Source organism: Hafnia alvei (assembly GCF_034424155.1).
Classification (GTDB): Bacteria; Pseudomonadota; Gammaproteobacteria; order Enterobacterales; family Enterobacteriaceae; genus Hafnia; species Hafnia alvei.
In genome coordinates, this window is sequence record NZ_CP139992.1 from 3,223,841 (window position 1) to 3,338,886 (window position 115,046).

Sequence of the window (115,046 nt, forward strand, 5' to 3'; positions counted from 1 at the left end):
GCGTTTGTGGGTTAGGCACCATCTGCTTATCGCGGATGATGGTTCCACGCGGCGCTGGGTCAATGAATCGCTTTTTAACCCATGTATGGCCTATGCCGAATGGGTTTGTGGTGTTGAAAGTCTCTAGCGGGATATTTGGCAACAAGCTGCCATCTGGCAGTGGATAGTCCTGAGGCCTAAATGACGATCGCCGACAGGAGAACATAGATTCGTAGAAATCAGGATTTGGCTGCTTTGTTAGCTCGTTAAATCCGATAAACGGGAATTCTTGCCCATGGTAATCCCAGTAATCTTTTTCTTCTTTGCCGAACCTAAAAAGCAACTCTTCACCTGTTGGCCACACCCATCTCAGTTCTGAGGCAGAGTTTAAGAATCTCGCTCCATCACCAAACAACCGATACATACGTTTAGACTGCGTGATGATGTCTGCAAGGTTTTTATACTCGGTATCGAATATCACACCTCGCCAGAACGTGCCGTAGCCAGTGCCAACCAAACGACGAAATCTAGCCAACTGCGCCGCTGTTTTTCCGGGGCCGCGAGTACCCTCGAAAAGAATCTCATCACATGGGCAACTCAGAGACAGTGACTGCGATCCGGGTAACGGCTTCCAAACTACGTTGTAGCTCATTTGCCCAGTACCTCGCCTTGCTGTTTCTGTGCGATTGCCTCCCATGATTCAGCACTGTCGCAGGTTGGGACTGGCATGATGTTATGAGTAGCAGTGACCTTCTGATCAATCTGCTCTTTGAAAGCCATCACGGAAACATGCTTACCAAGTAGCTCCAGATTCTTAACCTTATCTGGCCACTTAATCTTCTTCATGATCCCAGCTAATTCTCTGCCGCCGTCCTCGCCAGTGTTCTCAAACATCTCGGCCAAGTCGAATCCTGAGATATAGCGACGCCACGATGAAGGCCATTCGCTAACAGGCTTAAGCGATAAATCATCTCTAACAATATCGAGAACGTCCATTTGGTCGATTTCTACCAGACGTCTCAAAACATAAGCCGCGTCGATGTTAACCTGCTCATTGCGTTGAGCTTTCAGTTGCGCGATGCTGTTCTGGATGTCAAGTTTTGACAACAGTTGGGCGGCGATGCGGTTTGCAGTCTTTTCGCTGTACCCCGCCCGAATAGCCGCTTGTGTGGCATTTAGATCGATGAGGTACTCGCGACAGAACATTTCTTGTTTGTCGTTGAGCGCCATGATTACTCCTGAGTTTCTTCCACTACCGGCTTGAATGTGATTTCACTCAACTCATCCGGCTGAATGTATGTCCATGAGCCGTCATGCTCCGAGATAGCGAATAGACCGTTAACCAGTCTTGGTTCTTTGGTTGTCATGACGCCTTCGTATGTGGTTCCGTCTTTCTTTGTTGCTTTGACGTTGTACTTATCAGTCATAAGCGAACATTCCTCTAATTTATGAGTATCCGCCCTCGGGCGCTATGTGAACTTATGCTGCAATATCGTGTGCTCTCAGTGAAAACACACTGTATTGCTCCATGATTCTTCTGCCACGGTTCATGTTACCGCCATGAGAGCGAGTGGTAATCGCTCGGCATTGGTCGTTATTGATGTCTCTGTACGCTATCAGTCAGGAGAGAAACTGGTTGTGGCTAATACAGAGATGCTGCGACAACCCTACGCAATTTGATTTGGTTAGCCAGACTCGCCCCGCTTCGCAGAGGTGCTAACTGACTTACGGCTTACCCGTCAGCAAGATCGGATCACCCCTTTAGCAGTGACACTATCAAGCGCCTACTTGAGACGCTTTGTAGTGGCTATGCGAGGTTATGTTTCACCACTTCATCTCTTGCGAACGAACTAGCGAACTTAATGATGAGTGATGCCATCACATAAACAATGGCTGTCACTATCCATCCAGACCAAGCGTATAAACATGTCATTGCAATGAAAGTCACCCAGCCAATAAACCGAGCAATCCCTGTTTTTTTCTTTGCAGCATCCACTAGAAGCTTTGCAAGCTTAACCTTGGTTTCTTCACCTGATTTCTCATATATGGCACTCGCCACTACGATAATTAACGCAATGGGAATGGAGAGAATGCAAATCATCCAGTTGGCAGCAACAGCTAGAGTGACAAGCCCTTCAATCTGATAGAAGACACCTGCTGACATTGAAATTAGAAGAAGTAGTGAAACTGTGTATGCGATAAGTGTTTTCATGATGATTGTCCCTATCAGGCCGCTTGGTTAATTAGTTGAGATGAAGCCCAAAGCCCCGCTATCCACTGAATGCCTTTTGGTGTGAACTTAACTTGAGTGAATGCGTGTCCGTTGTGCTGGTTCTCGCCTGTCTTAACAGCGAATCGACCTGCATCAAGGTGCTGTGAGTATGGGGTTAGCTTCCCAGCCAGCTTGTACATGATCCCGTTATCAATCAGGAATAGGCGGAAATCGTTTTCTTTTATCTTCAGTAGTTTTGCAGTCTCTCTGAATCCCATCAGGCCGGATGCTTCGACGTATTGGTCAACGAATTCTACTTTGGGTGCAGCGATAGCCAGCTTGCTCTCTAACTCTGCCTTCTGCTCTGCAAGATCAGCAGCTAAGCGCAATGCCTCCGGCAAGGTCTGTGGTATTGAAGGGCTATGCATAACCTTCAGCTTGGCCAGCACAGAACGACGAACCGCCTTAGACTCACGCATACCAACTAACGTCATCTGATCCATGTTCAGCATGGTGTAGTGAGTTTTGTGCCCAGTCTTACCAACTACGAAATTTTCGTAGTTTAATTCTTCGTCGATTTCATCATTTACGCGAGCATGGAAGTCAGCTGGCCGAACTGGATTCTCACCAGCCTCCACTCGCGATGGATTGATGATGTTATTCAGGAAATCCAAGCTACTCATGGAGATTTCCTTTTCTGCTGAGATCAACTCTTTCATATCGCTATTACCTTTTGGTGATAGAGCCTGTTCTCCAGATGTAGGCAGCCCAAGAGCGGTCAGCGATAACCACTGCCCTATCTCAAGCTCTACCCCGAAAGGCTCTTGGTTTTTTATTGCGCGGAGAAAGCGCGGTGAAATGCAGATATAAAAAAGCCCCACCGAAGTGAGGCTCTATTGGCACTGTGTGCGGATATAACTCTGTAACCCGTTAATCATTGTTTCGGATTGTTTGATTCGTTCGACGAGACTGAGATAATTGCGTTCAAACTCTGCATCATATCGGGGGCTGGTTGCATCAGGCTTGCCGGTGGCGGCGGTGGTTTCGGGCAGCTTTGGACAACTGGCCGCGATGCGCAGCCGCTTAGTGCCAGTGTTAAGGCCAACACGAAGAGTTTCAATTTCACTTTTTGCATTAGCTAATTCCTGAGTGACTTTGATATCGAGCTCGGCGGCCTGTACTCGTTGCCGCTGGATGTTTTCGAGGTCTGCTTTCTGCTGATTGGATACCTGAGTGATTTCTTTCAGTTGGGTGTTTAGCGACTGCATCTGGCTTGTCGTGTACCACATGCCAACTAGTAGAGCGATGATGATCGAAAGTAACGCGGTGGTTAACTTGCTCATCTCTGACTCCAGGTGCAAACCTCATACTCGACGTCGCGACGGTTCATCAGTCCTTTCCACTTCTTGCCACCGGCATATACCCAGCGTTTGAGCTCATCACATGCTCCGGCGTAGTCACCGGCGTTGAGCTTTTTAAGCATGGTGGACTTGATGAAAGCGTTGGCACCAACGTTGTAGGAAAATGAGTAGATAGCGGCGAGCTGCGTTTCTGTGGTTTTAACTTTTATGCTAGGATTGACCTGCGCGGCGATCCGCTCTAAGTCAGCCTTGGTCAGCGCATCACACTCCGCATCTGAATATCGCTTGTTGAGGATAATGTCATTGCCGGTATGACCATCGCAGACTGTAATGATATCTACCACATCTTTGTAGGGAACATACTCTCGCCCCTCTAAACCACCGTTACCGCTTAGCATTACCGTTGCGATTGCAATGGCACCGCCACCGATAGCCGAGGCGATTTTATTTCTTAGGGATGGATTCATTACTCACCCCTTGAGGCTTTGCGCCTGTCTTCTTTTACCTTGAAGTAGAGATTCGTTAGAAACGTCAGGAGGCCAAATAGCAGGCTTCCAAGAACGCCAAACGCTGCCCACTGTTCAGGTGAGAAGCCATCAAGGAGTTGTTTAAGCCAGAATAAGGCGCTACCGCCTGACGCTCCGTAGGAAATACCTGTTGTGATTTTGTCCATACGTAGCATCGTCTCACCTCCCCGTAGGGTTAGGCGCTGAGTAATTAATTAGGGAATAGCGTCACCCGTATCCATGCCAATCTAGAGGATGTGTGAGTGCGGTTGGTTGGTTTTGGATGACGCTAAATGCAAGAAAGCCCCGCACAGTGGCGAGGCTTGAAATTGATACCGACCTTCCAGCCGGTTAGGTGGGGATAGCAGTCAATGAGACGAACTTACCCACTGTGCGATTGTTTTTCTGGCGTCGCACCGGTTATCCAGAAAGCAAAAAGGCCAGCAATTAAGCCAGCCTTTCTTTGTTACTGCGCTCTTTCGCTTTTGCTCCCGAGCATGCATCAAATTTATACTAATGCCTGCCCTTTTGTTTTAGCTATTCGTGCTATTAAGCTGCTTGATGTAGAATTTCTTTCTCCATTTCTCTTTTAGATGAGTAATAGAGTTCCCCATCAAGGATATTTTCAGCCCATTCTATTCTATTGCGAGACTCTTTTGCTGATATCCCTGTCAATGCAGAAAGCGATCGAATCAGGTCTTGCGAGCTTTTGCGCCGACAGTATTTTAATCTAGCCATAGAACGAATCGGGTTATCTCTTCCTAACACCTTCGTTATCAGTCGCTCCATAAAGGCGGCATCATCTGATTCTTTGGCGAGAGCGATGATGTTGCCTGCTGCTGATTTTGGAATGATGATATCTCTGGCTCTGCGGTGTAGCTCCTCATCTCGATATCCTTGGGCAAAAAGCTCGGTGACAGTGCTTTCTATCTGCTTGCTCTTCTGTTCACTCCATTCGCATCGCATCATTAAGCGGCCTATTACATTGACCTCTCCGCGTGGAGACTCATCGCCTCGCATATGATCACCCCACACTCTTAGCATGTAGCGTATCCACTGCCGCTGGGAGTCGTTGATAGTTTTCCATCCATTGCCAAACAAGCGCCGTATATCCGTTTCACGGCGTATGAATGCCAGCTTAGATAGCTGCTCAATGTCATATCTATCTTGTCTCATCGCTTACCCCACCTGTTCTTCCCACTATCCCCACGAGCTGTCATGAATACACCGTTTACTATGGCGTGCTGCTTGGCGTCTTTGTCTTTGATGTATTTGGATATAGTTTCTCTGTTGATGTGTAGGCGTCGTGCTAGCTCACTCTGATTACCGTATGTATCGATTAACATGTCGGGTACGGTTCGGATGTCGGCTTTCATATCTTCCCCTTATCTACCAAAGCTAAATACCGATCGCCCTGTATCAATGCGTAGCAATAACGAGCTTTAAACGTTCGATGCAGGAATCGTAAACTAGGCATCATGAACGCAGTGGTTATGATGCGAGCTGCCAGCTTGTTGTGTTCTGGTTTGATCACGCTGCCTCCCTGTAGACTTCAAGCGAATTCAGATATAGTCCGCCGAAGCTATAACGAATTTCATCGAATACGTTTTCATAGGTGGCATATGGAAAGAAGTTCAGGAAAAAGGTTTCTGCTTTATCACATTCCTCCATTAAATCTTCTGCACTGTTTGGCCTGATCACGAAAACCACATCATTGAAAATTGCCGCTGTTTCACATGGGTAAGTGATTTTTCTCACGCTGCCTCCAAATGTTGCTTTTCGATATCCCTCAATTTCTTTCTGTATAGCGCCCTGATGCCGTCCAGTTCTTCTCTGGTGTATCGGTGTTCCTCATTGTTACTTTCGAGCGCCATGACTCGCTCAAGCCCGATTTTCTTTATCAGGTTGAGTCTGTATGGACCTATGTCACCGGATTTGTGGACGTTACAGGCAGAGCATTGAAGGTGTACGTTGTCTTCGTTAAATCTGAGTTGGGATGCCGCTTTCGTTGTCCTGAAATGCCCTGCGTGGAAACTGACTGCGTTCTTAATTCCACAGCTAATGCATCCATTCCCTCTATCCCTAGCCCTGATGTAGTCGTTGAATACTCGCTGAGTCATGTTTCTCCAGTGAGATAACGGCTTTGTATCTGCCTTGCGTTTTCTCCAATTACGACGAGATTCATCCTCAGCTTGTTTTTGCTGATTCTCTTTCTGTTGTTTTTGGTATTTGTTAGCGCAGAGCGGTGAGCAAACTATTTGAAGGGGTCTATCGGGAGTGAATTTGGTTTTGCATATCGGGCATTTCTTTGGTTTCGGCTTTTTAGCCTTGATCACTATCACCTCCAATCTGGATAACAGTAAGTCCGTGACCAAACACCGCGCCAGTGTCGATATAGCGCTGATTGAAGAAGTTCATCGGGCTGCGAGCTGGCGTGTGTCCAAAAATAAACTCGTCCGCACCGGTAATGTTGCAGCCGATCCCGTCCATCGCGTTACTCACCCGCTCTCGATTCCAAACCACATCATTCTCATCGACACGTTTGCCAAATATGTATTCGTTTGATGGGTAGTCTGCATGGGCTATCACATAGCTCTTGCTGGGGAAATTGACTTCGATAATCAGCGGTAAACTTTCTGCATGAGTGATTAATTCCTTAGCGAGAACCTCTTGGTCGTAATCGAGGTAGAAGAACCAGCCACCGCCATTAGCTAGCCAGTGATTTACATTGCCGGTGCCGTTTAATGCCTGAATAGCCATCTGCTCATGGTTACCGCGAACAGCTATAAACCACGGCAGATTAATCAGGTCGAGGCATTCGACGTTCTGCCCACCACGGTCGATTAGGTCACCAACTGAGATAAGCAGGTCTGCGTCAAAGTCGAACTCAATCTCTTCGAGGTGCGTCATCAGCATGCCGTGGCAGCCGTGTAAATCGCCTACTACGTAAACCTTTCGATATTCAGTTCCGTTAATGCGGAGGTATATCCCTTCGCGCGTTTCAGTCATGTCTATTCCTCGCTCGCACTCTCAGCCAACGTACATCGTGAAGGTGGGCGCTGTAGTTGAAAGTCACTGTTGATATGGGTTGGGGTTTACTGCGTGGAGTGGATTTGTTGAAGATTAAATTGTCTATCGCTATTTGTGTCGGACTTCGCTGTCGCTTCATGCTGCTGAACTCCTGTTGTGTTGTTGAGCCCAGCGCATTACCGCTGATGACTCTTCACTAAACTTCACGCCCTGCTCCGATCCGAACCAGTAGATAGCCTCGATAACATCAATCATCTCGCTTACTCTCATCTTGCTTGTGCGCTGGCCAAACATGACAACGCCGCCCCCGATACCCGGTGCGGTTCGCTGCTCTTCTTTTTTGGTCTTGGCTACCAGAGCGGTAATGAGGTCTTTCCAATCATCTTCATCGTACTTCTGTCCATACCAAACAACCTGCTGAGCTAGGTCATGCAAGAGCGGCCACATTTTCCGATTCTGAGAAAGTGTGCGCTTTGGTGGGGATAGTTCGATTTCGTATGGCTTGGATTGGTCTAGCGGGAGATTTCTGATTTGTTCGATGGCGTGACTTCTGATTTGCTCGGTTCTCAGATAGAAAACCTTTTTGGTCATAGTCTAATCCCCCTGTATTTCTTCCATCATGGCGTAAGTTTTCGGTTCCCTGCCGGTGCCAGATGCTATTTCAGATCTGAGGCATGCAATCAACTCATCCCACTGTTCCAGTACCGGAGAGAGCGATGGACATTTTTCCGCTATGGCAGGGAAATGGTCGCGTATCTCTGGAATCTCATCCACTAGTAACATGCATCGGCGAAGGTCTGACGGATCATGTGGTTTGCCAAAGTGGCTCCCATAAATCGGTCTATCCAGGCCACAGGCGATTGCTGCCATAGTCGCAGAGCTAATACCCACGTTACCTTTCCCCATCCATTTCAAGACTTTCATTGCCAAATTATCCATCACTCCCCCTTAACCTTGACGCCAGCAAACGCAAGTCGCGCCATGGTGCGCTCTTTTGAGATGGCTACGCCTATTTCCTCAGTGTTGATTGCAGGAGGTAGCACGACCACCACCGCCTCGCGGCTTGCTTGCCATGCCCACCACTGACCATCAATTATCTCGTCCGTGTAACCATCATCACAACGCAGACTTTCCCAGCCATCCATAGGCTCGCATTCGTTATTTTTTTGCCATGCCGTTTCAAACTGTTCACGACTTGTCATGACAGGCACCCCTAGCTGTATTCAGCTTTGAAATCAATTTGTTAATTTCATCTTTTTTTTCTGACGAGATGTTTTGAACATGGGATTTAATTAACCTATCGAATCCTTTGCTAATCTCTCGCATCACAAGTTTTAGAAAAAATACTTTTAACCATCTTGGAGAGTATGGGCTTAGCCCTATATTCTTTAAAAATATCAATTTTAACTTATTCATGACTATCTCCATCTCCGTATAGCGGTAAATAAACACACCTGTAAACAAACTGAATAAACTCGCTCAGGAATACATTCCATTCAGGATCAGGGGTGTATCCAGCGGCTTTATCAACCATAAACTCAATACCGTTGCGCGGTTTTCTCGGCCTGTATACGCCGTAGATGCGCTCAAAGTTTGAGATAAGCTCCTCTTCCTCTAAGCTAGCTTCAATCGCTTGGCTTAGGCGTGGATCTGTTATCAGGGTGAGCTTGATGCAATCTGGTACGCTTGACATCAGAAGCCTCCTTTTTTTTGTGCAGGCTGATTACGCTTGTCACGCTCTTCTCTGTCTCTCCGCGCTGCCTCTTGGTCAAGATCATAAATAGCTCCATTAGTCTGGCGGCAGTAGACTGTCCCCGTTTTCCCATGGCGATTTAGTCTGAGGATTAGTTCCGTATCTTCCTGATTTGCATTTTCATCAAAGGCTCCCTCTCGATGTATACCAACCCAGTAATCACAATCCTGTTCAATCTGACCAGTGTCACGGCTGTCGCTTGGTAATGGTCGTTTGTTGACTCTCGTCTCAAGTGAACGGTTAAGTTGTGTAAGCAACACCACAACACACCCCAGCTCTTTGGCGAGATTCTTTAACCCTTTGGTGATAATCCCGTATGCCAAATCGTTACGGTCGGCTTTCTCGGCAGTCATGAGCGTTAGATAGTCGACAAGGATCATGCCTACGCACCCTTTCTGGCGTTTTATCTTGCGACTCTCTGCGACAATGTGAGCCAAAGATAAGCCCGGAGTGTCGTCGATATGCAGCAGGTCAAGCTCACGTAAGCGCACGGCTGTCTTGAGCGCCTTATCAAAATCGCCGTCATAATCTCCGTCATACGGTTCGTTATCATTGACGTTGTGATAAAAGATATTTGGATTAACTCCGGATTTTTGTCCCACAATCTTTTCCAAGATCTGGTCATCAGGCATTTCAAGACTAAACATCAGCGCTGGCTTACCTTCCCGAACCGCGCAGTTTATTGCCATTTGAGAATACAGCGTGGTTTTACCCATCTTTGGCCTAGCACCAACGACAAATAAAGATCCTTTAACCAGCCCCTTGGGTGACAGCATTCGGTCGAGTGAAGGGATGCCGCTGGATAAACCTCGAGACTCACCGTTATCTGAAAAGCGCTTGTCCAAATCGACTAGCCAGTCGTCCATTACCTCACCAAATGACCTAAGCCCTCTCCGGTTTCCGGTCTTGGCGTGATCCGTCATCTGAGCAAAGAGAGATTGTGCAGCTTCGTATTTCTCTTCAGCAGTCATCCCATCGTTGGCATAAAACAATTCGGTTATCTTGTTGGCCTTTTCAATCCCATAGCGACGCATGGCGCGATCCCTGACGATTGCGGCGTAGTTCACAATATTTGCTGCACTCGGAGTGTTTTTGGATAGTTCAGCCAAGTATGCAAACCCGCCCACTGCCTCAAGATCACCCTTCGCCTCTAACGAATCTGACACTGTGATCAGGTCAATAGGCTTTTGGCTTCTAGAAAGGTTACGCAGTTCTTCGTAGATAACTCGGTGGGTTCGGTTGTAAAAAGCATCAGGCTTAAGCGTTGCAAAAACGGTCTGGCAGCGCTCACTACCATCGTCAAGCATTAGGCCACCAAGAACTGATTGTTCAGCATCAAGGCTATGCGGAGGCACTACGTAATCAAGCGTCATCAGAATTACCCTCTCTAACTTTAAGATAAACATCGTCATTCAGCATGTAATCAATGTTTTTACAGCGCCATGTCTTCCCTGTTTTTACATCTGGCCTTTTCCCCAGCATCCATCGGCAGTTTAGTGAGATGTACTCTAGGTAGGCCTCCCATGCCTGCATGGTGAAAGGAACACCATCCAGTTGACGAGTTATCTTTCCTGCTTTCACCCAGAAGGTTTTGATCAGGTTTTTACGCTTGTCGTTCAACGCTTTTACTTTTGGACATTCAGGGAGAATTCGGTGGTATGCATCAATGACGTCTTGGCACGAATGAGAAGGTTTTTTCTTCTCTGATTTTTCTACTGCTGAGACACTCTCTTTATCTTTAGATAAAGAGTTATTAGTTATATTGTTGTTTATGGACAACCGTTGGACATTCGTTGGACAAACATCGCTGAGAGGCTCGTCATTACTGGTGTTTCCGTTGGACAACCGTTGGACATTCGTTGGACAATTTTGAGACTGAAAATCATCATATTTTAGGATGGTAATCAGGCTGAATTTTCTCCCCATAGCTTCGATTTTCAACATGCCTTTCGACTCGAAACTGCGGAGCAAACTCTTCACTTTGTTGTCAGGAATGAAGGTTTCCGAAACCAATGTTGGGCGCCCAGTTATCATCTGTCCTCGCCCTACCATCATCTCTCCAATGTCTGTATTAACGATTGCCGGTGCATAGTTGGCTTTCAGTATCAGATGAAGCCATAGGTGTACTGCCTGAGAATCCTTGTACAGTCTGCTATCCATGAATTGACGGTGTATCAAGGCAAACCCCTTACCGGTTGCCTCCGGTTTCTCTACAGGTCTTTCCTGCGTTCTGTAGTCATCAATATTTCTAACGACGCTTAACATGTTCCGTCTCCTTCAGTCGTAATCGGATGATCCCCGTTAACCGCTCTGCAAAAGCACGGTTATTAGAGGCAACAACAACCAGACCATCTGGAGAGTCGGGGTAACGCCGTTCCTCTTCTCTATTGCTTTTTCTACGTTTTGACATAGAATTACTCCTGTTTATTGATCCAGTACTAGAAAGTCATAGTGATCTGAGAGTCGTCAGCTGTTACCGCAGTTGGCGACTTTTTCTTTTGTGGCAATACCGATTCCACAGCCTGACGCGCTACTTCGCGAATCAAACTGGTTTCCCATACCTTCTCTAGCAGTACGAACATCGTTGCCATGTCGCGGATATTGAGGCGGCTTACTTTCGATTCGTGCCACCCTGCTTGCTTTGCTAGCTCTCTGTTAGTCTTCTGCATCATCCGGCAGCGGAGTTCTGTCTCCACTTCGTTGATGCGCTTGCTATAACTTGCATGTTCCATTTGTGATACTTCCTTTGTTGAATAAATAGTTACACCACCGGTTAGGTGGTTGGGGTCTCCTATCCTGTTAGAGATAGGAACTGCTAAGGCTGTTAAAGAGCGGTGTTGCTTAAGCTGCGTTATCTTTCACTGATGCAAACACAAGGCTTTCTTTGGTAACTGGCTGGTACTTACCAATTTGTTTGGTGCCTTTCTCAATCGCATCGGCACGTTCAGGTGATGCTCTTCGCACGCCGTATGCGATCAGGTTCATATAGCCAACGGATGTGCCAACAAGTTGAGCAAGTTCCGCCCATTCATCCTTGTCAGCATCTTTCCGCCAGCGGAGTAAATCATTGCTCATATTTTTTACCTTCTTTATTAAAAGATAAATTAAGTTTATCTCAAAGATAAATTAATAACAACGCCATTTTATCAATTTGAATATTTATCAAATTGCTAATACGTGGGAAGATTTGGGAATGGAAACTAAAGACTTCAGACGCAACAACTTGCGCGCTCTTATGGATGCATATATTCATGAGGGAAAAACTAAAGCTCAGTTCGCAGACGCGATCGGACTGCCTGCATCTCAACTAAGCCAACTTGTAGGCGTTAACGCCACCAGAAACATTGGCGACATCATAGCAAGGCGAGTTGAATCAAATCTTGGGCTGCTTCGTGGATGGTTGGACGTTCCTAGAACTGAAGAAAGTTTGATCTCTGCTGGCAATTCAGAGGCTAACTCCAGCAAATCGCCAATTTTCAACTTGCAAAATCTCTCCACAAACTATACTGATCATCCATACAGATTAGAATTATTGGATGTGCGGCATAGCTGCGGAGGCGGCATTGTGAATAGTGAGTACCCTGACATAATCCAGTCTATTGAGGTTGACCCTGAGTATGCCAAGCGAATGTTTGGCGGACGCCCTGCTTCATCGCTTAAGCTCACCACGTCAACCGGCGATAGCATGATAGGTACGATTGATCCAGGCGAACTTGTTGTCATTGACGTCACAGTAAAAACTTTCCGTAGTGATGGCATTTATGCTTTCACATATGGCGAAGGTAGTCACATTAAGCGCCTGCAAATGCTCAAGGATCGCATCGTAGTCATAAGTGATAATCAAAAATATGACCGATGGGAGATAGACTCAAGTAACGAAAGTAACTTCCACATAGAGGGATTTGTTGTCGGTAAATGGCACATGGACTACTCCAGACTCGGATAAAAACTTAACTACCTCTAACTAAACCAGCCTTGTGCTGGTTTTTTTACGCCTATCAAAAATAAAGATAAATTATTTTATCTTTCAATTCATATGTTTATCAAAAAAACACAAATACCCGCCAAATAATTTATCATTTTGCTATTCACCATTCTTTATCTTTGAGATAAATTAACCACATCAACACGGCAGCACACCAGATCAGCGGAAGCCGCCAGCTCTTTAACAATTTGCGTAGTGTTCATCTCTAACAGGGTGAAACCAAAGTGAAGTTGGCTTTGGGGTGTGGTGAATGCGCAGGCTGATGCGCACCGAGATCGAAACGTAAGGCGCTATGCGCAGTGATAGATGGTATCTACGGGTTGTTCCGTACAAGGGCTGGTTAGTGCCATCCAGTAAGCCGGAATATTTCAGTACCGGTCACCACACCACCAAAGCTAACTAACGGAGGATTTATGACAAAGATTATCGTCCTGCCATCAAGCAACAACTCAAAAAATCGATATAGAGCAAGCAGAAAGGCTAAGCGAGAGTATCAACAATCAAATGATAGTCATGTTCGTCGTGCGGTATTTGAATTGCATGGCGGCCATCTGACAACAGTAAAAGCACTATCCCTACCGACACCGAGAGCTGCTAAAGATTTGGTAGAGGTAGAGCATAAGCAACATCGGGTTGTGTCCGGCGTAAACATTTCAGCGTTCGGCCGCCAGAAGATTCGCGGGAAGAGCATTCCCTTAATTTAGAGAGGTAGGTATGAGCGGTACAAAAACCATGAATGACTGGCTAAATGAGGCCAGAGCGCCGAGATTTGAAGATCGCTGGTACTTCAATCGCCGAGTGATTTGCGCAGATGGTTATAGCGTGTCAATTCAGGCTAGTGATTCTGCATACTGCCAGCCTCGAAGCGACTTTAAAGATATTGCTATGTATCACTCTTTTGAGCTTGGATTTCCGAGTGAAAAAGACGAAATCATTATGGATTGGTGTGAAGAAGTTCAAGATCCGACAGGTACCGTTTATGCTTATGTCCCTCGGGATGTCGTTGAGAAGTTGATTGAGAAACACGGTGGAATTACAGCTCTACATGAGAGTGTGGAAGCAGATTAACAGGTCGCTTAGGCGGCCTTTTTTATTGGGTGAACAAGGGGGGTGAGATGGATAAGACAGAAGAAGAATTGAAGCAGATAAAGGGGCGCCAGAAGATTCGCGGGAAGAGCATTCCCTTAATTTAGAGAGGTAGGTATGGAGAATGAACGTGATGAACTGGTCAAGAAGTTAGCTGGCCAGTTCTTAGAAGATTTAACGGCTATTTCAGCGAACCAACAACGGTTTCAATCTCTTTTAGACTCTTATCGAAAGAGTCAACAACAGAAGCCGGAGCGCCTTTTACAGAGAGTTCATACCATTCGCGTAGAATTTCTCTTGTCTGCTGAGTGACCTCGGCAGGAAGGCATGAAAAAGTAGCGGTAAATGCATGCTTTAAAGCCGTATTGTTAGCTTCAAGCTCATCAACTCTTGCGCTTAATTCCTTTATTAGTAAATCGACTGTAACGGCTGACATCTTTTAATTCCTTTAATTGACTGTGGAATAACCAACGTATCAGCTTTCCTTGACTGTGGAAAGTTAGGAACCACCTCGCCTGATGTGGATAAAAGCAGGCAACAAACAATCACAGGTCGCTTAGGCGGCCTTTTTATTGGGTGAACAAGGGGTGTGAGATGAATACCGCAGATTTACGCAAGATTCTTGATGAACACAAAATTTGGATTGAGTCGTTTAGAGAAAACGGATCACGTGCCTACCTGAGCGATGCCAACCTGAGCGATGCCGACCTGCGCGGTGCCGACCTGCGCGATGCCGACCTGCGCGGTGCCGACCTGCGCGGTGCCTACCTGAGCGGTGCCGACCTGCGCGGTGCCTACCTGAGCGGTGCCGACCTGAGCGGTGCCGACCTGCGCGGTGCCGACCTGAGCGGTGCCGACCTGCGCGGTGCCGACCTGCGCGGTGCCGACCTGCGCGGTGCCGACCTGCGCGGTGCCTACCTGCCAGATCACACGTTCGTAATCATGGGGCATAAATATCCAATCACCATCACCAATGGTGAATATGTTCGAGCAGGATGCCAGAACCATACAGTTGCAGAGTGGCGCAAGTACAGCAAACAGGAAATTGCTGATATGGATGGACGTTCAGCACTGCGCTTCTACCCTAAGCTGCTAGATATCATAGATTTTTATCTTGGTAAGGGTGAGCGTCCAGATTGGCTTAAAGAGCCAAGTGAAGAAACTGAGGCCGCCTAGCGGTCTTTTTTATACCCAGAATGGAGATAGATATGAAGCACACACTAAAAGTTTATAAAGATTCCAAAGAATACCCTGATTACATGAAAGTCCGTTTTGATAAAACAAGCATAGGTAAATCATTCCTGTTTAATGGTCACCGATGGGCGTATGAGCATAGTACATTCGATGATTCTGGCAATTACGACCTGCTTTATCGTTTCGACGATGAGCCATACCCAGAGGAAAAATCAAATTCTGTAGATGAATTAACTGCTCGCGACTACTTCGCTGCTGGGGCGATGGCATCCATTGTGCGCAGATATGACGGTCATTCATTTGGTGGTGGCTCAGAATCACCTCAGTACAAAGAATTAGCAAGAGATGCCTATTTCATTGCAGACGCAATGCTAAAAGCCCGTGGCGAGTAATGCACATCGCAGGTATTCACTGAGTATCTGCTGTGAGCAATCCCGCTCATAACTGGAGAATGACTGCTCTGGTTAGCTGACACGTTTTGCCCCTCTCGTTAGGGGCTTTTTTATACCCGCTTCATCGCAAAGCGTAGGCGTTTTGCAATGAAACCAACGAAGGAGATCGCCAGTGAGCGAGATTACAGATTTAGTCGTCATTGAGAAGACCAATGCTCTAGCGGTCTTCACCAGCCAAGAGCAGCTAGACCCACTTATTGAGGCTATCGAGAAAGAGGCTCGCAGTCTGGTGCCGGACTTATCGACAAAGAAAGGACGAGACGCTATCGCATCTATGGCACGTAAAGTTGCCCGTTCTAAAACCTATATCGACAACGCTGGCAAAGACCTTGTTGCCGAGCTTAAGGCGCTGCCAAAGCAGATTGATGAAAGCCGGCGATTAGTGCGTGAGCGGCTCGATGCGCTTAAGGATGAGGTTCGTCGACCACTTACAGAGTGGGAAGCTGAGCAGGAGCGTATCAAGGCCGAGGAAGCCATGAACGCCATGCACGCCGAAGCGTTGGTAATGAATGAAAATATCGACCTGCAACGCGCTATTCAGTATGAGTCAGACCATGAAATGGCTTTACTCATGAACGAGAAGATTGACCGTGAGCGCGAAGAAGCACGACAGAAAGCCGAGCAAGCCAAACGCGAGCATGAAGAACGTATTAAGCGTGAGGCCGAAGAGAAAGCACGGCGCGAAGCAGACGAAGCGGCAAAGCGTGAAATCGAAGCGGCGGCGGCCAGAGAGCGTGAGGCTCTTTTAGCAAAAGAACTTGCGGAACGTGAGCGCATCGAATCTGAGCAGCGAGCCGAACGCGAGAAGCAGGAAGCCTTAGCGAAAGCAGAACGTGAACGCATCGCCGCCGAGGAAAAGGCCAAGTGTGAAAAAGAAGAGGCCATTCAGCGTGAACGCGCAGCGGCAGAGGCCAGAGAACAGGCTCGATTAGCCGAAGAAAAGCGCATCAAGGATGAAGAAGCTCGCCGCGCAGCTAATATCGCTCACCAGAAGAAAATCAATAATGCAGCTATGGCGATTCTTATGAGCACTGGATTAAGCGAAGCAGCAGCTCGGGAATGTGTTTGTGCCATCGTTAAGAATCAAAAAGCGTTAGCTGTATCCGGCCAGCGCCCACCTATCAGCATCAACTACTAATCAAATTCAAAGCAATTACAGGAGCTACCCATGATGAATTATGCCATCGCGGGCGGCGCTCTCATGGGCGCTTCTCAGATTACCGAATCTCAACTAGACCGCATCGTTCGTATCGTCACTCAATTCTTCTCACCACTCTGGAGCAAATAACTATGACTGATTTCATGAGAGAACCACGCCGGATCCAAGCGGTGAGAGCTTGTCGATTTCTGCGCTGGGTTAAACGACTTCCCGTAGTTAAGCACTTATTCATCAAAGGTGATCCGCTATGAACATCACATGCACATCGTTCGCTAGCAAGCATGGAGTGCGTCAAGGCGAGTTCGTTATGGAGTTGCAAGGCGTTTCCATAGCTGAGCAGCCAAACAGCGAGAAAGAGCTTATAGAGCTTCTGGCAGGTATGGATATTCAAACTATTTGTGAATACCTGAATGACATGGGCTTCACGGTAACCAATAAACAGGCGGCAGCATGATAGACGAAATCTTAAAGAACCAGCGCCAATCTCAGGCACACCTCGACTCATTAAATCAGGTTCGTTTCATGCTGAAAAACGGAACTATTAGCTCAGAGGAGCTAGCCATCATGGCTCTTGACCATATGGGTGTTAAAGGTGAGTTAGTCGAGCAGGTTCGCAGTAGAGCCAAACTTCAGCGAGATAAATTCTTAGCTGAAATGATGGGAACCATTAACTCAGCAGTGGGAGCATGTAATGAATCTGGAAGAGCTTGATCACCCTTTTGCGCCAGAGGATATCGAATGGCGAATTCAACAAAGCGGTAAGACTAACGCAGGGAAAGTATGGGCGATGGTTCTCTGCTACGTAACGAACCGAGCCATCATGAAGCGACTTGATGATGTGTGCGGTAAGGCAGCGTGGAGAAATGAATATCGTGATATTCCGAATAACGGCGGCGTTGAGTGTGGCATCTCAATCAAGATTGATGGTGAGTGGATCACCAAGTGGGACGCAGCCGAGAACACTCAAGTCGAGTCAGTAAAGGGTGGCCGTTCAGGAGCCATGAAGCGAGCGGCTGTGCAATGGGGTATCGGTCGATACCTATACAATTTAGAAGAAGGATTTGCTCAGGCATCAGCAGAAAAGATTCAAGGATGGAACAGAGCAAAACTGAAGGATGGAACACAGTTCTATTGGTCACCGCCAGCATTACCATCATGGGCTCTTCCAGCGCAGAAACCAGTTGCCGAGAAAAAGAAAGAGCCCTCCCCTGACGATATTTTGTCGCGCTTCACCGAGGCCGCTCGCTGCATGGCATTACCTGAGCTAACAACAGCATATAACTGGTCATTCAAAGCATTGGTTAGCAGTCCCGATCACCAGTCTAAATTGACTGACGTATTTACTATAAGAAAAGAAGAATTGGAGGCCGCGTAATGGCGAGCAGAGGCGTAAATAAAGCGATCATTGTCGGGAATTTGGGAAATGATCCAGAAGTTCGATACATGCCGAACGGAGGCGCAGTGGCAAACATCACGCTGGCCACATCCGAAAGCTGGCGAGACAAGCAGACTGGTGAGCAGAAGGAAAAAACTGAGTGGCATCGCGTGGTGCTATTCGGAAAGCTGGCAGAGGTTGCAGGTGAGTATCTTCGCAAGGGCTCCCAAGTATATATCGAAGGTAAGCTAACAACTCGCAAATGGACTGATCAGGCCGGAGTCGAGAAATACACAACGGAGATTCACGTTAACGTTGGCGGCACCATGCAGATGCTCGGCGGAAAGCAGGACCCATCATCTAAGCCAGCACAGAACAGAGCTCCCCAGCAAAGCGGGCAGCAAGCACCGCAGCGCAACGACGAACCTCCAATGGACTTCGATGACGATATTCCTTTCGCCCCCATCGGATTAATGCACCCTACTCACGCAATCTTCTCCATCTAAATCTCAGCAGGCTATCCCATGAACACACCTAAGCGGGCTAATGGCCTGCCTGATAAAACTCGCCTTGAAGAAGAGAAAAAAGCAATCGTAGCCGGAGTGATGGCGCTATTACCAAAACTTCGTGCTGGAGAGCCAAACCCACAATTTAACGGTAAATCAAGGATTGAATGGTCTATCGACTTCCGAAGAAATCGCGGTGCCTCATTCAACCCACCTCTACCGCCTCACATGCTCCGAGATTACTCGTTAGGTGAGGAATATTACGACGAGATGAACACATATCACTACACAGGCGCTGGCGCTTATCGCGGGGACTAAGGAGATATTCATGAACAACCTACCAATAGAGACATACGAATCAGTAGTTCAGCAGCGTGATGCGCTGAAAAAGGAGTCAGACAAATGAGCAAAGTTGGCGATTATTTCTTTGAGTTTCCTGCGTCGAGAGGCCTACAGGGTAGCACTGTAACTTTGATGATGACGGTTCCGGCAAGAACGCTAACTCGCGTTTTAGCATCTGACAATATTGGCAGTACTTTGGAACGCTCTCAGCGGGAAATAAATCCTGCTCGAGTGAAAAAATTCTATGAATACTTAGTTAGCGCTTATGAGAAGAAAGAACCGTTCATCATTCCGCCGCTAGTTGGTAACTGCAACTCAGAGATAGAGTTTCAGGAGTTCGGGAATACGAATGTTGGCGTTGCGCGTTTTCCTATGGATGCAGAAATAAAGCTGTTCGATGGTCAACATCGTGCTGCTGGCATAGCTGAGTTCTGTCGTACTTACGGTGAGCCGATCAGCATCCCCCTGATGCTGACACATAAGTTACCGCTTAAGGCTCGCCAGCAATTCTTCTCCGATATCAACAACAACGTTTCCAAGCCATCCGCCGCCATCAACATGGCATACAACGGGCGTGATGATGTTGCCCAAGGGATGGTGAAGTTTCTATCTACGCATGATGTCTTTTCTGAAGTAACGGACTTTGAGCACAACGTTGTTCCAGCCAAAAGTAACCTATGGGTAAGCTTTAAAGCTCTGAGTGATGCTACAGCAAAATTCTCTGGTACTGGTGCCGAAACACTTCCTAGTGGTGATGTATACGATATCTGGGAAGCATGGCTCAAGCTAACTGCATTAAATGATGTTCGTCTCGGCGTATCGCCATCTGAATATAAACGAGATTACATCCAGTTCCATGCAGTCATGATCAATGCCTTCGGATTTGCCGTGCAAGAGCTGCGTAAGCACTATCCGGTTCGTAGCATTGTATTGATGATTGAAGAGTTAATAACAAAATCAACTGCTATTGAGATTGAGGATTACTTCATGATCTCTAGTTGGGGTGGTGTCTGCGCCAGCACAGATAATGAGAGAGCTACTGTAATCGCGAGTGTTGCTTCACAAAAAGCAGCTGCAATTAGACTAATTCAGGCTATTACATCCAAAAGCTTGAAGGGGATTAATGATGCACAGTAACAGCAACAGAAAAGCCAGAATAGAAAAAAAAATCAGCAAAAACGCTAAGGAGTTGCTTCTTAAGCTCATGCCAAAAAATTACAAACCCGCCGACTTCAGCATTGAAGGAGATTCGTTTTACGGCCCACATGGTTCTGTGTATTTCGACGTGTGCGTGGTTTGGGATTCACCCGATTACTGGACGGGTGAGCAAGACTATTACGACGCTTTTTATAGACTACATGAAGCATTGATTGGTGAAACAACTGATTGGGACGGCATTTGTAAAGCCCATGATTCCGCCGGCTGGGGTTCGGGTAATCAAGTAGACCAATCCCCGTTTTATTCACCGTTCCGCCTAGGCGGAAACATCACGCGCGCAGGCATCATTAAGCACTGTCGATCACTGGTTAAAGCTGGAATTACTTGGGAGTAAGCGCATGGACAGTAACAGCAAAGAGAAAAAGCTCATCATAAATTGGCTTGAATGCGACTTATGCGGCTCAAGCAATATTGAAGTCACAACCACTTACGGCAACCCAGAATTGCTATATGCAGAAGACAAATGCCAGTGCTTGGGTTGCGGCGCGGACGGTGTAATTGAATGTGATGATGGTATTGCGTGGGCTAACTGGTATGAGGAGCAGAGCAATGACTAAGCTAACAACTGAGCGGTTAGAGCATTACTCGGCATTACCAACCCAACCAGCGGAGGGGGATGGCTGTTTCAAGAAAGGAATTTTCATGTATGAGGTTCGTCGCATGGCTCGACAGCTTCTGGCATACGAGCAAGCAGCTAAGAATCCTATCGGTTCGTTCCACATATCAGACGGTAAAGTTGAGGCTACAACGGACTATTGCCGAGACGGTGAATGGCCTGTGCAAGATGGCGAGGTTCTGGTTTATGCAGCACCGGTATTACCTAAACAGCCTGAACTAGAGAACAAGATCGCTCAAATTAAGCGACAAAAAGCACTGGCATGGTTAAAGCGCGTGGCTTATGAAAACCCATGCATGAAGGAAGTAAAAACCTGCATAGAGGTTCTATCAGCACCCGCACAACCTGTAGTACCAGAACAGCCTGAGCCAACAATTTCATTTTACCGTGATGGAATAATTGCGGCGGCTAAATGGGTTGAGAATCAGCGCGATGCATACGATAACGAACACGGTCAGAGCGATCCAGATACCGGCGCGTTTGAGTTCGGGAATGATGCACAGCTCGAGTATTCAACGACGTTATCAGAAATAGCAGAGGGAATTCGCTCACTGCATCCTGCCTCAGCCCAACCTGTAAGCGAGCCTTACAAGTTGCCATCCGGCTATGCACTGGTCCCATGCAAGCTAACGGCAGAGAACGGAGCTAAGTCATGCATGATTGGTGAATTCACTGAGCAGACAGAAATTAGCTGCCCCGAATGCTTTGGTGATGATGAGTGCGAAACTTGTGATGGTAGCGGGATGATCGAGGTTACGGTTCCTGTCAGTTGGACAACCATCAAGGATATTTGGGCTAAAGGGATTGAACACTTTGCCGCAGCCCCTGCACAGGAGAGCGAATAATGAAGGCCAAAGTTGGAATATCTGCGATTGTGGGAAGCGAGCCCAATACGATCACTTATTACTCGGTAGATATTTATGAAACTAAGTATCAACAGAGTATGCATAACGGACGTTGGGAACGGTGGCATATACAGAAGCAAAACGGCTATGTGTGCGGATACCACACACCTCGCGGATACTGGCGCAGAGTCACTAGCGAAAAGATTATTTCACAACTCAATGCAGCGGTAGCAGAGCATTTAGCAACGCCAACAGCACAGTGGATACTGCAAGTTCCCAAGATTATCAGTTAAAGTATGAAATATTTCTATTACTACATGTCTTTCAGGCTGCCACTTGACTAGGTACTTATATGCTCTGGGGTTTTAAATTAGAACAACTTAATTTGATAATTGCGGCTATATCAGCGATAGGCGCAATTGCTTCCGCTATAGCAGCAGTATCAAGTAAAGAAACTGCAAACCGCGCCCTTTCTCTCCAAAGAGAGATAGCAGATTTCGACCGTGACAGGCACTTATATGAATCGCTAAAGTCATTTGCAGAACAAGCCAACTCTTATGCCAAAGATAAGAGGGGTTCGGATTGGAGTTTCAGTGATGCTGCTAATATTATCTCAAAATTATCTTTGGCGATGCGTAGTATTGTAGAACGCTGTAGGAATGAAGAAGAAAAAAAAGGTTTGTTTATCCGATTCTTTAAAGGTCAACTAAATATTGAATTATTTCAAGAACTTAATGATGGTGATGGCCCAGATGTTATATATCATAGCAAGGAGCCATCAAGTATTGGGAGTGATATTCATCTTTCTTGGTTCGAAGTTGTTTCTTTTTTTGGGTTTATGCATGCCACTGATGAAGATCTATCAGACTAATTAATTAACCACCCCAATTAACCTCGCTCCGGCGGGGTTTTTTATTGCCTAAATTTGGAGAAAACATGCAAATCGAAATCGGCGAATACGTCATTACGAGTGACACATACAACCTGATACTTAACGAGAAAAAGGTAGCAAAGGAAGGTAAGTCTGCAGGTGAAGAGAGGCTTCAGTCCATCGGGTTCTACTCAAAAATCTCCACGCTTATCTCTGCATTAATTCAGCGCGAGGTTCTGCTCTCTGACGTCCAGTCATTGCAGGCAATGCAGCAATTAATAGAGCGAGTTTCATTGCAGTGTGAAAAGGCTTTCAAGGACTTTAACAATGCGACACATCATCAAGGGTAATCCAACACAGATAGAACGCTCAGCAATGGAAGCTGCGCTCAATCAGCATCAAGCCAAGTACGGTGATTACGCCCCATCTAAAGAGTCAGAAAACTACACCGTTTTAGTTGATGGAATGAAAATCGTAGTTGAAATCATGAACCGTAAAAAATCATATGTGGCTACATCGATGATGCGGCCTAGGGACTTATCGAAAGTTTGGGGGAATGCAGCGTGAACAAATACAAGCTGATTTATGCAGATCCGCCATGGACATACAGAGACAAGGCAGCTGATGGCGAGCGTGGAGCATCATTCAAATATCCCACGATGAGCATATTGGATATATGTCGCTTACCGGTATGGGATTTGGCTGATGAATCTTGTCTGCTGGCAATGTGGTGGGTGCCAACGATGCCAGCCGAAGCATTGAAGGTTGTCGATGCCTGGGGATTTAGATTGATGACTATGAAGGGATTCACCTGGCACAAAACAAATCGACGCAAAGGAAACAGTGCAATCGGCATGGGCCACATGACAAGAGCTAATAGCGAAGATTGTTTGTTTGCGGTTCGTGGCCGGCTGCCAGAGCGATTTAACGCAGCGATATGCCAGCATCAAACTTTCCACCGCACTGAACATAGTGCCAAGCCCCCAGAGTTTCGCGATCTGCTTGTTAGCTTGCTAGGCGAAGTGTCTCGCATTGAGCTATTTGCACGTCAGCAGGCTGATGGTTGGCATTCGTGGGGTAACGAGGTCGGTTGCAATATCGAATTTCAACAAGGAGTGAAAGCAGCTTAATGGACTGGCTTACTTGGATTGGTACGGTTGCTGGGCTCGCCTGCATTGCACGCATGATTTGGCTAAGCAATGAGATACGGAAAATATTCCTGAAAGGCATTGATAGAGGGCTTTGGTGATGATTTGGAGTTATTTCATGACATGACAGCAGAACAAGACAACGCGATAAGAAATGTGGCGCGGAGATGCAACGAAGCAATGAAATCTGCAATAAAGTCCGCGCCAAAAAAACCAACATCGACACAATCACCCGCCCGATTCTTCTCAGCCACTATGAAACCATTAAACCTCTCGGAATTCCATTCGTTAGGTTCCTTTGGACTATTGGCGTTTTGAATGGGCAGTTTGAGGATAAATGATGCTAACACTTGAGCAATGGAACAAAACACTTCCCAAACCAAAAAATATGGAAACAATACGCCGCTGGGCTCGGAATGGTCAGATATGGCCGCCGCCAATATTTGATGGTCATCAATACTTTGTTCGCGAGGACGCAGAAAAACGCGTTAATGCTCAGCCAACAAAATCACCCGGCACTCTTCTGATGAGAATTAAAAATGGCACGGAACAGAAGTCACACTCGCCGCGATCTGCCTCCAAATCTGTACGTCAGAAATAACGGATATTACTGCTACCGAGACCCACGGACGGGTAAGGAATACGGACTTGGAAAGATAAAGCGTGATGCAGTAAATCAGGCTATCGAGGCCAATCTTCAGCTAATGGATAGTGTATCAACTAGGCTTGTCGATAGGTTGTCAACTGAAGCGTCAATGCTCTTTCATGACTGGCTAGACCATTATTCTAAAGTTATAGACAGCCGAGGGCTAAAGCCCAAAACATTGAAAGAGTACAACGGAAAGATACGCATCTTACGAACTATCATCGATAACGTTCCAGTTGAGAGCATTACGACAAAGGATATTGCCTCCATACTGGCCTCGTACTCAGCAGATGGAAAAACAACGACGGCTAAGTTAATGCGAATTGCGTTGCTAGACATTTTTAGAGAGGCAATTGCTGATGGCCACATTACCAACAACCCTGTAGAAGCGACGAGGAATCCCCGATCAGAGATTAAGAGGTCGCGCTTATCTCTTTCCGAGTACAAAGAAATCTACCACTGTTCTCTTGCCCTTCAGCCTTGGATCCCGCTGAGCATAGAATTAGCGCTAATGACCGGTCAGCGAGTGAGTGATATCAGTAAGATAAAATGGAAAGATATTCGTGATGGGATGTTGTGGGTTGAACAGAAAAAGACGGGAAATAAACTTGTAATTGACTTGAGCCTAACTCTCGATGCAATTGGAGTTAGCTTAAAGGATACGGTTGATCGCTGTAAGGTGCTGTTTGGAAGATTCGATAACATAATCTGTTCGCAAACTGGGACTCAATTGACAACGACAACGATGGCGAGGGGATTTGCTAAAGCGAGAGAACTATCCGTCATCCAGTGGGAAAAAGAACCACCTAGTTTTCATGAATTACGAAGTCTGTCCGCAAGGCTGTATACTGAAGAGAAAGGGACGGAGTTTGCCCAACGGTTGCTAGGCCATAAGTCAGCAGTGATGACAGCAAAATATCAAGATAATCGCGGTAGTGAATGGGTTAAAGTCGCCACCTGATTATGATTTAATTTTGACTAATAATGACCTTTGCATTTTAACCAATTGATTAATAATGATTTTAAAAGGTGATAACTATGCAATGGTTAGCCGACTACTGGTGGATAATTCTACTAGTTTTGATTGGGATGGTCTGGAATGGGATGAAAGCTTTGCTCAAAGTTGACCACAAAAGTTTTTTGAGCAATAAACCTGAATTGCCTCCGCATCGTGATAATAACGCAGAATGGGACAAGGACGACGACTGGCCAAAAAAACAATAAGCCGCCGCTCTTCTCTTCATATAACAAAGGGCAACTTGCGTTGCCCTTTGTTTATCTACTAAATGATCATTTAAACGCAATCAGATCGCCGCGTTTCCCGCTTATAGCTTCATCCCAGTAGCGCTGGGGGATATATGCACGTAAACGGTCAAGCGCTAAATCCATCATATTTTGATCAATCGCATGACCAATCGTCTCGATATCCAAAGTAAAATCGGAGCCCTGCTCACGCATTTTTTCAGCCGCGTGTTGCGCATGCTCAATGGCAATCACCCGATCTTCGCTACCATGGATCATATGCACGACTGTATCGCCCAAATCTTTTTCCGGTAATGCTGCAAAGCGACCGCTAAACGACACGACCCTTCCCGCTAAATTAGGTACGGCTTTCACGGCTTCTAAAGCCATGATAGCGCCTTGCGAGAAGCCAACTAACGCAGTTGCAGCTGGATTCACATCAGCAACTCGCTGCCAATACCGCACAATATCAATAAACTGTGGCATCGCTTCATTAACGCGCTCAATGCGATTCTCTTCCGTCACACCGCTCACGGAAAACCACTGTAACCCTTGCCCACCTGGGGTCAAGTGAGGAGAGCCTATGCTGACAACCAGTGAATGTGGAAACGCTTGGGCAAAATACTCGCCAATGCTTCCCATTGAGACAGGGTTATCACCAACGCCATGAAACAGCAAAATCAGCTGCTCTGCCGGTGTTGCAGGGCTTTGGACAACATGATGTTCGTGTTTCATTAGAGACTCCTCGCTGGATAAAAAGATGTCATTCATCGACATCATCTGTTGAGGAATACTATACGCCTAAGAGTTCACAGGAAAATCGGGTTTCCCTGATGATGTTGTTCTATTTTTTTGCACAATCGTCTGATTCAACGACCAGAAAAAAATGCAAAAAAATGGCCTCACTAAAGAGGCCATTTCATTCATTGGAGTTCCCTCTGTAGCCTAAGCTACAGAGGGAGTTCATACCCGATAACTGCCCGAAATCCTTTCAGCACAAAAGTTATCACTTGGACGCTAGCAATAACCTCTGCATACAGCTATCTCCTAGTATGAATGGATTACCAGCTGTATTTCACGCCAGCGTTAAGAGCCCATGGTTGGTCAACATCGCTGCCGCCCAAGTAGCTGTAACCCGCGTAAGTGCTGAAGTTCTTAGTGAAGTTAAACTGTCCGCCTGCTCCGACGCGCACTGCAGAACCACCTTGACCGTTATCAATCTTGTCGCCATTGATTTTGCCGTGATTGCTACCAGCATCGTCATAAACGTAGGCCAGATTGAAGTACGGAGTCAGAGACTGCTCGTTCGCATAGTCAAAGCGGTAGTCAGCATTGATACCCGCTTCATAACGCATGCTGTCGTAGCTTTGATCGTTAACAGCCATGCCGTTGCTGGTACGATAACTATCGCTATCCATGAACAGGCCTGAAACGCTCGCATACGGACTCAGTTTACCTTGGGTATCAAGCGCAATGTCATAACCCAGTTTCAGACCGAAGCCCCAACCGTCGTTGCTGGTTGAACCTGAAGTATGGTCGCCGTTGCTCATATCAGCATCCAAATCGTTGCTGTAATGCGCGTAGCTCAATGATGAATCCAAGAAGATATTGTTATCAAACTTAGCTGAAGAGTAGATACGAGCAGATTGGCTATCCTGATCTACGCTACCGCTATGGTCGCTAACATCGCCTTTTGCAAAGCCTGCAGACATACCAATCAGCCAGTTTGCGTAGTTGCCGTCGATAACTTTATCAACACCAATCATAACGCCGTTGATATCCTGATCGTAGTTAACAGCGCCGCCGTCAGCGTTGACATGGCCACCGAAGTAGCTGACCCATGCACCACCAGCATCCCCCACGCTATCACGAGTCTGAGTCTGGCGACGTTCCAGAGTATCCTGCTCCATATGCCAGATATTGGCATTAGCAGAAGGAATGCTCAGCGCCATGTTAGCCGCATCAGTCAATTCACGCTGGTTCAGAACGACAGTATCGCCACGTTGCTGTGCTTCATAAGTATATGCCCCCAAATCAGCTTTGTTGCCCGCAGTGAAGGTTGCATGCGTGTCAGCATTATTGTCGTATACGCGGATAACTTCTTTATCTTTGTAATCAGCAATAGAGCCTTTGCCGGTTGCGTTATCAATACGCACGTTGTAGTTGCCGCTCACATCGCCGTTAACGGCTAAGTGACCGTCAGAGTTGATAGCCACAACACCGTGGTCATAACCCGTCGCATTTACGTCATTGGTAACATAACGCGCATTACCCATATCTGAATTCAAGACGTATTCACGGCTACCTACATTAAGAACACCGCCATCGCTTAATACCAGTTTATGAGTGTCGGTCTGACCCAAACCTAAGTTCAGTTCACCACCGTTGGTGACAGTAATAGTATTGGCATACAGAGCCGCAGTTTCTTCAGTCAGTTTAACTTGGCTGCCGCTGTTGATGTTCAGTGAATCAGTAGCAACACCGTCGTTATAGCCAGTCGTGTCAGGGATGGTAGTCCCTGCGCTGTTGCTATCGCCGATCTGCATTGATGAACCGTTATTCAGTGTAATGCTGTCAGCCAACAGGCTCGAATTCACAACGTTAACCTGTGAACCATTATTGATGGTCAAAGTGTCAATATTGGAAGACTTACGAGTATCCCATTCAGAAGCATTATCCAGAGTTACGTTGAACAAACCGCTCTGATAAACAGATGCTGAAGTGAGATCGCCATCGGCATTGAATTCATCCGTTGGCCACAGGCTATTAGGGCTGTAGTCATACAGAGTATTAGTGCGTTCAACGTCAGACATTGCAGCACCAACCCACTTGCTGCCATTGGTTAATGTCAGGTTTAACGAATCTTGATCATCCCAGCCATTGGTGTCTTTAACGCCATCGCCATTAGAATCATGACCAACGGGATCAAAGTTATTATCAAACACGCTAGAGAACAGAACATCGCCAGTTAACGTTGAATGATCAAACGTTGCGGTGGTTTGCATAGCGTTATCAGAGTGGCTTGCAGTAACAATCAGTGCTGCGTCATCATTGCCAGCATCGTTTGTTCCAGCATAGTCACTTGGTTTGTTAGATTGACCATAAAAACCAGTATTTCCCAGTTCAGAGTACGCACCTGAAGTCACCACAGAATCTTTAACAGTTAAAGTATCTGTGAAGATTTCTGGATTATTGGTTACATCATCTGGCCAATAGTAGCCCTGCGTTAAGGTAATACCTGCAACATGAGAGTTATTCTGGATAACAACATTTGCTTCCTGATCCAGCGTAATTGCGTTGCCATACTTATATGTATCTACTACATCATGATCACGAACACCATCAGTGGTAACGTCATAATCATAATGCTCATAAGTATCATCAATTGTTGAATTATCAACGGTCAACTGCAATGTGTCTTGGTAATAATCGCGGACATAATCACCATCAGTACATTCAGAAGTCATACACTGTGACGTAATCATACCGTGGACTGTGCTGTTAGAAATATTCAGCGTGTTTGCCGTACCGTCAACACCATCATCAAGGTAGTAAGTTGAAATAACACCGTTAACGACTGATTTATTAATTACTGGGTAAATATTGCCGTTGTAGTATCCATCAGCATCGTGATCCCAACCAACATACCCGGTGTAGCCGACATGATTGCTATAAGCAATTGGATCATGAACATACGTTTCGTATGTAGTACCTGAAATATCATTTGTAGCAGCTACTGCAGCTTGCGCCGCGATAGCCATAGAGCAAGCCAATGCCAGACGCGATAAAGCCGTCTTTTTCTTCCAAGAAGACATCTGTTATTCCCTCATTATAGGCAACGTTAATCCATAACCCATCAGAGATGAATATAGTTATGAATTGTTGATACTTTTAAAATATATACTGCTATTTGAAAGTGTGTTCGCCAAGATTCAGCGGAATTAAATAATAATTAAGAGGTAAGTTTAATTCAACTAAAAAAACATTTTAAATAGATAACAAATTAAACGAACTAAAATAAAAAACCTTTCAGATTACCAGCGCCATAATATCAATTGCATTAATCATGAATTAAATAAAACAAAATCACTAAAAACCAAGAAATATAATAGAAACTCAACAGACTATATGTGACACTTAAATTATAAAAAAACAAACACAAACGCTATTTTTTGGAATGTTTTATAAAATCAGATATAAGATTCCGCAATACAGCTACCAGAGCCTTTTTACCTGAAATTTTGTTTTTTTTACATAACAAATCAATGCCCATTTTTTCAGTTATAAAATCATTAAGAATGGAAGTTCCTGCATTATCAGGAAATTTATCAACACACCTAATTAGCGCATAAATAGAAACTTCAAGCGGGCGTGAAAAATATGCAAAACCGTGAAGTTCATCCCAGTCATCACTATTTAGAGATAGATCTTTTACCACCTCCACCGGCAACTGAAGTTTGAGTTTTTGTTGGATAAAGTACCCATCGCGCCGTAAACGTAGGCGTAATTTTCCCAAAAGTGACCGCGAATGCGCATTGAAGGACAGCATTGCCATCGCAGTATAGCAACCGCTACTTGCCTCAAGGTGGGTACCAAAACGCACGAGCTCAAAGCCACATTGATGCCAGAAATGGTAAAGCTCTGGCGTATACCCAAAACTAACAGAAACAAAGTCTAGTCCCTCTTCTCGAGCTTGTTGAATAGCAGAAACCACCAACGATTTCGCAACGCCTTGGTGTCGCCATGCTGGAAATACCGCAATTCGGCTTATTCGACGAGAACGCAATACCGCCGCCTGCCATTGACCACCGTGGGCGGCAAGAGATTGAGCAACTAAATTTCCTTTAGGCCGACGTTGACCGGCCCAAACAGCTTTAGCCAGTGATTCATCTAATCCCCCCTCATCAACCATCCACAGCGCAGCTGCAATAACATCGCCAGCAAAGCTGCCATACAAATGATTGCCTACGCCGTCCATTAAACGACGTAAATCCAGCGGCGTTGTTTTGTAATGTGCACTCGTGAGGAGCGTATAAAAATCACACATTTTATTTGGGCAAGACAGCCATTCGGACTGACTCAGCTTTTTCGATTTAAATTCAATAGCCTTTACTTGTGGCTCTTGCGGCTCTTCAAATAACAGCAAAGACTTTAGCCAAGACTCAACGGGATCGCTGATTGCCCAACGCATAGGCTGTTCTAAGGAAAAGGTTCGGCAAGAGGGCAGAGAAGCACAGAATTTTAGTAGAAAACCACGTCCAGTACCTTCGTACCCTTGTACGGTTGTGGTTAATAACACTTGGGGGAAAAACGCGATGAGCTCACGCAGCTGGGGAGCAGGGATCGCGGCGGCTTCATCAATCAGCAACCAATCAACATCTTCAGGCGCTTGTTGTCGGCATTGTTCTAGCAGTGCGTCTGGCGCATAGAATTCAACGCCTTCGCCTTGTTGTGACAACATTTGCGTTGCCATTTTACTTGGCCCAGTGACCCAGCATTTGCCTTTTACACGCTCAGCGAGCATACCTGCCAACGTTGATTTTCCTCTACCACGCTCACCAATCACCACGTTAATAGGCTGCTTATCGTTCAACAGCGCTTGCAAAATACGTGTCTGCTCGGCCGTGGGCAATCCATTTGGACGCAGCCACTCAGGGCGCAGTTTCAGCGCAGGGATTTTTTGCTCGCTATTTTGCTTCCAAATAGCAATTTCCGGCTGTTCTAGCGCCATCCGTTGAAAATGATGAACGAAATGAGGAGTGGCAATAGGTTCCGGCTGTTCGCTCCAACGCAGACTATCGAGATCTGGTTTGCTATCCCATTGTTCCCAGTCAGGAACTAAGACAATAAGCCAATGCCCTGCACTGATAGCGCCAGCCACCGCGGCTAGCGCTTCAGCGTGAAATCCTGCTGCTGCATTAAAAACCACATGCCCGAGTTCTTGCCCCAATAATCCTTTGGCAAGATGGGGAGCAATAGACCTTACCCCTTGCGGTGCGCTTTCACCAACCCACAGAACCGGTAAACACAACGTGGGCAAAATCTCTGCCATAACCTGCTGATGCCAATCAGCATCCCCGCTAACGATAAGTAAACGGCGAATACCTGCTCGCTGCATTGAGAGGATAGAAGAAGAAAGCGGCATAAGAGTCTGCGTAGTTAGCAAAGATATCAGGGGATTATACTCGAATTATTGGCATACGGCGGCGCTATCACGTTGATTCCATACCCTACACATTAATGTGCAGGGTATGAATACCGTGATCAGTTGGCTGATGCGAAGGTATTGCAGCTATTTGGATTCCCGCTGTCAAAACCGCGCTTAAACCATGTGTAGCGCTGTTCAGATGTTCCGTGAGTAAAACTGTCTGGGATCACTCGGCCTTGGCTCTGTTGTTGCAAACGGTCATCGCCAATCGCCTGAGCAGCATTCAGAGCCTCTTCCAAATCGCCCTGCTCCAGCACTTGCTGATTCTGCATGAAATGTCCCCACACGCCAGCGAAGCAGTCAGCCTGAAGTTCCATTTTCACCGAGAGGCGGTTTTGCTCAGCCTTGCTTGCCCCTTGCTGCATCTGCCGAATTTTCGGCTCAATGCCCAGTAAGTTTTGTACATGGTGCCCAACCTCATGCGCGACCACATAACCCTGAGCAAAATCACCGTCAGCACCCAGCTTATCTTTCATCTCTTGATAGAAAGAGAGATCGATATACACGGTTTTATCTGCTGGACAATAAAAAGGCCCCATGACGGACTGACCCGTGCCACACCCCGTGCGCGTAGCACCACGATAGAGCACCAGTTTAGGATCTTGATACTGTTTCCCCATTTTCTGGAACAACTGGCTCCAGGTGTCTTCAGTCGACGCCAAAATAACGGAAGTAAATTTAGCCATCTGGTTATCTTCTGGCGAATTAACCTGTTGGCTTTGGGTTTGAGTTTGACCAACGGGCGCTTCACCGTTAAGCAGCGGCGTTAAATCTACGCCGTAATATCCCGCAACCAGTACAACCACCAGCAGAATTAGTCCACCTTTACCACGCGGTACACGAAAACCACCGCCGCCTAAACCACCGGACGAACCCGTGGAATCTCCACGTCGATCTTCAACGTTGTCGCTTTCACGACGCCCTTGCCAGCGCATAGTTAAACCTCAGAAATTACATGATGCCTTAATGGTAGGAAATTGCTGGCGTGAATACCATAAAAAGGAGAAATCAGATAATGAAATACATCATTGCAGATAGAGATAGGTGGTATTTCAATTCATTGGCAGGTCATAAAAATGACAACAGAGGCTTTCACCTCTGCTGTTTTTTAGCGGCAAGCTTAATCGAGTTTGACGCCGATACGGTGCGCAACTTCTTCATAGGCTTCAATCAGGCCGCCCAAACTTTGACGGTAGCGGTCTTTATCCATCTTGTTCAGCGTTTCTTTATCCCACAGGCGGCTACCGTCTGGTGAGAACTCATCACCCAGAACAACTTGACCTTTAAATAAACCAAACTCAAGTTTGAAATCGACCAGAATCAGTCCTGCATCGCCAAAAATCTTGCTCAGCACATCGTTAACTTTGTAGCTCAGTGCTTTCATGGTGGCTAAGTTTTCTTCGCTTACCCAGCCAAAAGTACGGCAGTATGATTCATTCACCATCGGATCGTGCATAGCATCGTTTTTCAGGAACAGATCGAACAGTGGTGGATTAAGAGGCGTCCCCTCTTCAATTCCCAAGCGCTTCACCAGCGAGCCTGCGGCACGGTTTCGGATCACGCATTCAACCGGAACCATCTCCAGTTTTTTTACCAGCACTTCAGTATCAGAGAGTAAGCGCTCCATCTGAGTCGGGATCCCCGCCTCTTCCAGTTTGCTCATGATGAAATGGTTAAATTTATTGTTAACCATGCCTTTACGATCAAACTGCTCAATGCGCTGGCCATCCAGTGCTGATGTATCATTTCGGAACTCAAGAATCAGCAAATCCGGGTTTTCAGTGGTGTACACGGTTTTTGCTTTGCCGCGATACAACTCAGCGAGCTTTTGCATTTTGCTTACTCCATAGGTTTAAGAACATAAAAAATGAAATCAGCGGCTTTAGGTCAAAGCGCATCAATTTAGGGGCATTATACGCCAGCCAAACGATTGCGCATTAAAAAAATGAAATAAAAAAGAGGCCGAAGCCCCTTTTTACATTTCTATGGTTTGTGCGATTACTGGCTAGCTTTTACTTTCGCAAACGCCGCTTGGAACACACTCACCAACGCATCGTTCTGCGACTGACTCAGTGGAGCCCCTTTGCTGTCGAGGAATTGCAGACTGGTACGGTTATCTAAATCGCCGACCTGAATCTTATAATCACCTTCTTTCAGCTCAGGGTCTTTCGCACCCAGATCGTCCCAGCTACTGCTGCTGATCGATTTGTAGGTCACGGAGATTGTACCCTGCGGACGGCTACGGTCGGTCACTTTCATGCCGATATGTTCAAGCGTTGCTGGTAAACGATCCCAAACCGCAGTGTATGGCGCACGCGCGATCAACACCGGTAAGCCCGTATCATCAGCGCCGCTCTGCACGTCAATATCACCCACCTGACGGTTGGCACGTGCGTTAGCCTGATCGGTTTGATATTTATCCAAACCGCTGACAATATCGTTCAGCACAGAAACCGCGTAACGCTGAGTCTGCGAATCCTCAGTGATCGCTGTGTCGCCCTGCTTCAAGCCTAAGGATTTAACCACAACCGCCGTTTGGTAGCCCTGTGGTTGCACAGATACCTGATAACGGCCTTGATACTGTACGTCTTCGTCGCCACGCTGGAAGTTAATCCAATCGGTCGTCAGCGTTTGTCCTGCATCGTTACGGCTGGCAATAGGATAATTTAACCCCTGTACTGCCTGCGCAACCTGAGACCACAGGCTACTTGCTCCCGGCGTGCTCTCAACCAAGACAATCGCTGCGCCATTAACAAACTGGCCACGAGAACCGTTCAGCAGAGCCAATGGCTGCGCCGGTGGTCGAATATCCAACGCTTTGCCTACGTTGCCCTGAGCTGCATTTAAACGCACATCATAAGCACCGTTTTGCACCGGCAGAATCATCCCTGCGGGCGTTTTCAATTCGGACAGCGTAGAAGCATCAAGATAAGCCTCATCGCCGCTCACCTGACGCTTATAGCGCTGATCGGTCGAACATGCAGACAGCATCATCACCAAAGAAATGCCAACGACAGTCGCTACCGCCGACTTTTGTACTAAGTAAGCCATTCAATCTCCCTAAGAGTTACAGCAAGCCGACGTGTTTAAGCGCTTGTTCTACGACAGGGCGAGCCTTATCGCTAATTGGCGTCATTGGTAAACGCATCGTGTCGGTTGCTATGAGTCCCAATACCTTACAGGCCCATTTCACCGGTATCGGGTTTGCTTCTACAAATAACTGTTGATGCAGCGCCATTAAACGCTGATTCAGCTTACGCGCTTTAGCGAAATCGCCTTCAGCAGCAAGCTTACAGAGTTCAGCCATTTCACGCGCAGCGACGTTTGCTGTGACAGAAATAACGCCCTGACCACCCAGTTGCATAAAGTCCAGAGCCGTTGCGTCATCGCCGCTTAGCAAAATAAAGCTATCGTCGTTGACCAGTTCTTGGATCTGACTAACACGACTTAAGTTCCCGGTCGCTTCTTTTACAGCAACAATATTTTTAATCTCTGCCAAACGAGCAATCGTTTCTGGCAGCATATCGCATCCCGTACGCGAAGGTACGTTATACAAAATCTGTGGTAAATCAGTATGTTCAGCGATAGCTTTAAAGTGCTGGAACAAACCTTCCTGCATTGGCTTATTGTAATACGGCGTGACCGTCAGACAACCAACGACGCCCGTATTATTGAAGCGCTCGGTCAAAGCAATCGCTTCCGTGGTAGCATTTGCTCCGGCGCCAGCAATCACAGGGATTCTGCCATCAGCAAGATCCAGCGTCTGTAGCACCACATCGACGTGCTCGTCGTGATTTAGCGTGGCAGATTCGCCGGTGGTTCCTACGGATACAATCGCAGACGTCCCGCTGGCCACATGATAATCAATCAATTTCTTCAAGCTAGCGCGATCGACCTGACCTTTGTCATCCATCGGCGTAACCAGCGCAACAATACTTCCCGTGAACATTGACAGTCCCTCCACAAACAGGTTCCTCATGGTACTTTTGAAAGCGATCGCAAAGCAAGTAAACATCTATGCGCTAACTGCTTGTCGAGGCGTTTTTTTTGTGTTTACCTTGGGACACCACCACAAAGTCAGGAAGAATGCTCTTGCCACAGCCCAATCAACACTATTTAGTCATTACAGCCTTAGGCGCAGATCGCCCCGGTATCGTCAATAACATCACCCGCCATGTAAGCAGCTGCGGGTGCAATATTGAAGATAGTCGTTTGGCAATGTTGGGCGAAGAGTTCACTTTTATCATGCTGCTATCCGGTAGCTGGAATGCCATTACCCTTATTGAATCCACTTTACCGCTTAAGGGCGTGGAGATGGATTTGCTGATCGTGATGAAACGCACAACGTGGCATGAACGCCCAACCATGCCAGCCACCGTGTGGGTGCAGGTTGAAGTCAAAGATTCCCCGCACATCATCGAACGCTTCACTGACTTATTTGATTCGCACCACATGAATATTGCCGAACTGGTTTCTAAAACCCAACTGAGCCAGGACTCGGCGGCGCCAAAATTGTATATTCAAATCACCGCACACAGCCCTGCCAGTCAGGATGCAGAAAGTATTGAGCAAGCTTTTGAGAAGCTCTGTACAGAACTCAGCGCGCAAGGCAGTATAAACGTCGTGAACTATTCCCTGCATGAAGATAAAGACGGAGAGCAGTAATGAGCCCATTGAAAGCCGGTAGCATCGCTCCTAAATTTACCCTGTTAGATCAAGATGGTGAGCAAATCAGCTTGGCCGACTTCCAAGGTCAGAAAGTTTTAGTCTATTTCTATCCAAAAGCCATGACTCCAGGCTGTACCGTTCAAGCCTGTGGACTGCGCGACAACATGGATGAATTGAAAAAACTGGGCGTAGAAGTGCTTGGTATCAGCACGGATAAACCCGAAAAACTTTCCCGCTTTGTAGAAAAAGAAGTCCTTAATTTCACCTTGCTATCTGATGAAGATCACAAAGTGTGCGAAGAGTTTGGCGTGTGGGGTGAAAAATCCTTCATGGGTAAAACCTACGACGGCATCCATCGCATCAGCTTCCTGATTGACGAAGAAGGCAAAGTTCAGCACGTATTCGACGATTTCAAAACCAGCAATCACCACGATATCGTTTTGGACTACGTCAAAAACAACGGGTAATAAACCTTTGCTTTAAAGCTTTAAAACGCCAACGCCCTGCATGCAGGGCGTTGTTTTTTCGGGAACGCTAACGACTAATCCGCTTCAGAAATAAACTCGTCAGGCCAAGCGTGGATCACCGCTTTTACCAGCGTCGCCAGTGGGATCGCAAAGAAAACGCCCCAGAATCCCCATAACCCACCAAAGATAATCACCGAAAGAATGATCACTAATGGATGCAGGTTCACCGCTTCAGAGAACAACAGCGGAACAAGCAGATTGCCATCTAACCCTTGAACAACCAGATAAGCGACAAACAACGTCCAGAAATCAGCGCCCAGCCCCCATTGGAACAGCGCCACAATAACCACCGGGATCGTCACCAACACCGCGCCGATATACGGAATCAGTACCGAGAACCCAACCAGCACGGCCAACAGCAAGGCATAGTGCAAATCCACGACCAGAAAGACCAGATAGGTCGCCACGCCCACCACTACCATTTCGAGCACTTTGCCGCGAATATAGTTCGTGATTTGCTGATTCATCTCGATCCAAACCTGTCCGGCCAATCCGCGATCGCGCGGAAGCACCCGCCGAACAGCATTCAGCATTTGCTCTTTGTCTTTGAGCAGGAAAAATACCATCAGCGGCACGAGAATAAGATAAATCGCCAGCGTAAGCAGCCCCACCAACGATGCCAGTGATAATTTCACCACCGACTCTCCCATCACCGCCAACTTGGCGCGGGTATTCTCTACCACCATATCAATAATGCCCGCATCCATCAGCGCCGGATAGCGTCTTGGCAGCGTTGCCGCGAATTCATAAAAACGGGTCACCATTTTCGGCATATCGGCCAACAGGTTGAATCCCTGCTGCCAAACCGCGGGTGCAATGACGAAAACGGACAGTAGAGTAATACCGCCAAATACAATCAGCACGGCAACCACGGCCCATACGCGTGAAAAACCAATCAGCTGAAGTTTATGCGTTGGCCATTCCAACAAATAGGCGAGAACAATCGCCACCAGCAACGGGGCTAAGATCCCATTAAAAAAATAAATGATACAAAAGCCGACGAGCAGGATAGTCAGTAATGCTATTGCCTGTGGATCGGTAAAGCGTCGTCGATACCACTGCATTAACATATCAAGCATGCGGGTCACTCCTTAAGCTGCACAAGCGTACAGTTTTTATCCTTGAAAAGAGCTGGCAAAAAGCCAATAACGTAAAATGATGATTTTGCTGTCATGGCGGCGTGGAGTCGATCCTACTATGATGGCAGAATGAGTGTAATAGAGAGTGGCGTAGTTAAGAAGAACTCTTACAGGCCTTTGCTGTCAAAAATGCCATTGTGGATAACCAAGCCATGCGTTATATCCTAATGATTCGTGTTTCTGCCAAGCAAAACGCCCCACATGGGTACAGATGAAACTGAATGGAACTGTCTCTTATGACTTCTCGGTTTAAAACATCGGTTATCGCGACGATAGTTGCTGGTTTATTGCTGACTGGCTCCATGCCTAGCCAAGCAGATCCAAACGATGACCAACTGCCTGACATTGGTACTACCGCAGGGAACACGCTCAGCATCAATCAAGAGCTGGCGATGGGTGATTTTTACGTACGCCAGCTCCGTGCCAGTACGCCGCTTATCAACGATCCCTTATTGATAGAATATATCAACGGATTGGGTATGCGTTTGGTGTCTCATGCCCATTCAGTACGCACGCCGTTTCACTTCTATTTAGTGCGCAATGACGAAATCAACGCCTTCGCCTTCTTCGGCGGCAACGTGGTTTTGCACTCCGCGCTATTCCGCTATACCGATAACGAAAGCCAGTTGGCTTCGGTTATGGCGCATGAAATCTCTCACGTAACACAGCGCCATTTAGCGCGTGCGATGGAAGAGCAACAGCGTACCCAGCCGCTAACATGGGTAGGCGCACTCGGCTCCATCTTGCTTGCGATGGCCAGTCCTCAGGCTGGCATGGCGGCCTTGAGCGGTACTTTAGCCGGTAGCCAGCAAAATATGATCAGCTTCACTCAGCAAAACGAGCAAGAAGCTGACCGCATCGGCCTTCAAGTTCTTCAACGTTCCGGTTTTGATCCTCAAGCAATGCCAAGTTTCCTGCAAAAGCTGTCGGATCAATCACGCTATTCATCGAAGCCCCCTGAAATTTTACTGACTCACCCCCTACCAGACAGCCGCCTGTCCGACACGCGCAACCGCGCAAACCAGATGCCGCCGCATCCCGTTCAGTCATCACAAGACTATTTACTCGCAAAAGTACGTGCGCTAGGTATGTACAGCGGCGGTCAGGATGGAAACACGTTCCTGACTGAAGATATCCTCAAGGCGATGGAAAACGGCAACGTACGTGAACAAACTGCCGCGCGCTATGGCCGAGCTATCTTGTTCAGCCAAGCCAATAAATATGATGACGCGCGCAAAATGCTACAACCGTTGCTCGAAAGTCAGCCAGACAATATCTGGTTTATCGACCTGATGACCGATATCGATTTAGAGCAGAAGAAAGCACCCTCAGCTATCGCTCGTTTGGAGTCAGCGCTGGCTAAAAACCGCAACGAACCCGTATTACAAATTAACTTGGCGAATGCCTACGTTGAAGGCAATCAGCCAGCCAAAGCGTCACGTATTCTTTATCGCTATACCTTTGATCATCCAAACGATCCTAACGGTTGGGATATTCTCGCTCAGGCCAGCGCCGCACAGGGGATCCGTGATGAAGAGCTTTCCGCCCGCGCAGAGAGTTTGGCGCTGGTAGGACAATTGGATCAGGCGATTGGCTTACTCAGCAACGCCAGTGCCCTGATGCCGGTTGGCAGCCTTAAACAGGCGCGCTACGACGCGCGTATCGATCAACTACGCCAGCTACAACAAAGCTTCAAGCAGTATCAACGCGGAGGCCGCTAAGGAAAACCTATGCCACAACACGTCACGATTTATCACAATCCTCGCTGCTCAAAGAGCCGTGAAACACTCGCGCTGATTAAAGAACAAGGTATTGAGCCAACTATCATCCAGTATCTGGAAACGCCGCCCGATGCTGCAACGCTGAAAACGCTGCTGAAAGAACTCGGGTTCACTTCCGCTCGCCAACTGATGCGCCACAAAGAAGATCTGTACAAAGAACTTAATCTTGCTGATGAATCGTTAACTGAAGATCAGCTAATCGATGCCATGATCAATAATCCGAAATTGATCGAGCGCCCAATCGTGGTTAAAGGCAAAAAAGCCCGGATTGGTCGTCCACCAGAGCAGGTCTTAGAGATTCTTTAACGCGAGGTTTTCATATGGAACAGCCCGTCTTAAAAGGCAAACGTGTAGAGCTTCACCCGATGCAGGTTGAACATCGCCAGCCAATTATCGATGCCGCCTCAGACGGGCAGCTGTGGGAAATGACGCTAACGGTCATTCCAAGCCCGCAGTCCATTGATAAATATCTCACACACGCTTTCGAGCAGCGCGAAAACGGCAGTCAAATGCCGTTTGTTATCGTCGATGCCGACAGTCGCAAAGTGGTCGGCTGCACCCGTTTTTGGAAAATTGATTCCGCCAACCGGAAACTCGAAATTGGTCATACGTGGCTGAGCCACTCCTTCCAACGTTCTGGCATCAATACCGAAGCCAAATACCTGCTGCTTAGCTATGCGTTTGAAGTGATGAACTGCGTTCGCGTACAGTTCACCACCGATGAAAACAACGCACGCTCCCGCGCGGCTATTTTACGCATTGGCGCTCAGCAAGAAGGCATTATCCGCCACGAACGGATCATGCCCGATGGACGAAAACGCAACTCGGTGCGGTTTAGTATTATTGATGATGAATGGGAAACGGTAAAAGCTGGGCTAGAAGGCAAAATGCTGAATTAGCCGCCAATCATTTGGTCACGTTAGGCATAAATTTTCACTCCAGTTCAGAATGCGCCATTCACGGCGCATCCTCTTAGGCGAAAACATACAGGCCATAACTATGGCTTAGCTTTCTCCGTATACCACACGAAGTCCGCATTACTTTTGTCTACCTTAACGCCCTCTTCCGCTAGCATCACAACCGTTAACTCCGTCATCGGCGCAATATCTTCAATGTGAAGGGGAACTCCTAGCGCACGATTGGCGTGATAGCCACCGACGATGAGCAGCGCTGGCGTTGGTGCGGCAAGCAAGCTTTCTGCCATACGGCGATCGCGCTGCTGCTGAATAGCCAACATCGCTTCGGCCTGTTTAGGCTCTAATTTACCACCGTGTGACTCTTCGATCGTTTTCGTGATGGCTGCTTGCACCGACGGCTGAGTGCTTAGCGCACCGGTAACCGGAAGTGGATGCTCGTAGAATTTTTTGATTTCGCTGCGATCAAGATTGGCTGACAGCAACGGGTATGGCCCTTGCAGGGCCTCGGTGGCAACGCCGGAGTAGAGATCCCATTTCCACCCTTTCTGCCAAGCTGTTTGTTCTGTAATCTGCTGACCGGTCAACGTTTCCCCACGCTTGAACCGATCTTTCACCGCGTTCACTTTTTCTTGTTGGTTCGGCGTTATCATTTCCATTAATACGCTGCCCTGCGTGCGCTGGCGCGGAAGTTGCTCAACCAACCACTGCTCAATTTGATGATGCTGTAAATTATCGTGCTTTTCGCCAACGATGACGCGAGGCTGGGTGCTCAGCTTAGCAAGCAGCTGCTGTGGGGTAAGTTTTTGTCCGGTATGCAGATCGACGATATTGTCTTGCGGTACTGCGCTGATAGTCTGGGCGTGCTGGCCAATTCCGCAGGCGCTCAGCAGGAAAGCCGCCGCCAGTAGTCCAATCTTTTTCATGCCATAACCTTTGAGTCCATTAAGTTTCCATCTAGTTTAAACTTAATGATAATCATTGTCATATAACATTCACCGGCAGCGGCAGGTCAACTAGTCGAGATTGAGGCTCATCACAGAAACCCATTCGCCTGAGACTTCGCGTTTCTCAATTTCTTGCCAGCCCAATTTCTGATACAGGCTTTGCTTATCGGGGGTGTAAAGATATAGCTGTTTGATGCCTTTCTCTTGGGCGTGGGCTACACAGGCTTTGGTGAGTGCAGAGCCAACGCCTTTGCCACGGTGTTCCGGAGGCGTAAACACTTCACCTAGCCAGAATTTGCGCTCAGGACGATCGTCCAATTCATGAACAATCACGCTCGCGGTGCCCAGCAGTTGGCCATCCTCAACGTAAGCCACCAGAGTAAACTCTTCACTGTCTGGCTGATTACGCGTGATAAAGCGCTGCTGGATACCTTCCTGCGTGCTCCAACGCGGTAGGCTTGACCATTCCCAATGCAGCAATGCGGCTATTTGCGAGATATAGGGTGAGTTATCGTTAATTTTTGCAATCAACATAGCAATTCCCTCAGCAATTGAAATGCCGTCCGCGGTGCGCAGACGGCATTAGAAAACCCAACAATAACAGCTTTTACAGCGGTTGCGTTTGTGCTTCTACCACGGATAACGCCACCATATTAACGATGCGACGCACAGAGGCAATTGAGGTCAAAATATGCACGGGTTTGCTGACGCCCATTAATACCGGCCCAACGGTCACCCCCTCAGAAGAAGAAACGCGCAACAGGTTATAGCTGATACGTGCAGCCTCCATGTTCGGCATGATCAAAATGTTTGCCGCGCCCTTCAGCGGGCTGTCTGGCATGACATCATTACGAATACTTTCGACCAGCGCGGCATCACCGTGCATTTCGCCGTCGATCTCAAGCTCAGGCGCTGCGGCATTCACTAATTCTAGCGTACGACGCATTTTACGCGCGGCAGGACAGTCTGATGCCCCAAAGCTAGAATGAGATAACAACGCAACTTTCGGCTCAATACCAAAGCGGCGCACCGTCTCCGCCGCCATCAGCGTAATTTCAGCCAGCTGTTCAGCGGTAGGATCGTCGTTGACGTAGGTATCGGCAATGAAGGTGTTGCCGCTTGGTAGCAACAACGCGTTCATGGCACCCGCCACGTGCGCCCCTTCACGGAAACCAAACACGTTGTGCACCACTTCATAATGCTCGTGGTAATTACCGATAGTGCCGCAAATCATGGCGTCGGCCTCACCGCGTTGCAGCATGATGGCCGCAATCAGAGTCGGATTACCAATCACCGCACGACGCGCCTGCTCTTGGGAAACACCGCGACGCTTCATGATCTCGTAGTATTCACGCCAGTATTCGTTGAAGCGCGGGTCGGATTCGTTATTTACGATCTCAAAATCTTTACCCGCTTCAATTTGCAGGCCAAGCTTTTTCAGCCGCATTTCGATAACGTCAGGACGACCAACCAGAATCGGTGAAGCAATACCCAGCGTAACCAGCTCTTGGGTCGCATGTAACACGCGCTCTTCTTCACCTTCCGCCAGCACCACGCGTTTTTTCTCTTTCTTCGCCTGAGAGAAAATTGGCTTCATAAACAGGTTGGTTTTATAAACGAACTCGGTCAGATGCTCGATGTAAGCATCAAAATCTTCGATTGGCCGCGTCGCTACGCCAGAATCCATCGCTGCTTTAGCCACGGCTGGGGCGATTTTCACAATCAGGCGAGGATCGAAAGGTTTTGGAATAATGTATTCTGGGCCAAACGAGAGATCCTGATCGCCATAGGCGGAAGCCACAACGTCGCTCTGCTCTGCCAATGCTAAATCAGCAATCGCATGCACGCAGGCCAGCTTCATCTCTTCGTTAATGGTGGTTGCGCCAACGTCGAGTGCACCACGGAAAATGAACGGGAAGCACAGAACGTTGTTAACCTGATTTGGGAAGTCGGAGCGTCCCGTACAGATGATCGCATCGGGGCGAACAGCCTTAGCCAGCGGAGGTAAAATTTCTGGCTCAGGGTTAGCCAACGCTAAAATCAGCGGATCTCGTGCCATGGTTTTCACCATGTCTTGCGTCATTACGCCTGGCCCCGAGCAGCCGAGGAAAATATCCGCATTAGGGATCGCATCAGCAAGCGAGCGCCAGCCGTTATCTTTGATCGCATAGGCCTGTTTGCTTTCGGCCATATTCTCTTCGCGACCTTGATAAATCACGCCTTTAGAGTCACAGGCCGTGATATTTTCACGCTTCAGCCCTAATGCCACCAGCAGATTTAAACAGGCAATGGCCGACGCGCCCGCGCCAGAAACCACAAGGCGCACATCGCTAATCTGTTTTTTCACCACTCGCAAACCGTTAAGCACGGCGGCGGTACAGATAATGGCGGTTCCGTGCTGATCGTCATGGAAGACCGGGATCTTCATGCGCTCGCGCAGTTTCTTCTCAATGTAGAAACACTCGGGCGCTTTGATATCTTCAAGGTTAATACCACCAAAAGTAGGCTCCAGCGCGGCGACCACGTCGATCAGTTTATCAGGGTCGAGCTCATCAACTTCGATATCGAACACATCGATACCCGCAAACTTTTTAAACAAAACGCCTTTGCCTTCCATCACGGGCTTACCCGCCAAGGCACCGATGTTACCCAAACCAAGCACCGCCGTACCGTTAGAGATAACGGCCACTAAGTTTCCACGCGCGGTGTATTTATAGGCAGCAAGCGGATCGGCGGCGATCTCCAAACAGGGGGCCGCTACACCTGGGGAGTAGGCTAAAGCCAAATCACGCTGAGTAGCGAGGGGCTTCGTCGGAACGACCTGAATTTTGCCTGGAATTGGGAACTCGTGGAAATCAAGCGCACTTTGTTTTAATTGTTCGTCCATCGTAGGGTCCTTTTTTTACTTTATTTCATCGGTGTTTAACGCAAAGGAAACCCCACCAGTATAGTGAGCAAAACAACTTAATCTATGAAGCACGCCATAAACAACAAAACAAAAAGTGTTATTTATCGCAACAATTTGCTAATGGCTAGGAAACCAACAGGACATATCAGAAGGGAATACCGAAAGGGTGGCCCATCGTGTTCACGCTAGGCCATAAGCAGGTTAATTCATCCAGCCCTGAATTTGGGCGTACTGCAACAGCATGATGGTTTTGCCATCTTTAATCTCGCCGCTCTTAATCATTTCAAGAGCCTGCTGGAAAGGCAGCTCTAAGATTTCAATATCTTCATCTTCAATTCCGCCACCGGCCGCCACTTTTTGGCTGTTAGTGTACGGGGCCACAAAGAAATGAATAATTTCGGTTACGCCGCCGGGTGACATATAGGCCTCAAAGACTTTAGTCACTTGGCCAACTTCAAAACCGGTTTCTTCCATCGCTTCTCGACGCACGCAATCTTCTGGCGCATCGTTATCCAGCAGGCCCGCAATGGTTTCGATCAACAGACCGTCGCGGTTACCGTTAAGATAGGTTGGAATACGGAACTGACGAATGAGCACAACCGTTTTTTTCTCCACGCTGTACAGCAACAGCGTAGCGCCATTTCCACGGTCATAGACCTCGCGCATTTGGCGCACCGTGCCACCATTATGTCGCGTTAAATCATAGGTATATTGACGCAGGACTGCCCAATGATCGGATAACACCTTGTTGCTGATCATTTCAATTTTCACGCAGTACAACTCCCTTACAGATGCAGGGCTCATAAGATTCGAGCGGAAGAAGCAATGTACGCCAACGAATGTGGGACATCAATGCGAAGGAAGGCTCGAACCAGCCCATTGGCTTAGCCACGGAAGCCTAAGCGAGGGCTGTTTACAGCGATAAAATCTCTTTCACAAATGGAATAGTCAGCTTGCGCTGCGCCGTTATCGATGCATGATCCAGCTGATCCAGCGTCATAAAGAGCGTTCGCATTTCACGATCTAACCGCTTTAATAAGAATCGGCCAACGTCCTCAGGTAGTTCAAAGCCGCGTAGTTTTGAACGCAGCTGTAAAGCCAAGAGTTTATCTTCATCGCCGAGCGGCTGGAGTTTATAGATTTGTCCCCAGTCTAGGCGCGAAGCCAGATCGGGCAAATGAAGATTAAGCTGACGAGGTGGGCGATCGCCGGTGATCAGCAATCGGGTACGACCGGTTTCAAGAATGCGATTATAGAGATTGAAAATCGCCATTTCCCACTCAGCTTCTCCGGCGATGCATTCAATATTATCAATGCAAACCAAGGAGAGCTGCTCCATGCCATCTAACACTTCGGGCACAAAGTAGGCACGTTTATCCAAAGGCACATAGCCCACGGCTTCACCGCGCTGAGAAAGCTCTGCACAGGCCGCATGCAACAGATGGCTACGCCCTCCGCCCTCACGCGACCAAAAATAGATATAGGTACCATGCTCCTGCTGCAAAGCGCCCTGCAATGCGGCTAACAGAGAAGAATTCTCTCCCGGATAGAAACTCGCAAAAGTCTCGTCATCAGGCAAATAAAGTGGCAGTGAAAGCTGTGCCGGCGTGTTCAGAAGCACCTCAAACCAAAACAGGCAAAAAAACGCCGCCAGTTTAACACATAAACTGGCGGCTGTTGAGCGAGGATCGTCAGGATCAGATTAACGCGCAGGCGTTTGTTCTTCGTCTGCTTCGTCGAGGATCACTTCTTCACCACGAACCATGCTGATCACTTTGAATAACAGACTCATAGCAATACCGACAATCGTCGCCAGCGCCATACCTTTCAATTCAGCGGCACCAATGTGGATGGTCGCGCCGCTCACGCCAATAATCAAAATAATCGACGTCAGGATCAGGTTCTGCGCTTTGTTGTAGTCCACTTTTGATTCAATCAGCACACGAATACCCGATGCACCGATGACGCCGTACAGCAGCAGAGAGACACCGCCCATCACCGGCACGGGCACCATCTGAATAGCCGCTGCCAGCTTGCCGATACAAGACAGCAGAATAGCCAGAACCGCTGCGCCGCCAATTACCCAGGTGCTATACACTTTGGTAATCGCCATCACGCCGATATTTTCGCCGTAGGTGGTATTTGGCGTTGAGCCGAAGAAACCCGAGAACATGGTTGATAGACCATTTGCAAACATCGAGCGATGCAAACCTGGATCACGCAGCAAATCTTTCTTCACGATATTCGCCGTCACCACCAAATGGCCCACGTGCTCGGCAATTACCACCAGCGCAGCAGGCAGAATGGTCAGGATCGCAAACCACTCAAATTTTGGCGTATAGAAAGTCGGTAACGCAAACCAATGAGCTTCACGGATAGGCGTTAAATCCACCACGCCCATGGCAAATGACAGTGCATACCCTGCCAACACACCGATTAAGATAGGGATAATCGCTAAAAAGCCGCGGAACAGCACCGAGCCCAATACGGTCACCCCTAAAGTCACCATAGAAATGGTGATCGTGGTGGTATCTACCGATGCTCCGCTGGCTGGCAATAAGCCCGCCATATTCGCGGCAACGCCCGCAAGCTCAAGTCCGATAACCGCAACAATCGCCCCCATCGCCGCCGGAGGGAACATCACATCCAGCCAGCCCGTTCCGGCTTTCTTCACAATCAACGCCACCAAGCAGAACAGCGCGCCGCACACAATAAAGCCACCGAGCGCCAGCTCATAGCCTAAAGGTAACAGCAGCATAACCGGTGAAATAAAGGCAAAACTCGATCCCAAATAAGCAGGGATTTTTCCCTTACAGATAAATAAATACAGCAGCGTACCGACGCCGTTGAACAGCAAGACCGTCGCAGGGTTTATCTTGAATAGAATAGGCACCAGAACCGTTGCGCCAAACATGGCGAACAAATGCTGGAAGCTCAACGGAATCGTTTGCAAAAGCGGTGGGCGTTCGCTTACTCCGATGACGCGACGAGTCATGTTTTTTATCCTCTAAGTGATTTTATTGAATAGCCAGGTGTTGTGTTTTTAGCTTGGTCTACCCGCTTTAAGAATGCAGGGTATATACAGACTAATGCTGGTCACTGAAGCATGATTTTAGGGGAAGTACACCGATGGGGTCGTAGCAGCTTTAGCTGCCGGAGCGCCCCGCGGTGTGCTAGCCCCGTGTATCTCGATCTCTTAAACGATCGGCATTAGGGTATAGACCAAAAAAAAGCCGACTCTCAAGTCGGCTCAATCATTATTTCGTACCAAATATCTTATCGCCCGCATCGCCCAAGCCAGGAATGATGTACCCCTTCTCATTCAAGCCCTGATCGATAGACGCAGTGTACAGCTCAACGTCTGGGTGCACTTTTTCTAACGCCGCAATACCTTCTGGCGCAGCAACCAGTACTAATACTTTAATACTGTGACAGCCTGCTTTTTTCAGCAGATCGATAGTTGCAATCATAGAACCACCGGTTGCCAACATGGGATCAACCACCAGCGCCATACGCTCATCGATGTTTGAAACCAATTTCTGGAAGTAAGGCACAGGCTCCAGAGTTTCTTCGTCGCGGTAAACACCAACAACGCTGATACGTGCGCTTGGAACATGTTCCAGCACGCCTTCCATCATGCCCAAACCTGCGCGCAGGATTGGAACCACGGTGATTTTTTTACCTTTGATCTGATCGACTTCGACTGGACCACACCAACCATCAATTGTTACTTTTTCTGTTTCGAGGTCTGCGGTCGCTTCATAGGTCAGTAAACTCCCGACCTCTGATGCCAGTTCACGAAAACGTTTGGTGCTAATATCGTTCTCGCGCATCAAGCCCAGTTTATGTCTTACGAGCGGGTGTTTTACTTCGACGATCTTCATCATTTCATCTCCCAGGTTGCGGTCAGCGCAAAAAAAAATCGCGAGATTATAACGCCTTTTAAAATCCGCGCCACCGTTAAAATCATGATCCAGATCAGCTTAGATGAGATCTCCACTGTTTACAGGAAAAAATCAGATCCCCTTCACAAGCCGCTCGCAAACGTTTGCCTAGACTGTTAGAATTGCCGCGCTTTTGAATATTTCAGTGTGCGTTCTGTTATCCGATGCAAGTGCAAGCCGCACCGTTACTGAGTTAGCGGTTCCTCTTCACTCCTGATATCAGAACTCATCCTAACCGCCATGGGGATTTTCGCAGTGACCGACAAAACCGCTCTCAGTTATAAAGACGCAGGTGTAGACATTGATGCTGGCAATGCCTTAGTTGATCGCATTAAAGGTGTGGTAAAAGAAACTCGTCGCCCGGAAGTCATGGGTGGTCTGGGTGGATTTGGCGCACTTTGTGCCCTGCCGCAAAAGTATCGCGAACCCATTCTGGTTTCAGGCACCGACGGCGTTGGCACCAAATTACGTCTGGCGATGGATTTAAAACGTCACGACACCATCGGTATTGATTTGGTCGCGATGTGCGTTAATGACTTGGTCGTGCAAGGCGCCGAACCGCTGTTCTTCCTCGATTATTATGCGACCGGAAAATTAGACGTAGACACCGCTGCTAGCGTTATTACCGGCATTGCCGAAGGCTGCAAGCAGTCAGGCTGCGCGCTGGTCGGTGGTGAAACCGCTGAAATGCCGGGGATGTATCACGGCGAAGATTACGACGTTGCAGGCTTCTGCGTTGGCGTGGTTGAAAAGTCCGAAATCATTGACGGCAGCAAGGTTCAAGCGGGCGACGTACTCATCGCGCTGGGCGCAAGCGGTCCACATTCCAACGGCTATTCGCTGGTGCGCAAGATTTTAGAAGTCAGCCATACCGATCCGCTCAAAGAAGAGCTGGATGGCAAACCGCTGGCAGACCATTTACTGGCGCCAACCAAGATCTACGTAAAATCCATTCTTAAGCTGATTGAAGAACACGACATCCATGCGATTGCCCACCTCACCGGCGGCGGTTTCTGGGAGAACATTCCACGCGTGCTGCCAGAAGGCACACAGGCCGTTATCAATGAATCCAGCTGGCAGTGGCCATCGGTCTTTAACTGGCTGCAACAGGCTGGCAACGTCAGCCGACATGAAATGTATCGTACCTTCAACTGCGGCGTTGGCATGATCATCGCGCTGCCTGCTTCAGAGGTGGATGCGGCGATTGCGCTCATGAATGCCCACGGCGAAAAAGCATGGAAAATTGGTGCAATTGCGGCGTCAAATACCGATGAACGCGTTGTGATCAACGCCTAAGCGACTGAGCAAATGAAAAACATCGTCGTTTTAATTTCCGGCAACGGTAGCAACCTACAGGCATTAATTGATGCCTGTAACGATGGGCGCATCCGTGGACGCATCAGTGCGGTGTTCAGCAATAAGGCAAATGCCTATGGACTTGAACGTGCAGCACAGGATGGAATTCCCGCGCACTGTCTAGACCCAAAATCCTATGCCGACCGCGATGCTTTTGATCTGGCGCTAATGCAAGAGATCGACGGATACCAGCCGGATTTAGTGGTTCTAGCGGGCTATATGCGTATTTTATCTCCGCGTTTTGTGCAGCATTATCAGGGCAGGATGCTCAATATCCACCCTTCTCTGCTGCCCAAATATCCGGGATTACACACGCACCAGCAGGCGCTGAACAACGGTGATGAAGAGCATGGTACCTCGGTGCATTTTGTCACCGATGAGCTGGACGGCGGGCCGGTTGTTCTACAGGCCAAAGTTCCGATCTTCGAGCATGACAGCGAAGATGAAATTATTGAGCGTGTTCAGGTGCAAGAGCATTCTATCTATCCGCTGGTTGTCAGCTGGTTTATTGATGGACGCTTAAAAGCCAAAGACGATGCTGCATGGTTAGACGGCGTATGCTTACCTGCGCAAGGGTACGCGCCAGACTAAACCACGCTTCACTGCCGTTATAAACAAAATCCCTAGCCTTGGCTGGGGATTTTTGTATTTGCCGCCTTCAAGCAACTTGAATTATTTTGGGTATAATACAGTCTGTAGTATTCACTACATCGGCTATCCTGCTGAAACTTATGACAGTGAGAGGAATCAACATGTCCAGCGACAACAACGTCAGATTGCGCCCCCTGGAACGGGAAGACTTGACGTTCGTTCATCAACTCGACAATAACGCTAGCATCATGCGCTATTGGTTTGAAGAACCCTATATTGCCTTTGTAGAACTCTCTGAGCTGTATGACAAACACATTCACGATCAGAGCGAACGCCGCTTCGTGGTTGAACACGACGGGGTTAAAATTGGCTTAGTTGAACTGGTTGAGATTGACCATATTCACCGCCGCGCCGAATTTCAAATCATCATCGACCCTGCCCATCAAGGCCACGGTTATGCCAGCAAAGCGGCACAGTTGGCTTTGGATCATGGTTTTTCGGTGCTCAATCTCTACAAACTGTATTTAATCGTCGACAAAGAAAACCAAAAGGCGATTCATATTTACAGCAAGTTAGGATTCAAAATCGAAGGCGAACTGATCCACGAATTCTTTATCAACGGCGAATACCGCAACGCAATCCGTATGTGTATTTTCCAGCCGGATTATTTGGCGAAATATAAATCCCCTACCCCGCCGGTGAATCCGAATTCAATGTAAGGTTGGGGCGCGGAGCCTTAGTCCGCTTTTGCTTATGACGTCTTGGTGTAAGGTTTCGTCCGCCTATCAATAACAGCTATCACATATAGCTAAATCGAAGGCGTCCGATGAGGGGCGCCAGCGCGCGCCCCTTCAATCCTCGCGCTTTTATCCGAGACGCCATCTCCGCACCGGGTCGGCATGCGCCATCCCTGGCGCCTCCTCCCCTCGTGAAAACATCCTGTTTTCACTGCTCTAAATGCCACGACTTAAACTAAAAAACAGATAAAGTTTTTGTCTTTTGTCTTTTGTCTTTTGTCTTTTGCTTTTTGTTTTTTGTTTTTGGGTTTGACCTTCTCCGGCACGTTACCGGACAGCCGAGTGAATCATGCAGGTTAGGATTCGCCGACAGGGACGTCGGCGAAAGAACGGAGGAGCCAGGATGGCGATTGCCGTTCGTTCCGTTAAGACCGGAATGATGAAATGAGGGCACCCGCGTAGCGGGCTGGAAGGGGGTGCCAAGCCGGGTTGTTAGGGGGCGGCGATTGGCCCCCTAACACGGACGTCTGCACCATGCACAGGTAGAATTCGGAATTTTAGACGGACGTAACCTTTCACCACGCTTAAGCTATAACGGCGATTGAGCCGCTTGCTCGGACGCCTGCACAATGTATATGTAGGACTCAGTATCTTAGGTGGACGTAACACACCAAATCTATTGCATCTATCACCCATATCTCCCCGTAATATAATCTTCCGTCTTCTTCTGCCTTGGCGAGGTAAACAACGTATCAGTATCGGCGTACTCCACCACTTCCCCCTGATGGATAAACGCAGTGTAATCAGACACGCGAGCCGCCTGCTGCATGTTGTGGGTGACCAGCACCACGCTGTAATTTTCTTTAAGCCCAACTATCAGCTCTTCAATGGTCAACGTAGAAATAGGATCCAGCGCCGACGTCGGTTCATCGAGCAACAATACCTCGGGCTCAATCGCAATCGCGCGCGCAATCACCAAACGCTGCTGCTGGCCGCTGGATAATTTAAAGGCGTTATCGCTCAAGCGCCCTTTCACCTCATGCCAAAGCGCCGCCTGACGCAGCGCCCGCTCTACGGTTTCATCCAGTATCCGTCGATCGCGTATGCCGTTTAAACGCAGGCCATACACCACGTTTTCATAGATCGATTTCGGAAACGGATTGGGCCGTTGGAATACCATTCCGACGCGGCGGCGAAGGGCGGCAACATCAATATCGTCACCGCTCACACGGCTCCCATTGACGCTCACTTCCCCTTCAACGCGGCACTGCTCAACCAAATCGTTCATACGGTTAAAACAACGCAGCAGCGTTGATTTTCCACAGCCAGAAGGCCCAATCAGCGCCGTAACACGATTCTTTGGCAGCGATAGATTCACGTCAAACAGCACCTGCTTCGTGCCGTAAAACAGATTTAAATTTTTGGTCGCTAATGCCGTTTGCTCTGGCGGCAACTGATGCACATCCAGCAGGGGCAGTATTTCCGGTGCGGTTAAACCCACGGGCAGGACTCCTCAGAAAAAATAACTAGAGCGACAGCGCGCGATATTTCTCACGCAGGTAATGACGAATCGACATCGCGGCCAAATTTAGTCCCACCACCAGCGTCACCAGTAAAAATGCGGTCGCAAAGACCAGAGGACGGGCGGCTTCCACGTTAGGACTTTGCAACGCCCCGTCATAAACCTGAAACCCCAGATGCATAAACTTTCTATCCAGATGCAAATAAGGGAACACGGCATCAATCGGTAATTCAGGTACCGATTTCACCACGCCCACCAGCATCAACGGTGCGGTTTCACCCGCCGCGCGCGCAATGGCCAAGATCAATCCGGTCAGCATCGCGGGTACCGCCAGTGGTAAAACCACCCGCCGCAAGGTTTCCGCCTTGGTTGCGCCTAGCGCCAGCGAACCCTGCCGCAACGACGCAGGAATGCGAGCCAGCCCCTCTTCGGTGGAAACAATCACCACCGGCAACGTCAGCAACGCGAGCGTTAACGATGCCCAAAGCAGCCCCGGCGTTCCGAACGTTGGGTTAGGCAACGCCTCGCTGAAAAACAGCTGATCGATGGAACCACCCAGCACATAGACGAAGAAACCTAAACCAAAGATCCCATATACAATCGACGGCACGCCCGCCAAGTTGACCACGGCAATACGGATCAAGCGGGTGAACCAGTTTTTACGCGCGTATTCGTGCAGATACACCGCCGCAATCACGCCTAATGGCATCACGATCACCGACATCAGTATCACCATCAGCATGGTGCCAAAAAGCGCCGGAAAAACACCGCCTTCCGTGTTGGATTCGCGTGGATTATCCACCATGAATTTTTTAATCTGTTTCGCCCAGTGTCGAACCTTGCCACTGGTGCTCATCGCATTAGGCATCCATGCATCATGGATTTCATAAACGGGAATTTCTCGCTGAACGCCATTCATATCACGCAGCAGCAAGCTATCGCTTTTTTGGTCATGCTCAAGCGCTTCCAAGCGAATCATTAATTGCTGATGCTGACGTTCTAACTCCAGCCGTTCGGCACGAATCTGCGCCTGTAGGCGATCGTTCCACGTCCCATTCATCTCGGCTTGACGCTGACTTAAGCGCATTTTTTCAAACTGTGCGCTGATCGCCGAAAGCTGATGCTGGCGCAAATGCGCAATCTTCTGAGTCAACCCACGCGTGCGCGCAATGCTGCTCTGAAGATCGCGCACCACTTGCCGTCCCACCAGCGGTTGACCGTTTTCTAGCAGACCAATCAGATAACCATAGGCGTTCCCGTTGTGCTCGCGTTCAAGCACCAACAGATCCTTCGGTTTCCGCGTATGGCGAATATCCTGCGCCAACAGGGTAACAAAATCTTGGTTTTGCCATTCACGGTTGCCTGTTTTAATGAGATAACGCGGCAGCGTTGTGGGTGCATCCGGCGCAAGCTTGATGCCCGCGTCTAGCAGCTGCTGGCGTGGGATCTGATTTATCGCATAGCGTTCGCCAATAATTCGCTGGCCATTGTTCAGTTCAAATTCATAGACCGAATGTGGCCAGAAATAACGCATTCCCTGCCCTGCCAGCAACACAATCAGCCCCAATAACGCCAATAGGCTGATCGTGACCGCGCCCGCACTTAGCCAAATCCAAGGCCGCCCGCTATGGAACCACCGACGCATACCTTGCTGCTGATTCGGCGCTTGAGCAGTTTGCTGATGACTCATAATCCCTCTCGCTCAGCGCTATAGCGCGTACGCAGTTTTAAGCGCACCGTTTCAGCTAAAGTATTCACCACAAAGGTAAACATAAACAGCACCAGCGCCGTTAAAAACAGCACGCGATAGTGTGCGCTGCCCACTACTGCTTCCGGCATTTCAATCGCAATATTGGCGGCTAGCGCTCGCAGCCCTTGGAACGGCGTGTTATCCAACAGCGGCGTATTCCCTGTCGCCATCAAGACAATCATGGTTTCACCCACGGCGCGCCCAAGGCCAATCATCAGCGCCGAGAAAATCCCCGAGCTGGCGCTTGGCAAAAGCACCCTCACCATGGTTTGCCACTGGGTCGCGCCGAGGGCCAGTGAGCCTTGCGCCAACGAAGCAGGCACGCTGAACAGTGCATCTTCTGCCAGCGAGAAAATGACCGGAACCAATGCAAAACCCAGCGCAATCGCCACCACTAGCGTATTCCGCTGATCGTAACCATCACCTAAACGCTCATGCAGCGGCATTCCCCACAGCAAAATCTCAAGATGTGGAGCCAGCATAAACCACAGCGTCAGTAGCCCTGCGAGCACCGGTAGCAAAAGACAAACATCGAGGCGATAGCCTGAGCGCCGAGCCCACGTAGGGAAAATACGCGTCCACAGCGCGGCGCTGGCCACAATAATCAGAGGAACCAGAATCGGTAGCGCGAGCAATGCTAAAAGATGATTTTCGATAATAGGCGCGAGCCAAATCGCGGCCACTAAACCGATCACCACGGTGGGAAACGCGCCGATCATTTCAATCGCGGGTTTCACCACGCTTCGTTGACGGGGCGACATAAAGCATGCGGTGTACATGGCTCCGGCGACGGCCAACGGCGTTGCAAACAGCAACGCATAAAATGCGGCTTTCAAGGTGCCAAAAATCACTGGCCACAGGCTATATTTGGCCTGATAGTTATCGCTGCCGGAGGTGCTTTGCCACACATAGTCTGGGGCTGGGTGATTCTCAAACCACGTTGGCTTCAACAAGGTTTGCCAACTAATTTCCGGGTAGTCATTACTCAGTGGATACCAAAACGTCCCCTGTGCCGTTTCAGCCAATAACCCTTTCCCCTGCGGATCAAACCAGGCCGTTTTCACGCCAGGCTTAATCGATGCCCGTAACACCGCGTTCTCTCGCAGTGAAGAGTAAATGGCGAGCTCTCCCGTGGGCGCAATCGCGGCAAACACGCGGCGGTACGGTTCGTTAACCATCAGGCTACCGGCTAACGCAGGTTGATAACGACGGATCTGAGTCAGCTCGCGCTCGCCATCGCGTTGCACATCAAACCACTGACCGATCTGCCCTTGGCTGTTTTGTAGCAGAAGCGAACTTGCACCGGGTAAAAGCGCCATCGACACCATTTTTTGCTGATCAAACGTCAGCGTTTTCCCCACGCCCTCGAGCGCCGCATTCAGCGTGAACACCGTAAGGCTAGTTGGGCTCAACACAAACAGGCGACGAGCGTCGGGAGAAAGCAAAACCTGAGTGACCGGCGTATTTACCACGACCGGATGCACCTGCCAGCCCGTTGGCGTAGATTGCCCGAGCAGCAGGCGGCCATCCTGCGCAATGGCGGCAATAACCGGCCGCTTTTGCATCATGCCAAGACTGATTTGGCGTAAAGGCTGGTGTTGAGTATCGAAAACTTCTGGCGTAGCGCCGCGCAGATAGAGCCAGTCAGGCACAAAATGTCCGGTATCGCCCGTTTTTCCCACCGGATGAAACTGTGGGCTGACCAATAGGATTTTGCCATCGGCGGTGGCGAGCGCCGTTGTTGGGAGATCGCCATTCACCGACGCGCTCGCGCTCGGGGCTGACGGGGTGAATTGACGCGTCTGTAACGGCTGAGGATCTTTTCCCTGCGGCTGCAAGGCAATAAACATGCCTTTACCATCCGCATCGATTCGCCATGCCATTTGATGGGTGGCGTCAACGCCAACGGCAAGCGCCGTCGTATTTTGGGGCCAAAGAAGCGCCTGAGGCTTACCGATGCTCGCCGGTTTAAATAACGGCCACACCGCAACCAGCAGATACACAAAAATCAGCATCAGCATGGCTAACACAACCATTCCACCCGCACTCACGACGTAGCGCGTCAGACGATCTCGCCAAGCTCGGCGCTTATCACGCATTATTAACGCTGGAGTGGTGTGCTGCATGCATATTCCATTCAGAGGCCATCAAAAAGCAGGTAGCATAATATGGCAACATTGTTAACGCCACATTACTGTTTGGTCATTGGACTTTCTCGTCAACTTCTCGCCATAATAAAGGCAGACACTGGGTACTCCCACTTCTATACCCAAAATCATTGAATCGAGCGATACAGATTCAAGCGTGGCGGGTATATCGTCGCCGTTTAGTATTGGAGTCACAATGGGTCAGGAAAAGCTCTATATCGATAAAGAACTGAGTTGGTTGTCATTTAACGAACGTGTTCTACAGGAAGCCGCGGACAAGAGCAATCCGCTCATTGAGCGTATGCGTTTTCTCGGGATCTATTCCAGCAATCTGGATGAGTTCTACAAGGTCCGCTTTGCCGATCTGAAACGCCGCATTCTGATCAGTGAAGAGCAAGGCTCGACGGGCGCCTCACGACACCTCCTCAAAAAGATTCAGGCCAAGGTGCTGAAAACCGATCAGGAGTTCGATTCTTTATATAACGAACTGCTGCTGGAGATGGCGCGTAATCAGATTTTCTTGATCAACGAACGCCAGCTTTCAGAAAACCAGCAAGTATGGCTGCGCCAATATTTTAAAAATCATCTGCGCCAGCACATCACGCCGATCCTGATAAATAATGAAACCGATTTGGTTTCATTCTTAAAAGATGACTACACCTATTTAGCCGTCGAGATTATTCGTGGCCATCAGACAAGCTACGCGCTGTTGGAAATTCCGTCGGATAAAGTCGAACGTTTTATCATTCTGCCGCCGGAAACCCCTCGCCGCCGCAAGCCAATGATTCTGGTTGATAACATTCTGCGATATTGTTTGGATGATATCTTCAAAGGCTTCTTTGATTACGACGCCTTGAACGCCTACTCCATGAAAATGACCCGCGATGCTGAATACGATCTGGTCACGGAGATGGAATCCAGCCTGATGGAACTCATGTCATCAAGCCTGAAACAACGCCTAACCGCTGAGCCGGTGCGCTTTGTCTATCAGCGTGATATGCCTGATGAATTGGTCGAATTACTGCGCCAGAAGCTCGGGATCTCCTCCTACGATTCCGTCATCGCAGGCGGGCGCTACCACAATTTCAAAGACTTCATCAAATTCCCTAACGTGGGCAACGCCAACTTAGTAAATAAACCGCTACCGCGCCTGCGCCATATCTGGTTTGATAAATTCCGCAACGGTTTCGACGCCATTCGCGATCACGACGTGCTGCTCTACTATCCGTATCATACGTTCGAGCACGTGCTTGAGCTGCTACGTCAGGCGTCCTTCGACCCGAGCGTGCTGGCGATAAAAATTAATATTTACCGCGTGGCTAAAGATTCTCGCATCATCGAATCGATGATTCACGCGGCGCACAACGGTAAAAAAGTCACCGTGGTAGTTGAGCTACAGGCGCGTTTCGACGAAGAAGCCAACATCCACTGGGCGAAGCGGTTAACCGAAGCCGGTGTGCACGTTATCTTCTCGGCTCCAGGTCTGAAAATTCACGCCAAACTGTTCCTGATTTCGCGTAAAGAAGGCGACAACATCGTGCGCTATGCGCATATCGGCACCGGTAACTTCAACGAAAAAACCGCGCGCGTCTATACCGACTACTCGCTGCTCACCGCCGATGCGCGTATTACCAACGAAGTGCGTCGGGTGTTTAATTTCATTGAAAACCCGTACCGCCCGGTCAGCTTTGAACACCTGATGGTATCGCCACAAAACTCGCGCCGTATGCTGTATCAGCTTATCGATCAGGAAATTACCAGCGCACAGGCCGGACTCAGCGCAGGGATCACCCTGAAGCTGAATAACCTCGTAGATAAAGGCTTAGTTGATCGCTTATATACCGCCTCTTCAGCCGGGGTCAAAATCCGCCTGCTGGTGCGTGGCATGTGCTCGCTGGTGCCTAACATCCCGGGCGTTAGCGACAACATTCAGATCACCAGTATCGTCGATCGGTTCTTAGAGCATGCGCGCGTCTATGTATTTGAGAATCATGGCGATCCGCTGGTTTATCTCTCCTCGGCCGACTGGATGACCCGCAACATTGACTATCGTATCGAGGTGGCCGTTTCGCTGCTCGATCCCACGCTGCGCCAGCGCGTGTTAGATCTGCTCGAACTGCAATTCTGTGACACCGTTAAGGCGCGGTATCTTGATAAAGATCTCAGCAACCGTTATGTTCCGCGCGGAAATCGCCGCAAGGTGCGATCTCAGTTAGCGATTTATGATTACCTCAAGGCCCTTGAACAGCCTGATAACCAATAACAATTACAGACTTATAGGCCGCTTATGCCGCTAAATCATTCCAATAATAAACCGCAGGAAATTGCTGCAATCGATCTGGGCTCCAACAGTTTCCATATGGTTATTGCCCGTATCGTGAACGGCGCGCTTCAGGTTCTGGGACGCCTGAAGCAACGAGTCCATCTGGCCGATGGCCTTGATAGCAATAATATGCTCAGCGAAGAAGCCATGGAGCGCGGCATTGCCTGCCTCGCGCTGTTTGCTGAACGTTTACAAGGATTTCCTGAAGAAAACGTCTGTATCGTCGGTACGCACTCACTGCGCCAAGCCGCCAACGCCGAGGAATTTCTCAAGCGGGCAGCGAAAGTGATTCCGTATCCGATTGAGATCATCTCTGGCCACGAAGAGGCGCGACTCATTTTTATGGGCGTGGCGCACACGCAGCCAGAAAAAGGCCGCAAGCTGGTGATCGACATCGGCGGCGGCTCTACTGAAATGGTTATCGGTGAAGACTTTGATCCACTGCTGGTTGAGAGCCGTCGGATGGGCTGCGTGAGTTTCGCGCGCCAATTCTTCCCTAACGGCGAAATCAGCAAAGATAACTTCCAGCGCGCTCGTTTAGCGGCGGCGCAAAAGCTGGAAAATATGGCGTGGCAGTATCGCATTCAAGGCTGGCAATCAGCGCTCGGTGCGTCCGGTTCCATTAAAGCCGCTCATGAAGTGTTGATTGCACTGGGTGAAAAAGATGGCCTCATTACGCCGGAACGCCTTGAACTGCTGCGTAATGAAGTGCTTAAGTACAAGCGTTTCAGCGAATTAGCCTTACCGGGGCTTTCGGAAGATCGTCAGGCGGTGTTTGTGCCTGGGCTATCAATTCTTTGCGGCGTGTTTGATGCGCTGGCGATTAAACAGCTGCGGCTGTCGGATGGTGCGCTGCGTGAAGGCGTGCTCTACGAGATGGAAGGACGTTTCCGCCATCAGGATATTCGCAGCCGAACCGCGCGCAGCCTTGCGGAACACTACAATATCGATCACGAACAAGCCTATCGCGTGCTCAGTACGGTACAACAGCTTTACGCGCAGTGGATGGCGCAGAACAGCAAACTGGTTCATCCACAGCTAGAGGCGTTGCTCAACTGGGCCGCCATGCTGCATGAGGTAGGTCTGAGCATTAACCACAGCGGCATGCACCGCCACTCAGCCTATATTCTGCAAAACACCAACCTACCGGGGTTTAATCAGGAGCAACAATTGTTGCTGGCGACGCTGGTACGCTTCCATCGTAAAGGTGTGAAGCTGGATGAACTGCCGCGCCTGACGTTGTTCAAGAAAAAGCAGTATATCCCGCTAATCCAAATCCTGCGCTTGGCGGCGTTGCTGAATAATCAACGCCAGTCCACCACTACGCCAGAATCACTGGAGCTTGAAACCAACGGTTTTCATTGGATCCTGCGTTTCCCACAGGGCTATCTGCAACAAAATAACCTCGTGCAGCTCGATGTAGAAAAAGAGCAGTCATACTGGAAAGACGTGGAAGGCTGGAGTTTGCTGGTGGAAGAACAGCTGTAGTCACTACCAATGCCCCTCCTTTGGTTGGGAGGGGCGAAAATCAAATCCCCAACTCCGCCCTCGCCTGTGCAATATCTACCGCCGATAACGGCATATAACCGTCTTGTGACACCAGTTTTTGGCCCTGAGCCGACAGCACGCTGTCCATAAAGGCGGCGGTTAGCGGTGATAAAGGTTTCCCCGGCGCTTTGTTCACATAGATATACAGATGACGCACTAATGGGTAGCGGCCTTGCACAATATTTTCCGCCGTCGCCTCAATCGCTGGGCCACCAAACTGGCTAATCGCTAACATATGCACGCCGCTGGCACGAAAACCAATGCTGGCATAGCCAATGCTATTAAGAGAACCCGCTACCGCCTGCACGACCGATGCCGAACCTGGCAGCTCGTTGACGCGTGGGCTGAAATCACCGTTACACAACACCTGCTGTTTGAAATAACCATAGGTGCCCGACGCTGAATTACGCCCATAGAGCGAAATCGCTCGCGACTTCCACTCTCCGCCCAAACCCAGCGCTTTCCATTGGGTAATCGGCGTTGAATCACCACAGCGCAGCGTGCTGGAATAGATGCTGTCTAATTGATTAAAACTGATTTCACGCAGCGGATTGTCTTGATGTACCAGTACCACTAAGGCATCTAAAGCCACGGGCACCGCTAGCGGAGGATAACCATAATGTTGCTCGAAAGCCGCGATTTCCGCCGCTTTCATCGGGCGGCTCATCGGGCCTAGCTGAGCAGCGCCCGCAGCCAACGCCGTGGGCGCGCTGGACGAACCCGCCGCCTGAAGTTGCACGTTGACATTAGGGTTACTCTGCGAAAAGTTATTGGCCCATAGCGCCATCAGGTTCACCATCGTATCCGAACCGGCACTGGACAAATTCCCCGACAGCATCGATTGGCCTATGGCCAGCGCGGGTAACGAGATAAAACCACAAACGACGCCAATCAGCGCCGCCTTCCATTGTTTGATTTGACGTCCCTGCATCAGATTTCCTTGCTCGGTAGCCCTTTCTGGCCTTTGTTTTTTTGCGTCATGCTCTCACCTGCCAGTGGCACGATGAGATGCGGCGGCAGTGTAAACACAAAGCGCGTGCCCAAGCCAATTTCACTCATGATGTTGAGCGTAGCTTCATGATGATTCAACGCGTGTTTGACTATGGCAAGCCCCAAACCGCTGCCGCCGGTTTGACGTGAGCGCGCTTTATCGACCCGATAAAAACGCTCCGTTAAACGCCCCAAATGCTCCGCCGCAATACCGGGCCCATTGTCGCTAACTTCAAACTGCGCCCCTTGGGTGGTTTGCTGCCAGCAGACTTCAATTTTGGTGCCGTCCGGCGTGTGGTTCACCGCGTTATATACCAGATTAGAAACCGCGCTACGCAACTGATCGTCGTTGCCGAACACTTTGAGTTTATCGTTGATGCGGAAGGTAATTTCATGGCGACCGTTGCTCAACGACAGCGCCTCACGCTCCAACATGTGCAACATCACCGGCACATCAACAATTTCATTCAAGGCAATCGGGGGAGCCGCTTCGATTTTAGAGAGGGTTAATAGCTGTTTCACCAAGCTGTCCATACGCTTGGTCTGCTCTTGCATGGTCGCAAGCGCCTTTTGCCGCACCGGAGCCGCCATATCGTCATCATTCATCATCTCGAGGTAGCCCTGTAACACGGTCAGCGGCGTGCGCAGTTCGTGGCTGACGTTGGCAAAGAAGTTACGTCGCGTGCCCTCTAACTGCCGCGTTTGCGTCACATCGCGTGCCACCATCAGCAGTTGGCCTTCGGCATACGGCATCACACGAAATTCAACGAAACGGCCATTGTTAAGATGCAGCGTGAGCGGGCGGGAGAAATCTTGCGATTGCAGATAATGCGTGAATTCGGGGTAGCGCAGAAGGTTAAGAATGTGCTGGCCATTATCCTCCGGCCAACGAAAACCGAGCAGGTGTTGCGCCAAGCCGTTACACCAGAAAATATTGCCTTCTTCGGTCGTCATAATCACCGCATCGGGCAAAGACTCTGCGCCGCTGCGAAAACGTTTAATCAGCAGTGCCAGCTCGCGGCGGCGGCGGCGATTACGCTGCTGCATCTGATACAGCCCGTAGAACAACGGCTCCCAGCTTCCTCGCCCCGCGGGTGGCGTCATACTACGATCGACCCATAGCCAGTGCGAAAGGCGCAGCTGGTTATAGAAATGCCAGCCTAAAAGCGCAGACACCGCAGCCAGCAGGAACCACGGCAAATAGCCGATCAGCAGCCCAAGGATCACCGCCGGAATGCAGCAAAACAGCAACTCCAACAGCAGTCTTTTCCACGATAGGCGTTCAAGCACGATGTTGGCTCTTTGTTCTTAACAACATAAACGGATTTAACCGCATAGAAATAGTCGACATAGTGATACCCAAAATCAGTGAGGCCCGACTAAGGGTCCCAATGCATAATCATACCGTTTACTTAAGCTCGATTTTAGGGGGAGTACACCGATGTGGTCGTAGCGGCGCAAGCCGCCTGAGCGACCCGCGGTGTGCTAGACCCGTGTATCCCGATCTTTTAAACAAGCGTCACGGCATATGCATAGCGGGTTAGAAACGCGCCGAAAAACGATACCCCGTCCCACGTACGGTTTGCACCATTTTATCATGCCCGCTCAGCTCCAACGCTTTGCGCAGCCGACGGATATGAACATCCACGGTGCGGTCTTCTACATAAACGTTAGTGCCCCAGACATGATTTAGCAACTGCTCGCGGCTATAAACGCGCTCGGGGTGAGTCATGAAAAAATGCAGCAACTTAAACTCAGTCGGCCCCATATCCAGCGGGGCTTCGTTAGCCATCACGCGATGTGACGTCGGATCGAGACTCAACCCTTGTACTTCAATCACCTCTTCCACCGCCATCGGTGAAATACGGCGCATCACGGCTTTAATTCTGGCCACCAGCTCTTTGGGCGAAAAAGGCTTGGTGATGTAATCATCTGCGCCCACTTCCAAACCGCGCACACGATCTTCCTCTTCGCCGCGAGCGGTCAGCATCATCACAGGAATTTCACGCGTTAACGCCTCGCGCTTCATATGTTTGATGAACTGGATCCCAGAACCGCCCGGCAGCATCCAATCCAGCAGCACTAAATCAGGATAAGGCTCAGAAAGCGAGTTCACCGCGCTGTCATAATCTTCGGCTTCAACCGGTTGGTAGCCGTTTTGCTCTAAAACAAAACACACCATTTCACGAATTGGCGCTTCATCTTCTACTACCAATATGCGTCTGGCCATTGTTAATCCTGCTTAAGTTTGGTTGCGGGCGCCATTATGCGTCAGATTTATGACAGATTTATGAAAAAAAACAATATGCCAAGCATCACTGTAATAAATGGTTTTGTAAACCCAGACTGATTATGGCCTCAGTGCCGGACATGGGTTCACCTCCCTCATAGATTGCGTATAATCGATTTCATTCTCCGTCGTGGCTCACGCTACGCTCAGCAAGGACAGCAGGACTCGCATGCGTCTTATCCATACTTCAGACTGGCATCTTGGTCAGCATTTTTATACCAAAAGCCGTAGCGCTGAACATCAGGCCTTTCTGCGCTGGCTCATTGAACAAGCATCGGCGCATCAGGTCGATGCCATTATTGTGGCGGGTGACGTCTTTGATACCGGTTCGCCGCCGAGCTACGCGCGCGAACTGTATAACCGCTTCGTGGTGGAGTTACAGTCAACGGGTTGCCAATTAGTGGTGTTAGGTGGCAACCATGACTCCGTCGCCACGCTGAATGAATCTCGCGCTTTGCTGGCCTGCTTGAACACACAGGTTATCGCCAGCAGCGCGGGCGATTTACAGCATCAGGTATTGCAGCTCAAACAGCGCGACGGTTCCGTCGGCGCGATTCTGTGCGCGGTGCCTTATCTGCGCCCACGAGATATCCAAACCAGCCTAGCAGGGCAATCTGCCGCAGAAAAACAAAACGCCCTACAGCAGGCTATCGCGGCACATTACCAGTCGTTGTACGATCTGGCCGTTGTCGAACGCGACGCCTTAGGTGGAAACCTGCCGATTATTGCCACCGGACATCTCACCACTATCGGTGCCAGCACGTCTGACTCAGTGCGTGATATCTATATTGGCTCACTCGATGCGTTCCCGGCCTCCGCGTTTCCTCCTGCCGATTACATTGCACTGGGCCATATCCATCGTCCGCAGCGAGTGACCAGCAGCGAGCATATTCGCTACAGTGGCTCGCCGATCCCTCTTAGCTTTGACGAACTGGGCAGTGAGAAAAGTATCTGCTTAGTGGATTTCTCAGGGGCTGCACTGGAAAAAGTGACGCTCTTGCCGGTTCCCCTATTTCAGCCAATGCAGCTCATCAAAGGCAGCATTGAGCAAATCGAGCAACAGCTCGCCGCCTTTAACCCCATCAAGGCGGATCATAGTGAGAGCGAAAAACCGGTCTGGCTAGATATTGAAATCAGCAGCAGCGCCTATTTAAACGATCTGCAACGTCGGATCCAGCAGCAGGCAGAAAGCCTTCCTGTTGAGGTGATTTTACTGCGCCGTAGTAAAGAACAACGCTTAAGCGCCCTCACGCGCCAAGACAAAGAAACGCTGAGCGAGCTGAGCGTTAGCGACGTGTTTGAACGCCGTTTGGCACAGGAAGAAACCGACGATGACGCGCTACTCGCACAGCAATCACGCATTCGAAATCAATTCCATCAGGTGTTGGATGAACTGGTGTTAGCGCAACAGCAAGACGACACTCGCGAGGAGAATGGCGCATGAAAATCCTCAGCCTACGGTTAAAAAATATCAACTCGCTCAAGGGCGAATGGAAGATCGATTTCACCCGTGAAGACTTTGCCAATAACGGCTTATTTGCCATCACCGGCCCAACCGGCGCAGGGAAAACGACGCTGCTCGACGCACTCTGTTTGGCGCTGTATCACCAAACGCCGCGCTTGAAAGTGTCGCCAACGCAAAATGAGCTGATGACACGCGGCACCGCCGAATCGTTGGCCGAAGTTGAATTTGAAGTGAAAGGCGTCGGCTATCGCGCCTTCTGGAGCCAGCGCCGCGCCAATAACAAGCCAGATGGCAATTTACAAACACCAAAGGTAGAGCTTGCACATATTGCCGATGGTGAAATCATCACCGATAAAATCCAAACCAAGCTGCATAAAATTGCCGATATTACCGGTTTAGATTTTGGCCGTTTCACCAAGTCGATGATGCTGTCACAGGGCCAGTTCGCCGCCTTCCTCAACGCCGATCCGGCCGAGCGGGCTGAATTACTGGAAGAACTCACCGGCACCGAAATTTATGGTCAGCTATCCGAGCAAATATTCCAGCGTTTCAAACAGGCAAAAATCGATCTTGATACCCTGCATGAACGCGCCGCAGGCGTAGAGCTGCTCAGCGAAGAAGCGCTTAACCAGCTTTCCGAGCGTTTGTCTGAATTACAACGTGAAGAGCAGCAGCAAACGTCTTTGCGTCAAACGCTGATGACCGATCTCCAGTGGCTGCAAAAAAGCCAAGAGCTCAGCCAAAACCGAGAACAGTGCACTCAGCGCGTTACCGTGGCATCGCAACAATGGCAAACCGCCCAGCCAGAAGTTTTACGCCTTGAACGCAGTGAACCAGCTGAAAAACTGCGTCCTCTATTATTCACGTTACGCCAGACACGCGCTGATTTAGCATCAACAACTCAAAGCCAGCAACAGCGTGAGCAGCAGCGCCAACAGCTGACTTCGCAGCTAGCGTTACTGCAAACTGCGTCATCACAAGCGCTGCATGCCAAACAGCAACACCAGCAGCAACGTACCGCCACGGAAACGCTGATCAACCAACACGTGGTGCCACTTGATTCGCGGCTGACGCAGATCCGCGAAGACCTGTTAGCTCAGCAGCAAAAACTCACGCAAATCAGTGAAGAGAAGCAGAAACAAGAAACTGCGCTGAAGCAAAACCGAGAAAAGTTGCACGCTCAGCAGCAGGAAATCAGCCAGCTTCAGCAACAGTTGGCAGACACGGCTCAACACGCGGAATGGAATAATCACTTAGGCCGTTGGAAAAGCCAGTTCGAGCAATCTGCCGAACACTGCCAAAGCTTAAACGAACTGCGTAAACGCATTGCCGATGCAGAAAAAAACATCGCCACCGAAACCGAAAAACTCACGGTTCTGCAACAGGCAGGCGCCCTGCTCAATCAGCGTTTAGCTCAACAGCAAAAAATCTGCGCCGAAACGGAATTACAGCATCAGCAGTTGGAGCAGAAACACAGTTCAGCGCAGTTAGAAGCACAGCGTGAAAAATTGCACCGCGGGCAACCTGCACGCCAAATTTTGATACAAATCAGTCCACTGTTCGAAAAATCCTCACTGCGACAGAAACAACTGCACGCGCAAATTACGCAACGCACGCAGGAACTGCTCGCGCTGGAACAGCTTTTAGCCGCCAAACGCTTAGCCTATAAAGAGAAACGTCAGCATCTGAACGATCTGGAAAAGCAGATCGACCTACAACGTCGAGTGATCGGGCTAGAGCAAGAGCGCGCGCGTTTAGTGGCTGGCGATCCCTGCCCGCTCTGCGGATCGCGGGAGCATCCGGCGGTTAAAACCTACCAAACACCGGCGCTTTCAGACACCGAGCAGCGCCGCGATGCGCTACGCATTGAAGTTGAAAACCTCAGTCGCGAAGGCAGCGAGCTGGGGGAGCGCCACAAGCTGATGCTGCAAACCCAAAATCAGCAACAGCAAGAAATCCAAGCCGTTGAAGCTGAAGTCATGCAGTATCAGCAGCGCTGGGCTCAGGCCACAGCGGCGCTCGAACTGAGCTTAGCGATTGATGACCGTGAGGGGCTAGAAAGCTATCTCAACGAAATCAATCAGCAAGAAGAAATGCTGCAAAACACGCTGCGCCAGCGAGAGATGTTGAGCAAGAACTGGCAGCAGGCGAAAGATGCGCTGAACAGCATTCAGCAAGAAGCGAACCAAACGCTACAGCAAATCAGCCTGTTGGAATTGAGCACTCAAACACAGAGCAAACAGCTCAACGATTGGCACGAGGACTACGGTAAACAGTTAGCGCAGCAGCAGCAACGTGACATCGCCCTTACCGATGAACTGCATAAACTGCAGTTAACTGCGCCTGTCTCTGGAAACGAAGCCGAATGGCTGGAACAGCGCAGCAACGAGTTTACGCTCTGGCAGCAGCGCCAAAACCACAGCCAAAAACTGGCGCTAGAAAACACGCGCCTGATGGCGGAAGAGCACAGCCTAAGCCAAACCTGTACCGCACTGGAAACACAGTGGCAAACACAGCATCAGCTTTGTTCTGAGCTTGAAACCCGCCTGAAACAGATGCAGGCCGAACGCCAAAGCCTTCTCGATGGACGCAGCGTAGACGAGGTACGTCGTTCATTAATTGAAGCTGAACAGCAGGTTGAAAACCAACTTCAGCAAGCGCAACAGGCTGAAAACCAGATACGACAGCAGCTCGATAAACTGGGCGGTGAGCTCGAAAGCGCTCAGCAACAGCGCCTGTTGTTGGAACAACGGCTCAGTCAGCAGCAAACTGAATTCGAGCAGGCCCTCGCCAACAGCCAATTTACTGATGAAAACACGCTGATTGCCGCGCTGTTAGACGAAAATGAACTCAAACGGCTGATTGCGCTGCGAGAGCAATGCAAAAACCGACTCTCGCAGGCACACGCCTTCTTGCAGCAGGCTGAAAGCGAATTCGCCCAGTGGATGACGCAACGCCCTGAAAACCTTGATATCAATGCCACGCTAGAAAATCTCAATCAACAACTGGCTACGCTAGCTGAGCAGCTACGCGAAAACAGCGTGCAACAGGGGCAAATTCAGCAACAGATCCGCAGCGACGCCGAGCGAAAACAGGGGCAGCAAAGCCTATTTGCGCGTATTGAACAGAGCAGGCAAGAGTATGAAGACTGGAGCTATCTCAACCAGCTGATTGGCTCGAGCAGCGGCGATAAATTCAGAAAGTTTGCGCAGGGTTTAACATTGGATCATCTGGTCTATTTGGCTAACCAACAGCTTGCCCGCCTGCATGGTCGCTATTTGCTGCAACGCAAAACCAGCGACGCGCTGGAGCTAGAAGTGGTCGATACATGGCAAGCCGATGCGGTACGCGATACGCGCACCTTATCCGGTGGCGAAAGCTTCTTGGTGAGTTTGGCGCTGGCGCTGGCACTATCCGATCTGGTCAGCCATAAAACCAGCATTGATTCTCTGTTCCTTGACGAAGGTTTTGGCACGCTGGACGCAGAAACCCTTGATACCGCGCTTGATGCCCTCGATACGCTCAACGCAACCGGTAAAATGATTGGCGTCATCAGCCACGTTGAAGCCATGAAAGAACGCATACCGGTACAGATAAAAGTGAAGAAGGTCAATGGGCTAGGGATCAGTCGTTTGGAAGCGCAGTATGCGGTAGGGAGTGGCGAATAACGCACTCCCTAATCCTTGTTTTTTATCCACTCCGCTTTTGCGAGAGGGTGAAGTTCTAATGAACAGCCCCCCTCTCGGAGTGTTAGTCGGAGCGGTATCTCATTCCCGCTCGTTCAATTTTTCTAAACGCATGGTTATCAATAAGTTGATTATTTTAACGGTTTCGCATTGGTACAATCCTTTAGGTCTTTTAGGTGGAGCAACTTAAATTGAGCCAATTGGGATTAGAATATGAAAAGAGAAAAATGTGTTATCCAAAGTTTTCCTGCTGTAATAGATTGGATTAATGAAAATATCCACCAGGGAATTAATGCTGCCGATGTGATAAGAATATCGGGATATTCACGTTCTTATTTTTTACGCGAATTTCAATTACACCACGGCGTTAGCGTTTCATCCTTCATCAAAACGACACGGTTAAAAGCATCTGCACAAAAGCTTATATCTACTGAGTTAAAAATTTTCGAAGTTGCACAGGAAATGGGATTTCCCAGCCAGAGTACTTTCTGTCAGATATTTAAAGGCTATTTTAATATGTCGCCAACAGAATTCCGCTATCGTTCAATGCGGCCGACAATGCTATAAAAGGTAATGCAATGAAAGATAATGCAATGAAATAAGCTATCACCATTGTTCTGGCATAAGTTTTTATATTTTTACGCCAAGGTAAACCATGTTTAAAAACTTATTAGCATTGCTAAATATGAAAGAAGATTTTTATCATAACTAAAGAATAGGAAAGGGATAACGTTTACTAGAGCAAAACACCAATCGTTATCCCCCATTGGATAGGAGTTTTCTACCACTGAACGCCTATCCCATACTGATAAACCCAGTACATCGCCCCGATCGTGACAGCTAAATTCACGATCACCGTGATAATAAAATAGGTTTTAAACGGTTGTTTTTGCGTCTTATGGCGGAAAATTTGCTGACCTAAAATTGCGCCTACCCAGCCGCCGATCAGGCCAAAGAATAACAATGTTATCTCAGGGACTCGCTGCCACGATTTCACGGCGGCTAATTTATCAATGCCATAAATAATCAGCGTTAGCGCATTGAGCAACAGGCACCACATCACAAAGGGATGCAGAGAAAACAGACTACCAATGGCTGCCAGTGCGAGGAACAGATAACAAAAACGATTAAGATTCATGCAATAAACCGATTGAAAAGAATTAAGAAACCGTGCGTATAGTGGCCCTCGACGCAGCATGATGCAATGTTATCACCTCTGAAAAAATGCGTTAACGTAATGCGAGAGAGCTCACACTTCATTATCAGTGCTACAAATATCCAGTAAATGCATTCTTTGTCCCATAACATCCCCTCATTTTTAAACGCCATACTCCTTTCATGATTTCACGCTACGTATAGCAGCAAGCAACGTAGTGCAATTGGTTTCCCTTCCTGACTCAGAGGTCGTTATGGCTAAAAAATTTATCGCTGTTTGTGCATGTCCAATGGGGTTAGCTCATACGTTTATGGCCGCTCAGGCGCTTGAAGATGCCGCAAAAGCGGCTGGTTATGACCAGATTAAAATTGAGACTCAGGGTGCAGACGGCATCGAAAATCGCTTAACCGCACAGGATATCGCGGAGGCCGACATCATTATTCATTCGGTTGCCATCACGCCTGAAGATAACGAACGCTTTGAAAGCCGCGACGTATATGAAATCACTCTGCAAGACGCCATTAAAAATGCGGATGGGATCCTGCGTGAAATTGAAGAGATGATTCAATCCGAACAATAAGAAACGCGGTTGTTTTTCAATCAATTCATCAGGGAGATATACCTATGGCTATTAAGAAAAGGAGCGCAGTGAACCCTTCGTCTGGCGGCGAAGCAACGCTGACTAAAAATCCCAATGCGATGCCAGCGGCAAAACCCAGTATGTGGGGCGATCTACCACAGCATGTGATGTCTGGTATTTCACGCATGGTGCCGACGCTTATCATGGGCGGCGTCATCTTGGCCTTCTCACAGCTTATTGCCTATGCGTGGCTGAAAGTGCCTCCTGAGATGGGCATTATGGAGGCCATCAACACCGGGAAATACGTTGGTTTCAATCTCTCCTTGATGAAGTTTGCTTATTTGTCGCAGTCGTTTGGTGGAATTCTATTTAGCTTCGCCATCCCAATGTTTGCCGCATTTGTCGCCAACTCGATCGGAGGAAAGCTGGCGTTCCCTGCGGGGTTTATTGGCGGATTAATCGCAACTCAGCCAACCCCTGAATTAACATGGGATTTAAGCAAGCTACAGTGGGTCACCAACTCACCGGTTCCTTCAACGTTTATTGGCGCACTCATCATCGCCATTGCCGCCGGTTATTTAGTGAAATGGATGAATGCCAAAATCCAATTACCTGCTTATTTGCTGGCATTTAAAACCACCTTCTTATTACCTATTCTGTCGGCCGTTTTTGTCATGCTGGCCATGTATTACGTTATTACGCCGTTTGGCGGTTGGGTGAATGCCGGTATTCGCGTCATGTTACAGGCGGCGGGAGATAAAGGCGTGCTGATGTATGCCGTGGGGATTTCCGCCACCACCGCTATTGACCTCGGCGGGCCAATTAATAAAGCGGCAGGTTTTATCGCTTTTAGCTTCACCAGCGATCACGTTCTGCCTATCACCGCACGCGCTATTGCGATTGTGATCCCTCCTATCGGTTTAGGGTTGGCAACGCTCATTGACCATCGCCTCACTGGCCGCCGCTTATTTAGCAGCCAACTGTATCCTCAGGGAAAAACAGCGATGTTCCTCGCCTTTATGGGGATTAGTGAAGGTGCCATTCCATTCCTGCTCGAAAGCCCGCTAGCCTCTATTCCGGCCTACATGACGGGCGCTATCGTCGGCTCAACCACCGCCGTCGCATTAGGCGCCGTGCAATGGTTCCCTGAATCAGCGATATGGGCGTGGCCTTTAGTCACCAATTTAGGGGCTTATATGTTTGGCATTGCGTTAGGTGCCGTCGTGACTGCACTGATTACCGTATTTATTCGCAATATCCTGTTCAAAAAAGGCAAATTGCACATTGAGGTGATGTCTTAACTGATAACGGTGCTGCCTCCGCCACAAACGGTGGCAGCAAGTATGACCCGCCGGTCTTATCATGATATTTAAGCGAGTGTCTCATGTATAAATCGCCCTCTTCAGCGCTCACCGCCTGTCAAATATGGCTAGCCAAGCGCAACTTAGACGCCGTTATTATTAACGCCAAGCAGAATAAATTTGGCCATACAGGATTACTTAGCGCCTCGGGACACCTCTTTATCACCCGCACCAGCCAGCATATTTTGGTCGACTCTCGTTATTATCATGAGCTATCCGCAAAGGCAGATAGCTATCAGTTGCACATGACAGACACACAGCTCCCTGCTTCGGCCATCATCAATCAAATCATTGCACAGGAAAAACTCGCTTGCGTTGGGTTTGAAGCCGAGCATCTGAGCTACAGCCAAAGTCTGTCTCTCATCGAAAAAATTAACGCTGAGATGAGCCCCATTTGTCTCGATGAACTGCGCCAAATAAAAACGCCATCCGAGATCGATACCATCAAATCGGCATGTTTAATTGCCGACTGCGCCTGTGCGCACATTCGCCAATATATTCGCCCCGGCATGACGGAACATCAGATCGCCAACGAGCTTGAGTGGTTCATGAAAAACGAAGGTGCGGAGAAGACGTCATTCGATACCATCGTTGCCAGCGGAGTACGCGGAGCCATGCCTCATGCCAAAGCCTCACAGAAAGCCGTTGAGGCCGGAGAGTTCATTACGCTCGATTTCGGTGCTCAATATCAGGGGTATTGTTCAGACATGACCCGCACTTTTTTAGTTGAGGGTAACGGCGATAACTCGCCACAAGAGCACCCGCTTTATGCCATTTATCAGGTGGTGTTGCAGGCTCAACTCGCTGCCATCGCCGCTATTCGGCCGGGCGTACGCTGTTGTGATATCGACAGCGTGGCGCGTTCTATCATTTCAGCCGCAGGCTATGGCGATTTATTTGGCCACAATACCGGCCATGCCATTGGTATTGATGTGCATGAAAACCCGCGTTTTTCCCCGACAGACACCACCGTGCTACAGGCTGGTATGCTGCTGACCGTGGAGCCAGGCATTTACCTGCCCGAACTGGGCGGCGTGCGCATTGAAGACGTGGTATTGGTCACCGAAAACGGCTGCGAAGTTTTATACCAAATGCCCAAACAATTGCTGACCACCGGCGAGGATATCCAATGAATATCGATCTCTTGCGGGCCCTCTGCGAGGCCGATGCCATCGCCTCTTCCGAACAGGAGGTTCGCGATATTCTTCTACAGCACGCAAACCTCTGCGGCAAAGAGATTTCTTTTGATGGGCTAGGCTCAACGCTGATTCAGCTCAACCAGTCCTCAGGGCCTAAGATTATGATTTGCGCCCATATGGATGAAGTAGGTTTTATGGTGCGTAGCATCACTCGCGAAGGTGCCGTTGAGGTTATCCCCATTGGTAACGTGCGCATGTTAGCCCGTTTCATGCAGCCTGTGCGCATTACCACGCAGCACGGCAAGAAAATCCACGGGTTGCTGGACGCTGAGCTGCACGGCGCTGAAGCGCGTAATTTGTGCGTAGATATTGGTGCCACCTCGGCGGAAGAAGTGAATCAGTGCGGAGTTCGCATTGGCGATCGCGTTACCTACGCCAGCGACTTTAAAGTTCTCTCTCCGGAATCGCGCATCATGGGAAAAGCCTTTGATGACAGACTCGGCTGTTTCTTGCTGATTGAATTAATGTACGCCCTGCGCAGCGTTGAATTAGATGCCGAAATTTGGCTAGTTGCCTCTTCCAGCGAAGAGGTGGGGATGCGCGGGGGTAAAACCGCAGCACACATGATTCAACCTGATTTGGCCTTAATCCTCGATACCGCATGTTGGTCAAAAAACTTTGATTACGGAGCCGCTAATCATCGGCAGATTGGGCAAGGGCCGATGCTGGTGATGTATGACAAAACGCTCATTCCCTCCCCTCGCCTGCTGAACTTTATTCAAGACACCGCGCAACAACATTCCATTCCATTGCAGACCGATATGTTCAGCAACGGCGGTACCGATGGCGGCAGCGTACACCTTTGCGGAAACGGTATTCCAACTGCGGTACTGGGCGCGCCAACGCGGCACGGCCATTGCGCCGCATCAATTGCGGATTTGCGGGATATCGAACAGACCAAGCAGCTTCTCGTTGCCGTCATCCAGCAACTGAATGCCGACACACTCCATCATCTAACGGACTTTTCGCAGTAGCGCGAGTTTAGAAAAGGATTCATGCCATGCTAAAGATAGAATTTCTCTGCCCTCTGCCAAACGGCCTACATGCCCGCCCCGCCTATGAACTTAAAGGCCAGTGCGGTCTGTTTGACAGTGAGATTATCTTTATTAACCAGCGCTCCAATCACCGCGCCGACGCGAAAAGTTCCCTCGCGCTTATTAGCACAGGGACATTGTTCAACGACGCTTGCCTACTCGAAATCCACGGGCACGATGAGGAAAAAGCCTACCGCGCATTAGACACCTACATTAAACAGAGCCTTGCCGACAGCGACAGTGAAATTGAACCGCTGCCCGTAGCCACCACGCGCCCTATTCCACGATCGCTTTCTCGCTTTCAGCCTAGTCTGATCCACGGCTGTGGGCTATCCAGCGGCATCGGACATGGCGCGCTGTTGATCTACCGCCACGCTAATATCGACATCTATAAATCACAACCGGCCAACGTGCAGGACCCACTCCTGCTTGAACATAGCCTGATTGCGCTTGCCGAACGGCTTAACCACCAGCTGACCAGCCTAAAAGGGCAAAGCAAAACTATTATTAATGCCCATCTCTCGCTGATTCAGGACAAAGAATTTAGCCAAAATATTTTGCGTCATCTGAACCAGAGAAAGTGCAGTCTGGCGACCGCAGCCATTGAAAGCATGGAAGAGGTGTGTGGCAAATTAGCCATGTCAGCAAGCGAATATCTGCGCGAGCGCGTGCAAGACATCAGAGATATTACCGCGCAGCTGCTGCAAGTTGCCTATCCCAACGTTAATTTGGGCGCTCCTCTGGTTTTGCATAAACCGACGATTATTGCCGCCGAAGATATCACGCCGAGTCAATTTTTAAGCTTAGACAAACAGCTTCTGGCAGGGATGGTGTTAACGCAAACCGGACGCACCTCGCATACGCTCATTTTAGCGCGCTCATTAGGTATCCCCGTGCTTTCGGGGATCGAACTCTCGGCCTTACAGCACTTGGATGATAAAACCGTCTTTATCGATGCGCAGACCGGTATTCTGGTTATTGCACCCAACGAAGACGTCAGTGGCTATTTCTCCGTAGCACTAGGGCTGGAACAACAAAACCGTGCGCGTCAGCTGAATATGGCAGATCTTCCCGCGGTCACGCAGGATGGGCGCTGCATTGAAATAGGTGCCAACATCGGTACCGCGCAAGAAGCCCCCGCCGCGTTTAGCCAAGGCGCGGAAGGCATTGGCCTATTTCGCACCGAAATGCTGTTTATGGATCGCGACAAAGCGCCCGATGAACAAGAACAGTTTGAAGCCTATCAGCAGGTGCTGATGAATGCTGGCAACCATCCCGTGATTTTTCGCACCATGGATATCGGCGGCGACAAAAAAATCAGCTATCTGAATATCCCTCAAGAAGAAAATCCGTTTCTTGGCTATCGCGCGGTGCGCATTTATCCCGAGTTTACCGAGCTATTTACCCTTCAGCTACGCGCCATACTTCGTGCCGCAACCACGGGGTATGCGCGTTTAATGATCCCAATGGTACACACGCTCGATGAAATTCTGTGGGTGAAGCAGCAAATTGCCTCGGCGCAGCGTTCGCTGAAAGCAGAAGGTTTACGATATGCCGAAACCCTAGAGCTCGGCATTATGGTTGAAGTGCCCTCGGTGTGCTTTATCATCGACCACTTCTGCGATGAGGTGGATTTCTTTAGCATCGGTTCCAACGATATGACGCAATATCTGTATGCTGTCGATCGCAATAACCAGCGCGTTGCGCACCTTTATAATCCGATTACCCCTTCGTTTCTGCGTATGCTGCGCCAGATTATCGACGTTGCGCATCGACGTGAACGCTGGGTGGGGCTGTGCGGTGAACTCGGAGGCGAGCCTCGCTATTTGCCTCTGCTCATTGGTCTAGGTTTAGACGAGCTGAGCATGAGCGGCGCTCGCATTCCGGCCATTAAAGAATTGGCGAGAAAACTGACTGCCGAAGAGTGCGTTACGCTGGCCAATCGCGCCTGTGAGTGTAAATCGGCTAACGATATTGAAGCGTTACTGGATACGCAGGCGATTCCCGCTGAACAGAAACCGTTGCTGGCGCTAGAGAATATTATCGTTCCCGCTCACCTAACGAATAAAGAGCAGGTGATTCAATATCTGTGCGGCAACTTAGCTATTCAAGATCGTACCGATCACCCTACCGAGCTAGAAGAGGATGTCTGGCAGCGTGAGGATATTGTCACCACCGGTGTCGGCTTTGGCTTTGCGATCCCGCACACCAAATCGACTCATATTAAGCACTCCAGTATCAGCATTGCTCGGCTCGAAAAGGTTATTGATTGGCAATCCGAAATGGGGGAAGTCGATTTCGTTATTATGTTGACCCTCGGCGCACAAGACAGCGTTAGCCACGTCAAAGTCTTTTCCCAGCTCGCGCGTAAATTGGTGAAGAAAGAGTTTCGTGAAGCGATGCGTTCAGCGCCGGATGCTGAGGCCATTCTCTCATTGCTACAAAGCGAATTAACCTTTTAACTCGATAAGAAACGCTCTCGGTATTCCGAGGGCGTTACCTCAAACTGCCGCTTAAACAAGCGGCAAAAATAGCTCGCGTCGCTATAACCACAGCGCTGGGCAACTTCATTCACGTTCAAATGGTATTTTTGCAAGATCATCTTGGCTTTACCCAACCGCACCCAATGCAGATAATCAATAAAGCTCATACTTCCCTCTTGCTGAAAAATACGAGACAGATGATTAGCGCTGATATTGAACATAGCGGCGGTATTTTCGCGGGTTAGCGCATTGGAAAAATTATCCTGAACGTAGATACAGATGCTTTTATATAAAAAAGCCCCACGCTGCATTTTATTTGCCAGCGGTAAGGCCAGTTGATGGCGGCAAACATGCAGCAAACTCAGCACTAAATAACGCCCAATATCGGGATCTGCCGTTCTTGCCGCCAACGCGTTTAGCGCCTGTAAAATATGCTCGATCTCTTCGGCATTTTGTTGGGTTATTTCCAGCGTTTTTAAACGATGAAAACCCGCCGTCGCAGCGCGTTTATCAAAGAAATGAAACCCAATGTACGACGGCGCAAACAGCACGCTGAGTAATAACACATCCTTGTCCCACGTCGGCTGACTGCTCACAAATGCAGGAATATACAGCGCATCGCCGTGAGCCAACGAGATGCTCGTACCCACAGGCTTTTCTGCCGTATAGCTGCCACGTAAAACAATCTCAAGGCGCGGGAATTTAACACCAAGGCCATTTCCTGACGCATGGCCTTGGTTATCATGCGAACGCTGAGCAAAATAAGTGTGTTTAAGCTGCTGAGGATTCAAAACCAGCCCGCTTAATAACTCGGTGAAAAACGGATGATCCGTTAGCGACATATCACTTCACACATGCACATCATCCCGTATTCCCTCACCCATATTTCCCCAGTCGTCACGAGGTAAATATACCACGCCCTCTACTTACGCTTTCTGAACAGGCACACACATTTCAAAATCCCAGATGCCGCTTTCGGTGCCATCGTTGTGGTATTTTTCAAAACACGGCGCATTAATGGGCACATAGCCGCTTCGCGGCAGGACTTCGTTGAAAAACTCCATCCACGGGCGGCCAAAATCACCGTCCTCAACGTGCGCCTGCGCCACCGCATATAAGCCGCCTTTCAAGGTGTCAATGCGAACCCCTTCGCTATTGGCAGGTAACACAAAATCAGCCTCGACGGTTATCGCGGTATCAACGCGCATCTCTTCCGGTGGAACTTCTTCTGGATTGTCGTAATAGATCGCAATCCAGTCACCGTTTTCACCCAACTTATTATTGTCAATCCATTGATATAGTTTCTGAAAACCGACACCCACATTTTGGTCTAACGGCCCAACCATGCGAATACCGGCGAAAATGCGCTCGGCGCGCTGTTCTACAATCATTTCCATTGTAACGCCCTCTCTCATTGCCAAGTGAAATACTGTATCCATAAACAGTATTGTCAAAATAAACCAAATTGCCAACTGCGGATTTTCACTTCTGTGATTCGCGCCGCGTTACCGAGTTTGATGAAAAAATAAGCAACTTATTTTACAGATCGTTACATTGGTTTTTATGCACAAAAAAGAAACACCTACCAACATCACACTTTCAGTTGTCATTAACTTGTAAAAAAAATACAAATAAAAACATAGGAAGTAACACATGACTTCATCTGCCTCAAAGCCCTCTCAGGCTAACGCCCGAACCGTGTTCCGCGTCACAAGCGGTAACTTTCTCGAGATGTATGATTTTATGGTGTTTGGCTATTATGCCAGCGCGATAGCCGAAACCTTTTTCCCCACTCAAAGCCCTTTTGCCTCTCTCATGCTGACGCTGATGACGTTCGGCGCTGGCTTCTTAATGCGGCCATTAGGCGCGATTGTGCTGGGTGCCTATATTGACCATCACGGTCGCCGCCGAGGTTTACTGATTACCTTGGGCCTGATGGCGCTGGGAACATTAACCATCGCCTGCACGCCGTCGTACCACAGTATTGGCATGGCGGCGCCGCTGCTGATTCTGGCCGGTCGCCTGCTACAAGGGTTTTCAGCCGGTGTGGAACTGGGTGGTGTGTCAGTCTATCTTTCGGAGATAGCCCCAAAAGATCGCAAAGGGTTTTACGTTAGCTGGCAATCCGGCAGCCAACAAATTGCCGTTATCTTTGCGGCGCTGCTGGGCGTGGGATTAAATCAGTATCTTGGCAAGAGCGTGATGACGGATTGGGGTTGGCGCATTCCGTTTATCGTGGGTTGTCTGATTGTGCCTTTCTTGTTTTATATCCGCCGTATGTTGGAAGAAACTGAGGCGTTTAACCAACGCAAACATCGTCCAAGCATGAGCGAAATTACCCGTTCGGTTGCCAGTAACTGGCAGTTGGTTCTGGTGGGTATGTTTATGGTGGTGACCACCACGGTGTCGTTCTATCTCATCACGGCGTTCACGCCAACCTATGGCAAAACGGTGTTGCAGTTTACCGCTCAGCAAAGCTTTTTGGTCACGCTGTTAGTGGGGATTTCAAACCTATTCTGGCTACCGGTGATGGGTTCTCTGTCAGACAAAGTCGGCCGCCGGCCACTGTTGTTACTGTTTAGCGTGCTGATGTTGCTAACGTCTTATCCATCCTTGAACTGGCTGGTAGCGCATCCCAGCTTTGCGCATTTGATTGAGGTGGAACTGTGGCTGTCGTTTATGTATGCCAGCTATAACGGTGCGATGGTGGTATGCCTAACCGAAATCATGCCAGCAGAAGTGCGCGCTTCGGGCTTTTCCATGGCTTATAGCTTGGCAACGGCGATTTTTGGTGGATTTACACCGGCCATCTCCAGCTATCTGATCCACGCCACCGGTGATAAAGCGATGCCGGGGATGTGGCTTTCGGCTGCCGCGGCCTGTGGCTTAATCGCCGCGCTGGCGCTACCGGCAATCCAACGTTTGAATAGCAATCGAGCCGGCACGGTGCCTAGCGGCAGCGCGGTAGAGCCAAAGTAAGTTTCTCGCACCAAAAATGAATCTTCCCGACTTTTTCATCAAGAGAAAGTCGGGATTTTTTTGGCCTTAAAGCGGCCACAGCCACGCAGCACCGCGCACGCCGCTGGAGTCACCGTGTTTAGCTTTACGCACCGGCGTTTCGCATTCCCGTCCGAATACCCACGTTGAGATCAGCGGCGGCACCGTGGTATATAACCGGTCCACATTACTCATCCCGCCACCAAGCACCACCACGTCAGGATCGATGATGTTAATTACGTGGGCTAACGATTTTGCCAGTCGCTGTTCATAGTGAGTAATCGCACGCTCAGCCAGCCTATCGCCTTGACGAGATAACGCCATGATTTCAGCGCCCGCTAGCGGCTGACCACCTAAGCGTCGGTAGTCTGTTTCAAAGCCAGTACCGGAGATAAAGGTTTCAATACAGCCTGATTTCCCACAGTAGCAAGGAACCTCTTTCTGATACTGCCACTCGTCGTCAGTAAGCCAAGGCAAGGGATTATGTCCCCACTCGCCCGCAATACCGTTTCTACCCGCATGTACCCGCCCATCGATTGCGATACCTGAGCCACAGCCGGTGCCGATAATCACCGCAAACACCAGATGTGCCCCAGCCGCCGCACCGTCGGTGGCTTCTGAAACGGCAAGACAGTTGGCGTCATTGGCTAAACGAACCTCACGCGACAGACGCTTGGCAAGATCTTTGTCTAATGGCTGACCGTTCAGCCAGGTGGAATTCGCATTTTTCACCAGTCCAGTAAAAGGCGATAATGTGCCAGGGATCCCCACACCAACGCTTCCTCGCTGACCAGTTTGCTTTTCGGCTAACTCCACCAGCCCCGCAATCGCCTCAACGGTTTTTGCGTAGTCATCGCGCGGGGTAGCAATACGATGCCGAAACAGCTCCTGACCGTTGTTTTCCAAGGCGATAACTTCAATTTTGGTACCGCCTAAATCTATACCAATACGCACATAGCCCCCTAAGCAGACGAATACTGAGTCGAGCTAGTGTGCAAAATTTCTCGGGCAATTAATACTACAGTCGCCCTTCTTTATTCGTTATCATGCGGCCTGTTTAACACATTGCCATACTCCAAATAATGGGAGTTGCATCAAGGCGGCAAGGGAGCGCAGCCAACATAGAGGCAACTTCAAGTATGAAGGGTATAAAACATGGCGCGCGATGCGTCACGATCAGGGACAACGCTAATGCTATGGTTTAAGAATTTATTGGTTTACCGTCTGAGCCGCGATGTTCATCTGGTGCCAGATGAAGTTGAGAAAATGCTGGGCTCTATGGCCTTTACGCCGTGCGGTAGTCAGGATATGGCGAAAACGGGCTGGGTCTCTCCGATGGGTTCCCACAGCGACGCGCTGACTCACTACGTCAACGACCAAATCCTGTTGTGTGCACGTAAAGAAGAAAAAATCTTGCCATCGCCGGTTTTGAAACAGGCGCTACAGGCTAAAATTGAAAAGCTGGAAGGCGAGCAAGGCCGCAAGCTTAAGAAAACTGAAAAAGATTCGTTAAAAGACGAAGTGCTGCACACGCTACTGCCGCGCGCCTTCAGCCGCTTCAGCCAAACTTGGCTATGGATTGATATGGCGAATGGTCTGATCATGGTCGATGCCGCCAGCCCAAAAAAAGCAGAAGACACCTTAGCGCTGTTGCGTAAAAGCATTGGCTCGCTGCCGGTGGTGCCATTAACCATGGAAAGCCCTATTGAGCTGACGATGACCGAATGGGTCCGTTCAGGCGAAGTTCCCGCGGGTTTTGCCCTGCAAGACGAAGCCGAACTGAAAGCGATTCTGGAAGAAGGCGGCGTGATACGCTGCAAAAAACAGGATCTGGTTTCTGACGAAATTGCCGTTCACATTGAAGCGGGCAAACTGGTGACCAAGCTGGCGCTGGACTGGCAGGAACGCATTCAGCTGGTGCTGTCCGACGATGGTTCGCTGAAACGTTTGAAGTTCTCTGAAACGATTCGCGATCAAAACGAAGACATCGACCGCGATGATTATGCACAACGTTTCGATGCCGATTTCATTTTGATGACCAGCGAACTGGCTGCGTTAATCAAAAATATTATTGAAGCGCTAGGCGGCGAATCAGAAAAATAAGCCGTACCAATGGGCTGCACCAACAAAAACGGGCTGAAGTTAAACTTCAGCCCGTTTGTTTGAGACTAAGAGAACTTAGCTCAGATATTTGCACAGATACGAAGTGGGTTCCGCAACCTGCAAGTTAAACTCACTATGGCCCGGAACAAAGAACGTTTCACCTGATGAGAACACCTGCCAATCAGGCGCACCCGGAATTAACACACGCAATGCACCTGTAATCACCGTCATCTCTTCCGGCTTATCGGTTGAGAAGGTGTATTCCCCTGCGTCCATTACGCCAATGCTCTGACGCCCAATGCTGCCACTGTCAAAACCAATCGACTTCACTTTACCAGCAAAATACTCATTTACATTCAACATACTATGGCACCTGTATTGAGAAGGGGTTACTGCATCTTGTATGAAAAAAACAGTGCTGTCACTGACTTAGTTCACACTGTGAGAGAACCGCGCCGGTTATGGCTTCAAGCGCTCATTAACTGAACGTTTGTTTAGTAGGCGCTGGCATCGGTAATCACCCTAACCTGTTCCGTGCTCAAGCTAAGATTAGCGGCCACCGCGAGCTCGTTCAGCTGTTTTAACGACGTTGCACTCGCAATCGGCGAGGTGATCCCCGGCTGTGCGATTTGCCAAGCTAATGCCACCGCCACCGGTGAGGCATTGACCTCGTGAGCCACCTGCTCAAGCGCATCCAGAATCCCCAACCCACGGCTATTGAGGTATTTCTCCACAATCCCGTTACCCCGTGCACTTTTGTGAGCATCTTCGGCGCTGCGGTATTTTCCCGAGAGGAACCCGCTGGCCAGCGCGTAATAGTTAATCACGCCCAGACCTTCTTTTTGTACCAGCGGTGCCAGATCAACTTCGAAATCATGGCGGTCGTATAAATTGTATTCGGGTTGAATGGTTTCATAGCGCGCTAAGCCCAGCTTAGCACTCACGTCTAACGCCTTAGCCAAGCGCTCCGCGCTGTAGTTCGACGCCCCAATCGCGCGCACCTTGCCCTCTTTGATCAACGCGTCAAAGGCGTTCATCGTTTCTGCCAGCGGCGTATTTTGGTCGTCATCATGGGCCTGATAGAGATCGATATAGTCGGTTTTCAAACGGCGCAAAGAGGCTTCCACCGCTTCGCGGATATAACGTGCCGATAGCCCTTTCAACTGCGGGCCCATCGGTTTACCCACCTTGGTAGCCAGAATAATTTGGTCACGCTTGCCGCTTTTTTGCAGCCAGTTGCCGATAATAGTTTCAGACTCACCGCCGAAATTCCCCGGCACCCACGCAGAGTAAACGTCGGCGGTATCAATGAAGTTCAGTTGGTGGTCTAGCAATGCGTCTAGCAGGCTAAACGAAGTCGCCTGATCCACGGTCCAACCAAATACGTTCCCCCCGAAGGTAATGGTTGGAACTCGAATACCAGAACGTCCTAGCTCACGTAAATTCATTATTGGCTCCTGTATTGAGATTTGAGAAAACAACGCTGATAACGAATACTATTAGCACTAATTATTCGTATAGGGGATAGACATTGCGGGCTAAATCCAGAAAGGTCTTACCCTATCTGACTTATCTTCCACATTTCCTTCATTTTTAGATAAAGCTGACAGCCTAGAATAGTAAACTGACACGAGTCACTAATTTGTTTGTGATTGGGCCACTAAGTCCAATTTTTATATTCCCGCTGCGGCGGGGATATTTCTCTGGAGAATTCAGTCTGCAATGAGTGCTTTCAATAAACCGACCTCCCGTAAACGCCTTTGGTGGGCTATCGCCGTTCTTGTTGTCGCTGGCGTCATTGTTTGGCGTTATACCAGCAGCGGCGCCGAAGCGCCCACAGCTGGCGCAGAACAGGCACAAAAAGGGAAAACAGGTGGCAAAGCCGGCGGTCGTCGTGGCGGCAGTGGCATATTGGCTCCGGTTCAGGCGGCAGAAACACGCATATCTAACGTGCCTAACTATCTCACTGGTTTGGGAACGGTCACGGCAGCCAATACGGTTACCGTGCGCAGCCGCGTCGACGGTCAACTGATGAAAATTCACTTCACCGAAGGCCAACAGGTCAAAGCCGGTGATTTGCTGGCAGAGATCGACCCACGTCCTTTCCAAGTTCAACTGGCGCAAGCCCAAGGGCAATTGGCCAAAGATCAGGCCATTTTAGCCAATGCGCGTCGCGACTTAGCGCGTTATCAACAGCTTAGCAAAACCAATATGGTTTCTAAGCAAGAGCTAGATACACAGGCCTCTCTGGTGACGCAAACGCAGGGCAGCATCGTGGCCGATCAGGGTGCCGTTGACAGCGCCAAGCTTCAGTTGACCTACAGCCGTATCACCGCCCCCATTGATGGTCGCGTGGGGTTAAAGCTGGTTGATGAAGGCAACTACATCACCAGCGGTGATACCACCGGTTTAGTGGTGTTAACCCAAACGCATCCGATTGACGTGGTCTTCACGCTGCCAGAGGCGAATATCGCCAGCATTCAGCAGGCGCAGAAAGAAAACGGCAAGTTAGAGGTGGAAGCATGGGATCGCTCCAATCAGCACTTACTCACCACCAGCACCTTGCTGAGCATGGATAACCAGATCGATACCAGCACCGGCACCATCAAAATTAAGGCGCGTTTTGATAACCAAGACGACACCTTATTCCCCAATCAGTTTGTTAACGTGCGCCTGAAAGTCTCCACCCAAAGCGACGCCGTGGTAGCGCCTGCGGCCGCGGTTCAAATGGGGAACGAAGGTAACTTTGTCTGGGTATTAAATGATAAAAATCAGGTGAGTAAGCACGCCGTCTCCGTGGGAACCCGCGATGCCTCTGACGTGGTTATTACCGGTGGGCTCTCCGCAGGCAAGCGCGTGGTGACTGACGGTATCGATCAGTTAACCGAAGGCGCAACCGTCGAAGTGATTGCCCCGCATAGTGAAAATACCGCACAGACTCAGGCACAAGCAGGCAAAGATGCTCCTGCTAAGCCAAACACGGATAAGCAGAACGCTGGTAAACAGGACAAGTCATAATGCAACACACGCCTGTCGGTTCTGAAGAGCCTAAAAACGAAACGCCCGCCGCCGGTGGGCCTTCTCGCCTGTTTATTCTGCGCCCAGTAGCCACCACGCTGCTGATGGTGGCTATTCTGCTGGCCGGTATCGTCGGTTATCGCTCACTGTCGGTTTCCGCGTTGCCAGAGGTGGATTACCCAACGATTCAGGTGGTGACGCTTTATCCGGGCGCCAGCCCTGACGTCACCACGTCTGCGATTACCGCACCGCTAGAACGTCAGTTCGGCCAGATGTCGGGCTTAAAACAGATGTCGTCACAAAGCTCCGGTGGCGCGTCGGTGATTACCTTACAATTTCAGCTAACGCTGCCGCTCGACGTCGCAGAGCAAGAGGTTCAGGCTGCGATTAACGCCGCCACCAATTTGCTGCCAACCGATCTGCCCTATCCGCCTATTTACAGCAAGGTTAACCCTGCCGATCCACCGATCATGACCATCGCCGTCACCTCGGATGCCGTGGCGATGACGCAGGTTGAAGATATGGTGGAAACCCGCATTTCGCAGAAAATCTCGCAGGTTAGCGGCGTGGGTCTGGTGACGATTTCAGGCGGTCAGCGTCCTGCGGTGCGCGTGCGTTTGAACGCACCGGCGGTTGCTGCCTATGATTTAGACAGTGAAACCATCCGCACCGCTATCGTTAACGCCAACGTTAACTCGGCGAAGGGGAGCTTTGACGGCCCAACGCGCTCGGTTACGCTGTCTGCCAACGACCAAATGAAGTCGGCAGAAGACTATCGCGATCTGATCGTCGCCTATGCCAACGGTGCGCCGGTTCGTTTAAGCGACGTAGCAACCATCGAACAGGCGGCAGAAAATACCAAACTGGCCGCGTGGGCTAACACCAAACCCGCCATCATTTTAAACGTTCAGCGCCAGCCGGGTGCGAACGTTATTACCACGGCCGACAGCATCCAGTCACTGCTGCCGCAGCTGACAGAAAGTCTGCCCAAATCAGTAAAAATGACGGTGCTGACTGACCGCACCGAAACCATTCGCGCGTCGGTCAGCGATGTTCAGACCGAACTGCTGCTGGCGATTGCGCTGGTGGTGATGGTGATTTACCTGTTCTTACGCAATGTTCCCGCCACGATCATTCCTAGCGTGGCGGTGCCGTTGTCGCTGGTGGGTACGTTCGCCGTTATGTATTTCCTCGATTTTTCGATCAACAACCTCACCTTGATGGCGCTGACTATTGCCACCGGTTTCGTGGTCGATGACGCCATCGTGGTGATCGAAAACATCTCGCGCTATATCGAAAAAGGCGAAAAACCGCTGGATGCCGCGTTGAAAGGCGCGGGAGAAATTGGTTTCACCATTATTTCTCTGACATTCTCTCTGATTGCGGTGCTGATCCCACTGCTGTTTATGGGTGATATTATCGGGCGGCTGTTCCGCGAATTTGCAGTCACCTTGGCGGTGGCGATCCTGATTTCGGCGGTGGTGTCGTTAACCCTAACGCCAATGATGTGCGCACGTATGCTCAGCCATGAATCGCTGCGCAAACAAAACCGCTTCTCGCGTGCCAGCGAGCGTTTCTTCGAACGCGTCATCGCCAAATATGGCGAATGGCTCAAAGTCGTATTGAATCACCCGATGCTCACGCTGAGCGTGGCGCTGAGCACGCTGGTGCTGACCGTTCTGCTGTATATTTTCATTCCTAAAGGCTTCTTCCCGATTCAGGATAACGGTCTGATTCAAGGCACCGTTCAGGCACCGCAGTCGGTTTCCTTTAGCGAAATGGCGCAGCGTCAGCAAGCGCTGGCGGCTGAAATTCTTAAAGATCCGGACGTCGCGAGCCTGAGCTCATTTATCGGCGTGGATGGCACCAACGCCACGCTAAACAGCGGACGATTACAGATCAATCTCAAACCGCTGGACGAACGTAAAGATCGCGTTCAGCAGATCATCCCGCGTCTGCAAAAAATGGCCGACAAGATCCCCGGTATCCAGCTTTATCTGCAACCGGTTCAGGATCTGACCATTGATACGCAGGTGAGCCGTACACAGTACCAGTTCACTTTGCAGGCCATGTCGCTGGACGAATTGAGCACGTGGGTACCAAAGCTGGTGGGTGAACTGCAAAAATCACCGATGCTGAAAGACGTGAGCAGTGACTGGCAGGATCAGGGATTAGTGGCCTTTGTGAACGTTAACCGCGACACCGCCAGCCGCTTAGGCATTACCATGGCCGATGTGGATAACGCGCTGTATAACGCCTTTGGCCAACGGTTGATCTCCACGATTTATACTCAAGCCAACCAGTATCGCGTGGTGATGGAGCATAATCAGGATCACAACACGGGTTTAGCCGCGTTTAACGATGTGTATCTCACCAGCAGCGATGGTAAAAACGTACCGTTGAACGCAATTGCGACTATTGAGGAGCGCTTTGGGCCGCTGTCGATTAACCATCTCGACCAGTTCCCATCCACCACGGTGTCGTTCAACGTTACCGACGGCTACTCACTCGAGCAGGCGATGAAAACCATCACCAGCACCGAGCAGCAGCTCAATATGCCGATTGATATCACCACGAATTTCCAAGGCGCAACGCTCGCGTTTGAATCGGCGCTGGGCAATACGCTGTGGCTTATCGTGGCGGCGATTGTCGCGATGTATATCGTTCTGGGCGTGCTGTATGAAAGCTTTATTCATCCAGTCACCATCCTGTCGACGCTGCCGACCGCTGGCGTGGGCGCATTATTGGCGCTGATTATGGCAGGCAGCGAGCTCGACGTGATTGCCATTATCGGCATCATTTTGCTGATTGGTATCGTGAAGAAAAACGCCATCATGATGATCGACTTCGCCCTTGCCGCCGAGCGTGAGCAAGGAATGGCCCCGTATGACGCCATTTATCAAGCCTGTTTGCTGCGTTTCCGCCCAATTCTTATGACCACGCTGGCGGCGTTGTTGGGCGCTCTACCGTTGATGCTCAGCACCGGCGTTGGGGCCGAACTGCGACAGCCGCTGGGCATTTGCATGGTCGGCGGTTTGATCATGAGCCAAATTCTAACGCTGTTCACCACGCCGGTGATTTACCTGCTGTTTGATAAGGTTTCGCGAAACACGCATCCGGCTAAAGATCCGCAGGAGAACGTCCAGTGAAGTTCTCTCCGTCGAAAGGCTTCTTCGCCCTGTTCATCAACCGGCCCGTCGCCACCACGCTGCTGACGCTGGCCATTACGCTGTGCGGCATTTTGGGCTTCAGATTATTGCCCGTCGCACCGCTGCCGCAGGTGGATTATCCGGTCATTATGGTGAGCGCCTCGCTACCGGGCGCTTCGCCTGAAACCATGGCGTCATCGGTGGCGACACCGTTGGAGCGCGCGTTAGGGCGTATTGCCGGAATCAGCGAGATGACCTCATCCAGTTCGCTCGGCAGTACGCGTATCATCATTCAGTTTGATTTTAACCGTGATATCAACGGCGCCGCACGCGACGTGCAGGCCGCGATTAATGCGGCACAAAGCCTGCTGCCGTCTGGCATGCCGAGTCGCCCAAGCTATCGCAAAGCCAACCCGTCTGATGCGCCGATTATGATCATGACGCTGACATCAGACACCTATGACCAAGCGAAGATTTACGACATCGCCTCCACTCAGCTGGCGCAAAAAATCGCGCAGGTAGACGGCGTGGGCGACGTTTCGGTTGGCGGAAGCTCTTTGCCCGCGGTACGCGTTGAGCTCAATCCTGAAGCGCTGTTTAATCAGGGCGTTTCACTCGATAGCGTACGCACCGCCATTGCTAACGCGAACGTGCGTCGCCCTCAAGGGGCCGTTGACGCACAAAACCAACGCTGGCAGGTGCAAACCAACGATGAAATCAAAACCGCGCAGGACTATCAGCCTTTAATCATTCATTACAACAACGGTTCTGCGGTGCGACTCAGCGACGTCGCCAACGTTAAAGATTCGGTGGAAGATGTGCGTAATGCGGGTATGACCGACGCCAAGCCCGCCATTTTGATCATGATCCGCCGCAGCGCCGACGCCAACATTATCGAAACCGTCGATCGCATTCGTGCCGAGATCCCAGAGTTCAAAGCGCTGATCCCCGCCTCTATCGATCTGCAAGTTGCTCAGGATCGTTCACCCACCATCCGTGCTTCGCTCGACGAAGTAGAAAGCTCGCTGTCTATCGCCGTGGGCTTAGTGATCATGGTGGTGTTTCTGTTCTTGCGATCTGGCCGAGCTACGCTGATCCCCGCCGTCGCCGTGCCGGTTTCGCTCATCGGCACCTTCGCTGCCATGTATCTATGCGATTTTAGTCTGAATAACCTTTCGCTGATGGCGCTGACGATCGCGACCGGGTTTGTGGTCGATGATGCCATTGTGGTGCTGGAGAATATTTCACGCCACGTGGAAGCGGGCATGGAACCAAAAAAAGCGGCGCTGATTGGTGCGCGCGAAGTGGGATTCACCGTGCTCTCCATGAGCCTGTCTCTGGTGGCGGTGTTTATTCCGCTGCTGTTGATGAGCGGTTTGCCGGGGCGTTTGTTCCGTGAGTTTTCGGTCACGCTTTCGGTGGCTATCGGTATATCACTGGTGATTTCACTCACGCTCACACCAATGATGTGCGCGCATCTGCTTAAAAAGCGCCCGTCACGCCATCAGGAACGGATCCGCGGTTTTGGCAAGCTGTTGCTGAAAATGCAGCAAGGCTACGGCAAGAGTTTGGGTTGGGTATTAAACCATGCGCGCTGGGTGTTGCTGATCCTAATCGCCACCATCGGTCTGAATATCTGGCTGTATATTTCTATTCCCAAAACCTTCTTCCCTGAACAGGACACCGGACGCCTGATGGGCTTCATTCAAGCCGACCAGAGCATCTCGTTTCAGGCAATGCGAGGCAAGCTGCAAGACTTCATGAAAATTGTGCGCAGCGATCCCGATGTGGATAACGTGACCGGCTTCACCGGTGGCTCGAACGTTAACAGCGGCATGATGTTTATCTCGTTGAAACCGTTAGGTGAGCGCAAAGACGATGCTCAGCACGTAATTGCACGTCTGCGCGGCAAGCTGGCCAAAGAACCAGGGGCGAATTTGTTCCTGATGGCAGTACAAGATATTCGCGTGGGCGGTCGTCAAGGCAACGCCAGCTACCAGTACACGCTGCTCTCGGACGATCTTTCCGAGCTGCGTAAATGGGAGCCTAAAATTCGAGCGGCCTTTGCCAAGCTTCCTGAACTGGCCGATGTGAGTTCCGATCAGCAAGATAAAGGCTCAGAACTGGCGCTGACCTATGATCGCGAAAGTATGGCGCGCTTGGGCATTAACGTCGCTGATGCTAACGCCTTGCTCAATAACGCCTTTGGCCAACGGCAGATTTCAACTATCTATCAGCCGCTGAATCAGTATCACGTGGTGATGGAAGTGGCGCCGGAGTATACGCAGGATGAAAGTTCGCTGGATAAAATGTTTGTCATTAACAGCGACGGCAAGGCTATCCCGCTTTCTTACTTTGCAAAATGGCAACCTGCCAATGCGCCGCTGTCGGTTAACCATCAGGGGTTAACCGCCGCATCGACGATCTCTTTCAATCTGCCGGAAGGAGGCGCGCTGTCAGATGCTTCCGCCGCGATTGAACGCACCATGACCGCACTGGGCGTACCGAATACGGTACGTGGTAGCTTCGCGGGTACTGCACAGGTTTTCCAAGATACCCAAAACTCGCAGATCATTTTGATTCTGGCCGCCATTGCGACGGTGTATATCGTGCTGGGTGTTCTCTATGAAAGCTACGTGCATCCGCTGACGATTCTGTCTACGCTGCCGTCGGCAGGCGTGGGCGCGCTGTTGGCGTTAGAGATGTTTGGCGCACCTTTCAGCCTGATTGCGCTAATCGGCATCATGCTGCTGATAGGGATAGTAAAGAAGAACGCTATTATGATGGTCGATTTTGCGCTAGAGGCCGAACGTAACGGCGGAATGAGCCCACGCGATGCGATATTCCAAGCCTGTCTGCTGCGTTTCCGCCCAATCATGATGACCACCATGGCGGCGCTGTTTGGCGCATTGCCTCTGGCGTTTAGCAGCGGCGACGGCGCAGAACTGCGTCAGCCTTTAGGTATCACGATTGCCGGTGGTTTGGTGATGAGCCAGTTACTCACGCTCTACACCACGCCGGTGGTGTATCTCTATTTTGACCGACTACGCAGCCGCTTTAGCAAAGTAAAAACGCTAAAACCACTGCCGAGATAGACCCCACCCTAGCCCTCCCCTTCTCAGGGGAGGGAACTGGCCGAGCACTTGTGTCACAGCCAAGTGCACTCGGCCCCTCCCCCTGCAAAGGGGGAGGTTGGGAGGGGGTTATGGTTTATTGCACTCACACATTCAATGAACGGAGCGCTACCCCATGCCTGAACAATCCGCCTCGGTCCGCTGGCAGCTATGGATTGTCGCTTTTGGCTTCTTCATGCAAACGCTGGATACCACCATCGTCAATACGGCGTTGCCCGCAATGGCCGCAAGCCTTGGGGAAAGCCCGCTGCGCATGCAGTCGGTGGTGGTGGCCTATGTGCTCACCGTGGCGGTGATGTTACCCGCCAGCGGCTGGCTGGCCGACCGCGTGGGCGTGAAGCGTGTTTTCTTCAGCGCAATTGTGTTGTTTACGCTGGGATCGCTGTTTTGTGCTCAGGCTGAAACCCTAAACCAACTGCTGATGGCTCGCGTACTGCAAGGCATTGGCGGCGCGATGATGGTGCCGGTTGGGCGTTTAACCGTGATGAAGATCGTGCCGCGTAGCCAATATATGGCGGCAATGACCTTCGTTACGCTCCCCGGCCAAATTGGCCCATTGGTTGGCCCTGCACTCGGCGGATTTCTAGTGCAATATGCCAGCTGGCACTGGATTTTTTTAATCAACTTACCCGTTGGTATTATCGGTGCCATCGCAACGCTGTGGCTGATGCCCAATTACAGTATGCAAACGCGGCGTTTTGATATCAGCGGATTTGTGATGCTCGCCGTTGGGATGGCAACGCTGACGCTGGCGCTCGATGGTCATAAAGGGCTTGGGCTTGAGGCCAATATGATTTACGGCCTAATACTGTCCGGAGGTATCGCGTTAACCAGTTACTATTGGCACGCCAAGCGCAGCGATGCCCCACTGTTTAGCCTCGATCTGCTAAAAACTAAAACGTTTTCTCTCGGGTTGAGCGGTAGTTTCCTCGGGCGGATCGGCAGCGGAATGCTGCCCTTCATGACGCCCATTTTCCTGCAAATCGGCATGGGATTCTCACCGTTTCACGCTGGGCTGATGATGATCCCGATGATTATCGGCAGTATGGGTATGAAGCGTATCGTGGTGCGGGTGGTGAATCAGTTCGGCTATCGTCGGGTGTTGGTGGGAGCTACGTTGGCGTTAGCGGTTGTGAGTTTGGCTCTGCCGTTTACCGCAATGTATATCAGCCTTTGGGCAATTCCGCTGGTGCTGTTCTTCCAAGGGATGATTAACGCCATGCGTTTTTCATCGATGAATACGCTCACGCTGAAAGATTTGCCCGATGAACTGGCCAGCAGCGGTAACAGTTTACTGTCGATGATCATGCAACTTTCCATGAGTTTGGGTGTGAGCGTTGCGGGTATCCTGCTCGGCATGTTCTCACATCATCAAATCACCGCGAATAGCCTAGAGATCCATCAGGCATTTTTATTCACCTATGTCTGTATTGCTCTGATTATTGCCCTACCCGCGCTGGTATTTTTACGCGTACCGGACGACACGCTGGAAAACAGCACTCTTGAACGCACAGCGCGCCGTCGCAAGGAGGAACCATGAAGCTCGGTATCACAGGCAAGCTGTTTCTTGCCATTTTCTCCACCTGCATTCTGGTGTTGATCACGATGCACTGGGGCGTGCGCGTGAGTTTCGAGCGCGGCTTTATTGACTACATCAAGCACGGCAATGAGCAGCGGGTGCGACTGTTAGCCTCTGAACTGGAAGAGCGCTACGCACAGGCCGGAAGCTGGCGCTTTCTTCGCCATAACGACCGTGTCATTTTCCAGATTATGCACAACATTGAGCAAAGCAACGAAGGCAACGATACGCTACCTCCACACGGTTGGCGCACGCCGTTTTGGGTGATTGATAGCAACAATCGCAAAATGGTTGGGCCGCCGGGCGAAATCCCCACCGAAGGCACTCGCCAGCCGGTCACGTACCAAGGGAACACGGTAGGATGGGTGGTTACAACGCCGCCGGAGCGTTTAACGCGAAATACCGATATCAACTTCGATTTGCAGCAACGGCGCACCAGCTGGCTGATTGTGGCGCTGGCGACGCTGCTGGCGGCGGGCGTGACCTGGGCGCTATCACGCAGTATGCTGGCACCGGTTAAACGCTTAGTCGACGCCATGCATCGGCTCGCCGCCGGTAATTTTTCTACCCGCGTTGAAGTGGAATCGCGCGACGAATTGGGCAAGCTGGCACAAGACTTCAACCAGCTCGCCATCACGCTGGAAAAAAATGAGCATATTCGCCGCGCACTCATGGCCGACGTTTCCCATGAGCTACGCACGCCGCTGGCGGTGCTGCGTGGCGAATTAGAAGCCATGCAAGACGGCGTTCGCCAAATGACACAGGATTCGTTGGCATCATTGCAGGCCGAAGTGAGCACGTTAACCAAACTGGTCAATGACCTGCATCAGCTCTCTATGTCTGACGCCGGTGCCCTTGCCTATCGCAAAGAGCATATTGACGTCATTCATCTGGTACAAATCGCCGCCAGCGCATTCCACGACCGTTTCGCAATGAAAAACATCGTGCTTTCGCTCGACCTGCCCGAAAAAGCCTGTGTGTTTGGCGATCCCGATCGCTTACTACAGCTGTTCAATAATTTATTCGAAAATAGCCTGCGGTATACTGATGGCAATGGGCAACTTAAGGTACAAGGTCAAATCCGCGATACCTATTTGCAGCTTTATTGGCAAGACAGCGCCCCCGGCGTGACCGATGAGCAGCTTCAGAAAATATTTGAACGTTTTTATCGAGCCGAAGGTTCACGCAACCGCGCTAGCGGCGGCTCCGGTTTAGGATTATCTATCTGCCAAAATATTGTGGAAGCGCACGGTGGACAAATGACCGCAGAACACTCGCCGCTGGGAGGCTTAACCATCAGCCTGCAACTGCCGCTTGATACAAAGAGCTAAGAGGAAGGTAATGGGTATGAACAGTATTGCTGGAAGCATGGACGTTGATCCCGCAGGACAACGCGTGTTGATCGTTGAAGACGAACCTAAGCTAGGACAATTGCTGATCGACTATCTGACCGCTGGCGGCTATCAGCCCCACCTGCTGGCGGATGGAAATCAGGTATTGCCCTATGTCCACCAAACGCCACCGGATTTAATTCTGCTGGATTTAATGCTGCCCGGCACCGATGGTTTAACCCTGTGCCGCGAGATCCGCCGCTTCTCTGACGTTCCGATTGTGATGGTAACGGCGAAAATTGAAGAAATAGACCGCCTGCTGGGGCTGGAAATTGGTGCCGATGACTATATCTGCAAGCCTTACAGCCCGCGAGAGGTTGTGGCGCGCGTCAAAACTATTTTACGTCGCTGCGTGCGCCAAAACGAGGCGAACGCCGAACCGGTTCTAATCATCGATGAAAACCGCTATCAAGCCAGTTTTAAAGATCAGCTGTTAGATTTAACGCCTGCCGAATTTCGTCTTTTGAAAACGTTGGCAACGCAGCCAGGCACCGTGCTATCACGCGAGCAACTGCTCAATCATCTGTACGATGATTACCGCGTCGTCACCGACCGTACCGTGGATAGCCACATTAAAAACTTACGTCGTAAGTTGGAGCAGCTCGAAAACGGCGAGCCGTTTATTCGCTCGGTTTACGGCATCGGTTACCGCTGGGAAGGCGCACCGTGTAAAGTGCTGTAAAACCGCCGTCATCGCTCCAGTACCTGTCGCTGGAGCGTCTTTTCTTATCATTTTCCTATCCGGTAAACACCTGCAAATATCCAGCCATTGTCTATACTTATCCTGATTTATTCAGCGTAAACAGCATCCATCTCACTCTCATTGACGCAGTTAATCACTGCAAAACTTATCCGTCATTATTCACGTGGCTAGCGCGGCTAACGCTGACGCGGCGTCAAGTATGGCGGGGATAGATTAAGGAGATACCCATGGCAATCGGCTATTACGAAATCAAAAAAGCGAAGAACGGACAGTTCCACTTCAATCTAAAAGCCAGCAATGGAGAGATTATTCTTTCCAGCGAAATGTATGCCAGCAAGGCATCTGCTGACAACGGTGTCGCATCGGTACAATCAAACTCCCCCGATGAAGCACAATTTGAGATCAAAAACAGCAGCAGCGATCAGCCCTATTTCATTCTCAAAGCGAAGAATCATCAGGTGATCGGCACCAGTGAAATGTATAGCTCAGAGAGCGCCGCGCGAAAAGGGATTCAATCAGTGGTGAAAAACGGCGCAACGACGGATATCAGAGATTTGACGCACGGGTGATTATCTTTCGGGGGCACCCAAATGCCCCCACATTCATTGTGCTCCCTCGCCGAACCCTCTATAATGCCCGCCTTCACTGTACCTACAGGTACAGACTGACTTGTGATCAGACCTTAAAGAGAAATACAAACCTATGTTTACTCCGGAATTACTCTCTCCGGCCGGTACGCTGAAAAACATGCGTTATGCGTTCGCCTATGGCGCAGATGCTGTTTATGCCGGTCAACCTCGTTATAGCCTGCGTGTTCGCAACAACGAATTCAACCATGAGAATCTTGCCCTCGGCATCAACGAAGCGCATGCGCTGGGTAAAAAATTCTACGTGGTGGTGAATATCGCGCCGCACAACGCCAAACTGAAAACCTTCCTCCGTGACCTGAAGCCGGTCATCGAAATGGGGCCGGACGCACTGATTATGTCCGATCCAGGGTTGATCTCCATGGTGCGCGAAGCCTTCCCTGAGATGGCGATTCATCTTTCCGTACAGGCAAACGCGGTTAACTGGGCGACGGTAAAATTCTGGAAGCAAATGGGGCTAACCCGCGTGATCCTGTCGCGCGAGCTTTCTCTGGAAGAAATTGAAGAAATTCGCCAGCAGGTTCCTGATATGGAGCTTGAGATCTTTGTGCATGGCGCACTGTGCATGGCCTATTCTGGCCGCTGCCTGCTTTCCGGCTATATCAACAAGCGTGATCCTAATCAGGGCACCTGCACCAACGCCTGCCGTTGGGAATATAAAGTTCAGGAAGGCAAAGAAGATACCGTGGGCAATATCGTTCACGTGCATGAACCGATCCCTGTCACCGAAGTGCCCGCTGAGCCAACGCTGGGAATCGGTGCGCCGACCGATAAAGTCTTTATGTTAGAAGAAGCGATGCGCCCGGGCGAATACATGAGCGCATTCGAAGACGAGCATGGCACCTACATCATGAACTCCAAGGACCTGCGTGCCATCCAGCACGTTGAGCGCCTGACTCAAATGGGCGTTCATTCATTGAAAATTGAAGGCCGTACTAAGTCTTTCTACTACGTCGCTCGCACCGCTCAGGTCTATCGTCGCGCAATTGATGACGCCGTTGCGGGTAAACCGTTCGACCCAACGCTGCTCACCACGCTGGAAGCGTTGGCGCACCGAGGCTATACCGAAGGTTTCCTGCGTCGCCACGTGCATGAAGATCAACAAAACTACGACTATGGCTATTCGGTTTCCGATCGCCAGCAGTTTGTTGGCGAACTGACAGGCGCACGCCGTGATGGTTATGCCGAAGTCTTAGTGAAGAATAAGTTCACCCTAGGCGACAGCGTTGAAATGATGACGCCAAAAGGCAACGTGCAGTTCACGCTTGAAGCGATGCAAAACAAGAAAGGCGAGCCAACCCAAGTCGCGCCGGGAGATGGACATATTGTTTACATCCCTGTTCCCGATGATTTGGATCTCGAATTCGCGCTATTGATGCGTAATTTGGCAGGCACCGATACGCGTAACCCGCATACTGCGGCGTAATTCGACCTGTTAAACGCCAAGGCGTAGCTTATTTCTTATAAGCTGCGCTTTTTTTATCTCTTTTTTATGCTTAATATTCCTATTATAAGATTAAGATCACACTTAAATTTATCGCATATAGATATTATCGAGTGGCAAAAAGATATAACGAAAAAGCAATACTAGGAACCACCCCCTTGCCAGCCCAATCTCCCTTGGGCTGGTTTTCTTTTTATTTACTATTTTATACCCCCCCGACGTCAACTATTAAAACCCTTCTCCCTTGTTTTTAACCCGTCTTTTGTATTGATTATTTTCCAATAAAATCAATGCCATAAAATAATAGTTACTTAAGTTAAGTAATTTGTTTTTCAAATTAATCTCAAAATAATTCATCTGAAATTAAATAACTAAGAAAACATACAATAAGAAATTAAGCGTTTAATTTAGTGAATCACTTAATTAAAGTTTATTTAAAATTAAATCAATTCATTTATTCCTTTCAACTGAAACCATTCAGCGCCAGTTATTGCATTATATTTCCCGATGAGAGCGGTTTCATTAATATTCATTGATGAATACAATTTATGCGGGTAAAACAGAATGAATATTTATGTTATAACAATGTAAGAGTTGAATTTTTTACCCCTTTCAGGAGATCACACATGCCTCAGTTACACTCCGCGTTAGTCATCTTGAACGGCAAAGGAGCCGGCAATCAGGACGTGCGTGAAGCGATTGACGGGTTACGCACCGCGGGAAATACCCTTCATGTCCGCGTGACGTGGGAACATGGCGATGCCAAGCGCTATGTGGCAGAAGCCGTAGAGCTCGGCGTCGAAACGATTGTGGCCGGCGGCGGCGATGGCACCATTAACGAAGTGTCTGATGCGCTAAGCCAGCACAGCGAATCCTCCCGTCCCGTATTGGCGGTATTACCGCTTGGCACAGCCAATGATTTTGCGACCGCCTGTTTAATCCCTGAAGAACCTCAGGCGGCGCTTCAGCTAGCTCTACAAGGCCGCGCAGTGCCAATCGACTTTGCACGCATCAACGATAAACGCGTGTTTATCAATATGGCGACCGGCGGCTTCGGCACCAAAATCACCACCGAAACGCCGGAGAAACTAAAATCCATTCTCGGCGGTGCCTCTTATTTCCTGCATGGGATTTTGCGTATGGATACGCTCAAGGCTGATTTTTGCCAGATTTCCGGTCCTGATTTCTATTGGGAAGGCAATGCGCTAGTGGTCGCTATCGGCAATGGCCGTCAAGCCGGTGGTGGGCAGCCGCTGTGCCCCGAGGCCTTAATCAATGATGGAAAACTGGATCTGCGCGTTTTAACCTCTGATGAGCTGCTGCCCGCGCTGCTAGAAAGCCTGCTTAAAGGCGAAAGCAATAAAAACGTCATCGAGGCCTCATTGCCGTGGTTAGAAATTACCTCACCTCATGAAATGACGCTCAATTTGGACGGCGAGCCCTTGAGCGCCAAGCATTTCCGCATTGAAATCGAACCTGACGCCATCAGCCTACGCCTGCCGCCAAACTGCCCACTGATTGGTTAAATCAGGTCGTGGTAAACCCTAATCCGCTCTAATTTTCATTCTGCCCTTCCCCATTTGGGAAGGGCAATCTCTGCGCACCTCTCATTTTCTTCTCCAATTCTTCCTCCAACTAAAACCGTGATCTCATCGGGCAAATTTCGATCATTATACTTGTATGGTAGTTATGTCAGGTTTATGTTTCCGTCATCATTAAGGTCACATTCCCAGCAGAGAAAAGTCCGCGCTAAGGAAATTCAAAGATGAAGATTGTTAAAGCTGAAGTATTTGTTACCTGTCCAGGGCGTAATTTTGTCACGCTGAAGATCACCACTGACGACGGGCTGACCGGTATCGGTGACGCCACGCTTAACGGACGTGAATTGCCGGTGGCTTCCTATTTAAAAGATCACGTTTGCCCACAGTTGATCGGACGCGACGCACATAGGATCGAAGATATTTGGCAGTTTTTCTATAAGGGTGCTTATTGGCGTCGCGGCCCGGTCACCATGTCGGCCATTTCTGCCGTGGATATGGCGCTGTGGGACATCAAAGCCAAAGCCGCCAATATGCCGTTATATCAGCTGCTCGGCGGCGCATCCCGCGAAGGCGTCATGGTTTACTGCCACACTACCGGCCACTCGTTGGATGACGTGTTGGAAGATTACGCCAAACACAAAGAGCACGGCTTTAAAGCCATTCGCGTGCAGTGCGGCGTACCGGGAATGAAAACCACCTATGGAATGTCCAAAGGCAAGGGTTTGGCCTATGAACCCGCCACCAAAGGGAATTGGCCAGAAGAGCAGCTATGGTCAACGGAAAAATATCTCGATTTCACCCCGAAGCTATTTGCCGCCGTCCGCGATCGTTTTGGCTTTGACGAACATCTGCTGCACGACATGCATCATCGCCTCACGCCGATCGAAGCTGCACGTTTTGGCAAGAGCATCGAAGACTACCGTCTGTTCTGGATGGAAGATCCAACGCCCGCAGAAAATCAGGAATGCTTCCGTTTGATCCGCCAGCACACGGTCACACCTATCGCCGTGGGTGAAGTCTTCAACAGCATCTGGGACTGCAAACAGCTGATTGAAGAGCAGCTCATTGATTATATCCGCACCACCATCACCCACGCGGGCGGCATCACCGGTATGCGCCGTATTGCCGACTTCGCCGCTTTATATCAGGTACGTACCGGCTCTCACGGCCCATCCGATCTCTCGCCAATTTGCATGGCTGCCGCGCTGCATTTTGATTTGTGGGTGCCTAATTTTGGCGTTCAGGAATACATGGGCTATTCCGAACAAATGCTGGAAGTGTTCCCGCACAGCTGGACCTTCGATAACGGCTACATGCATCCGGGTGACAAACCAGGGCTCGGTATCGAATTCGATGAAAAACTCGCGGCTAAATATCCGTATGAGCCAGCCTATTTACCCGTTGCGCGCCTTGAAGATGGCACGTTGTGGAATTGGTAACTAAGAGGAATTTCCAATGAAAAGCGTCGTTATTCAACAGCCAGAAAAGTTGGTCATTGAGGATCGTCCGATCCCGCAGCCACAAGCAGGTGAAGTCAGAGTTCGCGTGCGTCGTGCTGGGATCTGCGGCTCAGACGTGCATATTTTCCGTGGGCATAATCCTTTCGCCAAGTACCCACGCGTTATTGGTCATGAGTTTTTCGGCATTATTGATGCCGTAGGTGAAGGCGTAGACGCCAGCCGACAAGGTGAGCGCGTGGTTATCGATCCCGTGGTCAGCTGCGGTCATTGTTACCCTTGCTCCATTGGGCGACCCAATGTCTGTACCGAGCTACAGGTGATCGGTGTCCACCGCGACGGAGGGTTCAGCGAATATGCCTGTGCGCCTGCACGCAATGCTTATGTCGTCCCCGATAGCATCCCTGAACCAGAAGCCACCATGATTGAGCCCTTTACCATTGCCGCGAATATTTGTGCTCAGCTCAAACCACAGCCCAATGATGTGGCCTTAGTGTACGGTGCAGGGCCAATGGGCTTAACCGTGATCCAGGCACTACGCGGCGTGTATGGCGTATCAACGATTATTGTCGCCGACCGTATTCCTGAACGTTTGCTGATGGCGCAGGCGAACGGTGCCGATCGCATCATCGACAATACCCATCTCGATTTAGCCGAAGTCTTAAAGGAGAAGGGCATTCGCCCAACGTTGATCGTTGATGCCGCCTGCCACCCTTCAATTTTACCTCAGGCTATCGCGCTGGCCTCTCCCGCAGCGCGCATTGGCATTATGGGATTCTCTTCCGATCCATGCGTACTCAATCAGCAAAGCATCACCAGTAAGGAAATCTCAATCTTCAGCTCGCGTCTCAATAGCGCTCGTTTTCCTCAGGTTATTGAATGGATGAAGGAAAAGAAAATTCATCCAGAAAAGTTGATCACCCATAACTTTCCACTTGAACACGTTACCGACGCACTCGTTCTGTTCGAACAAGATCAGAAAACCTGCTGCAAGGTACTTCTAGATTTTAGTGAATAAATTTTAGCGATTAATTTTTATCCAAAAGATTAAATACACGTGTGTCTGCCAATAACGGGCAGGCGCACACCCAACAACATAATGATAAAAGTACCGCGTGGGGTAGTTATGGCTAAGAATTTACGTTGGACTATCGTTTTTCTGCTGTTTTTAGTCTACATGATCAACTATTTAGATCGTGTCGCACTGTCAATTACGTTACCGATGATCGAGCAAGACTTATCTCTCAATGCAGAGCAGTTCGGCATTATCTTTGGCAGTTTTTTCTTTGGTTACGCCGTATTCAATTTCATCGGCGGTCTCGCCGTCGATAAATTTGGTCCGCTATTAGTACTCGGCGTCGCTGTGGGGCTGTGGTCAATTTTCTGCGGTTTCACCGCGCTGGCCTCCGGTTTTTATTCAATGCTGATCCTGCGCGTATTGTTCGGTATGGCTGAAGGCCCTATTTGCTCCTCGGCCAACAAAATGATTAACGGCTGGTTTCCACGTAAGCAAGCGGCAACCGCCATGGGTTTGCTAAGCGCGGGCTCTCCGCTAGGCGGCGCCGTTGCAGGCCCAATCGTGGGATATTTAGCGTTAGCTTTCGGTTGGCGTCCTGCGTTTATGATTATCTGCGCCATCGGTATCGTGTGGGTAGTGATCTGGTTCTTTGTCGCTTCAGATTCGCCGGAGAAAAGTCGCCACGTCAGTCAGGAAGAGCGCACGCTGATCGCTCAGCAAAAAAGTGAAGATCTGAGCGCGGATAGCAATCAGCAGCCCGGTCATTCGCTGATGTTTTACATGAAGCAGCCAATCATTCTGGCCACGGCGTTTGCTTTCTTTTGCTACAACTACATCCTGTTTTTCTTTCTCAGTTGGTTCCCGTCCTATCTGGTTCAGGCTCACGGCCTGAATATCAAAGAGATGAGCATCACCACGGTCATTCCTTGGATCGTTGGCTTTATTGGCCTAGCGGTGGGCGGCATTATCTCTGATTGGATATTCCGTCTTACGGGCAAACTGTTGCTGTCGCGTAAAATTGTGTTGGTCGTTTGCCTCTTGGCCGCCGCAATCTGCGTTGCGTTGGCGGGAACGGTGAGTCAGGTAATTCCTGCGGTGATCCTGATGTCGGTGTCTATTTTCTTCCTCTATGTTACCGGATCGATTTACTGGGCAATCATTCAAGACGTGGTGCATAAATCACGTATCGGCGGTGCCAGCGGCTTTATCCATTTGGTCGGTAGCGTGTCAGGAATTATCGGCCCCATCGTGACCGGTTTTATTGTGCAAAACACCGGTAAATTCGACAGCGCTTTTATCTTGGCAGGCGGCGTGGCGGCATTGGGCGCGCTGCTGGTGTTCTTCGTTATCCGTCCGGCAGCCTCAACGCCCGCGGTAATGAACCACGTTTAATCTTTGGTGAAAATACGACCGTTTGATACTCGTCAGACTTAATGGACATATTGATGAAAAACGACTTACTCCAAGCGAACGCTATCGTTCCTAGCTACTCCCGAGAACAGTTGAAAACCCGCATCGTTCATCTCGGTTTTGGGGCTTTTCACCGCGCTCATCAGGCCGTGTATGCCGACCAATTAGCCGCCGATCACCAGAGTGACTGGGGCTACGGCGAAGTGAATCTGATCGGCGGTGAGCAACAGATCCTCGATTTACGCCACCAGCACAATCTCTTCAGCGTGGCAGAAATGTCGGAGCAAAGCTGGCAGTGCCGTGTGGTAGCAATTGTTCGCGAGGCGTTACACGTTCAGCTTGATGGATTAGATCGGGTTATGAACATGCTCTGCCAGCCGGACGTGGCTATCGTCTCGCTGACGATTACCGAGAAAGGCTATTGCCACCATCCCGCCAGCGGCAGGCTTGATCTCGACCATCCGTTGATAGCACACGATATTGAACATCCGCAGCAACCACAGTCGGCAGCGGGCGTTATCGTTGCGGCGCTAGCACAACGACGCGAGCTGGGCTTACCTGCATTCACCGTGATGTCATGCGACAACATGCCCGAGAATGGCCATGTTACCCACGACGTTGTCTGCGGGCTGGCGGCGGCGCAGTCGCCAGAGCTGGCGAAATGGATTGAGCAGAACGTCACGTTCCCTTCTACCATGGTCGATCGTATTGTTCCTGCCGTCACCGCCGAAACGCTTGATCAAATCGCCCTTCAACTTGGCGTACGCGATCCCGCAGGCGTCGCCTGCGAACCCTTTAGGCAGTGGGTCATTGAAGATAATTTTGTCGCCGGTCGCCCAGCATGGGAACGGGTTGGCGCAGAGTTGGTCAACAACGTGTTGCCTTATGAAGAGATGAAGCTACGCATGCTGAACGGCAGCCACTCGTTTTTAGCCTATTTAGGCTATCTGGCGGGGTATGCACATATTAATGACTGCATGCAGGACGAAAACTATCGTCGCGCCGCACGGGCACTGATGCTGAATGAACAAGCTCCCACGCTCAACGTTCCCAACGTGGATTTGCAGGCATACGCCGATTCGCTTATCACACGTTATTCAAACACGGCACTTAAGCACCGCACATGGCAAATTGCGATGGACGGCAGCCAAAAGCTACCTCAGCGCATGCTCGACTCTGTGCGCTGGCATCTGGCACACGGTTCCCGCTTTGACCTGCTCGCGTTAGGTATTGCAGGTTGGATGCGTTATGTCAGCGGCATTGATGAACACGGGCAGCCCATTGAGATTAGCGATCCGCTGCTGGTTGATATTCAGCGCTGTGCACAAAACTCAGCGGAAGGGCATGCAAGAGTATCAGCACTGCTTTCTCTCGAGGCCATATTTGGTACTGATTTACCTCAAAATTCTGAATTTGTGCGGGCGATAGACGCGGCGTATACCTTGTTATTAGCGCGGGGGGCAAAAGACAGCGTTGCCCACACGTTGAAATCAACGGTTCGTTAGTTTTCTGGCCCGCCCCCGCGGGCCTTTCTTAAAAGCATTCCCCTCCCGCCGTCACCATGCTCACAAGATTTAGGCAAATTTCTGCCTGAATGCTGTTAAAATGCAGACACTTTATTTAAAACCCGACGATCTCACACGTATGCCGATGTCTACACCTCAGCAGAACTACGACCTTAATGGCACTGTTCCAGTGAACCAGCAAATCTATCGCTACCTGCGTAAAGATATTGTTGAATGCACCATTCCTCCCGGTACGCTGCTTTCAGAGAAAGAGATCTCGGCACGGTTTAACGTTTCACGCCAGCCGGTGCGCGAAGCATTTATCAAACTGGCGGAAAACGGATTAGTACAGATCCTGCCGCAGCGCGGGACCTTTGTGCAGAAAATATCGGTGAAGCGCGTCGCTGACGGACGTTTTATTCGCAGCGCGATCGAATGCAGCATTGCACGTCGCGCCGCAGAGCTGGCAACCCCCAGCCAATTGCTGCTGCTTGAGCACAGCATTAGCCGTCAAAAACTGGCCGCGCAGCATCAACAAACCAGCGAGTTTTTAGCCTTGGACGATCAGTTCCATCAGCTACTGACCGACATAGCGGATTGCCCTCTGGCATGGGAAACCATTGAGAACATCAAGGCGACGATGGACCGAGTGCGTTTTCTCACCTTAAGCAAAGTCTCACCGCCGGAAAGCCTGATCAGCCAGCACGAAAAAATCTATCAGGCGATCGCCAAAGGTGACGCCGACGCCGCGGAAGAGGCCGTGCTGGCACATCTACAACAGATGATTCACACCATTACGCCGATTGAACAGCAAAACAAAGAGTGGTTCGAATAGCGTTAAGCGCTGCTGTCCTTTCAGGCTGACAGCGGCAAGCCTCACTTTTTCTCCCTTCACCTAGAGCTGATGCAATAAAGCATGTATTGTACCGGCTGGCTGTAAGCAAACCGCTAATATCTTGTTAAGTAATTTCACTCATTGCTCGAGGCCTTTGCCTGAGCCAAGACGGGAGTTCACCATGACTGATATCGCTAAGTTGTTAGGTAAAGAAGCCGATTCACTGCTCCAACATCGCTGCACCACCCTACCCGCTGAACAGTTTTACCTTCCCGGAGCGGACTTCGTTGACCGCGTCATGATCGATAACAACCGCTCTCCGCGCGTGCTGACCGCCATGCAGAATCTGTACAACACTGGCCGTTTAGCCGGAACAGGCTATTTGTCGATTCTGCCAGTCGATCAGGGCGTTGAGCATTCAGCGGGTGCCTCTTTCGCAGCAAACCCGCTCTATTTTGATCCTAAAAATATCGTAGAACTGGCGCTTGAGGCGGGCTGCAACTGCGTGGCTTCAACCTACGGCGTGTTGGCTTCTGTATCGCGCCGCTATGCGCATAAGATTCCGTTCCTCGTTAAACTTAACCATAACGAAACCCTAAGCTATCCTACGCAGTATGACCAAACGCTGTATGCCAGCGTCGAACAGGCCTTCAATATGGGCGCACAGGCCGTGGGTGCCACGATTTACTTCGGGTCCATTGAGTCACGTCGCCAGATAGAAGAAATTTCAGCAGCCTTTGAACGTGCGCATGAGCTGGGTATGGTCACCGTGCTGTGGGCCTATCTGCGTAATCCGGCGTTCAAAAAAGATGGCGTCGACTATCATGCTAGCGCCGATTTAACCGGACAGGCCAACCATCTGGCCGCCACTATTGGCGCTGATATCGTGAAGCAAAAAATGGCGGAGAATAATGGCGGCTACAAAGCGGTGAACTTTGGTTATACCGATGAACGTGTCTACAGCAAACTCACCACCGACAATCCGATTGATTTGGTTCGTTATCAGCTCGCAAACTGTTATATGGGCCGCGCTGGGCTAATTAACTCCGGCGGAGCCGCCGGTGAAAATGATATGTCTGAGTCCGTACGCACTGCGGTTATTAATAAAAGAGCTGGCGGTATGGGCCTAATCTTAGGTCGTAAAGCTTTCAAGAAATCGATGAAAGATGGCGTCGCGTTAATCAACGCCGTGCAGGATGTCTATTTAGATAAGAGCGTGACTATCGCTTAATAGATAGCGCTTAATGAACACTGCCTAGCGGCTAAACGACGGGCTACTGCTGAGCCCGTCATTCTATTTCTCTCACTTCTTTCTTTAGCGATTCAGGGATCTCTTTCTTCAAACGCTCCAACATCACGGAAAAAGCGGGGTTATGCACTGAGGCTCGGTTATAAATCATGTACATTCTCACCTGCGGCATAATAAAGTCTGTTTTTAACACCTGAATATTAAAGTTATCTGCAAAACGCTGTAATGAACCCGCGGGAATAACGCCAACAGTATCGGTATTTTCAATTACACTCATAATCGTTAGCATCGAGTTGCTGGTAAAAGCGACATTTCGATTGCCAAGCGCTTCATCAATCTTAATCTTCCCCGCAATAACCTCAGGGTCATCAATGTTGATTGTCGTGAATCTCTCCTTAACAGCCAACTCTTTCGTTAACCGCCCTTTTAATCGTGGATGATCCTTGCGGCAAACAAATAAGATCTCAGTATCGGCACAAGGGATACACACCGTTGAAAAACTGGTATACGGGCTGGTACTGAAAATAATATCCGCCTTACGGAAACTCAGTAACTCTTCGGTTTTTACCGATTCGGTGTAGCCACTATGATGAACAATTTCATAGTCCATACCATCATGTTGCAGGCTATTCAGGACAGCAGGCAGCAACTCCATCCCCATAAACGGCGGCGAGTAGATAACAAATTTCTTTTTCAAATCATTATCGGATGAAGCACTGACCACGCGGCCAAGTTGCTCCATGCTTTGCGTCAGTTGTTGATGCAAATTAACCGCCACCGTGGTGGCTGAGATTCCTTTCCCTTCACGGATAAACAGCGGATCGTTAAAATGATTACGTAATTTTTGCAAAGACTGGCTGACCGCGGAAGGTGTCATCCCCATAGATGTGGCTGCTAAACTCACGCTCGAATGGGCGTATACCATTTCAAAAACAGTCAGTAAGTTCAGGTCAAAGACTTTTATCTTTCCCAAAGCGTTGCGTTCGGTATATCCGCTCATAGATGGTGCGCTCATGTTTATATAAAAAATATATGAAACAATATCGATTAATAATCACAATAGATCCATAAACCCTCACTACATTACTTATTAAGTAATTATAATCAATAAAAATTAGCAGAAATATCCAGATCCGTTGGGCTATCCTAATATCTTTCAAACGCAAAAAAAAAGCTTCGTATTTTTAATAACATACGAAGCTTTTTATCGGGATAAATATTAATGTCGATTACGCACTAGCTGATAGCGGCGGGTAAGATACTCTACCGGAACGCTCCAGATATGGACTAAACGACAGAACGGAAATAGCACGAATAGCGTCATGCCTAATACGATATGTAGCTTAAAGATCAGCGCAACGCCGTCTAAATGCGTAGCCGCACCGGTATGGAATGTCACGATAGACTGCGCCCACGCCACCAGCTTCATCATTTCGCTGCCGTCCATATGCTGGGCGGAGAAAGGAATGGTGAGAAGTCCCAAGCACACCTGAACCACCAACAGCGTCAGGATTAAGATATCGCCTACGCTTGAGGTTGCACGCACACGTGGATTCATTAAACGGCGCTTGAGCAGCATCACACCGCCAATCAGCATCATCACGCCGCAGGCACCACCGGCAAACATCGCCATTTTTTGCTTAATTGGCACCGGCAGAAAGGATTCATACATCCAGTGCGGCGTAAGCATTCCTAGGAAATGCCCAGCAAAAATACCTAAGATTCCAATGTGGAAAAGATTAGACGCTAGGCGCATGCCTTTTTTATCCAGCATTTGGCTAGAGCCCGCACGCCAACTATATTGTCCATAGTCGTAACGGATCCAACTGCCAATCAGGAAAATTGCCCCCGCCAGATACGGATAGATATCGAAAAAGAACTGGTTGAGATAATTCATTAGCGTTCTCCTGCCACCGGCGTGGCGTCCAAACTGAGATACTGCGGCGCAACCGCACCTGCGAAACGACGGTGATGGGCATTCTGCTGTGCCGAAGCACAGCCTTCTTCGCCCAGAAACTTCACCTGTTCCTCTTCCCACACCGCATCTAATGCCGCCGGCGTATCGTCACGCGTTTCCTGCGCAACTTTATCGCTTAGTTGTTCACTGGCGACGTGAGTGCCTGAAACGGCCAGCAGCAGATCAAACAGCACGGCATAATGGCTTTGGCGATCTTTTAAACGCGCGCCCAGCAACGCCAGAATCGGCACGATGTCCAACAATCCCTGACGCGCCGTTTCACGATCGCGGCTAGCAAGGAACTCGAGATACATCGGCAGGAAATCAGGCAGTTCGCGGCTGTCGATCTCTAGACCCGCAGCGTTATATTGCGCCATCAGATCGACCATCGCCTGACCGCGATCGCGGGATTCACCGTGTACGTGCTCAAACAACAGCAAAGACGTCGCACGGCCACGGTCAAACAGTTCACAGTATTGCGCCTGAACATCCATCAGATCGTTTTCGGTGAAATCACGAATAAAGGTCAGCAACTGCACCGACTGCGCCAGCGTCAATTCACTGGCGTCATCTAATGCATCCACCAGCTCTTGCCGATTTTCCCATAATGCCTCATCGGGGTAATCCAGCAGACGAGCAACGATTCGCAGCGTCATCATCAGCTTTTCTCCCCATGAATATCGGCATCACGCGGCGTTTTCTGCGTCACGTCGATAGCGTCGATACGGCGGCTGTTAAACAGGTTGAATTTGGTATCGCTGCCGTGACAGCCATCGCCAAAGCTAAACCCACAGCCTTTGCTTTCAGGAAACGCTTCACGCGCTTGTTCACGATGGCTTGATGGAATCACGAAGCGATCTTCGTAATTTGCGATAGCCAAGTAGCGGTACATTTCCTGCGCCTGAGCCTCGGTTAATCCCACCTGCTCTAATGCGCTGGTGTCGATAACCCCGTCCACGGTTTCTGCACGTTTGAAATGACGCATAGCCAACATGCGTTTCAACGCCAGCAGCACCGGAGCGGTATCGCCCGCCGTCAGCAGATTAGCCAAGTATTGAACGGGGATACGCAGGCTTTCAACATCAGGCAATACGCCGGTATGCGGTAAAGCACCTGCATCGGCCGCCGACTGAATTGGCGACAACGGCGGTACATACCACACCATTGGCAGCGTGCGATATTCAGGGTGCAGTGGCAGAGCCAGCTTCCAATCCATCGCCATTTTGTACACCGGTGATTTCTGCGCAGACTCAATCACGCCCTGCGGGATGCCGTCTTTCAAGGCCTGTTCAATCACCGCAGGATCGTTAGGATCCAAGAAGATATCTAGCTGACGCTGATACAGATCTTGCTCATTTTCCGCCGAAGCCGCATCGGCAATTTTATCTGCGTCATACAACAATACGCCGAGGTAGCGGATACGCCCTACGCAGGTTTCAGAACAGATAGTTGGCTGTCCAGACTCGATGCGTGGATAACAGAAAATACACTTCTCAGACTTGCCGCTTTTCCAGTTGAAATAGATCTTTTTGTACGGGCAACCGGTCAAACACATGCGCCAGCCGCGGCACTTGTCCTGATCGATCAGCACAATGCCGTCTTCCGAACGCTTATAGATCGCGCCGCTTGGGCACGTCGCCACACATGCCGGATTCAGACAGTGCTCGCACAGGCGTGGCAAATACATCATGAAGGTATTTTCGAACTGGCCGTACATCTCTTTTTGCATGTTGGCGAAGTTCTGGTCTTTGGCGCGCTTGGAAAATTCGCCGCCCAGAATATCGTCCCAGTTCGGGCCGTTTTCGATTTTCTTCATGCGCTGACCGGTAATCAGCGAGCGTGGACGCGCAATCGGCTGATGCTTACTTTCCGGCGCGTTTTGCAGGTGATGATAATCGTAGTCAAACGGTTCGTAGTAATCGTCTAATCCCGGCACGTCAGGGTTAGCAAAGATTTTCGACAACAGCCCCACGCGGTTACCCATGCGTGGTTCTAGCTTGCCGTTAATCTTGCGGATCCAGCCGCCTTTCCATTGTGACTGGTCTTCCCAGTTGTGGGGATAACCCACGCCGGGTTTACTTTCTACGTTGTTAAACCACGCGTATTCGGTGCCTTCACGGCTGGTCCAGACGTTTTTACAGGTCACCGAACAGGTATGGCAGCCAATGCATTTATCGAGATTCAGCACCATGCCGACTTGAGAACGGATTTTCATTTGGCTTTCTCCTGCTGGCTACCCTGTGAGTAGTCGTTACCTTCTTCGTCTAACCAGTCGATACGGTTCATCTTACGTACCACCACAAACTCATCACGGTTGGAACCTACGGTACCGTAGTAGTTAAAGCCGTAGGCCAACTGCGCATAGCCACCAATCATGTGCGTCGGTTTCGGTGAAATACGCGTGACCGAGTTATGAATACCGCCGCGCTGGCTGGTAATTTCTGAGCCAGGAATATTCACGATACGTTCCTGCGCGTGATACATCATGGTCATGCCCGCAGGGATACGCTGGCTCACCACCGCACGCGCCGTTAATGCGCCGTTGGCGTTGAAGGCTTCAATCCAGTCGTTATCTTCAATACCTAACTCTTTGGCGTCATCTTCGCTCAGCCAAACAATTGGACCGCCGCGGCCTAACGTCAGCATCAATAAGTTGTCGCTGTAGGTTGAGTGAATGCCCCACTTCTGATGCGGAGTCAGGAAGTTCAGCGCTTTCTCTTTGTTGCCGTTAGGGGATTTCCCCATCACCGGTGCCGCCGCGCGGGTATCAATCGGTGGACGATAGACCAGCAAGCTTTCCCCGAAGGCACGCATCCATTCATGATCCTGATAAAGCTGCTGACGGCCGCTCAGGGTACGCCAAGGGATCAGCTCATGAACGTTGGTGTAGCAAGCGTTATAAGAGACATGTTCGTCTTCCAAACCAGACCACGTTGGGCTAGAGATAATCTTGCGCGGCTGCGCCTGAATATCGCGGAAGCGGATTTTTTCGTCTTCTTTGTTCAGCGCCAAATGGGTGTGGTCACGGCCGGTAATATTGCTCAGCGCCTGCCAAGCTTTCACCGCCACCTGTCCGTTAGTTTCAGGTGCCAATGACAGAATGACCTCTGCCGCATCAATCGCCGTTTCGATTTTTGGACGTCCGGCTGCTACACCGTCTGGCTGGGTATAGTTCAGCTGCTTGAGGAAATCGACTTCGGTCTGAGTATTCCAGCTAATGCCTTTGCCGCCGTTACCCAAGGTATCCATTAACGGCCCCAGAGAGGTAAAGCGCGCATAGGTATTTGGATAGTCACGTTCAACCGCGATGATATGCGGTGCGGTTTTACCCGGAATAAGATCGCATTCGCCTTTTTTCCAATCCTTTACGCCAAACGGCTGCGCCAATTCGGCGGCGGAGTCGTGCTGGATAGGCAATGTAACGATATCGGTTTCTTTACCTAAATGGCCGTCACACATACGCGAGAAGGCGTCAGCGATCCCTTTATAGATCTCCCAGTCGCTTTTGGATTCCCACGCAGGATCGACCGCGGCTGACAGCGGATGAATAAACGGATGCATATCCGACGTATTCATATCGTCTTTTTCATACCACGTGGCGGTTGGCAGCACGATATCGGAATAAAGACAGGTGCTCGACATACGGAAATCAAGCGTGACCACCAGATCCAATTTGCCTTCACCCGCGTTGTCTTTCCATTCCACGTCTTCAGGCTTCACACCGCCCTGCTGGCCCAAATCCTGACCTTGAATACCGTGTTCGGTACCCAGCAGGTATTTCAGCATGTACTCATGGCCCTTACCGGAAGATCCCAGCAGGTTTGAACGCCAGACGAACAGGTTACGCGGGAAGTTTTTCTCATCGTCCGGCTGCTCAGCGGCAAAGCGAATCGACCCGTCTTTCAGGCTTTTCACCGTGTAATCCACCGGAGACAGGCCTGCGGCGCGGGCTTGTTCAGCGATATGCAGCGGGTTTGTCCCGAGCTGAGGCGCAGAAGGCAGCCATCCCATTCGTTCGGCACGTACGTTTAAATCAATCAGGCTGGTGCTGAAGCGAGATTTATCCGCCATTGGCGACAGCAGTTCTTCAGTGCCCACGGTTTCATAGCGCCACTGGCTTGAATGATTGTAGAAGAATGAGGTGCTGTTCATATGGCGCGGTGGACGCTGCCAATCCAAACCAAAGGCCAGCGGAGTCCAACCCGTTTGTGGACGCAGTTTTTCCTGCCCCACGTAGTGAGCCCAACCGCCACCGCTTTGGCCGACACAGCCGCAGAAGATCAGCATGTTGATCAAGCCGCGGTAGGTCATATCCATGTGATACCAGTGGTTCACACCGGCACCCACGATGATCATGGAGCGACCGTGAGTTTTCTCGGCGTTTTCCGCAAACTCACGCGCAATACGCACAATGTTTTCTTTGCTTACGCCGGTAACCAGTTCAGCCCAAGCTGGAGAATAGGCTTTAACGTCGTCATAGCTTTGCGCACAGTTTTCATCGTTTAAGCCGCGCTCAATGCCGTAGTTTGCCAAGGTTAAATCGTAAACGCTGGTCACTAACGCCGTAGAACCATCGGCCAACTGTAGGCGTTTAACCGGTAGCTTATGCAGCAGCACGTCTTTCAGCTCAACGCTGTTGAACGGATCGCTTTCGCTGGTTTTAATGCCGCCGAAGTACGGGAAGCCAACTTCGGCAATCTCGTCATAGTTATCGAGCAGGCTGAGCTGAAGTTTAACTTCTTCACCGCTCACGCCGTCACGCTGTTCGAGATTCCATTTGCCTTTCTCACCCCAACGGTAGCCGATAGACCCCTGCGGCGCCGTAAGCTCGCCGTTTTGGTTAATCGCAACGGTTTTCCATTCAGGGTTATTTTCTTGGCCTAAACCATCCACCAAGTCAGAAGCGCGCAGCATACGACCGGCAGCATAATGACCTTCTGCACGTTGCTCCAACAGCACCAGCATTGGCATGTCGGTGTAGGTGCGCACGTAGTCGGCAAAATATTCGGTCTGACGCTGAACGTGGAACTCATTGAGGATCACATGGCCCATCGCTAGCGCCATGGCGCTATCGGTACCCTGTTTCGGGTTCAGCCAGTGGTCACACAGTTTGGCAATTTCCGCGTAGTCAGGCGTCACCGCCACTGTCTTCGTGCCCTTATAACGCACTTCGGTGAAGAAGTGCGCATCAGGCGTACGCGTTTGCGGAACGTTAGAACCCCAAGCGATGATATAGGAAGAGTTATACCAGTCGGCCGATTCAGGAACGTCGGTTTGCTCGCCCCAAGTCATTGGCGACGCAGGCGGTAAATCGCAGTACCAGTCATAGAAGCTCAAGCATACACCGCCGATCAGCGACAGATAGCGTGCGCCGGCCGCGTAGGAAACCATCGACATCGCAGGGATCGGCGAGAAACCGATAATGCGGTCTGGGCCATACTGCTTGGCGGTATAAACGTTGGATGCCGCAATCAGTTCGTTGACTTCTTTCCAGCTCGAACGAACGAAACCACCGCGACCACGCGCCTGTTTGTACTCTTTCGCTTTCTCAGTGTCGCTAACGATAGAACCCCATGCGTCGACCGGATCGCTGTGCAGGGCTTTCGCTTCACGCCACAGTTTCATTAGGCGCTTGCGCATCATCGGATATTTCACGCGGTTAGCGCTATACAGATACCAAGAGTAGCTCGCGCCGCGCGGGCAGCCGCGTGGTTCGTGGTTTGGCAAATCAGGGCGAGTGCGAGGATAGTCAGTCTGCTGGGTTTCCCAAGTGACTAGACCGTTCTTGACGTAAATCTTCCAGCTACATGAACCGGTACAGTTTACCCCATGGGTAGAGCGCACGATTTTGTCATGTTGCCAGCGGCTGCGGTATCCGTCTTCCCAGTCACGGTTAACGTTCAGTTCTTGGCCGTGGCCATCAGCGAACGTTTCGCCTTTCTGTTTGAAATAACGGAACCGGTCAAGAAATTTGCTCATCCGGAGTTCTCCTGATACGGGGATTAAATCCCCTGTCATTATTGTGAAATATGCGTGATGCATTGCTCAGATTGCGGCCAGACTACCGAGCGTTACGCGCGCGGAACTTGATTGCGATCAAGGCAGAATGCGGGGCCTATTCCAGTATCAGTGCGAAATACCACCAAAGGATAAGATCACGAAAAACATATAATTAAATGAAAAATAAGGATTAATTTTAAATCTGTATGTTTTATTGAGGATAATTTGATAGGCAGGACTATTTGGGGGTAGGTAAGTCGTTGATGGCAAGCAGGTCAGCCTTTTTGCTCAATGCTTCAATATCAAAGCATAAGGAAAAAGAGTAACAACATGAAAATGGGATATTGTATTTACCACCCAGACATATCAGCATCACGCCGAAAATATCCCCTTCTGGATTATTCATTCAGCCAGAAGTTGCGTTTTACTCTTGAGATTGACACCTGATGAGTCATATAAAATATGTGATGTTCCCTATTTTGGCTGCGTTTCCATTATTCGCTAATGCCATTGAGCCAGACACCAGTTCTCCCATTGAGCATCAAAAATGCGGAAAAAACATCAACCTAACGTTGAGAAACGTGGCCGATGGTCACGCCGTTATCGGTTTGATTAACCGTAAAACCAAGGCTTGGGATTATTTTTACTCTCATAATGGCTTTGTCAGCGATTACAAATATTCCCAATATGTTCCCGCTATCCATAACGCTAAATCCGGTAGCTATGAGTTGGCCAAAGAAACAGCCAACAGCGGCCCTGCAATTTATTGGGGAGTGGATAAAGCGGGTAATTATCAATTAGTCCTTGGCAAACACACCTATCGCTGTGGGCCGCTGATCGCACCGGAAACGAATCCATCGCGTGTAAACGACAATTTAAACGCGGCCTATGGGGAATAGTCACCCTGCTGTTCGCCAATAGTAAAAAGCCCCCGCGAGAAATTAGCGGGGGCTTTTTTATCAGAACAAGCAAACTTATTGACGTGTTACCGACCGTTTAAAAGATCGAGATACACGGGTCTAGCACACCGCGGGGCGCTCCGGCGGCTTACGCCGCTACGACCCCATCGGTGTACTCCCCCTAAAAATAAGCTTAAGTATCTTACTTTAAACCTATTAGCGGGCTTTCT

At 49.8% G+C, this 115,046-nt stretch carries 116 protein-coding genes (2 of these 116 running past the window's edge); 60 read left to right on the forward strand and 56 right to left on the reverse strand.

Annotated features, from left to right (window positions below):
- The 22 genes from U0008_RS15070 to U0008_RS15175 all read right to left on the reverse strand — a co-directional run.
- A protein-coding gene (locus U0008_RS15070) for a terminase large subunit domain-containing protein (protein ID WP_043494628.1) crosses the window boundary here: on the reverse strand, positions 1-631 show its 5' end (the start). Its footprint begins 920 nt before the window's first position; only the first 631 of its 1,551 coding nucleotides appear in the window; it begins with the start codon at positions 629-631; its stop codon lies off the left edge, out of view.
- Positions 628-1,209, reverse strand: coding sequence for a terminase small subunit (locus tag U0008_RS15075; RefSeq protein WP_043494631.1), 582 nt, complete (start codon positions 1,207-1,209; stop codon positions 628-630). The genes U0008_RS15070 and U0008_RS15075 overlap by 4 nt, the downstream gene beginning before the upstream one ends.
- Before the next feature lie 2 nt (positions 1,210-1,211).
- On the reverse strand, positions 1,212-1,346 hold the full coding sequence (locus U0008_RS15080) for a hypothetical protein (RefSeq protein WP_282183206.1): 135 nt from the start codon (positions 1,344-1,346) through the stop codon (positions 1,212-1,214).
- Between the two features lie 440 nt (positions 1,347-1,786).
- Entirely contained in the window at positions 1,787-2,191 is a 405-nt protein-coding gene (locus U0008_RS15085) for a hypothetical protein (RefSeq protein ID WP_043494638.1), read from the reverse strand.
- Positions 2,192-2,205: 14 nt separating this feature from the next.
- A complete protein-coding gene (locus U0008_RS15090; RefSeq protein ID WP_043494892.1) occupies positions 2,206-2,910 on the reverse strand; it encodes a phage antirepressor KilAC domain-containing protein in 705 nt (234 codons plus the stop codon).
- A gap of 174 nt (positions 2,911-3,084) precedes the next feature.
- On the reverse strand, positions 3,085-3,534 hold the full coding sequence (locus U0008_RS15095) for a lysis protein (protein ID WP_043494640.1): 450 nt from the start codon (positions 3,532-3,534) through the stop codon (positions 3,085-3,087).
- Positions 3,531-4,019 carry a lysozyme gene (locus U0008_RS15100; protein WP_043494642.1) on the reverse strand — a complete coding sequence of 163 codons (489 nt, stop codon included), beginning with the start codon at positions 4,017-4,019 and terminating at the stop codon, positions 3,531-3,533. The genes U0008_RS15095 and U0008_RS15100 overlap by 4 nt, the downstream gene beginning before the upstream one ends.
- Positions 4,019-4,234, reverse strand: coding sequence for a class II holin family protein (locus U0008_RS15105; RefSeq protein WP_004094663.1), 216 nt, complete (start codon positions 4,232-4,234; stop codon positions 4,019-4,021). The genes U0008_RS15100 and U0008_RS15105 overlap by 1 nt, the downstream gene beginning before the upstream one ends.
- 373 nt (positions 4,235-4,607) lie before the next feature.
- Entirely contained in the window at positions 4,608-5,234 is a 627-nt protein-coding gene (locus U0008_RS15110) for a hypothetical protein (protein ID WP_043494645.1), read from the reverse strand.
- On the reverse strand, positions 5,231-5,434 hold the full coding sequence (locus U0008_RS15115) for a protein ninH (RefSeq protein ID WP_043494647.1): 204 nt from the start codon (positions 5,432-5,434) through the stop codon (positions 5,231-5,233). The genes U0008_RS15110 and U0008_RS15115 overlap by 4 nt, the downstream gene beginning before the upstream one ends.
- Positions 5,435-5,588: 154 nt before the next feature.
- On the reverse strand, positions 5,589-5,816 hold the full coding sequence (locus U0008_RS15120) for a hypothetical protein (RefSeq protein ID WP_043494649.1): 228 nt from the start codon (positions 5,814-5,816) through the stop codon (positions 5,589-5,591).
- Complete coding sequence (locus U0008_RS15125) at positions 5,813-6,394, reverse strand: recombination protein NinG (protein ID WP_043494652.1); 582 nt, start codon at positions 6,392-6,394, stop codon at positions 5,813-5,815. The genes U0008_RS15120 and U0008_RS15125 overlap by 4 nt, the downstream gene beginning before the upstream one ends.
- Entirely contained in the window at positions 6,381-7,067 is a 687-nt protein-coding gene (locus U0008_RS15130) for a metallophosphoesterase (RefSeq protein WP_043494654.1), read from the reverse strand. Before U0008_RS15130 ends, U0008_RS15125 begins: the two co-directional genes overlap by 14 nt.
- A complete protein-coding gene (locus U0008_RS15135) occupies positions 7,060-7,227 on the reverse strand; it encodes a NinE family protein (RefSeq protein ID WP_096080455.1) in 168 nt (55 codons plus the stop codon). The genes U0008_RS15130 and U0008_RS15135 overlap by 8 nt, the downstream gene beginning before the upstream one ends.
- Positions 7,224-7,679: a recombination protein NinB gene (locus U0008_RS15140; protein WP_043494656.1), complete on the reverse strand. Its 456-nt coding sequence runs from the start codon at positions 7,677-7,679 to the stop codon at positions 7,224-7,226. The genes U0008_RS15135 and U0008_RS15140 overlap by 4 nt, the downstream gene beginning before the upstream one ends.
- A 3-nt stretch (positions 7,680-7,682) precedes the next feature.
- Positions 7,683-8,027: a hypothetical protein gene (locus U0008_RS15145; protein WP_043494658.1), complete on the reverse strand. Its 345-nt coding sequence runs from the start codon at positions 8,025-8,027 to the stop codon at positions 7,683-7,685.
- Positions 8,027-8,290, reverse strand: a complete 264-nt coding sequence (locus tag U0008_RS15150; protein ID WP_043494660.1) for a phiTE_015 family protein — start codon at positions 8,288-8,290, stop codon at positions 8,027-8,029. The genes U0008_RS15145 and U0008_RS15150 overlap by 1 nt, the downstream gene beginning before the upstream one ends.
- A gap of 206 nt (positions 8,291-8,496) precedes the next feature.
- On the reverse strand, positions 8,497-8,781 hold the full coding sequence (locus tag U0008_RS15155) for a hypothetical protein (protein ID WP_043494666.1): 285 nt from the start codon (positions 8,779-8,781) through the stop codon (positions 8,497-8,499).
- Complete coding sequence (locus tag U0008_RS15160; RefSeq protein WP_043494669.1) at positions 8,781-10,214, reverse strand: DnaB-like helicase C-terminal domain-containing protein; 1,434 nt, start codon at positions 10,212-10,214, stop codon at positions 8,781-8,783. The genes U0008_RS15155 and U0008_RS15160 overlap by 1 nt, the downstream gene beginning before the upstream one ends.
- Positions 10,204-11,106 carry a hypothetical protein gene (locus U0008_RS15165; protein ID WP_043494672.1) on the reverse strand — a complete coding sequence of 301 codons (903 nt, stop codon included), beginning with the start codon at positions 11,104-11,106 and terminating at the stop codon, positions 10,204-10,206. Before U0008_RS15165 ends, U0008_RS15160 begins: the two co-directional genes overlap by 11 nt.
- Positions 11,107-11,279: 173 nt before the next feature.
- Positions 11,280-11,573, reverse strand: a complete 294-nt coding sequence (locus tag U0008_RS15170) for a CII family transcriptional regulator (RefSeq protein WP_035503334.1) — start codon at positions 11,571-11,573, stop codon at positions 11,280-11,282.
- 109 nt (positions 11,574-11,682) lie between these two features.
- Positions 11,683-11,916 carry a helix-turn-helix domain-containing protein gene (locus U0008_RS15175; protein ID WP_004092530.1) on the reverse strand — a complete coding sequence of 78 codons (234 nt, stop codon included), beginning with the start codon at positions 11,914-11,916 and terminating at the stop codon, positions 11,683-11,685.
- A gap of 118 nt (positions 11,917-12,034) precedes the next feature.
- Here U0008_RS15175 and U0008_RS15180 point away from each other — a divergent pair, with 118 nt between their 5' ends.
- From U0008_RS15180 to U0008_RS15190, 3 genes are all read left to right on the forward strand, one after another.
- Complete coding sequence (locus U0008_RS15180) at positions 12,035-12,787, forward strand: S24 family peptidase (RefSeq protein WP_043494675.1); 753 nt, start codon at positions 12,035-12,037, stop codon at positions 12,785-12,787.
- Between the two features lie 452 nt (positions 12,788-13,239).
- The gene (locus tag U0008_RS15185) at positions 13,240-13,530 is read left to right on the forward strand and encodes a hypothetical protein (RefSeq protein ID WP_043494677.1); all 291 of its coding nucleotides are present in this window, start codon (positions 13,240-13,242) and stop codon (positions 13,528-13,530) included.
- 10 nt (positions 13,531-13,540) lie between these two features.
- Positions 13,541-13,894: a hypothetical protein gene (locus U0008_RS15190; protein ID WP_043494679.1), complete on the forward strand. Its 354-nt coding sequence runs from the start codon at positions 13,541-13,543 to the stop codon at positions 13,892-13,894.
- Between the two features lie 199 nt (positions 13,895-14,093).
- Here the strand turns inward: U0008_RS15190 and U0008_RS15195 are convergent, their stop codons facing one another.
- Positions 14,094-14,348, reverse strand: a complete 255-nt coding sequence (locus tag U0008_RS15195) for a hypothetical protein (RefSeq protein WP_043494682.1) — start codon at positions 14,346-14,348, stop codon at positions 14,094-14,096.
- A 158-nt stretch (positions 14,349-14,506) separates the two neighbouring features.
- On the opposite strand from U0008_RS15195, the gene U0008_RS15200 reads away from it, so the two are divergent.
- The 21 genes from U0008_RS15200 to U0008_RS15295 all read left to right on the forward strand — a co-directional run bounded on the left by U0008_RS15200 (position 14,507) and on the right by U0008_RS15295 (position 25,508).
- The gene (locus U0008_RS15200; RefSeq protein ID WP_043494684.1) at positions 14,507-15,088 is read left to right on the forward strand and encodes a pentapeptide repeat-containing protein; all 582 of its coding nucleotides are present in this window, start codon (positions 14,507-14,509) and stop codon (positions 15,086-15,088) included.
- Positions 15,089-15,120: 32 nt separating this feature from the next.
- Positions 15,121-15,498, forward strand: coding sequence for a hypothetical protein (locus U0008_RS15205; protein ID WP_043494686.1), 378 nt, complete (start codon positions 15,121-15,123; stop codon positions 15,496-15,498).
- Between the two features lie 172 nt (positions 15,499-15,670).
- Positions 15,671-16,696: a hypothetical protein gene (locus U0008_RS15210; RefSeq protein WP_043494689.1), complete on the forward strand. Its 1,026-nt coding sequence runs from the start codon at positions 15,671-15,673 to the stop codon at positions 16,694-16,696.
- 30 nt (positions 16,697-16,726) lie between these two features.
- Positions 16,727-16,846, forward strand: coding sequence for a protease FtsH-inhibitory lysogeny factor CIII (locus tag U0008_RS15215; protein ID WP_224451829.1), 120 nt, complete (start codon positions 16,727-16,729; stop codon positions 16,844-16,846).
- Between the two features lie 118 nt (positions 16,847-16,964).
- Positions 16,965-17,171: a hypothetical protein gene (locus U0008_RS15220; protein WP_043494691.1), complete on the forward strand. Its 207-nt coding sequence runs from the start codon at positions 16,965-16,967 to the stop codon at positions 17,169-17,171.
- Positions 17,168-17,428: a hypothetical protein gene (locus U0008_RS15225; RefSeq protein ID WP_043494693.1), complete on the forward strand. Its 261-nt coding sequence runs from the start codon at positions 17,168-17,170 to the stop codon at positions 17,426-17,428. Before U0008_RS15220 ends, U0008_RS15225 begins: the two co-directional genes overlap by 4 nt.
- Entirely contained in the window at positions 17,409-18,092 is a 684-nt protein-coding gene (locus U0008_RS15230; RefSeq protein ID WP_043494697.1) for a Rad52/Rad22 family DNA repair protein, read from the forward strand. Before U0008_RS15225 ends, U0008_RS15230 begins: the two co-directional genes overlap by 20 nt.
- Complete coding sequence (locus tag U0008_RS15235) at positions 18,092-18,598, forward strand: single-stranded DNA-binding protein (protein ID WP_043494698.1); 507 nt, start codon at positions 18,092-18,094, stop codon at positions 18,596-18,598. Before U0008_RS15230 ends, U0008_RS15235 begins: the two co-directional genes overlap by 1 nt.
- Positions 18,599-18,616: 18 nt before the next feature.
- Positions 18,617-18,916, forward strand: a complete 300-nt coding sequence (locus U0008_RS15240; protein WP_043494702.1) for a hypothetical protein — start codon at positions 18,617-18,619, stop codon at positions 18,914-18,916.
- A gap of 84 nt (positions 18,917-19,000) precedes the next feature.
- The gene (locus tag U0008_RS15245; protein ID WP_043494705.1) at positions 19,001-20,077 is read left to right on the forward strand and encodes a DGQHR domain-containing protein; all 1,077 of its coding nucleotides are present in this window, start codon (positions 19,001-19,003) and stop codon (positions 20,075-20,077) included.
- Complete coding sequence (locus U0008_RS15250; RefSeq protein WP_043494709.1) at positions 20,064-20,492, forward strand: hypothetical protein; 429 nt, start codon at positions 20,064-20,066, stop codon at positions 20,490-20,492. Before U0008_RS15245 ends, U0008_RS15250 begins: the two co-directional genes overlap by 14 nt.
- A gap of 4 nt (positions 20,493-20,496) precedes the next feature.
- On the forward strand, positions 20,497-20,715 hold the full coding sequence (locus U0008_RS15255) for a hypothetical protein (RefSeq protein ID WP_043494711.1): 219 nt from the start codon (positions 20,497-20,499) through the stop codon (positions 20,713-20,715).
- Positions 20,708-21,619 (forward strand): hypothetical protein, encoded by a 912-nt coding sequence (locus U0008_RS15260; RefSeq protein ID WP_226930241.1) that lies wholly within the window; start codon positions 20,708-20,710, stop codon positions 21,617-21,619. The genes U0008_RS15255 and U0008_RS15260 overlap by 8 nt, the downstream gene beginning before the upstream one ends.
- Positions 21,619-21,912 (forward strand): hypothetical protein, encoded by a 294-nt coding sequence (locus tag U0008_RS15265; RefSeq protein ID WP_043494714.1) that lies wholly within the window; start codon positions 21,619-21,621, stop codon positions 21,910-21,912. The genes U0008_RS15260 and U0008_RS15265 overlap by 1 nt, the downstream gene beginning before the upstream one ends.
- A 59-nt stretch (positions 21,913-21,971) precedes the next feature.
- Complete coding sequence (locus U0008_RS15270) at positions 21,972-22,490, forward strand: hypothetical protein (protein ID WP_043494716.1); 519 nt, start codon at positions 21,972-21,974, stop codon at positions 22,488-22,490.
- 65 nt (positions 22,491-22,555) lie between these two features.
- Positions 22,556-22,840 (forward strand): DUF5405 family protein, encoded by a 285-nt coding sequence (locus tag U0008_RS15275; RefSeq protein ID WP_043494718.1) that lies wholly within the window; start codon positions 22,556-22,558, stop codon positions 22,838-22,840.
- Positions 22,818-23,057, forward strand: coding sequence for a DUF4060 family protein (locus tag U0008_RS15280; RefSeq protein WP_043494720.1), 240 nt, complete (start codon positions 22,818-22,820; stop codon positions 23,055-23,057). Before U0008_RS15275 ends, U0008_RS15280 begins: the two co-directional genes overlap by 23 nt.
- Positions 23,054-23,620 (forward strand): MT-A70 family methyltransferase, encoded by a 567-nt coding sequence (locus U0008_RS15285; RefSeq protein WP_043494723.1) that lies wholly within the window; start codon positions 23,054-23,056, stop codon positions 23,618-23,620. Before U0008_RS15280 ends, U0008_RS15285 begins: the two co-directional genes overlap by 4 nt.
- 406 nt (positions 23,621-24,026) lie before the next feature.
- On the forward strand, positions 24,027-24,239 hold the full coding sequence (locus U0008_RS22560; RefSeq protein ID WP_367882898.1) for an excisionase: 213 nt from the start codon (positions 24,027-24,029) through the stop codon (positions 24,237-24,239).
- Entirely contained in the window at positions 24,178-25,245 is a 1,068-nt protein-coding gene (locus U0008_RS15290) for a tyrosine-type recombinase/integrase (RefSeq protein WP_043494725.1), read from the forward strand. Before U0008_RS22560 ends, U0008_RS15290 begins: the two co-directional genes overlap by 62 nt.
- Positions 25,246-25,322: 77 nt before the next feature.
- Positions 25,323-25,508, forward strand: a complete 186-nt coding sequence (locus U0008_RS15295; RefSeq protein WP_025797467.1) for a YpfN family protein — start codon at positions 25,323-25,325, stop codon at positions 25,506-25,508.
- 66 nt (positions 25,509-25,574) lie between these two features.
- On the opposite strand, the gene ypfH is transcribed toward U0008_RS15295, so the two are convergent.
- From ypfH to dapA, 7 genes are all read right to left on the reverse strand, one after another.
- Positions 25,575-26,261 carry an esterase gene (gene ypfH / locus U0008_RS15300; RefSeq protein ID WP_043494729.1) on the reverse strand — a complete coding sequence of 229 codons (687 nt, stop codon included), beginning with the start codon at positions 26,259-26,261 and terminating at the stop codon, positions 25,575-25,577.
- 326 nt (positions 26,262-26,587) lie between these two features.
- Positions 26,588-29,341, reverse strand: coding sequence for an autotransporter outer membrane beta-barrel domain-containing protein (locus U0008_RS15305; protein ID WP_043494731.1), 2,754 nt, complete (start codon positions 29,339-29,341; stop codon positions 26,588-26,590).
- A gap of 350 nt (positions 29,342-29,691) precedes the next feature.
- Positions 29,692-31,671: a tRNA(Met) cytidine acetyltransferase TmcA gene (locus U0008_RS15310; RefSeq protein WP_043494734.1), complete on the reverse strand. Its 1,980-nt coding sequence runs from the start codon at positions 31,669-31,671 to the stop codon at positions 29,692-29,694.
- A 119-nt stretch (positions 31,672-31,790) separates the two neighbouring features.
- Positions 31,791-32,669: a KPN_02809 family neutral zinc metallopeptidase gene (gene ypfJ, locus U0008_RS15315; protein WP_043494736.1), complete on the reverse strand. Its 879-nt coding sequence runs from the start codon at positions 32,667-32,669 to the stop codon at positions 31,791-31,793.
- Between the two features lie 185 nt (positions 32,670-32,854).
- Positions 32,855-33,568: a phosphoribosylaminoimidazolesuccinocarboxamide synthase gene (gene purC, locus U0008_RS15320; protein WP_025797460.1), complete on the reverse strand. Its 714-nt coding sequence runs from the start codon at positions 33,566-33,568 to the stop codon at positions 32,855-32,857.
- A gap of 164 nt (positions 33,569-33,732) precedes the next feature.
- Positions 33,733-34,785 carry an outer membrane protein assembly factor BamC gene (bamC, locus tag U0008_RS15325; RefSeq protein WP_040045467.1) on the reverse strand — a complete coding sequence of 351 codons (1,053 nt, stop codon included), beginning with the start codon at positions 34,783-34,785 and terminating at the stop codon, positions 33,733-33,735.
- Positions 34,786-34,801: 16 nt separating this feature from the next.
- Entirely contained in the window at positions 34,802-35,683 is an 882-nt protein-coding gene (dapA, locus tag U0008_RS15330; RefSeq protein ID WP_025797458.1) for a 4-hydroxy-tetrahydrodipicolinate synthase, read from the reverse strand.
- Positions 35,684-35,820: 137 nt separating this feature from the next.
- Between dapA and U0008_RS15335 the strand changes: the two genes are divergently transcribed.
- Positions 35,821-36,399 (forward strand): glycine cleavage system transcriptional repressor, encoded by a 579-nt coding sequence (locus tag U0008_RS15335; RefSeq protein ID WP_004091990.1) that lies wholly within the window; start codon positions 35,821-35,823, stop codon positions 36,397-36,399.
- Positions 36,399-36,869 (forward strand): thioredoxin-dependent thiol peroxidase, encoded by a 471-nt coding sequence (bcp, locus tag U0008_RS15340; protein ID WP_025797455.1) that lies wholly within the window; start codon positions 36,399-36,401, stop codon positions 36,867-36,869. Before U0008_RS15335 ends, bcp begins: the two co-directional genes overlap by 1 nt.
- Positions 36,870-36,943: 74 nt before the next feature.
- On the opposite strand, the gene U0008_RS15345 is transcribed toward bcp, so the two are convergent.
- Positions 36,944-38,008 carry an AI-2E family transporter gene (locus tag U0008_RS15345; RefSeq protein WP_025797454.1) on the reverse strand — a complete coding sequence of 355 codons (1,065 nt, stop codon included), beginning with the start codon at positions 38,006-38,008 and terminating at the stop codon, positions 36,944-36,946.
- 296 nt (positions 38,009-38,304) lie between these two features.
- Here U0008_RS15345 and bepA point away from each other — a divergent pair, with 296 nt between their 5' ends.
- The 3 genes from bepA to U0008_RS15360 are packed head-to-tail and all read left to right on the forward strand — an operon-like array spanning position 38,305 to position 40,748.
- Positions 38,305-39,789, forward strand: coding sequence for a beta-barrel assembly-enhancing protease (bepA, locus tag U0008_RS15350; RefSeq protein WP_025797453.1), 1,485 nt, complete (start codon positions 38,305-38,307; stop codon positions 39,787-39,789).
- 9 nt (positions 39,790-39,798) lie between these two features.
- On the forward strand, positions 39,799-40,155 hold the full coding sequence (arsC, locus tag U0008_RS15355) for an arsenate reductase (glutaredoxin) (RefSeq protein ID WP_043494740.1): 357 nt from the start codon (positions 39,799-39,801) through the stop codon (positions 40,153-40,155).
- A gap of 14 nt (positions 40,156-40,169) precedes the next feature.
- On the forward strand, positions 40,170-40,748 hold the full coding sequence (locus U0008_RS15360) for a GNAT family N-acetyltransferase (protein WP_043494743.1): 579 nt from the start codon (positions 40,170-40,172) through the stop codon (positions 40,746-40,748).
- 98 nt (positions 40,749-40,846) lie between these two features.
- On the opposite strand, the gene U0008_RS15365 is transcribed toward U0008_RS15360, so the two are convergent.
- From U0008_RS15365 to upp, 7 genes are all read right to left on the reverse strand, one after another.
- Positions 40,847-41,689, reverse strand: a complete 843-nt coding sequence (locus U0008_RS15365; protein ID WP_043494745.1) for a ChaN family lipoprotein — start codon at positions 41,687-41,689, stop codon at positions 40,847-40,849.
- 90 nt (positions 41,690-41,779) lie between these two features.
- Complete coding sequence (locus tag U0008_RS15370) at positions 41,780-42,244, reverse strand: GNAT family N-acetyltransferase (protein ID WP_043494747.1); 465 nt, start codon at positions 42,242-42,244, stop codon at positions 41,780-41,782.
- Between the two features lie 73 nt (positions 42,245-42,317).
- Entirely contained in the window at positions 42,318-44,597 is a 2,280-nt protein-coding gene (maeB, locus tag U0008_RS15375; RefSeq protein ID WP_040045460.1) for an NADP-dependent oxaloacetate-decarboxylating malate dehydrogenase, read from the reverse strand.
- Between the two features lie 222 nt (positions 44,598-44,819).
- On the reverse strand, positions 44,820-45,422 hold the full coding sequence (gene nudK, locus U0008_RS15380) for a GDP-mannose pyrophosphatase NudK (protein WP_046450175.1): 603 nt from the start codon (positions 45,420-45,422) through the stop codon (positions 44,820-44,822).
- Positions 45,423-45,531: 109 nt separating this feature from the next.
- Complete coding sequence (hda, locus tag U0008_RS15385; protein WP_025797440.1) at positions 45,532-46,239, reverse strand: DnaA inactivator Hda; 708 nt, start codon at positions 46,237-46,239, stop codon at positions 45,532-45,534.
- A gap of 81 nt (positions 46,240-46,320) precedes the next feature.
- Complete coding sequence (gene uraA / locus U0008_RS15390) at positions 46,321-47,613, reverse strand: uracil permease (RefSeq protein WP_040045458.1); 1,293 nt, start codon at positions 47,611-47,613, stop codon at positions 46,321-46,323.
- 262 nt (positions 47,614-47,875) lie between these two features.
- Positions 47,876-48,502, reverse strand: a complete 627-nt coding sequence (gene upp, locus U0008_RS15395) for a uracil phosphoribosyltransferase (protein WP_025797438.1) — start codon at positions 48,500-48,502, stop codon at positions 47,876-47,878.
- Positions 48,503-48,817: 315 nt separating this feature from the next.
- On the opposite strand from upp, the gene purM reads away from it, so the two are divergent.
- The 3 genes from purM to speG all read left to right on the forward strand — a co-directional run bounded on the left by purM (position 48,818) and on the right by speG (position 51,228).
- Positions 48,818-49,858, forward strand: coding sequence for a phosphoribosylformylglycinamidine cyclo-ligase (purM, locus tag U0008_RS15400; RefSeq protein ID WP_043494898.1), 1,041 nt, complete (start codon positions 48,818-48,820; stop codon positions 49,856-49,858).
- A gap of 12 nt (positions 49,859-49,870) precedes the next feature.
- Complete coding sequence (purN, locus tag U0008_RS15405) at positions 49,871-50,509, forward strand: phosphoribosylglycinamide formyltransferase (protein WP_043494752.1); 639 nt, start codon at positions 49,871-49,873, stop codon at positions 50,507-50,509.
- Between the two features lie 161 nt (positions 50,510-50,670).
- The gene (speG, locus tag U0008_RS15410; protein WP_025797434.1) at positions 50,671-51,228 is read left to right on the forward strand and encodes a spermidine N1-acetyltransferase; all 558 of its coding nucleotides are present in this window, start codon (positions 50,671-50,673) and stop codon (positions 51,226-51,228) included.
- Positions 51,229-51,934: 706 nt separating this feature from the next.
- On the opposite strand, the gene pstB is transcribed toward speG, so the two are convergent.
- From pstB to U0008_RS15425, 3 genes are read right to left on the reverse strand one after another with little or no spacing between them, the layout of a single operon-like run.
- Positions 51,935-52,747, reverse strand: a complete 813-nt coding sequence (gene pstB / locus U0008_RS15415) for a phosphate ABC transporter ATP-binding protein PstB (RefSeq protein ID WP_043494754.1) — start codon at positions 52,745-52,747, stop codon at positions 51,935-51,937.
- Positions 52,748-52,772: 25 nt separating this feature from the next.
- Positions 52,773-54,413, reverse strand: coding sequence for a phosphate ABC transporter permease PstA (pstA, locus tag U0008_RS15420; RefSeq protein ID WP_043494901.1), 1,641 nt, complete (start codon positions 54,411-54,413; stop codon positions 52,773-52,775).
- 41 nt (positions 54,414-54,454) lie between these two features.
- Positions 54,455-56,644 carry an ABC transporter permease subunit gene (locus U0008_RS15425; RefSeq protein ID WP_043494757.1) on the reverse strand — a complete coding sequence of 730 codons (2,190 nt, stop codon included), beginning with the start codon at positions 56,642-56,644 and terminating at the stop codon, positions 54,455-54,457.
- 217 nt (positions 56,645-56,861) lie between these two features.
- On the opposite strand from U0008_RS15425, the gene ppk1 reads away from it, so the two are divergent.
- Together ppk1 and ppx are read left to right on the forward strand one after the other, a co-directional pair.
- Positions 56,862-58,928 (forward strand): polyphosphate kinase 1, encoded by a 2,067-nt coding sequence (gene ppk1 / locus U0008_RS15430; protein ID WP_025799777.1) that lies wholly within the window; start codon positions 56,862-56,864, stop codon positions 58,926-58,928.
- A gap of 24 nt (positions 58,929-58,952) precedes the next feature.
- Positions 58,953-60,476, forward strand: coding sequence for an exopolyphosphatase (ppx, locus tag U0008_RS15435; RefSeq protein WP_043494759.1), 1,524 nt, complete (start codon positions 58,953-58,955; stop codon positions 60,474-60,476).
- Between the two features lie 40 nt (positions 60,477-60,516).
- Here ppx and U0008_RS15440 read toward each other — a convergent pair whose 3' ends face one another.
- The 3 genes from U0008_RS15440 to phoB all read right to left on the reverse strand — a co-directional run bounded on the left by U0008_RS15440 (position 60,517) and on the right by phoB (position 63,756).
- Positions 60,517-61,467, reverse strand: coding sequence for a PstS family phosphate ABC transporter substrate-binding protein (locus tag U0008_RS15440; RefSeq protein ID WP_043494761.1), 951 nt, complete (start codon positions 61,465-61,467; stop codon positions 60,517-60,519).
- The gene (phoR, locus tag U0008_RS15445) at positions 61,467-62,816 is read right to left on the reverse strand and encodes a phosphate regulon sensor histidine kinase PhoR (protein ID WP_025799781.1); all 1,350 of its coding nucleotides are present in this window, start codon (positions 62,814-62,816) and stop codon (positions 61,467-61,469) included. Before phoR ends, U0008_RS15440 begins: the two co-directional genes overlap by 1 nt.
- A 250-nt stretch (positions 62,817-63,066) precedes the next feature.
- Complete coding sequence (gene phoB, locus U0008_RS15450) at positions 63,067-63,756, reverse strand: phosphate response regulator transcription factor PhoB (protein ID WP_004091956.1); 690 nt, start codon at positions 63,754-63,756, stop codon at positions 63,067-63,069.
- Positions 63,757-63,985: 229 nt separating this feature from the next.
- Here phoB and sbcD point away from each other — a divergent pair, with 229 nt between their 5' ends.
- The 3 genes from sbcD to U0008_RS15465 all read left to right on the forward strand — a co-directional run bounded on the left by sbcD (position 63,986) and on the right by U0008_RS15465 (position 69,534).
- Complete coding sequence (sbcD, locus tag U0008_RS15455; protein WP_043494763.1) at positions 63,986-65,260, forward strand: exonuclease subunit SbcD; 1,275 nt, start codon at positions 63,986-63,988, stop codon at positions 65,258-65,260.
- Positions 65,257-68,949 (forward strand): AAA family ATPase, encoded by a 3,693-nt coding sequence (locus U0008_RS15460; RefSeq protein WP_043494766.1) that lies wholly within the window; start codon positions 65,257-65,259, stop codon positions 68,947-68,949. The genes sbcD and U0008_RS15460 overlap by 4 nt, the downstream gene beginning before the upstream one ends.
- Positions 68,950-69,180: 231 nt before the next feature.
- The gene (locus tag U0008_RS15465; protein WP_043494768.1) at positions 69,181-69,534 is read left to right on the forward strand and encodes a helix-turn-helix transcriptional regulator; all 354 of its coding nucleotides are present in this window, start codon (positions 69,181-69,183) and stop codon (positions 69,532-69,534) included.
- A 214-nt stretch (positions 69,535-69,748) separates the two neighbouring features.
- Here U0008_RS15465 and U0008_RS15470 read toward each other — a convergent pair whose 3' ends face one another.
- Positions 69,749-70,105, reverse strand: a complete 357-nt coding sequence (locus U0008_RS15470) for a DUF1294 domain-containing protein (protein WP_043494770.1) — start codon at positions 70,103-70,105, stop codon at positions 69,749-69,751.
- Positions 70,106-70,376: 271 nt separating this feature from the next.
- On the opposite strand from U0008_RS15470, the gene U0008_RS15475 reads away from it, so the two are divergent.
- The 5 genes from U0008_RS15475 to ptsP all read left to right on the forward strand — a co-directional run bounded on the left by U0008_RS15475 (position 70,377) and on the right by ptsP (position 76,759).
- A complete protein-coding gene (locus tag U0008_RS15475) occupies positions 70,377-70,703 on the forward strand; it encodes a PTS fructose transporter subunit IIB (protein ID WP_040044722.1) in 327 nt (108 codons plus the stop codon).
- 44 nt (positions 70,704-70,747) lie between these two features.
- Positions 70,748-72,004: a PTS fructose transporter subunit IIC gene (locus tag U0008_RS15480; protein WP_025799791.1), complete on the forward strand. Its 1,257-nt coding sequence runs from the start codon at positions 70,748-70,750 to the stop codon at positions 72,002-72,004.
- An 83-nt stretch (positions 72,005-72,087) separates the two neighbouring features.
- A complete protein-coding gene (ypdF, locus tag U0008_RS15485; RefSeq protein WP_043494776.1) occupies positions 72,088-73,197 on the forward strand; it encodes an aminopeptidase in 1,110 nt (369 codons plus the stop codon).
- Positions 73,194-74,237 (forward strand): aminopeptidase, encoded by a 1,044-nt coding sequence (gene ypdE / locus U0008_RS15490; protein WP_043494778.1) that lies wholly within the window; start codon positions 73,194-73,196, stop codon positions 74,235-74,237. The genes ypdF and ypdE overlap by 4 nt, the downstream gene beginning before the upstream one ends.
- Before the next feature lie 26 nt (positions 74,238-74,263).
- Positions 74,264-76,759, forward strand: coding sequence for a phosphoenolpyruvate--protein phosphotransferase (ptsP, locus tag U0008_RS15495; protein ID WP_043494782.1), 2,496 nt, complete (start codon positions 74,264-74,266; stop codon positions 76,757-76,759).
- Here the strand turns inward: ptsP and U0008_RS15500 are convergent.
- Together U0008_RS15500 and sbmC are read right to left on the reverse strand one after the other, a co-directional pair.
- Complete coding sequence (locus U0008_RS15500; protein WP_043494784.1) at positions 76,756-77,622, reverse strand: helix-turn-helix transcriptional regulator; 867 nt, start codon at positions 77,620-77,622, stop codon at positions 76,756-76,758. The genes ptsP and U0008_RS15500 overlap by 4 nt on opposite strands.
- An 84-nt stretch (positions 77,623-77,706) precedes the next feature.
- On the reverse strand, positions 77,707-78,177 hold the full coding sequence (gene sbmC / locus U0008_RS15505; protein ID WP_043494787.1) for a DNA gyrase inhibitor SbmC: 471 nt from the start codon (positions 78,175-78,177) through the stop codon (positions 77,707-77,709).
- Positions 78,178-78,433: 256 nt separating this feature from the next.
- On the opposite strand from sbmC, the gene tcuC reads away from it, so the two are divergent.
- Positions 78,434-79,759 carry an MFS transporter gene (gene tcuC / locus U0008_RS15510; protein ID WP_043494789.1) on the forward strand — a complete coding sequence of 442 codons (1,326 nt, stop codon included), beginning with the start codon at positions 78,434-78,436 and terminating at the stop codon, positions 79,757-79,759.
- Between the two features lie 66 nt (positions 79,760-79,825).
- Here tcuC and mak read toward each other — a convergent pair whose 3' ends face one another.
- On the reverse strand, positions 79,826-80,731 hold the full coding sequence (mak, locus tag U0008_RS15515; protein WP_043494791.1) for a fructokinase: 906 nt from the start codon (positions 80,729-80,731) through the stop codon (positions 79,826-79,828).
- 237 nt (positions 80,732-80,968) lie between these two features.
- Between mak and rdgC the strand changes: the two genes are divergently transcribed.
- Positions 80,969-81,880: a recombination-associated protein RdgC gene (gene rdgC / locus U0008_RS15520; protein WP_025799807.1), complete on the forward strand. Its 912-nt coding sequence runs from the start codon at positions 80,969-80,971 to the stop codon at positions 81,878-81,880.
- Between the two features lie 75 nt (positions 81,881-81,955).
- Here rdgC and ppnP read toward each other — a convergent pair whose 3' ends face one another.
- Complete coding sequence (ppnP, locus tag U0008_RS15525) at positions 81,956-82,243, reverse strand: pyrimidine/purine nucleoside phosphorylase (RefSeq protein ID WP_004091927.1); 288 nt, start codon at positions 82,241-82,243, stop codon at positions 81,956-81,958.
- A 131-nt stretch (positions 82,244-82,374) separates the two neighbouring features.
- Positions 82,375-83,328: an aldo/keto reductase gene (locus U0008_RS15530; RefSeq protein ID WP_043494795.1), complete on the reverse strand. Its 954-nt coding sequence runs from the start codon at positions 83,326-83,328 to the stop codon at positions 82,375-82,377.
- A 274-nt stretch (positions 83,329-83,602) separates the two neighbouring features.
- Between U0008_RS15530 and U0008_RS15535 the strand changes: the two genes are divergently transcribed.
- The 15 genes from U0008_RS15535 to fbaB all read left to right on the forward strand — a co-directional run bounded on the left by U0008_RS15535 (position 83,603) and on the right by fbaB (position 105,942).
- Positions 83,603-84,898 (forward strand): MdtA/MuxA family multidrug efflux RND transporter periplasmic adaptor subunit, encoded by a 1,296-nt coding sequence (locus tag U0008_RS15535; protein ID WP_043494799.1) that lies wholly within the window; start codon positions 83,603-83,605, stop codon positions 84,896-84,898.
- Positions 84,898-88,047 (forward strand): MdtB/MuxB family multidrug efflux RND transporter permease subunit, encoded by a 3,150-nt coding sequence (locus U0008_RS15540; protein WP_043494802.1) that lies wholly within the window; start codon positions 84,898-84,900, stop codon positions 88,045-88,047. Before U0008_RS15535 ends, U0008_RS15540 begins: the two co-directional genes overlap by 1 nt.
- Positions 88,044-91,142: a multidrug efflux RND transporter permease subunit MdtC gene (mdtC, locus tag U0008_RS15545; protein WP_043494806.1), complete on the forward strand. Its 3,099-nt coding sequence runs from the start codon at positions 88,044-88,046 to the stop codon at positions 91,140-91,142. The genes U0008_RS15540 and mdtC overlap by 4 nt, the downstream gene beginning before the upstream one ends.
- Before the next feature lie 154 nt (positions 91,143-91,296).
- A complete protein-coding gene (mdtD, locus tag U0008_RS15550) occupies positions 91,297-92,721 on the forward strand; it encodes an MFS transporter (RefSeq protein WP_043494809.1) in 1,425 nt (474 codons plus the stop codon).
- Positions 92,718-94,091 carry an envelope stress sensor histidine kinase BaeS gene (baeS, locus tag U0008_RS15555; protein ID WP_043494812.1) on the forward strand — a complete coding sequence of 458 codons (1,374 nt, stop codon included), beginning with the start codon at positions 92,718-92,720 and terminating at the stop codon, positions 94,089-94,091. Before mdtD ends, baeS begins: the two co-directional genes overlap by 4 nt.
- A 37-nt stretch (positions 94,092-94,128) precedes the next feature.
- Positions 94,129-94,833 carry an envelope stress response regulator BaeR gene (gene baeR / locus U0008_RS15560; protein WP_038502970.1) on the forward strand — a complete coding sequence of 235 codons (705 nt, stop codon included), beginning with the start codon at positions 94,129-94,131 and terminating at the stop codon, positions 94,831-94,833.
- Positions 94,834-95,081: 248 nt separating this feature from the next.
- Positions 95,082-95,423: a YegP family protein gene (locus U0008_RS15565; protein ID WP_025799824.1), complete on the forward strand. Its 342-nt coding sequence runs from the start codon at positions 95,082-95,084 to the stop codon at positions 95,421-95,423.
- 133 nt (positions 95,424-95,556) lie between these two features.
- Positions 95,557-96,927, forward strand: a complete 1,371-nt coding sequence (gene trhP, locus U0008_RS15570) for a prephenate-dependent tRNA uridine(34) hydroxylase TrhP (protein ID WP_025799825.1) — start codon at positions 95,557-95,559, stop codon at positions 96,925-96,927.
- A 644-nt stretch (positions 96,928-97,571) separates the two neighbouring features.
- A complete protein-coding gene (gene yegS / locus U0008_RS15575; protein WP_043494814.1) occupies positions 97,572-98,471 on the forward strand; it encodes a lipid kinase YegS in 900 nt (299 codons plus the stop codon).
- 239 nt (positions 98,472-98,710) lie between these two features.
- Positions 98,711-99,925, forward strand: a complete 1,215-nt coding sequence (gene manD, locus U0008_RS15580; RefSeq protein WP_043494817.1) for a D-mannonate dehydratase ManD — start codon at positions 98,711-98,713, stop codon at positions 99,923-99,925.
- 16 nt (positions 99,926-99,941) lie between these two features.
- Positions 99,942-100,961, forward strand: a complete 1,020-nt coding sequence (locus tag U0008_RS15585; protein WP_043494821.1) for a Zn-dependent oxidoreductase — start codon at positions 99,942-99,944, stop codon at positions 100,959-100,961.
- A 108-nt stretch (positions 100,962-101,069) separates the two neighbouring features.
- Positions 101,070-102,353, forward strand: coding sequence for an MFS transporter (locus U0008_RS15590; protein ID WP_043494826.1), 1,284 nt, complete (start codon positions 101,070-101,072; stop codon positions 102,351-102,353).
- A gap of 53 nt (positions 102,354-102,406) precedes the next feature.
- Positions 102,407-103,876 (forward strand): mannitol dehydrogenase family protein, encoded by a 1,470-nt coding sequence (locus U0008_RS15595; protein WP_043494829.1) that lies wholly within the window; start codon positions 102,407-102,409, stop codon positions 103,874-103,876.
- Positions 103,877-104,021: 145 nt separating this feature from the next.
- Positions 104,022-104,711, forward strand: a complete 690-nt coding sequence (locus U0008_RS15600) for a GntR family transcriptional regulator (protein ID WP_043494903.1) — start codon at positions 104,022-104,024, stop codon at positions 104,709-104,711.
- 181 nt (positions 104,712-104,892) lie between these two features.
- Complete coding sequence (gene fbaB, locus U0008_RS15605) at positions 104,893-105,942, forward strand: class I fructose-bisphosphate aldolase (RefSeq protein WP_040047232.1); 1,050 nt, start codon at positions 104,893-104,895, stop codon at positions 105,940-105,942.
- Between the two features lie 58 nt (positions 105,943-106,000).
- On the opposite strand, the gene U0008_RS15610 is transcribed toward fbaB, so the two are convergent.
- The 5 genes from U0008_RS15610 to U0008_RS15630 all read right to left on the reverse strand — a co-directional run bounded on the left by U0008_RS15610 (position 106,001) and on the right by U0008_RS15630 (position 113,896).
- Positions 106,001-106,960 (reverse strand): LysR substrate-binding domain-containing protein, encoded by a 960-nt coding sequence (locus U0008_RS15610; protein ID WP_046450149.1) that lies wholly within the window; start codon positions 106,958-106,960, stop codon positions 106,001-106,003.
- Between the two features lie 219 nt (positions 106,961-107,179).
- On the reverse strand, positions 107,180-107,857 hold the full coding sequence (gene narI / locus U0008_RS15615) for a respiratory nitrate reductase subunit gamma (RefSeq protein WP_043494832.1): 678 nt from the start codon (positions 107,855-107,857) through the stop codon (positions 107,180-107,182).
- Entirely contained in the window at positions 107,857-108,576 is a 720-nt protein-coding gene (gene narJ, locus U0008_RS15620) for a nitrate reductase molybdenum cofactor assembly chaperone (RefSeq protein ID WP_025799841.1), read from the reverse strand. Before narJ ends, narI begins: the two co-directional genes overlap by 1 nt.
- Positions 108,576-110,132 carry a nitrate reductase subunit beta gene (gene narH / locus U0008_RS15625; RefSeq protein WP_025799842.1) on the reverse strand — a complete coding sequence of 519 codons (1,557 nt, stop codon included), beginning with the start codon at positions 110,130-110,132 and terminating at the stop codon, positions 108,576-108,578. The genes narJ and narH overlap by 1 nt, the downstream gene beginning before the upstream one ends.
- Positions 110,129-113,896, reverse strand: coding sequence for a nitrate reductase subunit alpha (locus U0008_RS15630; protein WP_043494834.1), 3,768 nt, complete (start codon positions 113,894-113,896; stop codon positions 110,129-110,131). Before U0008_RS15630 ends, narH begins: the two co-directional genes overlap by 4 nt.
- Before the next feature lie 467 nt (positions 113,897-114,363).
- On the opposite strand from U0008_RS15630, the gene U0008_RS15635 reads away from it, so the two are divergent.
- Positions 114,364-114,816, forward strand: a complete 453-nt coding sequence (locus U0008_RS15635) for a hypothetical protein (RefSeq protein WP_043494837.1) — start codon at positions 114,364-114,366, stop codon at positions 114,814-114,816.
- Positions 114,817-115,032: 216 nt separating this feature from the next.
- Here U0008_RS15635 and U0008_RS15640 read toward each other — a convergent pair whose 3' ends face one another.
- Positions 115,033-115,046, reverse strand: the 3' end of a protein-coding gene (locus tag U0008_RS15640; RefSeq protein WP_043494906.1) for a NarK family nitrate/nitrite MFS transporter. The gene runs 1,402 nt beyond the window's last position; the window shows 14 of its 1,416 coding nt (coding positions 1,403-1,416); its start codon lies off the right edge, out of view — the gene reads right to left on this strand; the stop codon is at positions 115,033-115,035.

Excerpts from the sequence above, each read along its gene's own strand:
- U0008_RS15075 (WP_043494631.1), bottom strand. The coding sequence starts at position 1,209 with ATGGCGCTCAACGACAAACAAGAAATGTTCTGTCGCGAGTACCTCATC.
- U0008_RS15080 (WP_282183206.1), bottom strand. The coding sequence starts at position 1,346 with ATGACAACCAAAGAACCAAGACTGGTTAACGGTCTATTCGCTATCTCG.
- U0008_RS15085 (WP_043494638.1), bottom strand. The coding sequence starts at position 2,191 with ATGAAAACACTTATCGCATACACAGTTTCACTACTTCTTCTAATTTCA.
- U0008_RS15090 (WP_043494892.1), bottom strand. The coding sequence starts at position 2,910 with ATGAAAGAGTTGATCTCAGCAGAAAAGGAAATCTCCATGAGTAGCTTG.
- U0008_RS15095 (WP_043494640.1), bottom strand. The coding sequence starts at position 3,534 with ATGAGCAAGTTAACCACCGCGTTACTTTCGATCATCATCGCTCTACTA.
- U0008_RS15100 (WP_043494642.1), bottom strand. The coding sequence starts at position 4,019 with ATGAATCCATCCCTAAGAAATAAAATCGCCTCGGCTATCGGTGGCGGT.
- U0008_RS15105 (WP_004094663.1), bottom strand. The coding sequence starts at position 4,234 with ATGCTACGTATGGACAAAATCACAACAGGTATTTCCTACGGAGCGTCA.
- U0008_RS15110 (WP_043494645.1), bottom strand. The coding sequence starts at position 5,234 with ATGAGACAAGATAGATATGACATTGAGCAGCTATCTAAGCTGGCATTC.
- U0008_RS15115 (WP_043494647.1), bottom strand. The coding sequence starts at position 5,434 with ATGAAAGCCGACATCCGAACCGTACCCGACATGTTAATCGATACATAC.
- U0008_RS15130 (WP_043494654.1), bottom strand. The coding sequence starts at position 7,067 with ATGACTGAAACGCGCGAAGGGATATACCTCCGCATTAACGGAACTGAA.
- U0008_RS15135 (WP_096080455.1), bottom strand. The coding sequence starts at position 7,227 with ATGAAGCGACAGCGAAGTCCGACACAAATAGCGATAGACAATTTAATC.
- U0008_RS15140 (WP_043494656.1), bottom strand. The coding sequence starts at position 7,679 with ATGACCAAAAAGGTTTTCTATCTGAGAACCGAGCAAATCAGAAGTCAC.
- U0008_RS15145 (WP_043494658.1), bottom strand. The coding sequence starts at position 8,027 with ATGGATAATTTGGCAATGAAAGTCTTGAAATGGATGGGGAAAGGTAAC.
- U0008_RS15150 (WP_043494660.1), bottom strand. The coding sequence starts at position 8,290 with ATGACAAGTCGTGAACAGTTTGAAACGGCATGGCAAAAAAATAACGAA.
- U0008_RS15155 (WP_043494666.1), bottom strand. The coding sequence starts at position 8,781 with ATGTCAAGCGTACCAGATTGCATCAAGCTCACCCTGATAACAGATCCA.
- U0008_RS15160 (WP_043494669.1), bottom strand. The coding sequence starts at position 10,214 with ATGACGCTTGATTACGTAGTGCCTCCGCATAGCCTTGATGCTGAACAA.
- U0008_RS15165 (WP_043494672.1), bottom strand. The coding sequence starts at position 11,106 with ATGTTAAGCGTCGTTAGAAATATTGATGACTACAGAACGCAGGAAAGA.
- U0008_RS15170 (WP_035503334.1), bottom strand. The coding sequence starts at position 11,573 with ATGGAACATGCAAGTTATAGCAAGCGCATCAACGAAGTGGAGACAGAA.
- U0008_RS15175 (WP_004092530.1), bottom strand. The coding sequence starts at position 11,916 with ATGAGCAATGATTTACTCCGCTGGCGGAAAGATGCTGACAAGGATGAA.
- U0008_RS15180 (WP_043494675.1), top strand. The coding sequence starts at position 12,035 with ATGGAAACTAAAGACTTCAGACGCAACAACTTGCGCGCTCTTATGGAT.
- U0008_RS15185 (WP_043494677.1), top strand. The coding sequence starts at position 13,240 with ATGACAAAGATTATCGTCCTGCCATCAAGCAACAACTCAAAAAATCGA.
- U0008_RS15190 (WP_043494679.1), top strand. The coding sequence starts at position 13,541 with ATGAGCGGTACAAAAACCATGAATGACTGGCTAAATGAGGCCAGAGCG.
- U0008_RS15195 (WP_043494682.1), bottom strand. The coding sequence starts at position 14,348 with ATGTCAGCCGTTACAGTCGATTTACTAATAAAGGAATTAAGCGCAAGA.
- U0008_RS15200 (WP_043494684.1), top strand. The coding sequence starts at position 14,507 with ATGAATACCGCAGATTTACGCAAGATTCTTGATGAACACAAAATTTGG.
- U0008_RS15205 (WP_043494686.1), top strand. The coding sequence starts at position 15,121 with ATGAAGCACACACTAAAAGTTTATAAAGATTCCAAAGAATACCCTGAT.
- U0008_RS15215 (WP_224451829.1), top strand. The coding sequence starts at position 16,727 with ATGATGAATTATGCCATCGCGGGCGGCGCTCTCATGGGCGCTTCTCAG.
- U0008_RS15220 (WP_043494691.1), top strand. The coding sequence starts at position 16,965 with ATGAACATCACATGCACATCGTTCGCTAGCAAGCATGGAGTGCGTCAA.
- U0008_RS15225 (WP_043494693.1), top strand. The coding sequence starts at position 17,168 with ATGATAGACGAAATCTTAAAGAACCAGCGCCAATCTCAGGCACACCTC.
- U0008_RS15230 (WP_043494697.1), top strand. The coding sequence starts at position 17,409 with ATGAATCTGGAAGAGCTTGATCACCCTTTTGCGCCAGAGGATATCGAA.
- U0008_RS15235 (WP_043494698.1), top strand. The coding sequence starts at position 18,092 with ATGGCGAGCAGAGGCGTAAATAAAGCGATCATTGTCGGGAATTTGGGA.
- U0008_RS15240 (WP_043494702.1), top strand. The coding sequence starts at position 18,617 with ATGAACACACCTAAGCGGGCTAATGGCCTGCCTGATAAAACTCGCCTT.
- U0008_RS15245 (WP_043494705.1), top strand. The coding sequence starts at position 19,001 with ATGAGCAAAGTTGGCGATTATTTCTTTGAGTTTCCTGCGTCGAGAGGC.
- U0008_RS15250 (WP_043494709.1), top strand. The coding sequence starts at position 20,064 with ATGATGCACAGTAACAGCAACAGAAAAGCCAGAATAGAAAAAAAAATC.
- U0008_RS15255 (WP_043494711.1), top strand. The coding sequence starts at position 20,497 with ATGGACAGTAACAGCAAAGAGAAAAAGCTCATCATAAATTGGCTTGAA.
- U0008_RS15260 (WP_226930241.1), top strand. The coding sequence starts at position 20,708 with ATGACTAAGCTAACAACTGAGCGGTTAGAGCATTACTCGGCATTACCA.
- U0008_RS15265 (WP_043494714.1), top strand. The coding sequence starts at position 21,619 with ATGAAGGCCAAAGTTGGAATATCTGCGATTGTGGGAAGCGAGCCCAAT.
- U0008_RS15270 (WP_043494716.1), top strand. The coding sequence starts at position 21,972 with ATGCTCTGGGGTTTTAAATTAGAACAACTTAATTTGATAATTGCGGCT.
- U0008_RS15275 (WP_043494718.1), top strand. The coding sequence starts at position 22,556 with ATGCAAATCGAAATCGGCGAATACGTCATTACGAGTGACACATACAAC.
- U0008_RS15280 (WP_043494720.1), top strand. The coding sequence starts at position 22,818 with ATGCGACACATCATCAAGGGTAATCCAACACAGATAGAACGCTCAGCA.
- U0008_RS22560 (WP_367882898.1), top strand. The coding sequence starts at position 24,027 with ATGGAAACAATACGCCGCTGGGCTCGGAATGGTCAGATATGGCCGCCG.
- U0008_RS15290 (WP_043494725.1), top strand. The coding sequence starts at position 24,178 with ATGGCACGGAACAGAAGTCACACTCGCCGCGATCTGCCTCCAAATCTG.
- U0008_RS15295 (WP_025797467.1), top strand. The coding sequence starts at position 25,323 with ATGCAATGGTTAGCCGACTACTGGTGGATAATTCTACTAGTTTTGATT.
- ypfH (WP_043494729.1), bottom strand. The coding sequence starts at position 26,261 with ATGAAACACGAACATCATGTTGTCCAAAGCCCTGCAACACCGGCAGAG.
- U0008_RS15305 (WP_043494731.1), bottom strand. The coding sequence starts at position 29,341 with ATGTCTTCTTGGAAGAAAAAGACGGCTTTATCGCGTCTGGCATTGGCT.
- U0008_RS15310 (WP_043494734.1), bottom strand. The coding sequence starts at position 31,671 with ATGCCGCTTTCTTCTTCTATCCTCTCAATGCAGCGAGCAGGTATTCGC.
- ypfJ (WP_043494736.1), bottom strand. The coding sequence starts at position 32,669 with ATGCGCTGGCAAGGGCGTCGTGAAAGCGACAACGTTGAAGATCGACGT.
- purC (WP_025797460.1), bottom strand. The coding sequence starts at position 33,568 with ATGCAAAAGCTCGCTGAGTTGTATCGCGGCAAAGCAAAAACCGTGTAC.
- bamC (WP_040045467.1), bottom strand. The coding sequence starts at position 34,785 with ATGGCTTACTTAGTACAAAAGTCGGCGGTAGCGACTGTCGTTGGCATT.
- dapA (WP_025797458.1), bottom strand. The coding sequence starts at position 35,683 with ATGTTCACGGGAAGTATTGTTGCGCTGGTTACGCCGATGGATGACAAA.
- U0008_RS15335 (WP_004091990.1), top strand. The coding sequence starts at position 35,821 with ATGCTCTTGCCACAGCCCAATCAACACTATTTAGTCATTACAGCCTTA.
- bcp (WP_025797455.1), top strand. The coding sequence starts at position 36,399 with ATGAGCCCATTGAAAGCCGGTAGCATCGCTCCTAAATTTACCCTGTTA.
- U0008_RS15345 (WP_025797454.1), bottom strand. The coding sequence starts at position 38,008 with ATGCTTGATATGTTAATGCAGTGGTATCGACGACGCTTTACCGATCCA.
- bepA (WP_025797453.1), top strand. The coding sequence starts at position 38,305 with ATGACTTCTCGGTTTAAAACATCGGTTATCGCGACGATAGTTGCTGGT.
- arsC (WP_043494740.1), top strand. The coding sequence starts at position 39,799 with ATGCCACAACACGTCACGATTTATCACAATCCTCGCTGCTCAAAGAGC.
- U0008_RS15360 (WP_043494743.1), top strand. The coding sequence starts at position 40,170 with ATGGAACAGCCCGTCTTAAAAGGCAAACGTGTAGAGCTTCACCCGATG.
- U0008_RS15365 (WP_043494745.1), bottom strand. The coding sequence starts at position 41,689 with ATGAAAAAGATTGGACTACTGGCGGCGGCTTTCCTGCTGAGCGCCTGC.
- U0008_RS15370 (WP_043494747.1), bottom strand. The coding sequence starts at position 42,244 with ATGTTGATTGCAAAAATTAACGATAACTCACCCTATATCTCGCAAATA.
- maeB (WP_040045460.1), bottom strand. The coding sequence starts at position 44,597 with ATGGACGAACAATTAAAACAAAGTGCGCTTGATTTCCACGAGTTCCCA.
- nudK (WP_046450175.1), bottom strand. The coding sequence starts at position 45,422 with ATGAGCCCTGCATCTGTAAGGGAGTTGTACTGCGTGAAAATTGAAATG.
- uraA (WP_040045458.1), bottom strand. The coding sequence starts at position 47,613 with ATGACTCGTCGCGTCATCGGAGTAAGCGAACGCCCACCGCTTTTGCAA.
- upp (WP_025797438.1), bottom strand. The coding sequence starts at position 48,502 with ATGAAGATCGTCGAAGTAAAACACCCGCTCGTAAGACATAAACTGGGC.
- purN (WP_043494752.1), top strand. The coding sequence starts at position 49,871 with ATGAAAAACATCGTCGTTTTAATTTCCGGCAACGGTAGCAACCTACAG.
- speG (WP_025797434.1), top strand. The coding sequence starts at position 50,671 with ATGTCCAGCGACAACAACGTCAGATTGCGCCCCCTGGAACGGGAAGAC.
- pstA (WP_043494901.1), bottom strand. The coding sequence starts at position 54,413 with ATGCGTCGGTGGTTCCATAGCGGGCGGCCTTGGATTTGGCTAAGTGCG.
- U0008_RS15425 (WP_043494757.1), bottom strand. The coding sequence starts at position 56,644 with ATGCAGCACACCACTCCAGCGTTAATAATGCGTGATAAGCGCCGAGCT.
- ppk1 (WP_025799777.1), top strand. The coding sequence starts at position 56,862 with ATGGGTCAGGAAAAGCTCTATATCGATAAAGAACTGAGTTGGTTGTCA.
- ppx (WP_043494759.1), top strand. The coding sequence starts at position 58,953 with ATGCCGCTAAATCATTCCAATAATAAACCGCAGGAAATTGCTGCAATC.
- U0008_RS15440 (WP_043494761.1), bottom strand. The coding sequence starts at position 61,467 with ATGCAGGGACGTCAAATCAAACAATGGAAGGCGGCGCTGATTGGCGTC.
- phoB (WP_004091956.1), bottom strand. The coding sequence starts at position 63,756 with ATGGCCAGACGCATATTGGTAGTAGAAGATGAAGCGCCAATTCGTGAA.
- sbcD (WP_043494763.1), top strand. The coding sequence starts at position 63,986 with ATGCGTCTTATCCATACTTCAGACTGGCATCTTGGTCAGCATTTTTAT.
- U0008_RS15460 (WP_043494766.1), top strand. The coding sequence starts at position 65,257 with ATGAAAATCCTCAGCCTACGGTTAAAAAATATCAACTCGCTCAAGGGC.
- U0008_RS15465 (WP_043494768.1), top strand. The coding sequence starts at position 69,181 with ATGAAAAGAGAAAAATGTGTTATCCAAAGTTTTCCTGCTGTAATAGAT.
- U0008_RS15470 (WP_043494770.1), bottom strand. The coding sequence starts at position 70,105 with ATGAATCTTAATCGTTTTTGTTATCTGTTCCTCGCACTGGCAGCCATT.
- U0008_RS15475 (WP_040044722.1), top strand. The coding sequence starts at position 70,377 with ATGGCTAAAAAATTTATCGCTGTTTGTGCATGTCCAATGGGGTTAGCT.
- U0008_RS15480 (WP_025799791.1), top strand. The coding sequence starts at position 70,748 with ATGGCTATTAAGAAAAGGAGCGCAGTGAACCCTTCGTCTGGCGGCGAA.
- ypdF (WP_043494776.1), top strand. The coding sequence starts at position 72,088 with ATGTATAAATCGCCCTCTTCAGCGCTCACCGCCTGTCAAATATGGCTA.
- ypdE (WP_043494778.1), top strand. The coding sequence starts at position 73,194 with ATGAATATCGATCTCTTGCGGGCCCTCTGCGAGGCCGATGCCATCGCC.
- ptsP (WP_043494782.1), top strand. The coding sequence starts at position 74,264 with ATGCTAAAGATAGAATTTCTCTGCCCTCTGCCAAACGGCCTACATGCC.
- U0008_RS15500 (WP_043494784.1), bottom strand. The coding sequence starts at position 77,622 with ATGTCGCTAACGGATCATCCGTTTTTCACCGAGTTATTAAGCGGGCTG.
- sbmC (WP_043494787.1), bottom strand. The coding sequence starts at position 78,177 with ATGGAAATGATTGTAGAACAGCGCGCCGAGCGCATTTTCGCCGGTATT.
- tcuC (WP_043494789.1), top strand. The coding sequence starts at position 78,434 with ATGACTTCATCTGCCTCAAAGCCCTCTCAGGCTAACGCCCGAACCGTG.
- rdgC (WP_025799807.1), top strand. The coding sequence starts at position 80,969 with ATGCTATGGTTTAAGAATTTATTGGTTTACCGTCTGAGCCGCGATGTT.
- ppnP (WP_004091927.1), bottom strand. The coding sequence starts at position 82,243 with ATGTTGAATGTAAATGAGTATTTTGCTGGTAAAGTGAAGTCGATTGGT.
- U0008_RS15530 (WP_043494795.1), bottom strand. The coding sequence starts at position 83,328 with ATGAATTTACGTGAGCTAGGACGTTCTGGTATTCGAGTTCCAACCATT.
- U0008_RS15535 (WP_043494799.1), top strand. The coding sequence starts at position 83,603 with ATGAGTGCTTTCAATAAACCGACCTCCCGTAAACGCCTTTGGTGGGCT.
- U0008_RS15540 (WP_043494802.1), top strand. The coding sequence starts at position 84,898 with ATGCAACACACGCCTGTCGGTTCTGAAGAGCCTAAAAACGAAACGCCC.
- mdtD (WP_043494809.1), top strand. The coding sequence starts at position 91,297 with ATGCCTGAACAATCCGCCTCGGTCCGCTGGCAGCTATGGATTGTCGCT.
- baeS (WP_043494812.1), top strand. The coding sequence starts at position 92,718 with ATGAAGCTCGGTATCACAGGCAAGCTGTTTCTTGCCATTTTCTCCACC.
- baeR (WP_038502970.1), top strand. The coding sequence starts at position 94,129 with ATGGACGTTGATCCCGCAGGACAACGCGTGTTGATCGTTGAAGACGAA.
- U0008_RS15565 (WP_025799824.1), top strand. The coding sequence starts at position 95,082 with ATGGCAATCGGCTATTACGAAATCAAAAAAGCGAAGAACGGACAGTTC.
- trhP (WP_025799825.1), top strand. The coding sequence starts at position 95,557 with ATGTTTACTCCGGAATTACTCTCTCCGGCCGGTACGCTGAAAAACATG.
- yegS (WP_043494814.1), top strand. The coding sequence starts at position 97,572 with ATGCCTCAGTTACACTCCGCGTTAGTCATCTTGAACGGCAAAGGAGCC.
- manD (WP_043494817.1), top strand. The coding sequence starts at position 98,711 with ATGAAGATTGTTAAAGCTGAAGTATTTGTTACCTGTCCAGGGCGTAAT.
- U0008_RS15585 (WP_043494821.1), top strand. The coding sequence starts at position 99,942 with ATGAAAAGCGTCGTTATTCAACAGCCAGAAAAGTTGGTCATTGAGGAT.
- U0008_RS15590 (WP_043494826.1), top strand. The coding sequence starts at position 101,070 with ATGGCTAAGAATTTACGTTGGACTATCGTTTTTCTGCTGTTTTTAGTC.
- U0008_RS15595 (WP_043494829.1), top strand. The coding sequence starts at position 102,407 with ATGAAAAACGACTTACTCCAAGCGAACGCTATCGTTCCTAGCTACTCC.
- U0008_RS15600 (WP_043494903.1), top strand. The coding sequence starts at position 104,022 with ATGTCTACACCTCAGCAGAACTACGACCTTAATGGCACTGTTCCAGTG.
- fbaB (WP_040047232.1), top strand. The coding sequence starts at position 104,893 with ATGACTGATATCGCTAAGTTGTTAGGTAAAGAAGCCGATTCACTGCTC.
- U0008_RS15610 (WP_046450149.1), bottom strand. The coding sequence starts at position 106,960 with ATGAGCGGATATACCGAACGCAACGCTTTGGGAAAGATAAAAGTCTTT.
- narI (WP_043494832.1), bottom strand. The coding sequence starts at position 107,857 with ATGAATTATCTCAACCAGTTCTTTTTCGATATCTATCCGTATCTGGCG.
- narJ (WP_025799841.1), bottom strand. The coding sequence starts at position 108,576 with ATGATGACGCTGCGAATCGTTGCTCGTCTGCTGGATTACCCCGATGAG.
- narH (WP_025799842.1), bottom strand. The coding sequence starts at position 110,132 with ATGAAAATCCGTTCTCAAGTCGGCATGGTGCTGAATCTCGATAAATGC.
- U0008_RS15630 (WP_043494834.1), bottom strand. The coding sequence starts at position 113,896 with ATGAGCAAATTTCTTGACCGGTTCCGTTATTTCAAACAGAAAGGCGAA.
- U0008_RS15635 (WP_043494837.1), top strand. The coding sequence starts at position 114,364 with ATGAGTCATATAAAATATGTGATGTTCCCTATTTTGGCTGCGTTTCCA.